Annotated in this window: 100 protein-coding genes, 5 tRNA genes, 2 rRNA genes and 3 pseudogenes (2 of these 110 running past the window's edge); 68 read left to right on the forward strand and 42 right to left on the reverse strand. The window is 63.9% G+C overall.

All coding sequences use genetic code 11. The annotated features are described in order from the left end of the window. The 3 genes from HU763_RS09245 to HU763_RS09255 all read left to right on the forward strand — a co-directional run. Positions 1-426, forward strand: a 23S ribosomal RNA gene (locus tag HU763_RS09245); it begins 2,466 nt to the left of the window's first position. A 134-nt stretch (positions 427-560) separates the two neighbouring features. Further along, a 5S ribosomal RNA gene (rrf, locus tag HU763_RS09250) occupies positions 561-676 on the forward strand. Positions 677-1,018: 342 nt separating this feature from the next. Then, the gene (locus HU763_RS09255; protein ID WP_186690300.1) at positions 1,019-2,827 is read left to right on the forward strand and encodes an ABC transporter ATP-binding protein/permease; all 1,809 of its coding nucleotides are present in this window, start codon (positions 1,019-1,021) and stop codon (positions 2,825-2,827) included. 43 nt (positions 2,828-2,870) lie between these two features. Here the strand turns inward: HU763_RS09255 and HU763_RS09260 are convergent, their stop codons facing one another. Next, a complete protein-coding gene (locus tag HU763_RS09260; RefSeq protein ID WP_234454506.1) occupies positions 2,871-4,073 on the reverse strand; it encodes an MFS transporter in 1,203 nt (400 codons plus the stop codon). A 180-nt stretch (positions 4,074-4,253) separates the two neighbouring features. Between HU763_RS09260 and HU763_RS09265 the strand changes: the two genes are divergently transcribed. After that, positions 4,254-4,793 carry a histidine phosphatase family protein gene (locus tag HU763_RS09265; RefSeq protein WP_186690298.1) on the forward strand — a complete coding sequence of 180 codons (540 nt, stop codon included), beginning with the start codon at positions 4,254-4,256 and terminating at the stop codon, positions 4,791-4,793. 3 nt (positions 4,794-4,796) lie between these two features. On the opposite strand, the gene HU763_RS09270 is transcribed toward HU763_RS09265, so the two are convergent. Together HU763_RS09270 and HU763_RS09275 are read right to left on the reverse strand one after the other, a co-directional pair. Then, positions 4,797-5,582 (reverse strand): sulfite exporter TauE/SafE family protein, encoded by a 786-nt coding sequence (locus HU763_RS09270; RefSeq protein ID WP_186690296.1) that lies wholly within the window; start codon positions 5,580-5,582, stop codon positions 4,797-4,799. Positions 5,583-5,743: 161 nt separating this feature from the next. Next, the gene (locus HU763_RS09275; protein WP_170029183.1) at positions 5,744-6,337 is read right to left on the reverse strand and encodes a helix-turn-helix domain-containing protein; all 594 of its coding nucleotides are present in this window, start codon (positions 6,335-6,337) and stop codon (positions 5,744-5,746) included. Between the two features lie 112 nt (positions 6,338-6,449). Here HU763_RS09275 and HU763_RS09280 point away from each other — a divergent pair, with 112 nt between their 5' ends. Genes HU763_RS09280 through HU763_RS09290 form a run of 3 tightly spaced genes read left to right on the forward strand, consistent with a single transcriptional unit; the run spans position 6,450 to position 9,095 of the window. After that, positions 6,450-7,586 (forward strand): NAD(P)/FAD-dependent oxidoreductase, encoded by a 1,137-nt coding sequence (locus HU763_RS09280; protein WP_186690294.1) that lies wholly within the window; start codon positions 6,450-6,452, stop codon positions 7,584-7,586. Between the two features lie 12 nt (positions 7,587-7,598). Next, positions 7,599-7,976: a RidA family protein gene (locus tag HU763_RS09285; protein WP_186690291.1), complete on the forward strand. Its 378-nt coding sequence runs from the start codon at positions 7,599-7,601 to the stop codon at positions 7,974-7,976. A 54-nt stretch (positions 7,977-8,030) separates the two neighbouring features. Beyond that, complete coding sequence (locus HU763_RS09290) at positions 8,031-9,095, forward strand: YkvI family membrane protein (protein WP_170029186.1); 1,065 nt, start codon at positions 8,031-8,033, stop codon at positions 9,093-9,095. A 140-nt stretch (positions 9,096-9,235) separates the two neighbouring features. Here HU763_RS09290 and HU763_RS25035 read toward each other — a convergent pair whose 3' ends face one another. The 3 genes and pseudogenes from HU763_RS25035 to HU763_RS09300 all read right to left on the reverse strand — a co-directional run bounded on the left by HU763_RS25035 (position 9,236) and on the right by HU763_RS09300 (position 12,143). Then, positions 9,236-9,976, reverse strand: coding sequence for a methyl-accepting chemotaxis protein (locus HU763_RS25035; RefSeq protein ID WP_420831052.1), 741 nt, complete (start codon positions 9,974-9,976; stop codon positions 9,236-9,238). A gap of 114 nt (positions 9,977-10,090) precedes the next feature. Continuing rightward, positions 10,091-11,167 (reverse strand): annotated as a pseudogene (gene mcpA / locus HU763_RS25040) (methyl-accepting chemotaxis protein McpA); the annotation flags it as partial. Between the two features lie 97 nt (positions 11,168-11,264). Next, positions 11,265-12,143 (reverse strand): LysR family transcriptional regulator, encoded by an 879-nt coding sequence (locus HU763_RS09300; protein ID WP_186690287.1) that lies wholly within the window; start codon positions 12,141-12,143, stop codon positions 11,265-11,267. Positions 12,144-12,246: 103 nt separating this feature from the next. On the opposite strand from HU763_RS09300, the gene HU763_RS09305 reads away from it, so the two are divergent. Beyond that, entirely contained in the window at positions 12,247-12,675 is a 429-nt protein-coding gene (locus HU763_RS09305) for a PACE efflux transporter (RefSeq protein WP_186690285.1), read from the forward strand. 27 nt (positions 12,676-12,702) lie between these two features. On the opposite strand, the gene HU763_RS09310 is transcribed toward HU763_RS09305, so the two are convergent. The 4 genes from HU763_RS09310 to HU763_RS09325 form a co-directional block, all read right to left on the reverse strand. Beyond that, positions 12,703-13,764 (reverse strand): hypothetical protein, encoded by a 1,062-nt coding sequence (locus tag HU763_RS09310; protein WP_186690283.1) that lies wholly within the window; start codon positions 13,762-13,764, stop codon positions 12,703-12,705. A gap of 176 nt (positions 13,765-13,940) precedes the next feature. Next, positions 13,941-14,609 carry a GntR family transcriptional regulator gene (locus tag HU763_RS09315; protein ID WP_186690281.1) on the reverse strand — a complete coding sequence of 223 codons (669 nt, stop codon included), beginning with the start codon at positions 14,607-14,609 and terminating at the stop codon, positions 13,941-13,943. 15 nt (positions 14,610-14,624) lie between these two features. After that, positions 14,625-15,329 carry a FadR/GntR family transcriptional regulator gene (locus HU763_RS09320; protein WP_186690279.1) on the reverse strand — a complete coding sequence of 235 codons (705 nt, stop codon included), beginning with the start codon at positions 15,327-15,329 and terminating at the stop codon, positions 14,625-14,627. Positions 15,330-15,373: 44 nt separating this feature from the next. Continuing rightward, on the reverse strand, positions 15,374-16,684 hold the full coding sequence (locus HU763_RS09325) for a C4-dicarboxylate transporter DctA (RefSeq protein ID WP_170029193.1): 1,311 nt from the start codon (positions 16,682-16,684) through the stop codon (positions 15,374-15,376). A gap of 454 nt (positions 16,685-17,138) precedes the next feature. On the opposite strand from HU763_RS09325, the pseudogene HU763_RS25045 reads away from it, so the two are divergent. From HU763_RS25045 to HU763_RS09335, 3 genes and pseudogenes are all read left to right on the forward strand, one after another. Next, positions 17,139-17,420, forward strand: a pseudogene (locus HU763_RS25045) (PAS domain-containing protein); the annotation flags it as partial. A 159-nt stretch (positions 17,421-17,579) separates the two neighbouring features. After that, positions 17,580-18,704 carry a methyl-accepting chemotaxis protein gene (locus HU763_RS09330; protein WP_420831053.1) on the forward strand — a complete coding sequence of 375 codons (1,125 nt, stop codon included), beginning with the start codon at positions 17,580-17,582 and terminating at the stop codon, positions 18,702-18,704. Between the two features lie 13 nt (positions 18,705-18,717). Next, positions 18,718-20,406: a putative bifunctional diguanylate cyclase/phosphodiesterase gene (locus tag HU763_RS09335; protein WP_186690275.1), complete on the forward strand. Its 1,689-nt coding sequence runs from the start codon at positions 18,718-18,720 to the stop codon at positions 20,404-20,406. Between the two features lie 88 nt (positions 20,407-20,494). On the opposite strand, the gene HU763_RS09340 is transcribed toward HU763_RS09335, so the two are convergent. Continuing rightward, complete coding sequence (locus HU763_RS09340) at positions 20,495-22,249, reverse strand: sigma-54-dependent Fis family transcriptional regulator (protein WP_186690273.1); 1,755 nt, start codon at positions 22,247-22,249, stop codon at positions 20,495-20,497. 223 nt (positions 22,250-22,472) lie between these two features. Between HU763_RS09340 and HU763_RS09345 the strand changes: the two genes are divergently transcribed. The 6 genes from HU763_RS09345 to HU763_RS09370 are packed head-to-tail and all read left to right on the forward strand — an operon-like array spanning position 22,473 to position 28,392. Further along, on the forward strand, positions 22,473-23,567 hold the full coding sequence (locus HU763_RS09345) for an ABC transporter ATP-binding protein (RefSeq protein ID WP_186690271.1): 1,095 nt from the start codon (positions 22,473-22,475) through the stop codon (positions 23,565-23,567). Then, positions 23,567-24,664: an ABC transporter ATP-binding protein gene (locus HU763_RS09350; protein WP_186690269.1), complete on the forward strand. Its 1,098-nt coding sequence runs from the start codon at positions 23,567-23,569 to the stop codon at positions 24,662-24,664. Before HU763_RS09345 ends, HU763_RS09350 begins: the two co-directional genes overlap by 1 nt. After that, positions 24,661-25,524: a carbohydrate ABC transporter permease gene (locus HU763_RS09355; RefSeq protein ID WP_186690267.1), complete on the forward strand. Its 864-nt coding sequence runs from the start codon at positions 24,661-24,663 to the stop codon at positions 25,522-25,524. The genes HU763_RS09350 and HU763_RS09355 overlap by 4 nt, the downstream gene beginning before the upstream one ends. A gap of 3 nt (positions 25,525-25,527) precedes the next feature. Beyond that, on the forward strand, positions 25,528-26,328 hold the full coding sequence (locus HU763_RS09360; RefSeq protein WP_186690265.1) for a carbohydrate ABC transporter permease: 801 nt from the start codon (positions 25,528-25,530) through the stop codon (positions 26,326-26,328). 12 nt (positions 26,329-26,340) lie between these two features. After that, positions 26,341-26,613 carry a DUF2160 domain-containing protein gene (locus HU763_RS09365; RefSeq protein WP_170029201.1) on the forward strand — a complete coding sequence of 91 codons (273 nt, stop codon included), beginning with the start codon at positions 26,341-26,343 and terminating at the stop codon, positions 26,611-26,613. A 39-nt stretch (positions 26,614-26,652) separates the two neighbouring features. After that, positions 26,653-28,392: an ABC transporter substrate-binding protein gene (locus HU763_RS09370; RefSeq protein ID WP_170029202.1), complete on the forward strand. Its 1,740-nt coding sequence runs from the start codon at positions 26,653-26,655 to the stop codon at positions 28,390-28,392. Between the two features lie 134 nt (positions 28,393-28,526). Here HU763_RS09370 and folD read toward each other — a convergent pair whose 3' ends face one another. Continuing rightward, entirely contained in the window at positions 28,527-29,381 is an 855-nt protein-coding gene (gene folD / locus HU763_RS09375; protein ID WP_170029203.1) for a bifunctional methylenetetrahydrofolate dehydrogenase/methenyltetrahydrofolate cyclohydrolase FolD, read from the reverse strand. Positions 29,382-29,652: 271 nt separating this feature from the next. Between folD and HU763_RS09380 the strand changes: the two genes are divergently transcribed. The 11 genes from HU763_RS09380 (at position 29,653) to HU763_RS09430 (ending at position 39,388) form a co-directional block, all read left to right on the forward strand. Then, a tRNA-Arg gene (locus tag HU763_RS09380) sits at positions 29,653-29,729 on the forward strand. A gap of 42 nt (positions 29,730-29,771) precedes the next feature. Next, positions 29,772-29,847, forward strand: a tRNA-His gene (locus HU763_RS09385). Between the two features lie 52 nt (positions 29,848-29,899). Continuing rightward, positions 29,900-29,984: transfer RNA gene (locus tag HU763_RS09390), tRNA-Leu, on the forward strand. Between the two features lie 44 nt (positions 29,985-30,028). After that, positions 30,029-30,104: transfer RNA gene (locus HU763_RS09395), tRNA-His, on the forward strand. 258 nt (positions 30,105-30,362) lie between these two features. Beyond that, positions 30,363-30,662, forward strand: a complete 300-nt coding sequence (locus HU763_RS09400) for a DUF6388 family protein (RefSeq protein WP_025338418.1) — start codon at positions 30,363-30,365, stop codon at positions 30,660-30,662. Between the two features lie 246 nt (positions 30,663-30,908). Further along, the gene (gene tig, locus HU763_RS09405; RefSeq protein WP_170029204.1) at positions 30,909-32,222 is read left to right on the forward strand and encodes a trigger factor; all 1,314 of its coding nucleotides are present in this window, start codon (positions 30,909-30,911) and stop codon (positions 32,220-32,222) included. Between the two features lie 91 nt (positions 32,223-32,313). Beyond that, a complete protein-coding gene (gene clpP, locus HU763_RS09410) occupies positions 32,314-32,955 on the forward strand; it encodes an ATP-dependent Clp endopeptidase proteolytic subunit ClpP (RefSeq protein WP_003259400.1) in 642 nt (213 codons plus the stop codon). Positions 32,956-33,063: 108 nt separating this feature from the next. Beyond that, a complete protein-coding gene (gene clpX, locus HU763_RS09415) occupies positions 33,064-34,347 on the forward strand; it encodes an ATP-dependent Clp protease ATP-binding subunit ClpX (protein ID WP_003250242.1) in 1,284 nt (427 codons plus the stop codon). A 163-nt stretch (positions 34,348-34,510) separates the two neighbouring features. Beyond that, complete coding sequence (lon, locus tag HU763_RS09420) at positions 34,511-36,907, forward strand: endopeptidase La (RefSeq protein ID WP_087501118.1); 2,397 nt, start codon at positions 34,511-34,513, stop codon at positions 36,905-36,907. A 152-nt stretch (positions 36,908-37,059) separates the two neighbouring features. Further along, positions 37,060-37,332 (forward strand): nucleoid-associated protein HU-beta, encoded by a 273-nt coding sequence (gene hupB / locus HU763_RS09425; RefSeq protein WP_003250246.1) that lies wholly within the window; start codon positions 37,060-37,062, stop codon positions 37,330-37,332. Positions 37,333-37,516: 184 nt separating this feature from the next. Then, on the forward strand, positions 37,517-39,388 hold the full coding sequence (locus tag HU763_RS09430; protein WP_186690263.1) for a SurA N-terminal domain-containing protein: 1,872 nt from the start codon (positions 37,517-37,519) through the stop codon (positions 39,386-39,388). 95 nt (positions 39,389-39,483) lie between these two features. Here HU763_RS09430 and HU763_RS09435 read toward each other — a convergent pair whose 3' ends face one another. Continuing rightward, positions 39,484-40,524 (reverse strand): patatin-like phospholipase family protein, encoded by a 1,041-nt coding sequence (locus HU763_RS09435; protein WP_170029207.1) that lies wholly within the window; start codon positions 40,522-40,524, stop codon positions 39,484-39,486. Positions 40,525-40,705: 181 nt separating this feature from the next. Here HU763_RS09435 and HU763_RS09440 point away from each other — a divergent pair, with 181 nt between their 5' ends. From HU763_RS09440 to HU763_RS09450, 3 genes are all read left to right on the forward strand, one after another. Further along, positions 40,706-40,984, forward strand: coding sequence for a hypothetical protein (locus HU763_RS09440; RefSeq protein ID WP_003259403.1), 279 nt, complete (start codon positions 40,706-40,708; stop codon positions 40,982-40,984). A 17-nt stretch (positions 40,985-41,001) separates the two neighbouring features. After that, a complete protein-coding gene (locus HU763_RS09445) occupies positions 41,002-41,781 on the forward strand; it encodes a CHAD domain-containing protein (RefSeq protein WP_186690261.1) in 780 nt (259 codons plus the stop codon). 76 nt (positions 41,782-41,857) lie between these two features. Further along, positions 41,858-42,655 carry an acyl-CoA thioesterase gene (locus HU763_RS09450; RefSeq protein WP_186690259.1) on the forward strand — a complete coding sequence of 266 codons (798 nt, stop codon included), beginning with the start codon at positions 41,858-41,860 and terminating at the stop codon, positions 42,653-42,655. Positions 42,656-42,697: 42 nt separating this feature from the next. Here HU763_RS09450 and HU763_RS09455 read toward each other — a convergent pair whose 3' ends face one another. The 3 genes from HU763_RS09455 to HU763_RS09465 all read right to left on the reverse strand — a co-directional run bounded on the left by HU763_RS09455 (position 42,698) and on the right by HU763_RS09465 (position 45,536). After that, positions 42,698-43,066, reverse strand: coding sequence for an Mpo1-like protein (locus HU763_RS09455; protein ID WP_170029210.1), 369 nt, complete (start codon positions 43,064-43,066; stop codon positions 42,698-42,700). Between the two features lie 74 nt (positions 43,067-43,140). Further along, entirely contained in the window at positions 43,141-44,619 is a 1,479-nt protein-coding gene (locus tag HU763_RS09460; RefSeq protein ID WP_186690257.1) for a methyl-accepting chemotaxis protein, read from the reverse strand. A gap of 116 nt (positions 44,620-44,735) precedes the next feature. Next, on the reverse strand, positions 44,736-45,536 hold the full coding sequence (locus HU763_RS09465) for a TatD family hydrolase (RefSeq protein WP_186690255.1): 801 nt from the start codon (positions 45,534-45,536) through the stop codon (positions 44,736-44,738). 156 nt (positions 45,537-45,692) lie between these two features. Between HU763_RS09465 and HU763_RS09470 the strand changes: the two genes are divergently transcribed. The 4 genes from HU763_RS09470 to greB all read left to right on the forward strand — a co-directional run bounded on the left by HU763_RS09470 (position 45,693) and on the right by greB (position 48,673). Continuing rightward, positions 45,693-47,099, forward strand: coding sequence for an MltF family protein (locus HU763_RS09470; RefSeq protein ID WP_170029213.1), 1,407 nt, complete (start codon positions 45,693-45,695; stop codon positions 47,097-47,099). A gap of 111 nt (positions 47,100-47,210) precedes the next feature. After that, a complete protein-coding gene (locus tag HU763_RS09475; protein WP_186690253.1) occupies positions 47,211-47,648 on the forward strand; it encodes a DoxX family protein in 438 nt (145 codons plus the stop codon). Positions 47,649-47,879: 231 nt separating this feature from the next. Next, positions 47,880-48,188, forward strand: a complete 309-nt coding sequence (locus tag HU763_RS09480; protein WP_170029215.1) for a hypothetical protein — start codon at positions 47,880-47,882, stop codon at positions 48,186-48,188. Positions 48,189-48,199: 11 nt separating this feature from the next. Beyond that, the gene (gene greB, locus HU763_RS09485; protein ID WP_170029216.1) at positions 48,200-48,673 is read left to right on the forward strand and encodes a transcription elongation factor GreB; all 474 of its coding nucleotides are present in this window, start codon (positions 48,200-48,202) and stop codon (positions 48,671-48,673) included. 123 nt (positions 48,674-48,796) lie between these two features. Here greB and HU763_RS09490 read toward each other — a convergent pair whose 3' ends face one another. Beyond that, complete coding sequence (locus tag HU763_RS09490) at positions 48,797-51,304, reverse strand: ABC transporter permease (RefSeq protein WP_186690250.1); 2,508 nt, start codon at positions 51,302-51,304, stop codon at positions 48,797-48,799. Continuing rightward, on the reverse strand, positions 51,304-51,987 hold the full coding sequence (locus HU763_RS09495; protein WP_186690248.1) for an ABC transporter ATP-binding protein: 684 nt from the start codon (positions 51,985-51,987) through the stop codon (positions 51,304-51,306). The genes HU763_RS09490 and HU763_RS09495 overlap by 1 nt, the downstream gene beginning before the upstream one ends. A gap of 10 nt (positions 51,988-51,997) precedes the next feature. Between HU763_RS09495 and HU763_RS09500 the strand changes: the two genes are divergently transcribed. The 3 genes from HU763_RS09500 to HU763_RS09510 all read left to right on the forward strand — a co-directional run bounded on the left by HU763_RS09500 (position 51,998) and on the right by HU763_RS09510 (position 54,041). Continuing rightward, positions 51,998-52,603, forward strand: a complete 606-nt coding sequence (locus HU763_RS09500) for an arylesterase (RefSeq protein WP_186690246.1) — start codon at positions 51,998-52,000, stop codon at positions 52,601-52,603. Between the two features lie 58 nt (positions 52,604-52,661). Then, a complete protein-coding gene (locus HU763_RS09505; RefSeq protein WP_186690244.1) occupies positions 52,662-52,952 on the forward strand; it encodes a hypothetical protein in 291 nt (96 codons plus the stop codon). A 111-nt stretch (positions 52,953-53,063) separates the two neighbouring features. Beyond that, entirely contained in the window at positions 53,064-54,041 is a 978-nt protein-coding gene (locus HU763_RS09510) for a L,D-transpeptidase family protein (protein ID WP_170029221.1), read from the forward strand. Between the two features lie 133 nt (positions 54,042-54,174). Here HU763_RS09510 and oprI read toward each other — a convergent pair whose 3' ends face one another. Continuing rightward, positions 54,175-54,426, reverse strand: coding sequence for an outer membrane lipoprotei OprI (gene oprI, locus HU763_RS09515; RefSeq protein ID WP_003259780.1), 252 nt, complete (start codon positions 54,424-54,426; stop codon positions 54,175-54,177). 508 nt (positions 54,427-54,934) lie between these two features. On the opposite strand from oprI, the gene HU763_RS09520 reads away from it, so the two are divergent. After that, entirely contained in the window at positions 54,935-55,216 is a 282-nt protein-coding gene (locus HU763_RS09520) for a GNAT family N-acetyltransferase (RefSeq protein ID WP_025338432.1), read from the forward strand. A gap of 82 nt (positions 55,217-55,298) precedes the next feature. On the opposite strand, the gene HU763_RS09525 is transcribed toward HU763_RS09520, so the two are convergent. Beyond that, positions 55,299-56,375 carry a 3-deoxy-7-phosphoheptulonate synthase gene (locus tag HU763_RS09525; RefSeq protein WP_186684461.1) on the reverse strand — a complete coding sequence of 359 codons (1,077 nt, stop codon included), beginning with the start codon at positions 56,373-56,375 and terminating at the stop codon, positions 55,299-55,301. A 230-nt stretch (positions 56,376-56,605) separates the two neighbouring features. On the opposite strand from HU763_RS09525, the gene HU763_RS09530 reads away from it, so the two are divergent. From HU763_RS09530 to cysB, 3 genes are all read left to right on the forward strand, one after another. After that, positions 56,606-57,553 (forward strand): putative 2-dehydropantoate 2-reductase, encoded by a 948-nt coding sequence (locus tag HU763_RS09530; protein WP_186684463.1) that lies wholly within the window; start codon positions 56,606-56,608, stop codon positions 57,551-57,553. A 103-nt stretch (positions 57,554-57,656) separates the two neighbouring features. After that, positions 57,657-58,154 (forward strand): universal stress protein, encoded by a 498-nt coding sequence (locus HU763_RS09535; protein ID WP_186684465.1) that lies wholly within the window; start codon positions 57,657-57,659, stop codon positions 58,152-58,154. 128 nt (positions 58,155-58,282) lie between these two features. Continuing rightward, positions 58,283-59,257: an HTH-type transcriptional regulator CysB gene (gene cysB, locus HU763_RS09540; RefSeq protein WP_170029225.1), complete on the forward strand. Its 975-nt coding sequence runs from the start codon at positions 58,283-58,285 to the stop codon at positions 59,255-59,257. 121 nt (positions 59,258-59,378) lie between these two features. Here cysB and HU763_RS09545 read toward each other — a convergent pair whose 3' ends face one another. From HU763_RS09545 to rloA, 5 genes are all read right to left on the reverse strand, one after another. Further along, positions 59,379-60,113, reverse strand: a complete 735-nt coding sequence (locus HU763_RS09545; protein ID WP_189665487.1) for a phosphoadenylyl-sulfate reductase — start codon at positions 60,111-60,113, stop codon at positions 59,379-59,381. A gap of 80 nt (positions 60,114-60,193) precedes the next feature. After that, positions 60,194-61,537, reverse strand: coding sequence for an aminodeoxychorismate synthase component I (gene pabB / locus HU763_RS09550; RefSeq protein ID WP_186684467.1), 1,344 nt, complete (start codon positions 61,535-61,537; stop codon positions 60,194-60,196). Positions 61,538-61,765: 228 nt separating this feature from the next. Next, positions 61,766-62,746, reverse strand: a complete 981-nt coding sequence (locus HU763_RS09555; protein WP_170029227.1) for an alpha-L-glutamate ligase-like protein — start codon at positions 62,744-62,746, stop codon at positions 61,766-61,768. After that, positions 62,746-64,281: an osmotic stress tolerance membrane protein RloB gene (rloB, locus tag HU763_RS09560; RefSeq protein WP_170029228.1), complete on the reverse strand. Its 1,536-nt coding sequence runs from the start codon at positions 64,279-64,281 to the stop codon at positions 62,746-62,748. The genes HU763_RS09555 and rloB overlap by 1 nt, the downstream gene beginning before the upstream one ends. A 5-nt stretch (positions 64,282-64,286) precedes the next feature. Beyond that, the gene (rloA, locus tag HU763_RS09565; RefSeq protein WP_170029229.1) at positions 64,287-64,823 is read right to left on the reverse strand and encodes a retropepsin-like aspartic peptidase RloA; all 537 of its coding nucleotides are present in this window, start codon (positions 64,821-64,823) and stop codon (positions 64,287-64,289) included. A 353-nt stretch (positions 64,824-65,176) separates the two neighbouring features. On the opposite strand from rloA, the gene HU763_RS09570 reads away from it, so the two are divergent. The 6 genes from HU763_RS09570 to prpD all read left to right on the forward strand — a co-directional run bounded on the left by HU763_RS09570 (position 65,177) and on the right by prpD (position 73,681). Next, the gene (locus HU763_RS09570; RefSeq protein WP_186675846.1) at positions 65,177-65,893 is read left to right on the forward strand and encodes a GntR family transcriptional regulator; all 717 of its coding nucleotides are present in this window, start codon (positions 65,177-65,179) and stop codon (positions 65,891-65,893) included. Then, positions 65,890-66,780, forward strand: a complete 891-nt coding sequence (prpB, locus tag HU763_RS09575; protein WP_170029231.1) for a methylisocitrate lyase — start codon at positions 65,890-65,892, stop codon at positions 66,778-66,780. Before HU763_RS09570 ends, prpB begins: the two co-directional genes overlap by 4 nt. A 177-nt stretch (positions 66,781-66,957) precedes the next feature. After that, positions 66,958-68,085, forward strand: a complete 1,128-nt coding sequence (prpC, locus tag HU763_RS09580) for a bifunctional 2-methylcitrate synthase/citrate synthase (protein WP_186684469.1) — start codon at positions 66,958-66,960, stop codon at positions 68,083-68,085. A gap of 115 nt (positions 68,086-68,200) precedes the next feature. After that, positions 68,201-70,789, forward strand: a complete 2,589-nt coding sequence (gene acnD, locus HU763_RS09585; RefSeq protein ID WP_186684471.1) for a Fe/S-dependent 2-methylisocitrate dehydratase AcnD — start codon at positions 68,201-68,203, stop codon at positions 70,787-70,789. A 144-nt stretch (positions 70,790-70,933) separates the two neighbouring features. Continuing rightward, a complete protein-coding gene (gene prpF, locus HU763_RS09590; RefSeq protein ID WP_186684473.1) occupies positions 70,934-72,124 on the forward strand; it encodes a 2-methylaconitate cis-trans isomerase PrpF in 1,191 nt (396 codons plus the stop codon). 72 nt (positions 72,125-72,196) lie between these two features. Then, the gene (gene prpD, locus HU763_RS09595; protein ID WP_186684475.1) at positions 72,197-73,681 is read left to right on the forward strand and encodes a 2-methylcitrate dehydratase; all 1,485 of its coding nucleotides are present in this window, start codon (positions 72,197-72,199) and stop codon (positions 73,679-73,681) included. Between the two features lie 95 nt (positions 73,682-73,776). On the opposite strand, the gene acnB is transcribed toward prpD, so the two are convergent. Beyond that, positions 73,777-76,386, reverse strand: a complete 2,610-nt coding sequence (acnB, locus tag HU763_RS09600) for a bifunctional aconitate hydratase 2/2-methylisocitrate dehydratase (protein WP_170034114.1) — start codon at positions 76,384-76,386, stop codon at positions 73,777-73,779. A 406-nt stretch (positions 76,387-76,792) separates the two neighbouring features. Between acnB and HU763_RS09605 the strand changes: the two genes are divergently transcribed. Then, positions 76,793-77,263: a DUF1289 domain-containing protein gene (locus tag HU763_RS09605; protein WP_170029234.1), complete on the forward strand. Its 471-nt coding sequence runs from the start codon at positions 76,793-76,795 to the stop codon at positions 77,261-77,263. A 69-nt stretch (positions 77,264-77,332) separates the two neighbouring features. Continuing rightward, on the forward strand, positions 77,333-77,971 hold the full coding sequence (locus HU763_RS09610) for a hypothetical protein (protein ID WP_186684476.1): 639 nt from the start codon (positions 77,333-77,335) through the stop codon (positions 77,969-77,971). Positions 77,972-78,023: 52 nt separating this feature from the next. On the opposite strand, the gene queD is transcribed toward HU763_RS09610, so the two are convergent. Together queD and HU763_RS09620 are read right to left on the reverse strand one after the other, a co-directional pair. Then, positions 78,024-78,380 (reverse strand): 6-carboxytetrahydropterin synthase QueD, encoded by a 357-nt coding sequence (gene queD / locus HU763_RS09615; RefSeq protein ID WP_170029236.1) that lies wholly within the window; start codon positions 78,378-78,380, stop codon positions 78,024-78,026. A 53-nt stretch (positions 78,381-78,433) separates the two neighbouring features. Beyond that, positions 78,434-79,513 (reverse strand): patatin-like phospholipase domain-containing protein, encoded by a 1,080-nt coding sequence (locus HU763_RS09620; protein ID WP_170029237.1) that lies wholly within the window; start codon positions 79,511-79,513, stop codon positions 78,434-78,436. Between the two features lie 183 nt (positions 79,514-79,696). On the opposite strand from HU763_RS09620, the gene HU763_RS09625 reads away from it, so the two are divergent. The 5 genes from HU763_RS09625 (at position 79,697) to HU763_RS09645 (ending at position 83,770) form a co-directional block, all read left to right on the forward strand. Further along, positions 79,697-80,005, forward strand: a complete 309-nt coding sequence (locus tag HU763_RS09625) for a PepSY domain-containing protein (protein ID WP_170029238.1) — start codon at positions 79,697-79,699, stop codon at positions 80,003-80,005. Then, the gene (locus tag HU763_RS09630; RefSeq protein WP_186684477.1) at positions 80,005-80,319 is read left to right on the forward strand and encodes a PepSY domain-containing protein; all 315 of its coding nucleotides are present in this window, start codon (positions 80,005-80,007) and stop codon (positions 80,317-80,319) included. The genes HU763_RS09625 and HU763_RS09630 overlap by 1 nt, the downstream gene beginning before the upstream one ends. Further along, complete coding sequence (locus tag HU763_RS09635; RefSeq protein WP_186684478.1) at positions 80,320-80,988, forward strand: response regulator transcription factor; 669 nt, start codon at positions 80,320-80,322, stop codon at positions 80,986-80,988. Beyond that, a complete protein-coding gene (locus HU763_RS09640; RefSeq protein WP_170029241.1) occupies positions 80,985-82,304 on the forward strand; it encodes an ATP-binding protein in 1,320 nt (439 codons plus the stop codon). Before HU763_RS09635 ends, HU763_RS09640 begins: the two co-directional genes overlap by 4 nt. A 311-nt stretch (positions 82,305-82,615) precedes the next feature. After that, positions 82,616-83,770, forward strand: coding sequence for an HPP family protein (locus HU763_RS09645; protein ID WP_186684479.1), 1,155 nt, complete (start codon positions 82,616-82,618; stop codon positions 83,768-83,770). Here HU763_RS09645 and HU763_RS09650 read toward each other — a convergent pair. Then, a complete protein-coding gene (locus HU763_RS09650) occupies positions 83,744-84,610 on the reverse strand; it encodes a LysR family transcriptional regulator (RefSeq protein WP_170029243.1) in 867 nt (288 codons plus the stop codon). The genes HU763_RS09645 and HU763_RS09650 overlap by 27 nt on opposite strands. Positions 84,611-84,790: 180 nt before the next feature. On the opposite strand from HU763_RS09650, the gene HU763_RS09655 reads away from it, so the two are divergent. Further along, positions 84,791-86,680, forward strand: a complete 1,890-nt coding sequence (locus tag HU763_RS09655; RefSeq protein ID WP_186684480.1) for a propionyl-CoA synthetase — start codon at positions 84,791-84,793, stop codon at positions 86,678-86,680. A gap of 49 nt (positions 86,681-86,729) precedes the next feature. Here the strand turns inward: HU763_RS09655 and zapE are convergent, their stop codons facing one another. After that, the gene (zapE, locus tag HU763_RS09660) at positions 86,730-87,812 is read right to left on the reverse strand and encodes a cell division protein ZapE (RefSeq protein ID WP_186684482.1); all 1,083 of its coding nucleotides are present in this window, start codon (positions 87,810-87,812) and stop codon (positions 86,730-86,732) included. A gap of 162 nt (positions 87,813-87,974) precedes the next feature. Between zapE and HU763_RS09665 the strand changes: the two genes are divergently transcribed. Then, on the forward strand, positions 87,975-88,400 hold the full coding sequence (locus tag HU763_RS09665; RefSeq protein WP_186684484.1) for a DUF1810 domain-containing protein: 426 nt from the start codon (positions 87,975-87,977) through the stop codon (positions 88,398-88,400). Position 88,401: 1 nt separating this feature from the next. Here the strand turns inward: HU763_RS09665 and HU763_RS09670 are convergent, their stop codons facing one another. Beyond that, a complete protein-coding gene (locus HU763_RS09670) occupies positions 88,402-88,644 on the reverse strand; it encodes a hypothetical protein (protein WP_170029248.1) in 243 nt (80 codons plus the stop codon). A 261-nt stretch (positions 88,645-88,905) separates the two neighbouring features. Between HU763_RS09670 and HU763_RS09675 the strand changes: the two genes are divergently transcribed. Further along, positions 88,906-88,980, forward strand: a tRNA-Gln gene (locus HU763_RS09675). Positions 88,981-89,171: 191 nt separating this feature from the next. On the opposite strand, the gene HU763_RS09680 is transcribed toward HU763_RS09675, so the two are convergent. From HU763_RS09680 to HU763_RS09690, 3 genes are read right to left on the reverse strand one after another with little or no spacing between them, the layout of a single operon-like run. Next, positions 89,172-91,562 (reverse strand): response regulator, encoded by a 2,391-nt coding sequence (locus HU763_RS09680; protein WP_186684486.1) that lies wholly within the window; start codon positions 91,560-91,562, stop codon positions 89,172-89,174. 13 nt (positions 91,563-91,575) lie between these two features. After that, the gene (locus HU763_RS09685; RefSeq protein ID WP_186684488.1) at positions 91,576-92,037 is read right to left on the reverse strand and encodes a response regulator; all 462 of its coding nucleotides are present in this window, start codon (positions 92,035-92,037) and stop codon (positions 91,576-91,578) included. An 11-nt stretch (positions 92,038-92,048) separates the two neighbouring features. After that, entirely contained in the window at positions 92,049-94,298 is a 2,250-nt protein-coding gene (locus tag HU763_RS09690; RefSeq protein WP_186684490.1) for an ATP-binding protein, read from the reverse strand. A 264-nt stretch (positions 94,299-94,562) separates the two neighbouring features. On the opposite strand from HU763_RS09690, the gene HU763_RS09695 reads away from it, so the two are divergent. From HU763_RS09695 to HU763_RS09725, 7 genes and pseudogenes are all read left to right on the forward strand, one after another. Next, the gene (locus tag HU763_RS09695) at positions 94,563-95,090 is read left to right on the forward strand and encodes a Csu type fimbrial protein (RefSeq protein ID WP_186684492.1); all 528 of its coding nucleotides are present in this window, start codon (positions 94,563-94,565) and stop codon (positions 95,088-95,090) included. Between the two features lie 30 nt (positions 95,091-95,120). Further along, positions 95,121-95,657 (forward strand): Csu type fimbrial protein, encoded by a 537-nt coding sequence (locus tag HU763_RS09700; protein WP_186684494.1) that lies wholly within the window; start codon positions 95,121-95,123, stop codon positions 95,655-95,657. A 19-nt stretch (positions 95,658-95,676) separates the two neighbouring features. Continuing rightward, on the forward strand, positions 95,677-96,207 hold the full coding sequence (locus tag HU763_RS09705) for a Csu type fimbrial protein (protein ID WP_170029254.1): 531 nt from the start codon (positions 95,677-95,679) through the stop codon (positions 96,205-96,207). 3 nt (positions 96,208-96,210) lie between these two features. After that, positions 96,211-96,714, forward strand: a complete 504-nt coding sequence (locus HU763_RS09710; protein WP_170029255.1) for a Csu type fimbrial protein — start codon at positions 96,211-96,213, stop codon at positions 96,712-96,714. A 40-nt stretch (positions 96,715-96,754) separates the two neighbouring features. After that, on the forward strand, positions 96,755-97,531 hold the full coding sequence (locus HU763_RS09715) for a fimbrial biogenesis chaperone (RefSeq protein ID WP_186684495.1): 777 nt from the start codon (positions 96,755-96,757) through the stop codon (positions 97,529-97,531). Positions 97,532-97,636: 105 nt separating this feature from the next. Continuing rightward, positions 97,637-99,934 (forward strand): annotated as a pseudogene (locus HU763_RS09720) (fimbria/pilus outer membrane usher protein). Next, on the forward strand, positions 99,934-100,899 hold the full coding sequence (locus HU763_RS09725; protein WP_186684496.1) for a Csu type fimbrial protein: 966 nt from the start codon (positions 99,934-99,936) through the stop codon (positions 100,897-100,899). Before HU763_RS09720 ends, HU763_RS09725 begins: the two are co-directional and overlap by 1 nt. 61 nt (positions 100,900-100,960) lie before the next feature. On the opposite strand, the gene HU763_RS09730 is transcribed toward HU763_RS09725, so the two are convergent. The 5 genes from HU763_RS09730 to HU763_RS09750 form a co-directional block, all read right to left on the reverse strand. Next, the gene (locus HU763_RS09730; protein ID WP_186684497.1) at positions 100,961-102,109 is read right to left on the reverse strand and encodes a M14 family metallopeptidase; all 1,149 of its coding nucleotides are present in this window, start codon (positions 102,107-102,109) and stop codon (positions 100,961-100,963) included. 91 nt (positions 102,110-102,200) lie between these two features. Then, positions 102,201-102,974, reverse strand: coding sequence for an AraC family transcriptional regulator (locus HU763_RS09735; RefSeq protein ID WP_186684498.1), 774 nt, complete (start codon positions 102,972-102,974; stop codon positions 102,201-102,203). A 36-nt stretch (positions 102,975-103,010) separates the two neighbouring features. Next, on the reverse strand, positions 103,011-104,243 hold the full coding sequence (locus tag HU763_RS09740) for an MFS transporter (protein WP_186684499.1): 1,233 nt from the start codon (positions 104,241-104,243) through the stop codon (positions 103,011-103,013). 132 nt (positions 104,244-104,375) lie between these two features. Next, positions 104,376-104,609 (reverse strand): hypothetical protein, encoded by a 234-nt coding sequence (locus tag HU763_RS09745; RefSeq protein ID WP_186684500.1) that lies wholly within the window; start codon positions 104,607-104,609, stop codon positions 104,376-104,378. Next, positions 104,599-105,381, reverse strand: a complete 783-nt coding sequence (locus HU763_RS09750; RefSeq protein ID WP_186684501.1) for an MlaA family lipoprotein — start codon at positions 105,379-105,381, stop codon at positions 104,599-104,601. The genes HU763_RS09745 and HU763_RS09750 overlap by 11 nt, the downstream gene beginning before the upstream one ends. Positions 105,382-105,546: 165 nt before the next feature. On the opposite strand from HU763_RS09750, the gene HU763_RS09755 reads away from it, so the two are divergent. After that, a complete protein-coding gene (locus HU763_RS09755; RefSeq protein WP_186684503.1) occupies positions 105,547-106,269 on the forward strand; it encodes a response regulator in 723 nt (240 codons plus the stop codon). Continuing rightward, positions 106,266-107,621 carry an ATP-binding protein gene (locus tag HU763_RS09760; protein ID WP_186684505.1) on the forward strand — a complete coding sequence of 452 codons (1,356 nt, stop codon included), beginning with the start codon at positions 106,266-106,268 and terminating at the stop codon, positions 107,619-107,621. The genes HU763_RS09755 and HU763_RS09760 overlap by 4 nt, the downstream gene beginning before the upstream one ends. Here HU763_RS09760 and HU763_RS09765 read toward each other — a convergent pair whose 3' ends face one another. The 3 genes from HU763_RS09765 to dkgB all read right to left on the reverse strand — a co-directional run bounded on the left by HU763_RS09765 (position 107,622) and on the right by dkgB (position 110,314). Beyond that, on the reverse strand, positions 107,622-108,086 hold the full coding sequence (locus tag HU763_RS09765; RefSeq protein ID WP_186684507.1) for a nuclear transport factor 2 family protein: 465 nt from the start codon (positions 108,084-108,086) through the stop codon (positions 107,622-107,624). 231 nt (positions 108,087-108,317) lie between these two features. Further along, entirely contained in the window at positions 108,318-109,505 is a 1,188-nt protein-coding gene (locus HU763_RS09770; RefSeq protein WP_225931940.1) for an MFS transporter, read from the reverse strand. 5 nt (positions 109,506-109,510) lie between these two features. Then, positions 109,511-110,314: a 2,5-didehydrogluconate reductase DkgB gene (dkgB, locus tag HU763_RS09775; RefSeq protein ID WP_186684509.1), complete on the reverse strand. Its 804-nt coding sequence runs from the start codon at positions 110,312-110,314 to the stop codon at positions 109,511-109,513. Between the two features lie 263 nt (positions 110,315-110,577). On the opposite strand from dkgB, the gene HU763_RS09780 reads away from it, so the two are divergent. Beyond that, positions 110,578-113,854: the 5' portion of a dermonecrotic toxin domain-containing protein gene (locus tag HU763_RS09780; protein ID WP_189665666.1), read on the forward strand. 2,165 nt of this gene lie beyond the right edge of the window; 3,277 of the gene's 5,442 nt are visible here — the first part of the coding sequence; the start codon lies at positions 110,578-110,580; its stop codon lies off the right edge, out of view.

Consider the following 113,854-nt stretch of genomic DNA (forward strand, 5'->3'; position numbering starts at 1 on the left):
TCGACGGCGGTGTTTGGCACCTCGATGTCGGCTCATCACATCCTGGGGCTGAAGCCGGTCCCAAGGGTATGGCTGTTCGCCATTTAAAGTGGTACGCGAGCTGGGTTTAGAACGTCGTGAGACAGTTCGGTCCCTATCTGCCGTGGACGTTTGAGATTTGAGAGGGGCTGCTCCTAGTACGAGAGGACCGGAGTGGACGAACCTCTGGTGTTCCGGTTGTCACGCCAGTGGCATTGCCGGGTAGCTATGTTCGGAAGAGATAACCGCTGAAAGCATCTAAGCGGGAAACTTGCCTCAAGATGAGATCTCACTGGAACCTTGAGTTCCCTGAAGGGCCGTCGAAGACTACGACGTTGATAGGTTGGGTGTGTAAGCGCTGTGAGGCGTTGAGCTAACCAATACTAATTGCCCGTGAGGCTTGACCATATAACACCCAAGCAATTTGCTGACGCAGATTGCGGTGGTGAAGATGATACGAACCGAAAGTTCGCAACGAACCACACATATCACATATCCGAATTCGCTGGAGTGTCTACCAAGACCTTCTGGCAACAGAATTTCTTGACGACCATAGAGCATTGGAACCACCTGATCCCATCCCGAACTCAGTAGTGAAACGATGCATCGCCGATGGTAGTGTGGGGCTTCCCCATGTGAGAGTAGGTCATCGTCAAGATTCATTTCGCAAAACCCCTATCTGCGCATGCAGATAGGGGTTTTGTCTTTGCGCCGGCAAAACCAGCGCGACCTTGTAGGAGCGGCCTTGCGTCGCGATCGGCCGCACAGCGGCCGCCACCCTGCAACCCCTATCTACCTGGCAAACCGCGTCGCCTGTTTCGCGGCTAAAGCCGCTCCTGCACCGATCGCGACGCAAGGCCGCTCCTACAGCGCTGGGCAATATTCGCGTACCCACACCAAGCACGCACAGCAACCGCAATCATGAAAAGTGCGTCATTTTGGTCTGATGAATCCGCGCACAATGTTACGCTCGCGGAAACACTCAGCACGGAAACCCACCATGGAAATGAACTGGCACCAGGCCCTGCAAGAGAGCCTGAGCTGGCTGGCAATCGCCTCGTTCACCACCCTTGTCTGCTTTGCTGCAGCCGCCACACTGGCCGTGCGCTTCACGCGCTGGGGCAGCCAGTTCTGGCAGCTTGCCGGGCCCTATTTCAATTTCAGGCGCAGCTGGCGGCCGCTGCTGGTGTTCGCACTGCTCCTCGTGCTGACGTTATTCTCGGTGCGCCTGAACGTGCTGTTCTCGTTCTGGTACAACGGCTTCTACAGCGCCTTGCAGGGCCTTGACCAAGCGGCCTTCTGGTACCTGCTCGGCGTCTTCGCAGTGTTGGCCACCATCCATGTGCTGCGCTCGCTGTTCAACTTTTATGTAAGCCAGGCGTTCAGCATCAAATGGCGGGTGTGGCTGACCGAGCGTCTGACCCACGACTGGATGCAGGGCGATGCCTACTACCGCGGCCAGTTCCTCGCTGAGCCGGTAGACAACCCCGACCAGCGTATCGAGCTGGACGTCAACGCCTTCGTCAGCAACTCGGTGACCCTGGCACTGGGCGCGGTCAGCGCGCTGGTGTCGCTGGTGGCCTTCACCGGGATTCTCTGGGGGCTGTCCGCCCCGCTGGCGGTCGCCGGCATGGAGATCCCCCGGGCAATGGTGTTCGCCGTGTATCTGTATGTCATCGTCGCCACCTGGATTGCCTTCCGCCTCGGGCGCCCGCTGATTCGCCTGAACTTCCTCAACGAGAAGCTCACCGCGAACTTCCGTTATGCATTGATGCGCCTGCGCGAAAATGCCGAGAACATCGCCTTCTATCAGGGCGCGCAGGTCGAGCGACGCACTTTGCTGGGCCGCTTTGGCGCCTTGATCGTGAATGCCTGGGCGCTGGTTTACCGAAACCTCAAGTTCAGTGGGTTCAACCTGGGGGTCAGCCAGGTGGCGGTGGTCTTCCCGTTCATTCTCCAGGCCCCGCGCTTCTTCAGCGGTGCGATCAAGCTGGGTGATGTCATGCAGACCTCCCAGGCCTTTGGCCAGGTGCAGGATTCACTGTCGTTCTTCCGCGAATCGTATGATGCGTTCGCCCAGTACCGGGCGACCCTTGACCGTCTTACCGGCTTCCTCGATGCCAACGCGCAGGCAAGCGCCTTGCCACGTGTCACCACCCAGGACCAAGCACAGGCCCTGGAGATTGCAGGCCTGCAGGTGCTGCGCCCGGACGGGCATACCCTTATCGCCGACCTGGAGCTTGACCTGCGTGCCGGCCAGGCGCTGCTGATCAAGGGCCCGTCGGGTAGCGGCAAGACCACGCTGCTGCGTGCCCTGGCCGGCCTGTGGCCGTATGCCGAAGGCGCGGTCAGGCGGCCGCTGGGCCATCAGGCCCTGTTCCTGTCGCAGCGCCCGTACCTGCCGCTGGGTGATCTGCGCACCGTCATCGCCTACCCGGAGGCTGGCAACCCGGAAGACGCACCACGGATGCAGCAGGTGTTGTGCCAGGTCAACCTTGCCCACCTGGCCGAGCGGTTGGAGGTCAATTGTGACTGGTCACACATTCTTTCGGTCGGGGAACAGCAGCGCCTGGCGTTCGCGCGGGTCCTGTTCAACCGGCCCCAAGTGGTGTTCCTCGACGAGTCCACTTCGGCAATGGACGAAGGGCTCGAGCATGCCTTGTACGCGCTGTTGCGTACGGAAATGCCGAGCACCTTGCTGGTCAGTGTCGGGCATCGCAGCACGTTGGCGGGGTTCCATACCCATCGCCTGGAAGTGGACGGGCAGGGTGGTTGGTCGTTACTGGAGCAGCACCCGGCGCTGGTGTAGGGCCGTTCAGCGCGCATAGCCATGATCTGGCCGCCTGCTGGGCTCAGCGTAACAACGCCACGCCCAGCAGGGTGGCGCTGGCAAAGCCCGCGCCGGCCAGGAAGGTTGCCTGGAACCCGGCACCGTCCCACAGCAGCCCGGCCACCACGCTGGCCGCCAGCAGCGCCACCCCGGTCAGCAGGTTGAACAGCCCGAAGGCTGTACCGCGCAGGTCGGCCGGGGCGCTGTCGGCAATCATCGCGGCAAAGATGCCTTGGCTGAAACCCAGGTGCAGGCCCCAGGCGGCAACTCCCAGAGCAAGCCCGCTCCAGCCGGGCAGCAGGGCCAGCAGCAGGTCGGCGGCGATCAGCAGGCCCAACCCCATCATCAATACGGCTCGCCGGCCCATGTGGTCCGACAGGGCCCCGGCGGGATAGGCCGACAGCGAGTAGGCCAGCGCCATCAGCACCAGCACCGCCGGGGCCCACAGCGGCGCCAGGCCCATGTCCTGTGCGCGCAACAGCAGGAACGCCTCGCTGAAGCGGGCGAGGGTGAACAGCGTGGCCAGGCCGATCAGCCGCCAATAGGCCGGCCCCAGGCGAACCAGTGCGTGCAGTGCCAGCGGTGAACGCAGCGGCCTGGGGGTGGCCGGCGTTTCAGGCTCGTGGACGAAGGCGATGAGGATGTACACCGCCGCGAACGCCGGGAGCACCGCCACCCAGAACACGGTCTGGAAATGGCTCGCCGTCATCCACATCAATGCGATGGCGAGCAATGGCCCCAGAAAGGCGCCAACCGTGTCGAGCGCCTGGCGCAGGCCGAAGGCCGCACCGCGCAGTTCCGCCGGGGTGACATCAGCCACCAGCGCATCCCGCGGCGCCCCGCGAATACCCTTGCCCACGCGGTCGACGAAGCGCGCCGCGACCAGCCACCCCAAACCCGCAGCCAAGGGAAACACCGGCTTGGTCAGCGCCCCCAGGCCATAGCCCAGCACCGTCAGCAGCTTGCGCTTGCCCAGGCGGTCGCTCAGGGCTCCAGAAAACACTTTGGTGATCGCGGCCGTCGCTTCGGCGATGCCCTCGATAACGCCCACGGCGACCACCGAAGTGCCGAGCACCGTGACCATGTACAACGGCAGCAGGGCGTGGATCATCTCCGAAGAAATATCCATGAACATCGAAACGAAGCCCAGCGCCCAGACGCTACGGGGGATTTTCAGCAGGTGTTTGCCGGCGCCCCGGGGGCGGCTTGGTTGGTGGCTATGCATGGTGGGCTCTGCAGGGTCGCTACGCTCCCAACTGTAGGAGGCGGCGGGCAGGATGCAAATTGCGATTGGCGCACACGACGTGCTGCACGCCACACCGGTGGTTGCCGGCCACGATTGTTGCGGCAAGAATTGTCTCGGCATGCTAAACCATGCAGCCCTGCCACCAACGAGAGATGCCCGGTGAAAGCCGTCCGCCTGACCCTGATCTGCCATGCCCTGACCCAGGCCCAGAAGAGCGGGCGTCTCCACCACAGCGACGACGCTATCCTGCCGTTGGTTGCACCGCCTTTCGCTGACCTTAGCAGGGTGTCGGTGCTGACCGCGCCAGAGCGGCGAGCGTACCAAACAGCGGCATTGTTGCCAGGGCGGGTAGAGGTCGAGCCAGCGCTGGCCGATTGCGACCTGGGGCGTTGGCGCGGGTTGCCGTTGAAGCAGTTGCAGGCCGAGCAACCGCAGGCTCTGGCCGAATGGCTGCAGGATCCGGCCAGTGATGTGCACGGTGGCGAGTCGTTTGTCGCGCTTTGCCAGCGCATGGCCGCCTGGCTGGCGGCCTTCGACAGGCCAGGTGAATGGATGGCAATCACCCACCCGATGAACATGCGCGCAGTGCTGGTGCAGGTGCTCGGCTGCCCGCCGGGTGCTGGCCAGCGGATCGATGTGTTACCGCTGTCGCGCCTGGACCTGAGCTTTACCGGGCAGTGGCGCCTGCGCCTGGGATGAGGCTCAGAACGCCAGCTTGTAGCCGATCAGCAGCAGCATCGCCGCCAGGCACGGGCGCAGCACGCGGTCGGAAATCCGCCCGGTGAGGTGGCTGCCCAGGTAGATGCCCGGCAGCGAGCCCAGCAACAGGTAACCCAGCAGCGACCAGTCCATGTTGCCCATACCCGCGTGGCCCAGGCCCGCTACCAAGGTCAGCGGCACGGCATGGGCGATCTCGGTACCGACCAGGCGACGCGTGACCAGGAACGGGTACAGCAGGAACAGCGCCACGGTACCCAGGGCGCCGGCACCGATGGAGGTGAGCGTGACCATTACCCCGAGCACCACGCCAGTGAGCACGGTGAGGATGTTGAGGCTGCGGTCGCTGAGGTGATAGTGGTCGCCGGCATGACGGCTGGCGAAGGCTTGCAGGCGCGATTTGAACAGGATGGCCAACGCGGTGAGGATCAGCACCACCGCCAGGCCTTGCTTGATGATCGCGTTGAGCGCCGAAGTGTCGGTATGCAAGGTACTGAGGAACCACAACGTCAGCGCCGCTGCGGGCACGCTGCCGAGGCTCAGCAGGCCAGTGATCTTCCAGTCGACGTTGTGGTTACGCGCATGCACCCAGACGCCACTGGCCTTGGTGACGGCGGCATACAGCAGGTCGGTACCGACTGCCGTTGCCGGGCTGATGCCAAACCACAACAGGATCGGGGTCATCAGCGAGCCGCCGCCGACGCCGGTCATGCCGACGATGAAACCCACGATCAGGCCCGCAATGGTGAAACCGAAAGAACCTACATCCATACGCTACTCGACCGCCCAACTTTGCCCGTTATCGGATGCAGCCAGCATATAGATTTTTTTATAGCCAAATAGACTTGTTCGTTATTAGGTTATAACCGCGGCTGGCCTCGCCCAGGCGGCCAGGGCAGTTTCAACAGGCCTGTCATGCGGATCAGGGCAACTCAGCGATCGGTCATCACCACCATCACATGCGCATCGCCGCCGTCATCACTTTCCGACAGGTAGATGTGCCCCACCTGGCTGTCGAAATACGCAGTCTCCTGTGGCCCGATGCTCACCGCTTCGCCGGTTTCGAACTCGATGCGCACGCGCCCGCTCAGTACCACGGCGAACTCTTGTCCGGGGTGACGGATGAAATCATCGAACTGCCCACGTTCGCGCGCAATGATGCGGGCATAGGCCGGCGTCATGCGGCGCTCGGGAAAGTCGCCAGCGATCGGGTGATAGTCATAGGTGCCGGTCGAGTAGCCCGCCGCCGTCGGCAGCGAGTCGACCACTACGGTCACCGGTGCCGGAGCGGCGACCGTGCCACCGGCACGCAGCAGCAGGGCAATGTCGACATTCAGCGCGCGGGCGGCGGCGGCGAGTTTTTCGTAGCTCACCGAAACCTGAGCCAGTTCCATTTTCGACAAGGTGGACACAGGTACGCCACTGGCCTCGGACAATTGCTTGAGGGTCAGCTGGCGTGTCTTGCGCACCTGGCGCAGGCGCTGGCCGACAATGGCACGGTCCAGCAGGGGTAGGGCAGCGGGCATTCGGGTTCTCGGCATGCGTCGTTGGTCGGCTATCTTACCTTGCGCACTTGCACGCGGCTAAATTCTCATATATTAGAATTCTCATAAATGATAATTACCGACAGGAGCGTGCATGAACCCTATCTACGACACCCTGATCATTGGCGCCGGTATCGCCGGAGCATCGCTGGGCTATCGCCTGGCGGGTCAGCAGAAGGTGCTGCTGCTCGAGCGTGAGGCGCAGCCTGGCTACCATTCCACCGGGCGTTCGGCAGCGATGTTCATGGAGGCTTACGGCACCCCGCAGATCCAGGCATTGACCCGCGCCAGCCGGGCCTTCTACGCAGCGCCACCGCCTGGCTTCTGCGAGCACCCGTTGCTGGAACCGCGTGGCTGCCTGTATGTGGCCAGCCTGGAACAGCGCGGGCTGCTCGAGCAGGCCCATGCGCAGAACCTGGCCAACGGCACCGAAGTCAGCCTGCTCGACCGCGATGCCGCCTTGGCCCTGGTGCCGTGCCTGCGTGGCGAGACGCTGGCCGGTGCGGTGCTGGAGCCGGGGGCGATGGATCTGGACGTGCACGCCCTGCACCAGGGGTTCCTGCGCGGCTATCGCGGAGCCGGCGGGGCGTTGCGCTGCAACGCCGAGCTGATCCGGGCCTGCTACCAGGATGAGTTGTGGCAGGTTGAGCTGGGCGATGGCAGCTCGGTGCAGGCGCGCCAGCTGGTCAATGCCGCAGGTGCCTGGGCCGACCGCGTCGCCGAGCAGTGCGGCGTGGCGCGGATCGGCCTGCAACCGTGCCGGCGCAGCGCGTTCACCTTCCCCGGCCCGGCAGACCAGGACTTCGCCCGCTGGCCGGCGGTGATCGGCGTCGACGAAAGCTTCTACTTCAAGCCCGACGCCGGCCAACTGCTGGGCTCGCCAGCCAATGCCGACCCGGTCGAACCCCAGGACGCCGCGCCCGAAGAACTCGACGTGGCGTTGGGTATCTTCAACATCGAAAGCATGACCACCCTGGCGATCCGTCGGCCAAGCCACACCTGGGCCGGGCTGCGCTCGTTCGTCGCCGACGGGGACCTGGTAATCGGCTTCGATGTGCACGCGCCAGCGTTTTTCTGGCTGGCGGCACAAGGTGGCTATGGCATCCAGTCCGCTGCGGGCGCCTCGCGCCTGGCCGCCGACCTGCTGCTCGGCCAACCGCTGTGCACCGAACTTGTCAGCCAGGGCGTGGCGCCCGAGCGCCTGTCCCCGGCCCGTTTCCAGCAACCCTGAAAGGAGCTTTACATGAGCAATGAGATCCAGCGTTTCCCCAGCAGCCTGCCATTCCCGTTTTCCCGTGCGGTGAAGGCTGGAGGCTTCCTTTTCCTCTCCGGCCAGGTGCCGATGAGCGCTGCTGGCGAAGTGGTGCGTGGTGACATCCAGACGCAGACCCGTGCGGCCTGCGAGCGCATCGGCGAAAGCCTGGCGGTCTGCGGCGCACGTTTCGACCAGGTGGTGAAGGCCACGGTGTGGCTGTCGGACATGAGCCACTTCGCCGGATTCAACGAGGTGTACAAGGAATTCTTCGGCGCGGCGCTGCCGGTGCGTTCGACCGTGGCTTCGGCATTGGCGCTGGGGGTGGATGTGGAAATTGAAGTGCAGGCGTTCATCGGCGAGTCCTGAGCTGGTGTGCAGGAGCGGCCAGTGACACAACAATAATAAAATCCAGAGGTGCACATGCAAGAACAGCTGAAGATTGCCGGCGCGTTCGTTGGCGTGATCGTGGGGGCGGGGTTCGCCTCGGGGCGGGAACTGTTGTTGTTCTTCGTCGATTTCGGTGTCTGGGGGTTGCTTGGAGCACTGGTCAGTGCGGCCCTGTTCACGTTGCTCGGCATGGCCTTGGCAGGGCTGGGCCACCGCCAGCAGGCCACCTCGCACAAGGATGTGATCCAGGCTATCTGTGGCCGTCACCTGGGCCTGTTCGTCGACTGGCTGATCACCTTCTTCATGTTCGCCGTCACCGTGGTCATGCTGGCGGGTGGCGGCGCCTTGCTGGAGCAGCAGTTCGGCATCCCGGCACTGAGCGGCAGCATGCTGGTGACGCTGGTAGTGGTGGGCATCGTGTGCCTGGACGTGCGCAGGGTGATACTGGCGATTGGCGCCATCACGCCGCTGCTGATCCTGGTGGCGTCGGCGATTGCGCTGTATGCCGTGTTCACCCGGGAGCAAAGCTTCGCCCAGCTCGACCAGCTGGCCAGCCAGCAACAGGCCGGTGCTCGTCACTGGCTGCTGGGCGCGTGCCTCTATGTGTCTTACAACGTGGTTGCCGGTGCGCCGATCCTGGCCATTCTGGGTGGCTCGGCCAAGGGCGAGAACATCGCGATGTGGGGCGGCTTGCTCGGTGGTGCGGCATTGGGTGGCCTGATGCTGGTGATGAGTGCGGGGCTGTTGTCGCGCCTGGACAGCGTGGCCAACCTGCCGATGCCGATGCTGTCGATTGCCAGTGAAGTGTCGCCGCTGCTGGGGCTGGTGATGTGTCTGATCATCTTCGGCATGATCGTCAACACCGCAGTGGGTACGCTGTTTTCGTTCCTTTCGCGGCTGTTGCCGGCGGGCACGACAAAGTTCCGCTGGGCTTCGGTGGCGACCGGGTTGGTGGCGTTCGGCTGCAGCCTGGTGGGGTTCATCAGCCTGGTCGGTGAAGTGTATCCGCTGTTTGGCTATCTGGGCTTCGTGCTGATGGCGGCGGTGTTGCTGGCCTGGGTGCGGCGGGGCAGGGCTGTGAAAGCAGCGGTGGTGTAGGGCTGCTGGGCAGCCCTGTCGCCGGCCAGCCAGCCACCTCGGTTGCAGTGGCTGCACGTCATTTGCAGTCACTGTGGGCGCTGGCTTGCCGGCGATAGGGGCGGTACGGGCGGCAGCAGCCCGTGCCGCCTGATCCGCCGTCAGATCCTGAAACTGCCCACCAGCTGCTTCAGGCGCCCTGCCTGCTGGGCCAGTTGGTCGCAATGGCGCAGGGTTTCGTTGAGGTTTTCCACCCCTTGCTGGTTCAGCGCGTTGATCTGGGTGATGTCCAGGTTGAGGCTCTCGACCACGGCGGTCTGCTCCTCGGTAGCGGTGGCCACCGACTGGTTCATGCCATCGATCTCGCCAATGCGCTGGGTCACGCTGGCCAGGCGCTCGCCGGCCTGGTTGGCCACTTGCACGGTCTGCTCGCTGGAGACCTGGCTGGTGTTCATGGTGTGCACCGCTTCGCGCGAGCCGACCTGCAGGCTGGTGATCATGCGGTGGATCTCTTCCGCCGACTCCTGGGTGCGGTGCGCCAGGTTGCGCACCTCGTCGGCCACCACGGCAAAGCCACGCCCGGCTTCACCGGCGCGGGCCGCCTCGATGGCAGCGTTCAACGCCAGCAGGTTGGTCTGTTGCGAGATGCCCTTGATCACGTCGAGGATCTTGCCGATTTCGTCGGTGCTGGCATTGAGTGTTTCGATCTGTGCGCAGGATTCGCTGATGCGCCGCGACAGGGCGGTCATGGCGTTGATCGCCTCTTCGACCACTTCCCGGCCGCCATGGGCCTGCTCGCTGGCGCCGCTGGCGTGCTGCGAGGCATCGGCGGCATTGCGGGCGATTTCCTGAGTGGCGGCCCCCAGCTGGTTGATCGCCGCAGCCACGCTGTTGGTGCGCATGCTCTGCTCTTCAGAGCCAATGATCGAAGCGTTCGAGGCGTTGATCACTTTCTCCGACAAGTCGTGCACCTGGCGGGTAGCCGAGGACACTTCGCTGATGGAGGCATGAATACGTTCGACGAAGCGGTTGAACGAGCTGGCCAGTTCGCCGAATTCGTCCTTGTTTTGTACAGCCAGGCGGCGGGTGAGGTCACCTTCGCCCTCGGCGATGTCGCGCATGGCGCGGCCCATGGTGGTCAGCGGGCGCATCAGCAGCGGAATCAGCAAGCCGAGCAGGCCGCCGATGGCGGCCACGGCGATCAGCATGGCGATGATCGCCGAAGTGCGGAACTGGCCGAGCGCGGCATAGGCCTTGTCCTTGTCGATCGACAGGCCAATGTACCACTGCGCCGAAGGCAGGCCGGTCACCGGGGCGAAGGAGATGATGCGGTCCTGGCCATTGAGGGTGACATCCTGCATGCCGGCGGCCACCCGCAGGTTGCTGCCAGGGTAGATGTCCTTGAGATTCTTCATCACCTGGTCTTTGTCCGGGCTGACGATCACCTGGCCATTGCTGTCGGCGAGGAAGGCATGGCCGATGCCACCGAAATCGACCGAGTTGATGATCTCGACCAGGGTGTCGAGGGTGACGTCACCACCGACTACACCCGTCAGCTCGCCATTGGCCCTGCTTTTCACCGGGGTGGCGATGGTGACCATCAGGCCGCCGACGGCGCCTTGGTACGGGGCGGTCAGGACGGTCTGCCCGGCGCCGGCTGCGGCGCCATACCACGGGCGTTGGCGTGGGTCGTAACCGGCCGGCATCTGTGCGTTGGGGCGCTGGGTGAATGCACCGTTGGCCTGGCCCAGGTAGGTGAACAGGAAATTTCGCGTATAGGACGGCTGCTCGATCAGCCCGGCCAGGTTGTCACCGGCACCTTGCTCGGCAATGTCCTGGGCCAGGTTTTCCAGCACCAGAATGCGCCCGCTCATCCAGTTCTGCACGCTGCTGGCGGTCAGTGCACCGGACTGCTGCACCGAAGCTTCGATGTTCTGGCGGATGGTGTTGCGCTGCAGGTAGTCGTTGTAGAGCGTGAACAAGGCGAATGCCAGGACCACGACACCGCAGGCACTGAGCAGGATCTTGTGGCGAAATTTCAGGTTCATGTTTCGAGACCTTGGGCCATTGAGGGGAGGGCGCAGCGCGCTCATGACACACTGCGGAACCTATCGATAGGGATATCGGCTCACGGGGTAAAAGGTTGAAGCGCCTACAGAAATTTCTGACGGTGGTTTCGACAGACGGTATTCACTGGCTACACAGCTGCTCGATCAACAGGCGTGCGGCCTGCTGCAGGGGGTGTTGCTTGCGCCACAGGATGTGCACCGGCAACTGCAACTCGTTGCGCGTGTTGTGAAAATCCAGCCGTACCAGGCGCCCGTTGGCCAGCAACGGCGCAACCCGCGACAGCGGCAGGTCGCCCCAGCCCAGGCCGGCCTCGACCATCTGCAGGGCCAGGTCGAAGCTGTCAGTGGACCAGTGCGTGGCACCGATCAGCGGGCGCGGGTCGGTCAGCGGCAGGTCGCGGCTGCGCACCAAGATCTGGCGCACCCGGGTCAGATCTTCTAGGTAGTGGATGCGCCCATCGCGCAGGGCTGGGTGGGCAGGGGACAGGGTGGCCACCAGCGACTCCATGCCGATGTGCTGGAAGCCACGGCGGGCATCGACCTGCAGCCCGGCAAAGGCTACACAGAGGTCGGCACGGCCGCTGTCCAGCAGCTGCAGGGCTTCTTCCTGGGGGGCACTGAGCAGGGCAATGTCCAGCAGCGGATAGCGTTCACCGAGGCAAGCGATGGCGGCCAGCACCGGGCGGTGGTCGATATCCGGGACCACGACCAGGGTCAGGCTGCTTTCCAGCCCTTGGGACAGCTCCAGCGCGTGCACCTGGAGCAGCCCCAGTTGCTCGGCGATCAGCCGGGCATGAGGCTCCAGGGCCAGGGCCCGTGGAGTCGGGCGGACCTCGCGCGGGCCACGTTCGAACAGGCTGTAGCCCAGTTCGGCCTCGAGGTTGGCGATGGCCATGCTGACCGCCGACGGCACGCGCTGCAGCGCCCGTGCGGCGGCAGAAAACGAACCGCGGTCGAGCACGGCAAGAAACAGCTGGATGTTGTCACTGGAAAAGTTCATGGCAGCACTCCTGTCAGCAGATCTGACAGCTGCTGACTTTTGCTGTCAAGCACGATGAAGCATCATCGCCCCCATCGCTTTCCAACAACATGAGGTAATCCGGGTGCAAGGACTCAGGCGCAAACTGGTCTACGTGACCTTCTATGAACTGATCGGGCTGTGCATGTCGACCCTCGGGCTGGCCTATCTGTCGGACACCGAGGCTGCGCATACCGGGCCACTGGCGGTGATGATCACCACCATCGCCATGCTCTGGAACCTGATCTACAACACCTTGTTCGAATGGTGGGAAAGCCGCCAGGTCACGCGCGGGCGCAGTGTGGCGCGACGACTGGCACATGCCATCGGCTTCCAGCTGACGCTGGTGGTCTACCTGATCCCGCTGATTGCCTGGTGGTTGGACATGACATTGCTGGAGGCATTGCTGGTGGACATGGCGTTCATTGTGCTGGTGCCGTGCTACACCTTTGCCTACAACTGGGCGTTCGACCGGATCTTCGGCTTGCCCAGGTCGGCGATGGCGCCAGCCTGATGTGGCTTGCGCCGGTACCGGCAGCCGCTAGGGCGACAGGGGAATGATCACCGGCTCCTGCTGCTGCTTCACTTGCTGTTCGACCGGCTGGTCGATCGGCCGCGGAGCACTGGCCAGCAGGCTGTCCTCGATTTGCCCCGACAGGTAATACACGCCCGCCATGGCACCACTCTGGCGGTTCTCCATCAGCTCTTGCCATTCCTGGTTCAACGCCACGTTGAGGATGACCCGTAACTGCTCGACCATCTGCGGGTGTTCCCGGTCATGGGTCATGATCCCGTAGCCGGCCGCGGCAATCGAGATCATCGCCCCGGCTACCTTGCCTACCGCCGACGCCACGGCACTGGCGATGCCGCGCGGGGCCAAGGTGGCGCCGAGTTTTTCGCTGGCCTGGGTAGCCACCGAGTTCAGCCCGGCATCGGTCCGGCCGGGGCCTTTGCTGGCTTGCTGGTGCAGATGCTGGCGCATGGCTTGCCAGGCCGGTTGCTGGGCCAGCGACTTGGCCCGCAGCAGTTGATACAGGCTGGCATTGCGCGCATCCGGCGGCCCCAGGGCGATGGCGGGAATACGGTTGAGGCGTTGGCTGAACTGCTCGGGTGGGGCGTTGTAGCGGCCGATGATGGCGGGCAATTGCTGGCCGAGCAGTTGCAGGTACAGCTCGCAGGCGCGGTCGCGGATACCCTCCGGGTCGATCTGCTCGGCCACTGGCTCGATGACCCGTTTGTGGTACTGCTCCTGCAGGTACAACGCCAGGCGCTTTTCTGCCGGTTCCCGGCCTTCGCCGCTGTCGAGTTTGTACCAGGCCACCTTGAGGGTCAGCCATTGCTGGGTCCAGTAGCCGGTGAACCAAGGGATGAAGTCGCTTTCGGTGCGCTGCTGAACCTGCTCCTTCCACACCCGCATGGAGCGCCGGGCATAGTCGTTGGCCGAACCGGCGGCACCGACCGAGGCGTCGATCAGTTCCTGGTCGATACGTTGCCAGGTGGCGGTAGTGAGTACCACCGGTGGCGGCGGGGCAGGCGGGCGCTTGCCCGCGCAACCGGCGAGGGTCAGCAACAGGCACAGCATCAGGAAAACTCGAGCGCTCACGCAAACGCTTCCCTGGTAGAGGCTGGGGTGGTTCCTGGAGTATAGGGTTGGGGGCCAGGGGCTGCCGTGCAGCCCATCGCCGGCAAGTCAGTTCCCACACGGTTGTCGGTCACTGCAAGCGCAGCGCAACAGCGGTAGGCGCTGGCTTGCCAGCGATGAGCCGCACAGCGGTCCGGTCATTCCAGGTCGAGTTTTTCTTCCAGGCGGTCGAGGTGCTGGTGCATCAGGGTCAAGGCCGCCTCGGCATCGCCTTGCGCCACGGCGTCGATGATCGCCGCGTGCTCCTGCCACGCGCAGTGGTCACAGCATGGCGACTCGTAGCGGGCGATGATCAGCGAGGTCATCGGCACCAGGCCATTGAGAAACCGGGCCAGTGGTGCATTGGCGGCCACCTGCGCCAGTTTCAGGTGGAACTCCCCGCCCAGGCGGATCGCTGCGCAGCGCTCGCCGCTTTCATGGTGCTGGCGCTCGCGTTCCACCAGTTGCCGCAGCTGGCGAATCTGCAGCGGGCGGGCGCGTTGCGCGGCCAGGGTGATCAGCGTGGTTTCGGCCAGGCGCCGGGCACTCAGTACCTGGCGTGCCTGTTCCGGGTCAGGCGTGGCCAGGTGCGCGGTGTGGCTGGGGCGCTGCACGACCACCTGCTGGTCGGACAGGCGTCCGAGCACGCGGCGGATCACGGTACGGCTGACACCAAACGCATGCCCCAGCGCCTGCTCGGGCAAGAGGCTGCCGGGTGGCAGGCGCTGTTCGAGAATGGCGTCGAACAGCCGCGGGTAGATCTGCTCGGCCGACAGGCGGGTTTCGCCGGCCGCGAGCAGGGCCGGCAAGTGAGGGGCGGCGTTCATGGTCGCTCTCCTGGGTCATGGATGCGGGTGTTCGTCCGGAATGTTCAGGGCGATGCCCATGCGCAGGCCTTCGGCGAGGATGTGCTGGCGCATCTGGGCACTGGCCTGGGCGCTGTTGCGTTCGCGGATGGCACGCACCACTGCTTCGTTTTCCTGTAGCCGTGCAGCCAGGTGCTCGGGCGATTTGCGCAGCATGTCGGCACTCTGCTTGAGGGCATTGCCGGTCTGCTGCACCACGCTCTGGAAGATCGGGTTGGTGGTCAGGGCGAACAGCGCCTCGTGGAAGGCAATGTAGGCGCTGACCCCGGCTTCGCTGTCTGCGGCTTCCAATGCTTCGCGCATGTCCATCAGGGTCAGGCGCAGCTGGCCGATGTCCTGGCTGTTGGCTGATTGCGCCACCAGGCCGACGATGAATGGTTCCAGGGTGTAGCGCAGCTCCAGCACGTCGGCCAGGCTGGCCGCGGCACTGGTGTCCAGGCCTGGCTCCTGGCCAGCGGCGTCGGCGTCCAGCACCAGCACGCCCTTGCCCGGCAGCGAGCGCACCAGGCCCAGGGTTTCCAGCACGGTCACCGCTTCGCGCAGGCTGGGGCGGCTGATGCCCAGTTGTTCGGCCAGCTCGCGCTGGCCCGGCAGCATGTCGCCGCTGCGCCATTGGCCGCGGGCGAGGGCCTGGCGCAGTTTTTCCACCACTGAGTTGACGACGGTCGATGAGCTGATCACGGTTTGCTCCTGGAAGGGCCGGCATCGGTGCCGGCCACGTTCGCTCAGAATTCCTGTTGATGGTTGTTGGGCTGCTTGCGTGGCGTGGCTGCGAAGCCAGGTTTGCCGTCCAGCACGTTGTGCGCCCGCTCCAGGTCGATGTCCTTCTCCCAGCGGGCGATGGCCACGGTAGCCACGCAGTTGCCGATCAGGTTGGTCAGCGCCCGGCCGATGCCCATGAACCAATCCACCGCCAACACCAGCACCAGGCCGACCACCGGGATCGCCGGTACGGCGGTAAGCGTGGCAGCGAGGATTACCAGCGCCGAGCCTGGGATGCCGTGAGCGCCCTTGGAAGTCACCAGCGACACCAGCAGGATGGTCAGCAGGTCGGTCATGGCCAACGGCGTGCCGGTGGCATTGGCGATGAACACGATGGCCAGGGTCAGGTAGATGGAAAAGCCATCGAGGTTGAACGAGTAGCCGGTGGGGATCACCAGGCCAACGGTAGAGGTGCCGATGCCCAGGTGCTCAAGCTTGCGCATGACCTGTGGCAGCACGGCGTCGGAAGAGGCCGTGCCAAGGACGATGGTCAGTTCTTCGCGCAGGTACTTGATCAGCGGCAGCAGCCTCAGGCCCGACAGGCGCATGACCGTACCCAGCACGATCAGCACGAAGCCGGCACAGGTCAGGTAGAACAGCGCCACCAGCCCGCCCAGGTGTTGCAGCGATTCCAGGCCGTACTTGCTGGTAGTGAAGGCGATGGCGCCGAAGACGCCAAGCGGCGCCAGGCGCACGATCATGCCCATGATGCGGAAGATCACGTGGCTCAGTTCGTTGATCAGCCGCGAGATGCCGGCGGCCGAATCGCCGACCAGGTTCAGCGCGCTGCCGAACAGTACCGAGAACAGCAGCACCTGGAGGATGTTGTTGTCAGCAAAGGCCCCGATCACCGAGGTGGGGATCAGCTCCAGGAAGAACGCCGTGGCCCCGTGAATGTGCTGGCCGCGCTCGGCCAGGCTGCTGGCGTCGGCACTGGACAGCTGGTCCAGGTGGATATTGGCGCCGCTGCCGATACCGCTGCTGAAGGCGAACACCAGGCCGATCACCAGCGCCAGGGTGGTCAGCACCTCGAAGTAGATCACCGACTTCAGGCCGATGCGCCCGACCTTCTTCAGGTCGCCGGCGCCCGAGATGCCGCTGACTACCACACAGAACACGATCAGGCCGATGAGCATCTTGATCAGTTTGATGAAACCGTCGCCAAGCGGTTTCAGTTGCAAGGACAGCTCGGGGAAGCTGAGGCCGCAGGCGATGCCGAGGGCAAGGCCAAGCACGACTTGAAGGAAGATCGAACGCGAGCACCATTTGAGCATGGGAGGGATCTCTGATCGGTGTCCTTGCTTCGGTAGCCGCACGGGGCGAAAGAGCGCAGGACTTAATTATTGTGGTCTTACCGGTTTGTTCAGCGCGAAGCCATAAAAGCGCGAAAAAACCCACATTGCAAGGTTTTTTGGCCTTACCGGTCTGGCCAGTTTGGGGCGTTTCAGCTCGCCGGGCTCTAGTTCGGTGCATGCCGTACAGGGCATTTATGCGAATCAGGCCAGCTTCAGGGGGTACCTGATACAGGTAGCAATCCGCTTGCCAAGCATCAGCCCGACCTCAATTTTTTCGATAACGCCATGATTCATAAGGTTTATTTGCTTTATGCGGCTGACCTCGTAGAATCCGCGCGCGACCGGGCAGTCACTAAAAGGCCGATTGTGGGAGTGTTAACCCGACAATCGTCCGCGAGCAGGCGTCTGGCGTTTAAATGAATGGAGTCTCATAGTGCGTCTCAATCTCCCGGTTACCCCGGTCGAGCAACGTTTCCCTTCTGATCAGCGGCTGATTTCCGCAACCGACACGGCCAGCCTGATCACCTACTGCAACCCTGAATTTGCCGCCATCAGCGGCTACAGCGAGGCCGAACTGATCGGTAGCCCGCACAACCTGGTGCGCCACCCGGACATGCCGCCAGCGGTGTACGAGCTGATGTGGCGCTACCTGAAGGCTGGCAAGAGCTGGATGGGCATCGTCAAGAACCGCTGCCGCAACGGCGATTACTACTGGGTCAACGCCTACGTCACGCCGATCCTCGAAGCCGGGCGGGTGGTGGGCTATGAGTCGGTACGGGTGTGCCCCACGCGTGAGCAGGTGGCCCGTGCCGAGGCCCTGTATGCACGCATGCGCAACGGCCAGGCGGTGCTGCCCTGGTCACGCCGCGCGAGCATGCTGGCGCGCGACCTGGGCGCACCGCTGGCAGCCGGGGGGCTGGCACTGGGGGCCAACCAGCTATGGCCAGGCCTGGTGGCGCAGGGGCTGACCCTGGGGCTGTTCCTGGCCTATGGCCTGTTGGCACGCAATGCCGTGGGGCGGCAGATGCAGCGCGTGGTACAGGGCGCCGACGGCACCTTCGCCGACCCGATCGCCGCCTTGACCTACAGCGACCTGCCCGGTGCTGCCGGCCAACTGCAACTGATGCTGATCAGCGAGGAGGCGCGGCTGAAGACCGCGCTGACCCGGCTGAGTGACCTGGCGGCACAGATGGCCGTGGCTGCCCATGACGCCGGGGCGTTGTCACGCAGCACCGAAGCGGCGTTGCTGGAGCAGCGTGCGGAAACCGACCAGAGCGCCACTGCCATGAACCAGATGGCCGCTTCCATCGGTGAGGTGGCCAACCATGTGCAACTGACGGCTGCCGAAGCCCATACCGCACACCTGCTGGCCGAGCAGGGCAGCCAGGTGGCCGATGCCAGCGGTGCGGCGATTCGCACCCTGGCGGGTACCGTGACGCAGATCAACCAGGCGGTCACCCAGCTGGCTGGCCAGACCGGTGCCATCGCCGAGGCCACCGGCATGATCCGCGGCATCGCCGAGCAGACCAACCTGCTGGCGCTCAATGCCGCCATCGAGGCGGCCCGTGCCGGCGAGCAGGGCCGCGGCTTTGCCGTGGTCGCCGATGAAGTGCGGGCGCTGGCCGACAAGACCCGGCAGTCGACCCTGCACATCCAGGCTATTATCGATGCTTTACGCAGTGGTGCCGAGCAGGCCGTGGCGATCGCCAGCCAGGGCATCGACGGTGCCGAGCAGGGCGTCGCCCAGGTGCAGGAAGCCCGCCAGGCGCTGCATGGCATCCGGGAAGCGGTGCAGCGCATCAGCGCCATGAGCCAGCAGATGGCCACGGCCTCGCAGCAGCAGTCGGCTGTGGCCGCAGATGTCTCGAGGCAGATCAATGGCGTGGCCGGCATCGCCCAGCACAGCGCCCACAGCGCCAACGCCGCCGCCTCGCGCGGCGCCGAACTGGAAGAGGTGTGCGCCGGATTGCGTGCCCTTGTGGAGCGTTTCAACCGTTAAGGCAGGATGCTTTATGGATGACAACTATCGCGCGGCCGTGGACGCGGCCGCGATCTTTTCCGAAACCGACCTGCGCGGGAACATCACCTACGTCAACCAGCAGTTCTGCACCATCTCGGGTTACAGCCGCGAGGAACTGCTCGGTGCCAACCACCGCATCCTCAATTCCGGCCTGCACGAGCCGGCGTTCTTCGTCGGCATGTGGCGGGCCCTGGCCGCCGGCCGGGTATGGAAAGGCGAGATCTGCAACCGCGCCAAGGATGGCGCGTTGTACTGGGTCGACAGCACCATGGTGCCGCTGGTCGACCCGCTCAGCGGGCAGGTGCGCAAGTACGTGTCGATCCGCTTCGATGTCACCGAGAAGCGCCAGTTGCTGCATACCCTGCAATGGCGGGTCGGCCACGATGTGCTCACCGGCTTGCCCAACCGCGCCTACCTGTCCGACCTGCTGAACCAGGCCTTGGCCTGTTCGCGCCGTGAAGGCATTGCGCTGGCGGTGTGCATGCTCGACCTGGATGGCTTCAAGGCGGTCAACGACGGCTACGGCCATGCCATGGGTGACCTGTTGCTGGTTGAAGTGGCGCAGCGCCTGAAGCACATCCTGCGCGAGGGTGATGCCGTGGCCCGGCTGTCGGGCGACGAGTTCGTGCTGATCCTGCGGGATGTCGACGAAGGTCGCCAGTTGCATGCCGCGCTGCGCCGCGTGCTGCAGGCATTGGCGGCGCCGTATGTGGTGCGCGATCAGCGCCTGTCGCTCAGCGCCAGTATCGGCGTCACCCTGTACCCGCAGGACGACGAGGATGCCGACACCCTGGTGCGCCATGCCGACCAGGCCATGTACGTGGCCAAGCAGCGTGGGCGCAACCGCTACCACCTGTTCGACGTGAGCCAGGAGCAGGAACTCAAGGCCACCCACCAGACCGTGGCGCGGGTGCGCCGGGCCCTGCACAACGACGAGCTGTGCCTGTATTACCAACCCAAGGTTAACCTGCGCAGCGGCCAGGTGCTGGGCTTCGAAGGGTTGCTGCGCTGGCAGCGGCCGGGCCGAGGGTTGGTGCCGCCTGGCGACTTCCTGCCCTGGGTCGAACAGACCGACCTGATCGTCGAGATTGGCGAATGGGTACTCGACAGGGCACTGAGCCAGTTGCAGGCCTGGCAGCGCGAAGGGCGGCCCTGGTCGTTGAGCGTGAATATCGCGGCGCGGCATTTGCAGCGCAGTGACTTCGCCGAGCGCCTGCGCCAGTTGCTGACCGAATACCCGGAGGTGGACCCGGCACGGTTGGACCTGGAAATCGTCGAATCGGTGGCCATCGACAACCTGCAACACGTCAGCCGCTGCCTCGACGCTTGCCGCGCGCTGGGCGTGCGCTTTTCCCTGGATGACTTCGGCACGGGCTACTCGTCGCTGAGTTACCTGAAGCGTTTGCCGACCCAGACGATCAAGATCGACCAGTCGTTCGTGCGCGACATCCTGCATGACCAGGACGACCTCGCACTGACCCGGGCGGTGATCGGCCTGGCGCGGGCATTTGGCCGCGAGGTGATTGCCGAAGGGCTGGAGAGCGTCGAGCACGGCCGGGTGCTGATGGGCCTGGGCTGTGAACTGGCCCAGGGTTACTGCATTGCCCGGCCGATGCCGGCCAGTGAGGTACAGCGCTGGGCCCAGGCCTACCGGCAGCCGAAGCAGTGGCGCGACCCTTGATAGGCCAGCCGGCCATGAGCCAGGCCTGGGCCCGCTCGGCACCGGGCGGGGCGCTGGATGGCGGCGGCGAAGCCAGCGTTCGCGGCGGCTAGCGCTGGCGCAACCGCTTGTACAGCGTGGTACGGCTGATCCCCAGTGCGCGGGCCACCGCGGACAGGTTGCCGTTGGTTTGCTGCATCAGCGTTGCCAGGTCTGCCGCTTCGGGCGCCTGCGGCACAGGCACCTGCGCCTCGGCGAGAAAGCCCGCAGGCAGGTGTTCCAGGCCGACCGGGCCATTGCCGGCCAAGGCCAGCGCCACCTGCAGCACACTCACCAGTTCACGCATATTGCCTGGCCAAGGGTGCTGATCGAACAGCTCGACAATGGCTGCCGGCAGCCGTGCAGGCTGCCCCGGTTCGCGGTAGCGGGCATGCACCTGCTCGATCAGCTGGCGCCGGTCGCTGCGTTCGCGCAGCGGCGGCAACTGCACTGCCAGCCCGGCGATGCGGTAGTACAGGTCCTGGCGAAAGCGCCCGGCACGCACCTCTTCGGCCAAGTCGCGGTTGCTCGCCGACACCACGCGGATATCCACTGCTACCGGCTCGCCGCTGCCCAGCGGCTGGATGCTGCGTGACTGCAGGACGCGCAGCAGGCGGGCCTGGGTAGGCAGCGGCATGTCGCCGATTTCATCGAGGAACAGGATGCCGTGGTCGGCCTTGCGGATCAGCCCCGGGTTGCCCTTGTGGTGGGCACCGGTGAACGCGCCTTTGTCGTAGCCGAACAGCTCCGACTCCACCAGCTCGGCGGGGATTGCCGCGCAGTTGACCGCGACCAGCGGCTGGCCGGCGCGGCTGCTGGCGCGGTGCAAGGTGTCGACGAACACTTCCTTGCCGACGCCGGTTTCCCCCTGCACCAGCACCGGGATGTCCTTTTCCAGCAGCAGGCTGGCCTGCGCCAGGGCCTTGTCCAGGCGCGGGTCGGTGTTGCTGCTGCTGCTGGCGGTGCGGCAAGTGGCCTCGCGCGCCGGCTGCCATTGGCAATGGAAGCGATTGCGCCCGGTGGCCTGCAAGGCGAAGGGCTGTTGCCGGGGGTGGCTGAACAGCTGCTGCAGCGGCAACTGGAACAGCTGCTCGATATTCTGCCGCAGCGGGTTGCCGCCGAGCAGGCTGTCGGCCCGGTGATTGGCCGCCAGCACCTGGCCCTGTTCATCGAACACCAGCAGGCCGGCCCAGGGACTGTCCAGGTTGTCGGAAGCGCTGTTGAACATCAGCTGGGCATGCCGCTCGCCATGTTCGGCAAGGATCAGGCGGTTTTCCAGGCTCTGGCTCATCATGCGCACCAGGCCCAGCGTCTGGCTGGCCGGCAGGTAGCCATCGCTGGCCACGTCGAGCACCCCGACCAGTTGCCGCGCCGCGTCGAACAGTGGCGCGGCGGCGCTGGACATGTAGCGGTTCTGCCGCAGGAAGTGCTCGTCCTGGCCGACGTGAATCGCCTCGGCGCAGACCAGCGCGGTGCCCAGGGCATTGGTGCCGACGCCGCGCTCGTGCCAATGGGCGCCAGCGCTGAAACCGTGCTGCTGGCGCGGTTCGATGAAGCGCCGCGAGCCCCAGCTGTCGAGCACGCAGCCGCTGGCATCGGCCAGCATCACCAGGTAGCTGGCATTGCCCAGCAGGTGCGCGTAATGCGGCAGTACCGCCTCGCGGGTCAGGCGCAGCAGGGCCTGGCGCCGCTCCAGCAGGGCGCTCAGTTCGGCGCGGGTCAGGCAGTCGAAGTCCGGGGCGTGCTGGGGTTGCAGGCCGTGGTCGCGGCAGCGGGTCCAGGAGGCCTGGATCAGTTGGGCATGGGTCGAAGCGGAAGCGGCCATGGGCCTGTCCTGTGTGATTGTTGTATGGAACCGACCGCTGTTCAGTGTTGTTCACAGTTGTTCAATGTCAAACCTGCGAGTGTTCAGTTGTTCAGCGCTTGTGTTCATTTGTGAACCCGTGCCTTGACTGGGCTGCCGGGCAGGGCGCGGGCCAGACGGGCGCGGCGTAACTGGCACGAAACTGGCTGTATCCGGCAGACAACAATCACAAGAAGGCCACGCCATGTCCCTGGTGCTGGAACAGGTCAGTCGCAGCGTCGACAACCAGGCCTGGATCGTCGATGCCTCGCTGCGCTTCGAACCCGGCTCGTTCAATGTATTGCTGGGCCGTACCCTGGCCGGCAAGACCAGCCTGATGCGTCTGATGGCCGGGCTCGACCGCCCGGACCGTGGGCGCGTGCTGATGGATGGCCAGGACGTGACCGGCGTGCCGGTGCGCCTGCGCAACGTGTCGATGGTGTATCAGCAGTTCATCAACTACCCCACCCTCAGCGTGTACGAGAACATCGCCTCGCCGCTGCGCCAGGCACGCATGGCCGAGCCGGAGATTCGTCGACGGGTACAGGAAACCGCCGAGATGCTGCGCATCGAAGCCTACCTGCAGCGCCTGCCGCTGGAGCTGTCCGGTGGCCAGCAACAGCGCACGGCGATGGCCCGGGCGCTGGTCAAGGATGCCTCGCTGATCCTGTTCGACGAGCCGCTGGTCAACCTCGATTACAAGCTGCGCGAGGGCCTGCGCCAGGAACTGCGCGAGCTGTTCGCGGCGCGCCACTGCATTGCCGTGTATGCCACCACCGAACCCAACGAGGCGTTGGCGCTGGGCGGCACCACGACGCTGGTGCACGAAGGCCGGATCGTCCAGAGTGGGCCTACCGCCGAGGTCTACCAGCGCCCCGGCAGCGTGCTGGCCGCCGAGCTGTTTTCCGAGCCGCCGATCAACCTGGTGCCTGGCCGTATCAGCGGTAACGAGGTGAGCCTGGCCCAGGCCGTGCACTTTGCCCGCAATGCCGACCTGCAGCCGCTGGCCGAAGGCGACTACCGCTTTGGCGTACGGCCCAGCCACATCAGCCTGGTGCCGGCCCACGACGATGACCTGGAGCTGGCCGTGCTGGTCGAGCTTGCCGAAATCAGTGGCTCGGAGACTTTCCTGCATGTGCGCAATGACCACTGGCGCATGACCCTGCATTTGCCCGGGGTGCACGAATACCAGGTGGACACGCCGATCCGCGTGTTCATTCCCACCCACAAGCTGTTCGTGTTCGACAGTGCCGGGGCGTTGGTGCAGGCCCCCGGGCTACGCCAGGCAAGGAGAGGGTGATGGCCGAAATCCGTCTGCGCCAACTGGCGCACAGCTATAGCCGCCAGCCCGCCAGCGAGGCGGACTATGCCCTGCACGCACTGGAACATGTGTGGGAGCAGGGCGGTGCCTATGCCTTGCTGGGGCCGTCGGGCTGTGGCAAGTCGACCTTGCTCAATATCATTTCCGGGCTGCTGACGCCGTCCCATGGCGAGGTGCTGTTCGATGGCAAGCCGGTCAACCAGTTGCCGCCGCAGGCGCGCAACATCGCCCAGGTGTTCCAGTTTCCGGTGGTGTACGACAACCTGTCGGTATACGACAACCTGGCGTTTCCCCTGCGCAACCAGGGGCTCGACGAAGCCCGCGTGCGCGCCCGGGTGGAGGAGATTGCCGAGGTGCTCGACCTGACCGCGGCGTTGCGCAAGAAGGCCCGCAACCTCAGCGCCGACGAAAAGCAGAAAGTCTCCATGGGCCGTGGCCTGGTGCGTGACGATGTATCGGCAATCCTGTTCGACGAGCCACTGACGGTGATCGACCCGCACCTGAAGTGGAAGCTGCGGCGCAAGCTCAAGCAGATCCACGAGCAGTTCAACATCACCATGATCTACGTCACCCACGACCAGCTGGAAGCCTCGACCTTCGCCGACAAGATCGCGGTGATGCACGGCGGGCGCATCGTCCAGTTCGGCACCCCGCGCGAGCTGTTCGAGCGGCCACGGCACACCTTCGTCGGCTATTTCATCGGCAGCCCGGGAATGAACCTGATCGAGGTGCGCGCCGAGGCCGACGGGGTGAGCTTCGGTGATATCCACCTGCCCCTGCCAGATGGCTTGCGCGAGCGCCTGGCGGCGACGGCAGGCGGGCGCTTGCAGGTCGGCATCCGCCCCGAGTTCGTGCAGCTGTGGGACAGCCCGTTCGAGGATGCCTACCCGGCGCGGGTACTGGACGTCGAGGACCTGGGCACCTACCGCATCGTCACCCTCGAGCTGGGTGGCGTCGCGCTCAAGGCACGCCAGGGCGAGGACCGCCCAGTGCCTGTAACCCAGGCCTGGGTCAGCCTGCCGGCGCAGTGGCTGATGCTGTACCTCGACGATGTGCTGCTGGAGGTCGCGCCATGAACAAGGTGCCCAACAACAAGGCCTGGTGGCTGGTGCTGCCGGTGTTCCTGCTGGTGGCGTTCAGTGCCGTGGTGCCGATGATGACCGTGGTCAACTACTCGGTGCAGGACATTTTCGACCAGTCCAACCGCTACTTCGTCGGTGCCGACTGGTACCGCCAGGTACTGCGCGACCCGGCTCTGCATGACGCGCTGCTGCGCCAGTTCATCTATTCCGCCTGCGTGCTGCTGATCGAGATCCCGCTGGGCATCGCCATTGCCCTGACCATGCCGACCAAGGGGCGCATGGCGTCGGTGTGCCTGATCATCATGGCCATCCCGTTGCTGATCCCGTGGAACGTGGTCGGCACCATCTGGCAGATCTTCGGCCGTGCCGACATCGGCCTGCTGGGCGCCACCCTGGCCAAGCTGGGGGTCAGCTACAACTACGCCGGCAACCCGTTCGACGCCTGGCTTACCGTGCTGGTGATGGACGTCTGGCACTGGACCTCGCTGGTGGCGCTGCTGTGCTATTCAGGCCTGCGCGCCATCCCCGACGTGTATTACCAGGCCGCGCGCATCGACCGTGCCTCGGGCTGGGCGGTGTTCCGCCATATCCAGTTGCCGAAGCTGAAGAACGTGTTGCTGATCGCGGTGATGCTGCGCTTCATGGACAGCTTCATGATCTACACCGAGCCCTTCGTGCTGACCGGCGGTGGGCCCGGCAATGCGACCACCTTCCTCAGCCAGACCCTCACGCGCATGGCCGTGGGCCAGTTCGACCTGGGCCCGGCGGCGGCGTTTTCGCTGGTGTACTTCCTGATCATCCTGCTGGTGTCGTGGCTGTTCTACACAGCCATGACCCATGCTGACAAGGACTAGGCCATGAGCACACGCAAATCGCTGGCCCTGCTGCTGTACTTCTTCTTCCTGCTGGTGCCGATCTACTGGCTGCTGAACATGTCGTTCAAGAGCAATACCGAGATCCTCGGTAGCCTGACCCTGTGGCCGCAGGCATTCACCCTAGACAACTACCGGGTGATCTTCACCGATGCCAGCTGGTACAGCGGCTATATCAACTCGCTGTACTACGTATGCCTGAACACGCTGATTTCACTGCTGGTAGCGTTGCCAGCCGCGTATGCCTTCTCGCGCTACCGCTTCCTCGGCGACCGGCACCTGTTCTTCTGGCTGCTGACCAACCGCATGGCGCCGCCGGCGGTGTTCCTCCTGCCGTTCTTCCAGCTGTATTCGTCGATCGGCCTGTTCGACACCCACATCGCCGTGGCCCTGGCCCACTGCCTGTTCAACGTGCCGCTGGCAGTGTGGATCCTGGAAGGCTTCATGTCGGGTGTGCCGAAGGAAATCGACGAAACGGCCTACATCGACGGGTACAGCTTCCCGCGCTTCTTTGTGAAGATTTTCATTCCGTTGATCGGCTCCGGCATCGGCGTCACAGCGTTTTTCTGCTTCATGTTTTCCTGGGTCGAACTGCTGCTGGCGCGCACGCTGACCTCGGTGAATGCCAAGCCGATCGCCGCGGTAATGACCCGTACCGTGTCGGCATCGGGCATCGATTGGGGGGTGCTGGCAGCAGCGGGTGTTCTGACCATCCTGCCCGGCATGCTGGTGATCTGGTTCGTGCGCAACCATGTGGCCAAGGGCTTTGCCCTGGGCCGGGTCTGAGGAGGGTACGGCATGGAGTGGATGGCCTGGACCTTGCCGACGGCGCTGTTCTTCGCCGCCGTGGGTGTACTGCTGCTGGGCATGACCTTGCTCGAGCTGCGCCGACCTTGCGTGGAGCGACGCGGCTTTCTACCGCTGGTCACCAGCCGTGGCGACCGCTTGTTCATCGGCCTGCTGGCCAGCGCCTACCTGCATCTGTTGGTGGTTGGCGTCAGCGAGTGGCCATTGTGGGTAGCCTCGCTGCTGTCTCTGGCGTGGCTGTTGGTGGTGCTGCGCTGGGGCTGAGCGAGCGGCCCTGTGGGATAACTGAAACGGGAGATCACAATGTTCGACAACAAGTACAACAGGCGACATTTGACCCTGGCCGCGTTGCTGGTGCTGGCCAGCGCGCAAGGCACAGCCTGGGCCGACCAGTACGAGGACGCGGCGAAGAAATGGATCGGCAGCGAGTTCAAGCCGTCGACCCTTACCCCGGAACAGCAGCTGGCTGAACTCAAGTGGTTCATCAAGGCAGCCGAGCCGTTCCGTGGGATGAAGATCAATGTGGTGTCCGAAACCATTACTACCCATGAGTACGAGTCCAAGGTGCTGGCCAAGGCCTTCAGTGAAATCACCGGTATCCAGCTGACCCACGACCTGCTGCAGGAAGGCGACGTGGTGGAAAAGCTGCAGACACAGATGCAGTCGGACAAGAACATCTATGATGGCTGGGTCAACGATTCCGACCTGATCGGTACGCACTTTCGCTATGGCAAGGTGGAATCGATCACCGACCTGATGGCCAACGAGGGCAAGGACTACACCTCGCCGACCCTCGACCTGAAGGACTTCATCGGCATTTCCTTCACCACCGCGCCCGATGGCAAGGTCTACCAGTTGCCCGACCAGCAGTTCGCCAACCTGTACTGGTTCCGTGCCGACTGGTTCGAACGGCCCGAGCTGAAGGCCAGGTTCAAGCAAAAGTACGGTTACGAGCTGGGCGTGCCGGTGAACTGGTCGGCCTACGAGGACATTGCCCGGTTCTTCACCGAAGACGTCAAGGAAATCGACGGCAAGCGCGTCTATGGCCACATGGACTATGGCAAGAAAGACCCGTCGCTGGGCTGGCGCTTCACCGACGCCTGGTTCTCCATGGCCGGTGGCGGTGACAAGGGCCTGCCCAACGGCCTGCCGGTGGACGAATGGGGCATTCGCGTGGAGGACTGCCACCCGGTGGGCTCCAGCGTGACCCGCGGCGGCGACACCAACGGCCCGGCGGCGGTCTACGCCACGCAGAAGTACGTGGACTGGATGCGTGCCTATGCGCCCAAGGAGGCCCAGGGCATGACCTTCTCCGAGGCCGGCCCGGTGCCTGCCCAGGGCAACATTGCCCAGCAGATCTTCTGGTACACCGCGTTCACCGCCGACATGACCAAGCCCGGCTTGCCAGTGGTGAATGCCGATGGCACGCCGAAGTGGCGCATGGCGCCATCGCCGAAGGGGCCGTACTGGGAGGAGGGGATGAAGCTGGGCTACCAGGACACCGGGTCGTGGACTTTCTTCAAGTCCACCCCCGAGAAGCAACGGCTGGCGGCATGGCTGTACGCGCAGTTCGTCACGTCCAAGACGGTATCGCTGAAAAAGACCATTGTCGGCCTCACGCCGATTCGGGAATCGGACATCAACTCCCAGGCCATGACCGATCTGGCGCCCAAGCTGGGCGGGCTGGTGGAGTTCTATCGCAGCCCGGCGCGGGTGCAGTGGACCCCGACCGGCACCAACGTGCCGGACTATCCACGCCTCGCGCAGTTGTGGTGGAGCCACATTGCCGAGGTGGCCAGCGGCGAGAAAACCCCGCAGGAAGCCCTGGATGGGCTGGCCCGCGACCAGGACCGGATGATGGAGCGCTTGCAGCGGTCCAATGCCCAGGCCACCTGCGCGCCGAAGCTGAACCCGGAACGGGATGCCCAGTACTGGTTCGACCAGCCAGGTGCACCGAAACCGAAACTGGCCAACGAGAAGCCCAAGGGCGAGACCGTCAGCTACAGCGAGCTGCTGAAGTCGTGGGAGGCGGCCAGGAAGTGATCGGCTGAGGATTTGGGTTGATGCGTGAATCGAGCGCCGCCCGCGCGGCGCTCGATCTCATAGGCGCTAAACCTCCCACGCCAGGCAAAAAAAAACGGCACCTGCCAGAGGTGCCGTTTTCATATCACGCAATGTTACTTGTGCAGCTCTTCCGCCGCATACAGCGTGTTTTCCAGCAGGCATGCCCGGGTCATCGGCCCGACGCCACCCGGCACCGGGGTGATCCAGCCCGCGCGCGGCAGGGCGGTCTCGTAGACCACGTCGCCGACCAGCTTGCCGTCTTCCTGGCGGTTGATGCCGACGTCGATGACGATGGCACCTTCCTTGATCCATTCGCCCTTGACCAGGCCCGGCTTGCCGGCAGCCACGACCACCAGGTCGGCACGCCCGACATGGCCGGCCAGGTCCTTGGTGAAGCGGTGGCAGACGGTCACGGTGCAGCCGGCCAGCAGCAGTTCCATGGCCATCGGGCGGCCGACGATGTTGGATGCGCCGACGATGACCGCGTTCATGCCGTACAGGTCCTGGCCGGTGCTTTCCAGCAGGGTCATGATGCCCTTCGGCGTGCACGGGCGCAGCAGCGGGATGCGCTGGGCCAGGCGGCCGATGTTGTACGGGTGGAAACCGTCCACGTCCTTGTCCGGGCGAATGCGCTCGAGCAGCAGCGAGGCATCCAGGTGCGCCGGCAGCGGCAGTTGCAGCAGGATGCCGTCGACGGCCGGGTCGTCATTGAGGCGATCGATCAGCTCGGTCAGGGCCTGCTGCGTGGTGTCGCTGGGCAGGTCGAACGCCTGGGAAATGAAGCCGACCTCTTCGCAGTCCTTGCGCTTGTGCGAGACATAGACTTGGGAGGCGGGGTCGGTGCCGACCAGGATCACTGCCAGGCCGGGTGTACGCAGGCCTTGCTGGCGACGCTCCACGACACGTTGAGCGATCTGCTGGCGCAGGCTGGCGGCGATCGCCTTGCCATCGATTAGGTGTGCAGTCATAGACGCGTGATTAACCATCGAGAAGGAAACAATTAAAGAGGGCGCATTCTCGCACGACACGGGCCAAGGGCAAAGGCGGGTGGTCGGGCAAATCCCCTAAGCCCTTAAATAATTTAAATTTTTTTGAGAAAGGTGTTGACGACATTCAGGCTCGCCTATAAGATTCGCCGCACTTGTCGGGCACAGCCTAGCACTGGTTGGCGAAGTCGGGCAGAATGAGTGGTTTAGCAGCTATCTGTTAAGGTCTCGTTCGGTTAGGCTTCAAGCTTAAGCGCCCGTAGCTCAGCTGGATAGAGCATCCGCCTTCTAAGCGGATGGTCGCAGGTTCGAGTCCTGCCGGGTGCGCCATTTAGGCAGCTTTGGCAAGCAAGTAAGTTGTAATGCGATATGGTGGGCGTAGCTCAGTTGGTAGAGCGCTGGATTGTGATTCCAGTTGTCGTGGGTTCGATTCCCATCGTCCACCCCATATTTTTCAAAGGCGCCGCGATAGCATCTGGCGCCTTTGTTTTAAGCGTTACGCGGACGTGGTGAAATTGGTAGACACACTGGATTTAGGTTCCAGCGGCGCAAGCTGTAAGAGTTCGAGTCTCTTCGTCCGCACCATGTTTCTGTAAGGTTGTATCGCAATACCGCAAGACCGCAATATGGTGGGCGTAGCTCAGTTGGTAGAGCGCTGGATTGTGATTCCAGTTGTCGTGGGTTCGATTCCCATCGTCCACCCCATATTTTTCGAAGGCGCCTTGGTCGTGAGACTGGGCGCCTTTGTTGCTTTTGGCGTGTTTGCCTTGATGGTTGTGGCGTCCGTGAGATCGAGCGCCGTCCGCGCGGCGCTCGATCTCACGGACGCCGCAAGGCTCAAGCCGTAAACTTCGCAGCCATCACTTGATCCCCCTTGCAATCCTCTGGTGGCACCCCAATAAAAGCTGTTAGATTTCAGCCGGTTGAAACACCGGCCCAGCTGGCCGGCAGAGGAACAACCCGATGATCGCAAAAGAAGCCCGTCAGGCACTGGCGCTGCAGCGTTTTGCCGAGGCCAACCCGCAACTGCTCGAAGAGATCCGCGAGCTGGATGCACGTGAGCAGGCCCAGCAGATCGAATGGGCCTTCGAAGATGCAGCCGAGGAGCAGGGCATCCAGCCCTGGGAGCTGGCCTTGCAACTGATCGCCGAAACCCCGGAGCAGCTGCAGGCCATGCGCCTGGAGACGCACCGCGAGGTGGCCGAAGCGCTGGGGATGGAATGGGAAGAGTACTGCCAGTTCAACGAGATCGATCCCGAATAAAGGAAGCGAATTCGTCGCGGCAGTTGTTTGACAAGGTATTTCGGCTGTTGGGCGCCCAAGGCGCCGCGCAGCCCTTTTTGAAGCAGGCCCTGCGGCACGCCGTACGGGCCTTGAAAGTTAATCGACCGGCGTGGCTTCCCGTCGTCCCGGGTGGGGTGACTTCTGCTGCGCGACTCACTAGAATGCTTGCCCTTGATTCTGGAGTCGGGCTAACGCCGGCTAACGTCTGTGCAACGAGGAATATCCATGCAAGTTTCTGTTGAAAACACTTCCGCTCTCGAGCGCCGCATGACCATCGCCGTTCCGGCCGAGCGCGTCGAGAACGAAGTCAACAAGCGTCTGCAACAGACTGCCAAGCGCGCCAAGGTTGCAGGCTTCCGCCCAGGCAAGGTGCCGATGAGCGTGATCCGTCAGCGCTTCGAGGCCGATGCCCGTCAAGAGGCGTTCGGTGACCTGGTTCAGGCTTCCTTCTACGAAGCCATTGTCGAGCAGAAGCTGAACCCGGCTGGCGCCCCTGCGGTAGAGCCGAAGTCCTTCGAGAAGGGCAAGGACCTGGAATTCGTTGCCATCTTCGAAGTGTTCCCCGAGTTCACCGTTGCCGGCCTCGAGTCGATCAGCGTCGAGCGCCTGAGCGCCGAAGTGGCTGACGCCGACCTGGACAACATGCTGGAAGTGCTGCGCAAGCAGAATACCCGTTTCGAGGCGGTCGAGCGCGCTGCGCAGAAAGACGACCAGGTCAACATCGACTTCGTCGGCAAGGTCGACGGTGAAGTGTTCGCTGGCGGTTCGGCCAAGGGCACTCAGCTGGTACTGGGCTCCGGCCGCATGATCCCGGGCTTCGAAGACGGCCTGGTTGGCGCCAAGGCAGGTGAAGAGCGCGTTGTCAATGTGACCTTCCCCGAGGACTACCAGAACCTGGACCTGGCTGGCAAGGCCGCCGAGTTCACCATCACCGTCAACAGCGTTGCTGCCCCGGTGCTGCCAGAGCTGAACGAAGAATTCTTCGCCCAGTTCGGCATCAAGGAAACCACCCTGGAAGGCTTCCGCGCCGAAGTTCGCAAGAACATGGAGCGTGAACTGCGCCAGGCCATCAAGGCCAAGGTGAAGAACCAGGTCATGGACGGTCTGCTGGCCGCCAACCCGATCGAAGTGCCGAAAGCGCTGCTGGAAAACGAAGTCAACCGTCTGCGCGTGCAGGCTGTTCAGCAGTTCGGTGGCAACATCAAGCCTGAGCAACTGCCGGCCGAGCTGTTCGAAGAGCAAGCCAAGCGCCGCGTGGTGCTGGGCCTGATCGTCGCCGAAGTGGTCAAGCAGTTCGAACTGAAGCCGGACGAAGGCAAGGTTCGCGAAATGATCGAGGAAATGGCTTCGGCCTATCAGGAGCCTGAGCAGGTCATCGCCTGGTACTACAAGAACGACCAGCAACTGAACGAAGTCCGTTCGGTTGTGCTGGAAGAACAAGTTGTAGATACTGTTCTGCAGAAAGCGACTGTGACCGACAAGTCGGTCTCGTACGAAGACGCCGTTAAACCAGCACAGGCTCCTGCCGCCGCTGAATAACCGGCTTCTCTCGTAGGAAACCCCCACAAGCCAGCCTTCGAGCTGGCTTGTGCGTATTCAAGCCATGACTATTTGGGAGTGAGCGCAGGACATGTCCCGCAATTCTTATATTCAGCAGAGCTCTGACATCCAGGCCGCAGGCGGCCTGGTCCCGATGGTTATCGAGCAGTCCGCCCGTGGCGAACGCGCTTACGACATCTACTCGCGCCTGTTGAAGGAGCGTGTGATCTTCCTGGTTGGCCCGGTAGAGGACTACATGGCCAACCTCGTCGTGGCGCAACTGCTGTTCCTGGAAGCAGAAAACCCGGACAAGGATATCCATCTGTACATCAACTCGCCGGGCGGTTCCGTGACCGCCGGCATGTCGATCTACGACACCATGCAGTTCATCAAGCCGGACGTCTCGACCATCTGCATCGGCCAGGCCTGCAGCATGGGCGCCTTCCTGCTGGCTGCCGGTGCCAAGGGCAAGCGTCACTGCCTGCCGAACTCGCGCGTGATGATCCACCAGCCGCTGGGCGGCTTCCAGGGTCAGGCCACCGATATCGAGATCCACGCCCAGGAAATCCTCAATATCAAGGCCCGTCTGAACGAGCTGCTGGCCTATCACACCGGCCAGGACCTCGAGACCATCAAGCGTGACACCGAGCGTGACAACTTCATGAGCGCCTCGCGCGCGGCCGAGTACGGCCTGATCGACTCGGTCTACGACAAGCGGCAACTGGCCTCCTGAACCGGGGTGCCAGAGCAGGTAGGCGCGGAAAGCGCCTACCTGCGGACTTGAAAAAGCCCGCAATTGCCTTCATCTTGTGTTGCAAGCCTACCGGATTGGATCGATCGAATGACTGACACCCGTAACGGCGAGGACAGCGGCAAATTGCTCTATTGCTCCTTCTGCGGCAAAAGCCAGCACGAAGTGCGCAAATTGATTGCCGGGCCCTCGGTATTTATCTGCGACGAGTGCGTCGACCTGTGCAATGACATCATCCGTGAGGAGGTGCAGGAAGCCCAGGCCGAGAGCAGCGCGCACAAATTACCTTCGCCGAAAGAAATCAGCGGCATCCTGGACCAGTATGTGATTGGTCAGGAGCGCGCGAAAAAGGTGCTGGCCGTAGCGGTGTACAACCACTACAAGCGCCTGAACCAGCGTGACAAGAAGGGTGACGAAGTCGAACTCGGCAAGAGCAACATCCTGCTCATCGGGCCGACCGGCTCGGGCAAGACCCTGCTCGCCGAAACCCTTGCACGCCTGTTGAACGTACCGTTCACCATTGCTGACGCCACCACCCTGACCGAAGCCGGTTACGTGGGTGAGGACGTCGAGAACATCATCCAGAAGCTGTTGCAGAAGTGCGACTACGACGTGGAAAAGGCCCAGATGGGCATCGTCTACATCGACGAGATCGACAAGATTTCGCGCAAGTCGGACAACCCGTCCATCACCCGTGACGTTTCGGGCGAGGGCGTGCAGCAGGCACTGCTGAAGCTGATCGAAGGCACCGTGGCCTCGGTACCGCCGCAGGGCGGCCGCAAGCACCCGCAACAGGAATTCCTGCAGGTTGATACCCGCAACATCCTGTTCATCTGCGGTGGCGCCTTCTCGGGCCTGGAAAAGGTCATCCAGAACCGCTCCACCAAGGGTGGCATCGGTTTTGGCGCCGAAGTGCGCAGCAAGGAAGAAGGCAAGAAGGTTGGCGAGTCGCTGCGTGAGGTCGAACCGGATGATCTGGTCAAGTTTGGCCTGATCCCGGAATTCGTCGGCCGTCTGCCGGTGCTGGCAACCCTCGACGAGCTGGACGAGGCTGCACTGATGCAGATCCTCACCGAGCCGAAGAACGCCCTGACCAAGCAGTATGCCAAGCTGTTCGAGATGGAAAGCGTCGACCTCGAGTTCCGCAGCGATGCGCTCAAGGCCGTTGCGCGCAAGGCCCTGGAGCGCAAGACTGGCGCCCGTGGCCTGCGTTCGATCCTCGAAGGCGTGCTGCTCGACACCATGTACGAGATTCCTTCGAAGAAGGATGTCAGCAAGGTGGTGATCGACGAGAGCGTCATCGAGGGTACTTCGCAGCCGCTGATGATCTACGAAAACAGCGAGCCGCAAGCCAAGGCTGCGCCGGATGCCTGATCCAGGCGCTGGCCACTGATGGTTGCAAGCAAGAAGGGGGCCTACGGGCCCCTTTCTGCTTTTCCTGCGCTAGCGCTTGTAATTTCCCAGGCATGCCCCCACATTAGGTCCAAGCATCATTTCCACTGTTTTCCGGCCATAAGGCCGCTGTAGAGGCGAAATCATGAAGACCACCCTCGACTTGCCTCTTTTGCCATTGCGCGATGTCGTTGTTTACCCGCACATGGTCATCCCGCTGTTCGTGGGGCGCGAAAAGTCCATCGAGGCCCTTGAGGCGGCGATGACGGGCGAAAAGCAGATCCTCCTGCTTGCCCAGAAAAACCCGGCCGACGATGACCCGGGCGAAGACGCGCTGTATCGCGTCGGTACGGTTGCCACCGTGCTGCAGCTGCTGAAACTGCCCGATGGCACTGTCAAGGTGCTGGTCGAGGGCGAGCAGCGTGGCGCCGTCGAGCGCTTCAGCGAAGTGGAAGGGCACATCCGTGCCGAGGTTTCCCTGATCGACGAAGTCGACGCCGCCGAGCGCGAGTCGGAAGTCTTCGTGCGCACGCTGCTGTCGCAGTTCGAACAGTACGTGCAGCTGGGCAAGAAAGTACCCGCCGAGGTGCTGTCGTCGCTGAACAGCATCGAAGAGCCGGGGCGCCTGGTCGACACCATGGCCGCGCACATGGCGCTGAAAATCGAGCAGAAGCAAGAAATTCTCGAAATCGTCGACCTGCCGACCCGCGTCGAGCACGTGCTGGCGCTGCTGGATGCCGAAATCGACCTGCTGCAGGTCGAAAAGCGCATTCGCGGTCGGGTCAAGAAGCAGATGGAGCGCAGCCAGCGCGAGTACTACCTGAATGAGCAGATGAAGGCCATTCAGAAAGAGCTCGGCGATGGCGACGAAGGCCACAATGAAGTCGAAGAGCTGAAAAAGCGCATCGAAGCCGCTGGCCTGCCCAAGGACGCCCTGGCCAAGGCCCAGGCCGAGCTGAACAAGCTCAAGCAGATGTCGCCGATGTCGGCCGAGGCCACCGTGGTCCGCTCCTACCTCGACTGGCTCGTCCAGGTGCCGTGGAAGGCCCAGAGCAAGGTGCGCCTGGACCTGGCCAAGGCCGAGGAAATCCTCGACGCCGACCATTATGGCCTGGAAGAGGTCAAGGAACGCATTCTCGAGTACCTTGCCGTGCAGAAGCGCGTCAAGAAGATCCGTGGGCCGGTACTGTGCCTGGTCGGCCCGCCTGGCGTCGGCAAGACCTCGTTGGCCGAATCGATCGCCGCTGCCACCAATCGCAAGTTCGTGCGCATGGCCCTGGGTGGGGTGCGTGACGAGGCCGAGATCCGTGGCCACCGCCGTACCTACATCGGTTCCATGCCTGGGCGCCTGATCCAGAAGATGACCAAGGTGGGGGTACGCAACCCGCTGTTCCTGCTGGACGAAATCGACAAGATGGGCAGTGACATGCGTGGCGACCCAGCTTCGGCATTGCTCGAAGTGCTCGACCCCGAGCAGAACCACAATTTCAACGACCATTACCTGGAGGTCGACTACGACCTTTCGGACGTGATGTTCCTGTGCACCTCGAACTCGATGAACATCCCGCCGGCGCTGCTCGACCGCATGGAAGTCATCCGCCTGCCGGGCTACACCGAGGACGAGAAGATCAACATCGCGGTCAAGTACCTGGTGCCCAAGCAGGTCAAGGCCAACGGCCTGAAAAAGGAAGAGCTGGAGGTCGACGTTTCGGCGATCCGCGACATCATCCGCTACTACACTCGCGAAGCGGGTGTGCGTGGGCTGGAGCGGCAAATTGCCAAGGTCTGCCGCAAGGTGGTCAAGGAGCATACCGGGCAGAAACAGGTCAAGGTCAAGGTGGCCAGCGAACAGCTGGAGCACCTGCTGGGTGTGCGCAAGTTCCGCTATGGCTTGGCCGAGCAGCAGGACCAGATCGGCCAGGTCACCGGCCTGGCCTGGACCCAGGTGGGCGGCGAACTGCTGACCATCGAAGCCGTGGTCATCCCCGGCAAGGGCCAGTTGATCAAGACCGGTTCGCTCGGCGATGTCATGGTCGAATCGATCACCGCCGCCCAGACCGTGGTGCGCAGCCGCGCCCGCAGCCTGGGGATCGCTGCCGACTTCCACGAGAAGCACGACGTGCACATCCACATGCCTGAAGGCGCCACGCCGAAGGACGGCCCGAGCGCCGGTATCGGCATGTGCACCGCGCTGGTCTCGGCACTGACGCAGATTCCGGTGCGTGCCGATGTCGCCATGACTGGTGAAATTACCCTGCGTGGCCAGGTGCTGGCGATTGGCGGGCTGAAGGAAAAACTGCTGGCGGCACACCGTGGTGGTATCAAGACGGTGATCATTCCCGAGGAGAATGTTCGCGATCTGAAGGAGATTCCGGAAAATATCAAACAGGATCTGCAGATCAAACCGGTCAAATGGATTGACGAAGTCCTGCAAATTGCGCTGCAATACGCCCCGGAGCCCTTGCCAGATGTGGCTCCGGAGATTGTCGCGAAAGATGAAAAGCGCGACGGCGATGCTAAGGAAAGAATCAGCACGCACTAGTAGTTTCTGGCTGGGGGGCGTTCCTTGACAGTTTTTTCGGGGCCTTGCTATAAAGCGGCACGCTAGTGTCATCAGGCCACCCAGCGAACGTTTCATAAGCTTTTCATTACATACTTAGAAACAAACTCAATAGAGAAATAAGGGGACTTAGAGTGAACAAGTCGGAACTGATTGACGCTATCGCCGCATCTGCTGACATCCCGAAAGCTGTAGCCGGCCGTGCGCTGGACGCAGTCATCGAATCCGTCACCGGCGCCCTGAAGCAAGGTGACGATGTGGTACTGGTTGGCTTCGGTACCTTCTCGGTCAAGGAGCGTGCAGAGCGCACCGGCCGCAACCCGCAAACCGGTAAGGCAATCAAGATCGAAGCCGCCAAGGTTCCAGGTTTCAAGGCTGGCAAAGGCCTGAAAGACGCCGTCAACTAAGTCGTCTCTTTCAGCCGGACCCGGCCTGGCCAGGTCCGAGCACGCTGATGGCGGGGGCGCAAACGTTCCCGCCTGACACGTTTGCTAAGAAAAGGCGCATCCTCGGATGCGCCTTTCTTTTATCAGGTTTCTACCCACGCTCCGCGGTTGTCGACGCAGTGGTACAGCCGTTTCTGGGGGACGCATGCTGCAAAATATCAGGGACAATTCACAAGGTTGGATTGCCAAGACCATCATCGGCCTTATCGTCGTGTTGATGGCGTTGACCGGCTTCGAAGCCATTTTCCAGGCCGCCACTCATAGCCAGGACGCCGCCAAGGTGAATGGCCAGACCATCAGCCAGAACGAGTTGAGCCAGGCGGCCGACATGCAACGCCGCCAGCTGATGCAACAGTTGGGCAAGGATTTCGACCCGGCGCTGCTGGATGACAAGTTGCTGCGTGAAGAGGCACTCAAAGGCCTGATCAGTCGCAAGCTGCTGTTGCAAGGCGCCGAAGACGCCAAGTTTGCCTTCTCCGAGGCCGCGCTGGACCAGGTCATCCTGCAGACGCCGGAATTCCAGGTGGACGGCAAGTTCAGCGCCGACCGCTTCGACCAGGTCATCCGCCAGATGGGCTATGGTCGCATGCAGTTCCGCGACATGCTCGCCGAGGAAATGCTCATCGGCCAGCTGCGTACCGGCCTGGCTGGCAGCAGCTTCGTCACCGACCAGCAGGTCGACGCCTTTGCCCGCCTCGAGAAGCAGACCCGCGATTTCGCCTCGCTGACCTTCAAGGCCGACCCGGCCGCAGTCAAGGTCAGCGACGAAGAAGTCAAGGCGCACTACGACCAGCACGCCAAGGAGTTCATGTCGCCTGACCAGGTGGTGATCGACTACGTCGAGCTGAAGAAGTCGGCGTTCTTTGACCAGGTCAAGGTGACCGACGAAGAGCTCAAGGCCCAGTACGAGAAGGAAATCGCCAACCTCGCCGAGCAGCGTCACGCAGCGCACATCCTGATCGAGGTCAACGACAAGGTTACTGACGCCCAGGCCAAGGCCCGCGCCGAAGAAGTCGCGCAGCGCCTGGCCAAGGGTGAGGATTTTGCCGCACTGGCCAAGGAGTTCTCGCAGGACCCGGGTTCGGCCAACAGCGGTGGTGACCTTGGCTTCGCTGGCCCGGGCGTCTACGACCCGGCGTTCGAGGATGCCCTGTACAAGCTGCAGGTCGGCCAGGTCTCGGCACCGGTGCGTAGCGAGTTCGGCTACCACCTGATCAAGCTGCTGGGCGTGCAGGCACCGGAAGTACCGAGCTTCGCCAGCCTGAAGGACAAGCTGACCCGCGACCTGAAGATCCCGCTGGTCGAGCAGCGTTACGTCGACGCCAGCAAGCAGTTGCAGGATGCTGCCTACGAGGCTTCCGACCTGGCTCAGCCGGCCCAGGACCTGAACCTGAAGGTGCAGACCTCGGCAGCCTTCGGCCGTGAGGGTGGCGAAGGTATCACCGCCAACCGTGCGGTGGTGCAGGCAGCGTTCTCCGAGGAAGTACTGGATGAAGGTGCCAACAGCACGGCCATCGAACTCGACCCGGAAACCACCGTGGTGCTGCGCGTCAAGGAGCACCGCAAGCCGGAGCAACTGCCACTGGAGGCCGTGGCCAAGAACATTCGGGAACACCTGGCCAAGGAGAAGGCCACTGCCGAGCTCAAGGCCAAGGCCGACAAGCTGATTGCCGGCCTGCGTGACGGTTCCGTCACTGCCGGCAGCGTGCACGAAGGGCAGGGCTGGAAGGCTTACGAGGCGGTCACCCGCGGCGAGGACGGTATCGACCCGGCCGAGCTGCAGGCGCTGTTCCGCCTGGCCAAGCCAGAGTCCAAGGACAAGCCGGTGTATGGCAGCGTGGTGCTGCGTGACGGCAGCCTGGTGGTACTGCAGCTCAAGGGTGTCAACGAAGGTGCTACCGCCACCGACGAAGAGAAGCAGCAGATCCGCCGCTACCTCGCCTCGCGTGCCGGCCAGCAGGACTTCGCGGCCTACCGCAAGCAGCTGGAAGCCAAGGCAGACATCACCCGCTACTAAGGTGATGGAAGCATGAACGAACAGGCCGCCTGGTGCGGCCTGTTCTATTTGTGCCACGTGTCCCGGCGATCAGTCCGGGACAGGCACTGGGAGGCCTAGCGCTTGACGCCTTCATGATTGTCCAGCGTATCCCGCGCAATCTCCCGCCCCAGGGCGATCAGCTCGGGCGCCTTGTAGAACTCGAAAAACCGGCACACCCGCTTGGGCACGTTGATCAGCACATCCGGTGGATAGCCGGCGATCTTGTACTGTGCCAACGACGTCTGCATCACCTCGAAGCTCTGGTTGATCAAGTCCAGCAGCGAAGCGGGCCCCACGTTGTCGATGATGAACGAGCCGGTCGCCGACTTCGGTGCACCCTCGCGCTCCGGTGCCGCTGCCGGTTGCTGGGCTTCCGGGTCGGCGGCATCGGCCAGCCACGGGTTTGGCGGTGCAAGCCCTTCGGCGACGATTTCCTGTTCGATGCGGATCAACTCTTCTGCCGGCTTGCGCCGGAACGGCAGGCGCGACCCCAGCGAGCTGAGCAACGCATCGAAACGCATCTTGAATGCGGCGGGGCGTTCGATCACCGGCAACTGGTACTGCTTCTGGTTGGTGGCGTTGAGGTTGACGGCAATGATCAGGTCGCAGTGGCTGGACACCACCGGAACGATCGGCAACGGGTTGAGGATGCCGCCGTCGACCAACATGCGGTTGCCTTGCATCACCGGCGTGAACAGGCTGGGGATGGCCGCCGAGGCGCGCATGGCCTGGTGCAGGCAGCCTTCCTGGAACCAGATCTCCTGCTGGTTGGTGAGGTCGGCTGCAACCGCCGTGTAAGGGATGCGCAATTGCTCGATGTTGATCTCGCCGACAATCTTGCGAATCTGCCCGAACACCTTGTCGCCGCGAATTGCGCCGAGGCGAAAGCTGACGTCGACCAGGCGCAGCACATCCAGGTAGTCGAGGCTCTCGATCCAGTTGCGGTACTCTTCCAGCTTGCCGGCAGCGTAGATCCCCCCGATCACGGCGCCCATGGAGCAGCCGGCAATACAGGCAATGTCGTAGCCGCGGCGCTCGATTTCCTCGATCACACCGATGTGTGCATACCCCCGGGCTCCGCCCGATCCCAGTACCAGCGCCACGCGTTTGCTCATGAATGTTCCCCGGCCAGTGCAACCCTGGTTCTACAATGCACCCATCGCTGCCTGTGCATCAATGTAGACCGCGCTGAGCTACTGTAATAAAACTGGCAAGACAAAGCTGTCCGGGAGCGGCACTTTTGAGCAGCCGGAGCGTCGAACGGCCACTGTTTTTTTCCCATTGAGGTCATTACTGATGAAAGCCTGGATCTGCCTTCCACTGATTGCCTTGGCCCTTGCCGGATGTGCGGGCAAGACGGCCTACCGTGAGAGTTGTGCAACCCAGCTGGATGCTGCCTGGAAAGAGCTGGACCTGGCCAAGGCAGAAGGCTTTGCTGGTGCCGTGAGCTATTCCAAGGCCTTGTCGCTGTTGACCGGGGCCAAGACCCAGCAGCAATTCGAAGGCTATGAAAGCTGTACCCGCAAAGCCGAGAAGGCGCGCTTCTACATCCGTGAGTCCCGCGCCGGGCGCTGATCAGGGAGCGTCATTGAATGTCTGCCATGCTCGATCATGTAGTTGCCCAGATACTGGCCTTGCAGGTGCGTCTGCTGGCCTGTCGCGAACGCCTGGCTGCCAACACCGACAGCGAGGCCTTGCACGACCTGCGCACCACGCTGCGGCGCCTGCGCAGCCTGCTGCGGCCACTGCGTGGTTTGCCGGGGGTGGAGCAGCTGGAGGACGCCGCCAGGGCGCTGGGTGCCCTGACGACACCGCTGCGTGACCGCGAGGTACTGGCGGCCGAACTGATCGGGCGTGGCTTTGCCGAGGAAGGGCAGCGCCGCATCGAGGGCCGTGAGCGGACTTTCGCCAGTGTCGCTGACAGCCCGCAGCTGGCGCGGGTGCTGGCGATTGTCGATGCGTTTCCACTGTTCTTGCGAGCGGCCGCTCGCGAAGGCTTGGTCAAGACCTTGGACAAGCGTATCGACAAACGCCTGGTCAAACAGTGGCGCAAGTTGCGCCAGGCCCTGCAGGACCCGGCACACGACCGCCACTGCCTGCGCTTGCTGATCAAGCGGGCGCGCTACGGCGACGAGGCCTATCCCCAGCTCGACCATGCGGGCAAGAAACTGCAGCGCCTGTTGAAGCAGGCCCAGGGCGACCTGGGCGACTGGCACGATCGCCTGCAATGGCTGCTGCAGGCACGTGACCAAGCTGATCTGGCCCCGTGCAAGGCCGCCTGGGAACAGGAGTTGCACGAGGCCGAGCGCCAGGCGGATAGCACCCTGGAAGCCCTGCAACAGGCGCTGGCGCGGCGAAAGCCCGAAAAATGACCGATTTGCGGGCTGAACGCCAAGGGGTTGCTGGCTAGGATGAGCACAACCTTTCCCGGCCTGCAGGAGCCAGCCAATGAATTTCAAGCAATTGCTCGACGCCGTGCGGGCCAGCCCCGATGTGCTCAGTATCCCGCCCAGTTGGGCGCAGGGCCGTGCTGTCTTTGGCGGGCTCATGGCAGCGTTGGTATACGAAACCATGCGCCAGAAGATCACCGATGACCGCCCGGTGCGTTCATTGGCTATCAGCTTCGTCGCACCGGCGGCGGCGGATGTGCCCATTCGCTTCGAGGTCGAGGTGCTGCGCGAAGGCAAGGCGGTCAGCACCTTGCTGGGCCGTGCCGTTCAGGACGGCCAGGTGGTGACCTTGGTGCAGGGCAACTTCGGTGCAGGGCGGCCGTCTGTGGTGAATGTGCCGGCGTTGCCGGCCATGGACATGAAGGCGCTCGAGCAGGCGGCCCCCGAGTTGCTGCATATCAAGGGCGTCACCCCGGACTTCATGCAGCACGTGGCCTTGCGCTGGGCGATCGGTGGCCTTCCGTTCAGTGGCAACCCGTCGCGCCATATGGGTGGCTGGGTGCGTTTGCGTGGGGTGGCTGAAGAGCCGGTTAGCGAGGCGCACCTGCTGGCGTTGGTCGATGCGTGGCCGCCAAGCCTGATGCCGTTCCTCAAGCAGCCCGCGGCGGGCAGTACCCTGACCTGGACCATTGAATTCGTCCAGCCCACGCCGCAGTTGTCGACCCTCGACTGGTGCCGCTATTGCGTGGAAACCGAATATGCGCGTGATGGCTACGGGCATGCCGCCGCTGCCTTGTGGACGGCACAGGGCGAGTTGCTGGCCTTGAGCCGGCAGACTGTGACGGTATTCGCCTAGGCTGCTACCGCCGGCTCATGCCCGCAGCCTGAGCGCAACCGATCACTGGCGGTGCTTGTGGCGTTGCCGCCAGGCCTTCCACCAGGCGCCGCTCAGCACGAAGCGCGGAAAGGTGATGAACTGCTCGGTGAGCAGGCGTTGCACGGCGTCCTTGCGGTTGGCGAACGGCTCCGGCTGTTCTGCCTCCAGGCGATGGCCCTGGCGCTGCAGGCCGAGGCCGGCGATCAAGGCGATGATACCAACGGCGATCTGTCCCAGGTCCAGGCTGAACAGCCCGGACAGGATCAGCAGCGCGCCAAGAATGAACAACGGCACGGCGATCAGGTGCAGCACCAGGTTGGTCGGGTGGCGGTGGTTATGGTGGTAGCCGCGCCATTGCCAGGCGGGCAGGTTGGGCAGACGTTTGCTCATGGGCATTTCCTCTGGCTATGCCCAAAGCTTAGTGCGGCCCCCTGACGGGGGCCAATCGAGGGTGGCTATGGTGACTATAGCTTGAGCTGGCCAATGGCCTTGTTCAGTTCGCCGGCCAGTGTCGCCAGTTCGCTGCTGGTGGTCGCCGAGCCGACTGTCTGCTGCACGGTTTGCTCGGTGACATCGCGGATGCTCACCACCGCGCGGTTCATTTCTTCTGCCACCTGGCTTTGCTGCTCGGCGGCCACGGCAATCTGGGTGTTGCTTTCACGCATCTGTGCCACGGCACCGGTGATTTCGGCCAGTGCTTCACCGGCCTCACGGGCCTGCTTGACACAGTCATCGGCCTTGTACGAGCTTTCCTGCATGAACTCCACCGCATCGCGGGTGCCTGACTGCAGGGCCGAGACCATGGTGGTGATCTCGTCGGTCGAGGTTTGCACGCGCTTGGCCAGGTTGCGCACTTCATCGGCCACCACGGCAAAACCACGCCCGAGGTCGCCGGCGCGCGCCGCTTCGATAGCAGCGTTGAGTGCCAGCAGGTTGGTTTGCTCGGCGATGCTGTGGATCACATTGACCACACCGTTGATCTTCTGGCTGTCCTCGGCGAGCTGGCGGATCATCTCGGCTGTCTGCTGCACGCCGCTGGACAGCCCGGAAATCGAATCTTGCACCCGGCTGACCACCTCCTGGCCGCTGCCGGCAAGGGTGTCGGCTGTTTGTGACAGGTCGCGGGTGGCGCCGGCATGCTGGGCGATATGGTGCACCGTCGCCGACATTTCGTTGATGGCGGTAGCCGCCTGGTCGGTCTCGCTCTGCTGGCCGAGCATGCCGTGGCGCACATCGCTCATGCTCGCTGCCAGGCGCGCGGCGCCGGAGTCCAGCTGGGCGGCGGTATGGGCGACGGTGCTGACCACCCGGTGGTAGGTTGCCTGCATGGCATTGAACGCCCCGGCCATCTGGCCGACCTCGTCGCCACAGGCCAAGGGTACGCGGGCCGCCAGGTCGCCGGTTTTCTCCACGTGCAGCATGACGTCCTTGAGGGTGTTGAGCTGGCTGAGCAGGAAGCGAATCAGCAGTTGCGAAGCGCCCAGCATGGCCAGCATCAGGATCAGCACGCACACCGCGTAATTGCTGAAGCGGTCGAAGAATACCTGGCGCAGGCTTGGCGACTGGGCCAGAACCGCCACTTGTTGATCGCCACGACGCAACACCTGCGCGCCGCGCAACGGGTTGTCGCCAAGAAGCCAGGCGCTTGGCAGTTCGACCCAGCCCTGGGCGTTGCGCAGGCCATCGAGGGGCTCGCCGGCGAAGCTGGGCGTTTGCCCCGCCGACCAGCTGATGACGTTGGCCGGGCGCGGCAACGGCTGCCCCGCTGGCCAGCTGGCCAGCAGTTGCGCCTGGGCAGCGGCCTGGGCCTGCGCTGCTTCGGCGCGGGCACGCTGCTCGAGGTGCACGGCATAGAGCACCAGCAGCAGGGTCGTGACAAAGGCCACCGCATTGACGGCCCAGAACTTGTATTTCAAGGAAACATTGCTAAGCCAGGCACCCATGGGCAGGTCTTCTCTGAGTTGAGCGGAAACAATATTGGCAAGGTGCCATCATTGTGCCCGCATCCGTCAGGCCCATTGTTGATGTGTATCAAAAAACTTCAGGCGCCCGGGTTGCGTCAGCTGTGAATCTGGAAAAACGCCCGCGCCGTCGCCGTGGTATGTGCTGCCGTATGTTCGGCTGCTTCCCCACGATGCAAGGCGACCTCGCGCAGCACCTCTGGCAGGAACGCCGGCTCGTTGCGCCCATGCTTCGGCTTGGGCCGCAGGCTGCGCGGCAACAGGTAAGGCGCGTCGCTCTCGAGCATCAAGCGCCCCTCGGCAATGTTGCCCACCAGCGGGTGCAGGTGGGTTCCGCGGCGCTCGTCGCAGATCCAGCCGGTGATGCCGATGTGCAGGTCCATGTCGAGGTAGGCGAACAGCGCCTCGCGTTCGCCAGTGAAACAGTGCACTACCGCGCCAGGCAGGTGGTCACGGTAGTCCTTGAGAATTGCCAGCAGCCGTTCGCTGGCATCGCGCTCATGCAGAAACACCGGCAGGCGCAGCTCGGCGGCCAGGGCCAGTTGCGCTTCCAGGGCTTTTTCCTGCAGCGGGCGAGGGGAGAAGTCGCGGTTGAAATCCAGGCCACATTCACCCACCGCGCGTACGCGCGGTTCAGCCAGCAGTTGCCGCAAGCGCTGCTCGCTGCCGGCATCCCAGGCCTTGGCATCATGCGGGTGGACACCCGCCGTGGCGAACAGGTGGGCACCGCTCGAGTCCAGCTGCTGGCAGAGCTCCAGCGCCTGCTCGCTGACCGTCAGGCTGGTACCTGTCAGCACCATCTGCGTGACGCCGGCTTCAATGGCGCGCTCGACGATGGCTGCCTGCTGGTCGTGAAAACTGCTGTTGGTCAGGTTGACGCCGATATCGATCAGTTGCATGGTGCTACCTCGTGCCGCGGGGCGGCCAGCATAGCAAAAACCGTGTTTTTGCGAAAAAACCAAGAACTTCATGCTGTTGCCATGGTCTTTTACCGTCATTTCTCTCTCTTGGCGGTGCAGTCCATGGGTGCCGCCCACCGACCACGGACGTGTTGCATGCCGCGAAGCTGGCTCATTCTACTGGTGACGTTTGGCCTGGCCCTGACGGGGCCAGCCCACGCGCGCCTGCCGGGGCCGCAGCAGACCACCCCGCCGGCCAAGGTCCGTGACTTGCAACAGATCCGCAGCAGCCAGGTGCTGCGGGTGCTGGTCAACCAGAGCCGCAACAGTTCCGGTGAGGTCAAGGGCGAACCGGTCGGCATCGAATACTATCGCCTGCGAGCCCTGGAGCATTATCTCAATGCCCGTGCCGCCGACGGCCAGGAGATCCAGCTGAAGTTGATCCCCCGGGCCAAGGAGCAACTGCTGGGCGCCCTGGCGCGTGGCGAGGGCGACCTGGCGGTACCGGGCGAACTGCTTGACCCCAGCGCGGTTCGCGGGGTCAGCAGCAGCGCGCCGGTGCTCGACCAGGTGCCATTGGTGCTGGTGGGGCGCAAGGGCGAACGCAGCTTCAGCCATGTCGAGCAACTGTCTGGGCGTACGGTGGCGTTGACCAGCGCCAGTGCCGCCGGCCCGCTGATCCAGCAGTTGAACCAGCAGCTGGCACTGCGCAAACGTGCGCCGATCAAGGTGGAATGGGTCGATGCGACCCTGGCGGTGGAGGACGTGCTGGAGATGGTCCAGGCTGGCATTTATCACCTCACCGTAATCGAGCAACCCATTGCCCGGCGGTGGGCCCGGGTGATGCCGCGCCTGCGCCTGGACAGCCGGGTACAGCTGGGCCCGCCGCAAGCCATGCGCTGGTATGTCGGGCGTGATGCGCCACAGCTGCTGGCCACGGTCGACCGCTTTTTGCAAGGCTACCGCGCGCCGGACAACCAGGACGCCGCGTTCGAGCGCATCTACCGGCGCCAGTACCGGGTGCACAACCCGTTGGCCAGCAAGGACCGCCAGCGCCTCAACGCGTTGCGGCCGGTGCTGCAGAAACACGCTGAGGCGCAGCAGATCGACTGGCTCAACCTGGCCGCGCTGGCTTTCAAGGAGTCGACGCTCAACCCGACGGCGCGCGGCACTGGCGGCGCCCATGGCTTGATGCAGATCACGCCTTCGGCAGCGCAGCGCGTGGGGGTGAGCAACACCGCCACGGTGGATGGCAATGTCCAGGCCAGCGCCCGTTACCTGGCGCTGATCCGGCGCAAGTTCTTTGCCAGCACCAGGATCAACGAGCGTGAGCGCATGGCGTTCGTGCTGGCGGCCTACAACCTCGGCCCGGAACGGGTCCAGGCCATGCGCGCCGAAGCGCGGCGGCGCGGGCTGAACGGCAACCAGTGGTTCTTCCAGACTGAACGTATTGCCATGGAGCAGGTGGGCATGGGGCCAGTCAATTTTGTCAACAGCGTCAATAAGTACTTTGTGGCCTTCAATCGGGAGCGTGCCGGCCTGGAGCGTGTGGCGAAGCGCTGACAAATCGATTTTGTCGATTGTTATGTTGGGTTTTTTGCGGTTTTCATATCTGTAGAACTGATTATGATGGCGCCCATCCCAACACAACTTTCCTTTCAAGGACGCTTCGACATGAACAACACCACCCTCAACGCTCTGTTCTCCACCCGTGCCGGTGCTGGCCTCAGCATCATCCGCATCCTGGTCGGCATCATCTTCATGGCGCATGGTGCGCAGAAACTGTTTGGCCTGTTCGGTGGCTATGGCCTGGAGGGCACCGGCCAGTGGATGGAAAGCATTGGCCTGGCCCCGGGTTACCTGATGGCCCTGCTCTCCGGTAGTGCCGAGTTCTTCGGCGGCCTGGCCCTGGTGATTGGCCTGCTGGCCCGCCCGGCAGCGCTGGCGCTGAGCGTGACCCTGGTGGTGGCGATCTTCTCGGTGCACATCGGTAATGGCCTGTTCATGTCCAACAACGGCTATGAGTTTGCCCTGGCATTGCTGGCCGGCACCGTCGCGGTGTTGATCGAAGGCGCTGGCCGCTTCTCGCTGGACCGCCTGATCGCCCGGTAACCGCCGCAGCAGCGCAAGCCGCAAGCAACAACAGGCCGGGGATCGGCCTGCTGTTGCTTGCGGCTTGCAACTTGCGGCTCGTCGCTCTAGCATACCGCCTGCGCCGATTTAAACAGCTACTTGCGGGGCGCGGGACAGCCCCTCCGGGTCATCCGAAATACCGCTAAAGCGCTGGTTCGGTGACGCCTCCCACCGCTGCCCAGCGGGATTCGCGAGGCGGAGAGAAGCTCCATGAGTTGCCCACGTACCAGTGTCTGTTTGAGCCCTTTGCCAGCCAGCCAGGCGTCTCGCACACCGCGCATCCTGCTCGGCGGCCAGCATCAGCCCACCCTTTTACGTCACCTCGAAGGCCTGTCCCGGCGCAAGGGGCAAGCGCGCGCCTTCCTGATCCAGTTCGCCGACACCGGTTGCCACCTCGCGCAGTACGGCGATGACCGTTTCGACCTGGCCGTCATCCAGGCCCCGGTGCCGGACGAAGCCGCCGAAGTCATCGGCCATCTCACCCGCATCGCGCGCCAAGGCCTGATTACCCGCCGCTGAGGAGTGCGCTGTTGAGCACCAACATCATTACCACGGAAGGCCATGAGGCGCTGAAGAAAGAGCTGGACCACCTGTGGCGGGTATATCGCCCGGAGATTACCCAGAAGGTTGCCTGGGCTGCGTCGCTTGGCGACCGCAGCGAGAACGCCGACTACCAGTACAACAAGAAGCTGCTGCGCGAGATCGACCGTCGGGTGCGTTACCTGCGCAAGCGCCTTGAAGATGTGAAGGTGGTGGCTTACTCGCCGCAGCAGGAGGGCAAGGTGTTTTTCGGTGCCTGGGTGGAGATCGAGAACGACGATGGCGAGGCCATGAAGTTTCGCATTGTCGGCTACGACGAAATCTACGGGCGCAACGACTACATCTCGATCGACTCACCCATGGCTCGTGCCTTGCTGAAGAAGCAGGAGGGCGACGAGGTGGTGGTGCAGACCCCTGCTGGTGAAGCCACCTGGTATGTCAACAGCATCAGCTACGGCCAGTGATTTGTGTTGCCTGGGCTGGCCTCCTGAAGGGAAAACCCGCCCACGGGTGCAGCCTGGTCATTGAGCAATGTGCACCCGTTGCGGGAGCGGGTTTACCCGCAAAGGGGCCGCCCCAGGCAACCCTCAACTTTCCCGCAGGACCGCCAGCGGGCTGGCATTCAACGCCCGCCGCGTCCCCAGTACCCCGGCACCGCCGACCAGTAGCGCGCCCGCCACTGGCAGCGCCAGCAGCCACGGATGCGGGCTCCAGTGCAGGTCGAACGCATAGCGGTACAGCACCAGCGTTATCAGTTCGCAGCCAATCGCCGCCAACAGCCCGCTGGCGGCACCCAGCAAGCCGAACTCGATCCGCCGTGCCCTGACCAGCAATGGCCGTGCCGCGCCCAGTGCGCGCAGTAAGGCGCCCTGGCGGATGCGTTCGTCCAGGGTCGCCTGCAAGCCAGCGAACAACACCGCCAGCCCCGCCGTCAGGACGAACAGCAACACGTACTCCACTGCCAGGGTGACCTGGGCGAGGATGCTGCGCAGCTGATCGAGCAGGGCGTCGACCTGCAGGATGGTCACTGCCGGAAACGCCCGTGACAACGCTACTACGTCAAGATCATGACCCGGCGCCAGGTAGAAGCTGGTCAGGTAGGTGGTGGGCAGCCCTTGCAGCGTGCCGGGCTGGAAGATCATGTAGAAGTTCGGCTGGAAGCTGTCCCAATGCACGCTGCGCAGGCTGCTGACCCTGGCCTGGTGCTGCTGGCCGCCGATGTCGAAGGTCAGCAGGTCGCCCAACTGCAGCTTCAGGCTGCTGGCCAGTTCCGCTTCCACCGATACACCGGGGACTTCCTCGGCAGCGGGTAGGGCCTGCCACCAGCTGCCTGCAGTCAGTTCATTACCTTCCGGCAGGTCGGCGGCCCAGGTCAGGCTGAGGTCACGTTGCACGGCGCGCTCGCCGGCCGAATCCTTGCTCACCACCTGCTGCACCGGCTGCGCATTGATCTGCACCAGGCGACCCGGCGTCACCGGGTACAGTGGCGCCGAGGTCGCGTTGACCTGATGCAGCTGGCGGGCGAAAGGTTCGCGGTCATCTGGCAGGATGTTCAGGGCAAAATGGTTGGGCGCATCCTTGGGCAATTGCGCTTGCCAGGTGTCGAGCAGTTCGGCGCGTAGCAGGGCGACCAGGGCCATGGCCAACAGGATCAGGCCGAAGGCCAGGGCCTGGCCGGCGGCGGCCATGGGGTGGCGCAACAGTTGGCCCAACCCCAGGCGCCAGGTCAGTGGTGCCCCGGCCAGTAATTGACGCAGGCTGCGCAGGCCGAGCAACAGCAGGCTGCCAAGCAGCAGCGCGGCGACCAGGCCACCACCGAGCAGAGCGAAGGTGAGCAGCAGGTCGAGGCTCAGGCGCCACATGATCAGGCCGAGGGCGAGCAGGGCGGTGCCATACACCAGCCAACTGCTGGTCGGTATTGGCAGCAGGTCGCGGCGCAGCACGCGCAGCGGCGGTACCTTGCCCAGTGCAGCGATGGGGGGCAGGGCGAAGCCTGCCAGGGCCACCAGCCCGGTAGCGATGCCGGCCAACGCCGGGACGATGCCGCCAGGGGGGACCACGCTTGGCAGCAAGCCATGCAGCAGACGGAACAGGCCGAGTTGGGCCAGCCAGCCGAACAGGGCGCCGACCACGGCGGCGACCAGGCCGAGCATGGTCAGCTGCAGGCAATACAGGCCCAGTGCCTGGCGTTGCGAGAGGCCCAGGCAGCGTAGCAGGGCGCTGGCGTCCAGGCGGCGTGCTGCGTAGCGGCTGGCCGACAGGGCGACGGCCACGCCAGCCAGCAGCACCGCCACCAGGCTGGCCATGTTCAGGTAACGCTCGGCTTTGCCCAGGGCACCGCCGATCTGCTGGTTGCCATCGCGGGTATCGCGCAAGCGCTGGTTGGCGGCCAGGTCTTTTTCCACAGCCTGGCGGTAACGCCCCAGTGCGTCAGGTGCGCCGCGCCACAGGTCACGGTAGGTCACCCGGCTGCCCGGCTGAATCACCCCGGTGGCTTGCAGGTCGGCGAGGTTCATCATCACCCGCGGAGTCAGGCTGTAGAAGTTGTTGGCGCGGTCCGGCTCGTAGGTCAGCACACGGCTGATGCGCAGGGTTTTCATGCCGACATCGATGCTGGCGCCTACCGGCAGCCCCAACGCCGCCAGCAGGCGCGGTTCGACCCATGCCTCGCCCGGCGCCGGCCCGCCGCCAGGGGTTTCCGTCGCATAGGGTTGTGCGGCGCTGCGCACTTGCCCGCGCAACGGGTAGGCAGCGTCGGCGGCCTTGACGCTGGACAACTGAATGCCGTTGTCGCCACCCACCACGCTGGTGAACTCGACCACCTGGGCATGCTGCAAGCCAAGCGCCTGGCCGGCAGCGAGCTGTTGTTCGCGGGCCGGGGAACTGCCCTGCAGCACCAGGTCGGCGCCGAGGAATTCACTGGCGCGCAGTTGCATGGCGCCGTTGAGGCGTGCGCCGAAATAGCCGATGGCGGTGCTGGCCGCGACGGCCACCAGCAGGGCGAAGAACAGCACGCGCACTTCACTGGCACGAATGTCGCGCAGCAACTGGCGCAGGGCCAGGCCGCACAGGCGGGACAGCGGCATGTGGGTCATCAGGCCTCCACCGGTGCCACCAGGCGGCCCGCGTCCAGGCGGATCTGGCGGCGGCAGCGCCGGGCCAGGCGTTCGTCATGGGTGACCAGCACCAAGGTGGTACCGCGTTCCTTGTTCAGCTCGAACAGCAGGTCGCTGATACGCTCGCCGGTATGGCTGTCGAGGTTGCCGGTCGGCTCGTCGGCGAACAGCACCGCCGGATGGGCGGCAAAGGCACGGGCAATGGCCACCCGCTGTTGTTCACCGCCCGACAGCTGGCGCGGGGTGTGGTTGAGGCGCTTGCCCAGGCCGACCCGTTCGAGCAGCGTGCGGGCTTGTTCCCGGGCATCGCGGCGGCCGTCCAGCTCCAGCGGCAGCATGACGTTTTCCAGGGCGTTGAGGCTGTCGAGCAGCTGGAACGACTGGAACACGAAACCCACATGTTCGGCGCGCACTCGCGCGCGCTGGTCTTCATCCAGCGGCCCCAGGTCGTGGCCGGCGAGGATGACCTTGCCGGCGCTGGGCTGGTCGAGCCCGGCGAGCAGGCCGAGCAGGGTCGACTTGCCCGAACCCGAGGCGCCGACGATGGCCAGGCTGTCGCCCTGGGCCAGGTCGAGGGACAGCGCCTGCAGGATGGTCAGGTCACCTTCCGCGCTGGGGACCACTTTGCTAAGGTTCTGCGCAACGAGAATGCTGGGGCCCATGGAGAATCCGATGCGAGTGTGGTGGTTGAGTGCCGGTCTGGCCCTGTATTGCCTGGCCCAGAGCGCGGCGGCGGGAACGTTGCTGGTTGTCGGCGATAGTATCAGCGCCGGTTTCGGCCTGGATACCCGCCAGGGCTGGGTCTCCTTGTTGCAGACCCGCCTCAGGGACGAAGGTTTCGACGAACAGGTGGTCAACGCCTCGATCAGTGGCGACACCAGTGCAGGTGGCCAGGCGCGGCTGCCGGCGCTGCTTGCAGCGCACAAGCCGAGCCTGGTGGTGCTGGAACTTGGCGGCAATGATGGCCTGCGCGGGCAGCCGACCGCGCAATTGCAACAAAATCTTGCCTCGATGATCGAAAGCGCACGCCAGGCCGGGGCCAAGGTGGTGTTGCTGGGCATGCGCCTGCCACCCAATTACGGCGTGCGCTATACCACGGCCTTCGCCCAGGTGTATGAACAGCTGGCGGCGGAAAAACAGGTCCCGTTGGTGCCGTTTTTCCTCGAAGGGGTAGGCGGCGTGCCGGGCTTGATGCAGGCCGATGGTATCCACCCGGCCCAGGCCGCCCAGCAGCGCCTGCTGGAAAATGCCTGGCCGGCGATAAAACCCTTGCTGTGATGCTTTAAACGGCGCCGGCTTTCGGCTAATGTTGCGCCCCCCGTTTCGAGTGCCCCCGATGCCGCGCCCTGCCTGGTCCTTGTATGCCTACCAACTGATCGAGCCTGATGAGCAGCTCGACCTGTTCGCCTGCCAGGAAATCCGCGTCCATCTGGTGGCCCGCCAGCTGGAACTGGGCGTGCCGGTCGACCGTACCCTGTGCGGTGGCCTGCTGCCGGCGCAACCGCGCTGGTCGGGGGTGCCGCCCTCGATCTACCGCGACGGCCGCCTGTGCGACCTGTGCCGCGCCATCCTGGATGCCCAGCGGCGCGGCATGCGCCCGGTGTGGCCGGAGCTGCAGAGCAGCTGAGCGTGGCGCCTTTCATCATCTGAAACGCTTGCTTGCTGCCAACGCCTCCCGCTTGCGTCAGCACAGGTGTACAATCGATTCTCTTGACCCATCTTTCGAAGGATTTACCGGATGTTGCCGCGCTTTCCTGCCGTCACCCGTAGCCTGTCCCTGGCCGCCCTGCTGGTAGCGGGCCCCGCTGCTGCGCTGGAGCTGCCACTGCCACCGCCCGGTGAAGACATCGTCGGCCAGGTGCATGTGATCAAGGCGAAGTACGAGGACACCTTCGCCGACATAGGCACCGCCAACGACCTCGGCTACCTGGAAATGATCGCTGCCAACCCGGGCGTGGACCCGTGGTTGCCGGGCGCCGGCACCGAAATCATCCTGCCGACCCGCTACATCCTGCCGCCTGGCCCGCGCGAGGGCATCGTCATCAACCTCGCCGAGTACCGTATGTACTACTTCCCGAAAGGGCAGAACGTGGTGCATACCTTCCCGCTGGGCATCGGTCGCGAGGGCTGGGGTTCGCCGATCGCCAACACCAAGATCACCGCCAAGACGCCGAACCCGACCTGGACACCACCAGCGTCGATCCGCGCCGAGCACGCCGCTGACGGCGACATCCTGCCGAGCGTGGTACCGGCTGGCCCGGACAACCCGCTGGGGCCGTTCAAGTTCACCCTGGGCGTGCCGGGTTACCTGATTCATGGTTCGAACAAGAAGTTCGGCATCGGCATGCGTACCAGCCATGGTTGCTTCCGCATGCTCAACAACAATGTGCTGGAACTGTCGAAGATGGTGCCGGTGGGTACACCGGTACGCATCATCAATGAGCCTTACAAGTTCGGTATCAGTGGCGGCAAGGTCTATCTGGAGGCGCACACGCCGCTGGACGACCAGGGTAACCCGTCGGTGGTCGATAAACACACCGCTGTGATCAATGCCTTGCTCAAGCGTGAAGACTTGGCCAACAACCTGCGCATGAACTGGGATATGGTGCGCGATGTGGTGGCTGCCGAAGATGGCATGCCGGTGGAAATTGCCGTGCCCACCCAGGGCCAGGCTGGCGCGCCGATGGTCTCGAGCATTCCCGCCGAACTGCAATAGGGTAAATTGCGACACACCCGGGCCTGCCTTAGTGCAGGCCTTTTCGTTTCCGCCTGGCACGTTTGCCTGGTGCGCAGGCAATAAAAAAGCCGACCCACAAGTGGGTCGGCTCCATAACAATCCGTGAGGATTATTACTTGCGGCTGGCTTTGTCCAGCATACGCAGAGCGCGCTCGTTGGCTTCGTCAGCGGTCTGCTGAGCCTTCTGAGCGGCTGCCAGTGCGTCGTCAGCCTTACGGTAGGCTTCGTCAGCACGAGCTTGAGCGCGAGCTGCTGCGTCTTCAGTCGCAGTCAGACGAGCTTCGGTTTCTTTGGATACGCTGCTGCAACCGGTAGCCAGAACTGCGGCCAGAGCCAGAGCAGAGAATTTCAGAACGTTGTTCATCGTGTTCCCCTTCAAGGACTTTCTATTAAATAGCCATCTCTCGGAAAAGAGAAACTGGCCGGCGTACATAGTACCCATTACTTGTAGTAAGTAAACTGACTAAGCGCAAGAACTGCAAAAAAAATGTTGCTTGACGCCGTCCTGACAAGATTCGCGGCAGGCACTGAGTAAAAAACGCGCAGGGCGCGCAAGCGTTTGTACTACGGTAACTTTTTTGCTGAACTAACGGTGACTTTAACTGTCCTTCAGCGTCTTAAGCCCTAGTACATCCGGTGGCTTGCCGGCATGCGGCCAAGAGTCGCTGTGGCTGAAATTTCGCCATTTTTAACCGCCACCACCTTGAGCAATCCCGCTCGCGGCGCCTACTATCTTGTGAGTGCCAGAGGATCCGAACGATTGCAATCGTCCAGTGGTCGAAGGGGCAACAGGTGGCGTAGAGCATTCTGTGCCGGATAAACCACCATCGGTTAAGGTATGGGTCTGCCGAGAAGACCTGCGAGGAGTAGTGATGAGCGAAGCGCTGACCATCCACCATGACCAGGCCGGTCATCAGTTCGAGACCAACGTGGACGGTCATCGTGCCTATCTGACGTACATGGATCTGGGCAAGCAGACGCTGGACATCTATCGCACCTTCGTGCCCAACGCCCTGCGCGGTCGCGGTATTGCAGCCGCCCTGACTGAACGGGCCCTGGAATATGCCGAACAGATGGGCTACACGGTGATTCCGTCCTGCTCGTATGTGGAGCGCTACATGGAGCGCCAACAGCGGCATTCCAGCAAGGTCTGATTCTGTAAAAAAGACGGGGCCGCTTCACGCCCCATCACCGGGTTGCCGGCGATGGGGCGTGAAGCGGCCCCGTCTTTGTGTATCAGCCGCGCTTACGCTGCGGCAGCACATCCTTCAGCTTGGCGCGCATGCTGCGCAGAGCCTTCTCGGTAGCCGTCCAGTCGATGCAGGCATCGGTGATCGATACACCATACTGCAGCTCGTCCAGGTTCTTGGGAATCGACTGGCAACCCCAATTCAGGTGGCTCTCTACCATCAGGCCGATGATCGACTGGTTGCCTTCGAGGATCTGATTGGCAACGTTTTCCATCACCAGCGGTTGCAGGGCCGGGTCCTTGTTGGAGTTGGCGTGGCTGCAGTCGACCATGATGTTGGCCTTGATCCTGGCCTTGGCCAGGTCCTGCTCGCACAGGGCCACGCTGACCGAGTCGTAGTTCGGCTTGCCGTTGCCGCCGCGCAGCACCACGTGACCGTACGGGTTGCCCTTGGTGGTGACGATCGACACGCCGCCTTCCTGGTTGATGCCGAGGAAGCGGTGCGGCTTGGACACCGACTGCAAGGCATTGATGGCAACGGTCAGGCCGCCATCGGTGCCGTTCTTGAAGCCGACCGCCGAAGACAGGCCCGAGGCCATCTCGCGGTGGGTCTGCGATTCGGTGGTGCGGGCACCGATCGCCGACCAGCTGATCAGGTCCTGCAGGTATTGCGGGGAGATCGGGTCGAGCGCTTCGGTGGCGGTCGGCAGGCCCATTTCGGCCAGGTCCAGCAGCAGTTTGCGGCCGATGTGCAGGCCATCCTGGATCTTGAACGAGTCATCCAGGTACGGGTCGTTGATCAGGCCTTTCCAGCCGACGGTGGTGCGCGGTTTTTCGAAATAAACGCGCATGACCAGGTACAGCGTGTCGGACACCTCCTCGGCCAGTAGCTTGAGGCGTTCGGCGTACTCGTGGGCCGCCTTGATGTCGTGGATGGAGCAAGGGCCGACCACGACGAACAGGCGATGGTCCTTGCCGTCGAGAATATTGCGCACCACTTCACGGCCGGCAGTCACGGTCTGCAGGGCCTTGGCGCTGAGGGGGATTTCCTTCTTCAGCTGATCGGGGGTGATCAGCGTCTCGTTGGAGGCAACGTTCAAGTCATCGATCGGTAAATCAGCCATCGTGTTACTCGTCAGGTCACGGTGCCGGCCGCCAACTATCCCCGTGCGGCCCAGCAGCAAGAATAATCGCAGCGGGGAGCCGAACCTTAGCGCGTTACAGGTGGCGCGACAATGGGCTGGGCCCCGTCCGTGTGGGGTTTTTCCGAGATGGCGGGTGTTTGCCGCAAACAGGCTGCCCAGCGCTGCGCAACCTGTGTAAAAAGAAGCCTGACTTTTATCGGGAGATCGGCATGCATTCGTATACCCCACGTATCGGCATTATCGGCAGTGGCGCCATCGGCGGCTTCTATGGGTTGATGCTGGCCCGGGCCGGCTGTGATGTGCATTTTCTGTTGCGCAGCGAGTACGACGTTGTCCGTGAGCGTGGGGTGACCCTGGAGAGTGCCGTGCACGGCACCCTGCAGATCAACGTGCAGGCCTATGCCAGTGCCGCCGACATGCCGCCGTGCGACTGGCTGCTGGTGGGGGCCAAGGCTACCAGCAATGACCAGTTGGCGCCGTTGATCGTGCAGGCCGCGGCCCCTGGCGCCAAGGTTGTGCTGCTGCAGAACGGCCTGGGCGTGGAAGAGCAGCTGCGGCCGGCGTTGCGCAATGACATGCACCTGCTTGGCGGCCTGTGTTTCATCTGCGTCAACCGCCAGGCGCCCGGCGTGATCCGTCACCAGGCGCTTGGCGCGGTCAACCTTGGCTATCACAGTGGCCCGGCCAGTGATGGCGGTGCCGCGCTGGTCGAGGAAGGCGCGGCGCTGTTCCGCGCTGCGGGCATCGATTCGCAGGCCATGCCCGACCTGGCCCAGGCGCGCTGGCAGAAGCTGGTCTGGAACGTGCCGTATAACGGCCTGTCGGTGCTGCTTGCTGCCAGCACCACGGCGCTGATGAGCGACAGCCACAGCCGTGCCCTGATCCAGGCGTTGATGGGCGAGGTGGTGCAGGGCGCTGCGGCATGTGGCCATGTGTTGCCCGCGGGCTATGCCGAGCACCTGTTGCAGGTGACCGAGCGTATGCCCGATTACTGGCCCAGCATGTACCACGACCACGTGCACAAGCGCCGGCTGGAGTTGCAGGCCATCTATGCCGAGCCATTGGCCCAGGCCCGTGCCGCAGGCTGCCGCTTGCCGCGCATGGAAATGCTGTACCAGGCGCTGGCCTTCATCGACCGCAGCGGGCAGGCCGGCTAAGGCGCTGCGGGCCGGGCTGGCAGTGCGCCGGACGGCAAGGCATGCCTGCGGGGCGCTGCTAAGCTGAAGCTTGCTCTGCCGTAGCGGCAGTCGAGGAGGTCGAATGATCCGCGCCATGCTGTACGCCACTGACCTCGGTGTCTACGCCCCTTTTGTCATGCAGCACGCACTGGCGCTGGCGCGTACCTTCGGTGCCGAGTTGTATGTGATCCATGCGGTGGAACCGATGGGGCAGTTCGCCGAATCGCTGCTGCAAAGCTACCTCGATGAGCAGACGCTCGACCAACTGCACAGCCAGGGGGTGAACACGGTAATGGCTAACATCGAGCAGCGTGTGCTGGAGAATTTTCGCGACGAGCTGGGCGAAGCGGCCGACCTGGCGCTGATCAAGGCGGTGCGGGTACGCCAGGGCGACCCGGCGCAGGTGATCCTCGACCAGGCGCAGCGGCTGAGTGTCGACCTGCTGATTTTCGGTAGCCACAGTGCCGGTGCGGGCGTGGACGTGCCCTTGGGGCGTACGGCGGTGCGGCTGCTGCAACTGTCGCCGGTGCCGGTGTACATGGTGCCATTGGCGCAGCATTTGGGGCGTAGGAAAGCATGAAGGTGGCCGTAGGCCATTTCCCGGGGTATGTAACAAAATAGTTCTAGATTTATTTCCAGAACCACTAATATAGTTATATATCGACGCTGCCTGCTGCCGCGGACTCATTGCTGAACCGAGGGGAACCTATGAAGCTTCAACAATTGCGCTACATCTGGGAAGTGGCGCACCATGACCTCAACGTCTCCGCGACGGCGCAGAGCCTGTATACCTCCCAGCCGGGTATCAGCAAGCAGATCCGCCTGCTCGAGGATGAGCTGGGTGTTGAAGTCTTTGCCCGCAGCGGCAAGCACCTGACCCGTGTCACCCCGGCCGGTGAGCGCATCATCAATACGGCCGGCGAGATCCTGCGCAAGGTCGAAAGCATCAAGCAGATAGCCCAGGAATTTTCCAACGAGAAAAAGGGCACGCTGTCCATCGCCACCACCCATACCCAGGCGCGTTATGCCTTGCCGCCGGTGATCAGCAGCTTCATCAAGCAGTATCCGGAAGTGTCCCTGCACATGCACCAGGGTTCGCCCATGCAGATTGCCGAGATGGCTGCCGACGGCACGGTTGACTTCGCCATCGCCACCGAGGCGCTGGAGCTGTTCGGCGACCTGATCATGATGCCGTGCTACAAGTGGAACCGTTGCGTGGTGGTGCCGCAGGGGCACCCGTTGGCGAAATTGCCCAAACTCACCCTGGAAGCCGTCGCTGAATACCCGATCGTGACCTATGTGTTCGGTTTTACCGGGCGTTCGAAGCTGGACGAGGCCTTCAACCACCGTGGCCTGACGCCGAAAGTGGTGTTCACTGCGGCGGATGCCGACGTGATCAAGACTTATGTGCGGCTGGGGCTGGGCGTGGGTATCGTCGCCGGCATGGCGGTGGACGCCAAGCTGGACAGTGACCTGGTGGCCCTCGATGCCAGCGAGCTGTTCGAAGCCAGCGTCACCAAGATCGGCTTCCGCCGTGGCACCTTCCTGCGTGGCTTCATGTGCGACTTTATCGAGAAGTTCGCCCCGCACCTGACCCGTGAAGTGATGGCCAAGGCCATCCAGTGCCATAACAAGCAGGAACTGGAAGAGCTGTTCGAAGGTGTCGAACTGCCAGTGCACTGATTCGAGGCTGTCGGGGCCGCTTTGCGCCCCATCGCGACACAAGGCCGCTCCTACAGGGGCATGCGATAACCTGTAGAGGCGGCCTTGGGTCGCGATGGGGCGCGAAGCGGCCCCGGCACTTTCACGCCTTGGTAATCAGGTTGCCTGCGTGTAACCCGCATTCCTTCTGGGTCGACTCCTCCCACCACCAGCGCCCCTCGCGCTCATGCTGGTTCGGCAGCACCGGCCGGGTGCAGGGTTCGCAGCCGATGCTGATGAAGCCGCGCTCATGCAAGCTGTTGTAAGGCAGTTCGAGCATGCGGATATAACCCCATACCTCTTCGCTGGTCATCTGCGCCAGCGGGTTGAACTTGTACAAGGTGCGCTCGGGGGTAGAGAAGGCGCTGTCGATTTCCAGTGCCGCTACCTGGCTGCGGGTGCCCGGGCTCTGGTCGCGCCGCTGGCCGGTGGCCCAGGCGCTCACGGTCGCCAGCTTGCGCCGCAGCGGCTCTATCTTGCGGATGCCGCAGCACTCGCCGTGGCCGTCCTTGTAGAAGCTGAACAGGCCCTTTTCCTTGACGAACGGGTCGAGCTTGGCGCGGTCGGGGCTGAGGATTTCGATCGGCAGGTTGTACTGCTCGCGCACCTGGTCGATGAACCGGTAGGTCTCCGGGTGCAGGCGGCCGGTGTCGAGGCTGAACACCTTGACCTGTTTGTTCAGCTTCCAGGCCATGTCGACCAGCACCACGTCCTCGGCGCCGCTGAAGGAAATCCACAGGTCATCGCCGAAGTGCTCGAAGGCGAGCTTGAGGATGTCCTGCGGGGACTTGTTGGCGTAGGTCGCGGCCAGGGCGGCGACGTCGAAGGGTTGGCTCATCAGGCGGTTTCCATCTTGGCTGTGGCGCTGTGCGCTCGTAATGGGCTGATGGTAACAAAAAATGGCGGGGTAGACGCCGGTCACAAGCCTTGCAGCGTCTCCATCAACACCCGCACCTTGGCAATCGATTCCTCATATTCTGCCTGCCACTCGGAATCGGCCACCACGGCACCGCCGCCCCAGCAGCAGACCTGCCCACGCTTGACCAGCAGGCTGCGAATGGCGATCGAGCTGTCCATCTCGCCACGCACGTCCAGGTAAAGCAGTGACCCGCAGTACAGCGTGCGGCGCGTCGGCTCCAGCTCGTCGATGATCTGCATGGCGCGGATCTTCGGGGCGCCGGTGATCGAGCCACCGGGGAAGCTGTCGCCGATCAGGTCCAGAGCGTCCTTGTTGCTGGCTAGCCGACCGGTGATGCTGCTGACCAGATGATGCACGTTGGGGTAGCTCTCCAGGCTGAACAGTTCCGGCACTTTCACCGAGCCGATTTCGCAGGTGCGCCCCAAGTCGTTGCGCAGCAGGTCGACGATCATCAGGTTTTCCGAGCGGTCCTTGGCGCTGTGCCGCAGCTGCTCGGCATTGTGCGCATCTTCGACGGGGTTGCTGGCGCGCGGGCGAGTGCCCTTGATCGGTCGGGTTTCCACCTGGCGCTGGCTGACGCGGATGAAGCGCTCGGGCGAAAAACTCAGCAAGGCGCTGCCGTCGGCCAGCTGCTGGTAGCCGGAGAACGGCGTTGGGCAGGCTTTGCGCAAGGCCTGGTAGGCGTGCCACGGGTCGCCCTGGCAGGGCGCGCGGAAGCGCTGGGTGAGGTTGATCTGGTAGCAGTCGCCCGCCTGGATGTAGCACTGCACCTGGTCGAACGCCGCCTTGTACTGTGCGGGCTGAAGGTCGCCGGCCATCGGTGCCAGCAGCTCGAAGCGGCCGTTTGCACTGTTGTCGGTGCCTTCGAACAGGCTGATCAGGCGTTCGCGTTCCTGGCTGGCCAGGCTCGGATGAAAGACCAGCTGGCTGGTCGCGCACTGGTGGTCGCTGACCAGCGCCCAGGCATACAGGCCCAGTTGCGCATCTGGCAGGCCGAGGTCGTCAACGGCCAGGCTGGGCAACTGTTCCAGGCGCCGACCGAAGTCATAGCTCAGGTAACCGATCAGGCCACCAGCGAACGGCAGCTCGCTGCCCTCGGGCAGCTGGGCATGGCCCAGTTGCGCCAGGCCCGTGCGCAGGCGCTGGAGGAAGGCGCGGCCATCTTCGCCAGGTTGCGCCTGCAACTGTTGCACCGGCCAGGCGCTGAGCAGGTCGAAGCGGCCGCGCTCGGCGCCGGGGCGGGCGCTGTCGAGCAGGATCGCACCGGGTGCCTGGCGCAGGCGGGCGAAATAGGCGGCAGGGTCGGGCTGGTAGGGCAGGGGATGGAGCGTACAGGTCGGCATCAATGTGGACGGCGATGTAAAAGCGAGGAGGGCGATTGTAGTCCTGTGTAGGAAATGCGCCTAGCTTTGTGGCGACATTCAAACACCAGGTTTCGCCCTTGGGGCCGCTTTGCGGCCCTATCGCGACACAAGGCCGCTCCTGCAAGGGAGCGCGCCAGCTGCATGGGGCGATGTCTCCTGCAGGAGCGGCCTTGTGTCGCGATGGGCTGCGCAGCAGCCCCGACGATTTCAGCGCGGATGCACGTGGCCGAACAGCCCTTGCGATACCCGCACCCGCTGTTCGGCATCCTCGGTGATGCCATCCTTGGCCAGCGCCTCCAGGTGGGCCTCGATGGCATGGGTGCGCTGGGTCAGCCCGCAGTCGTTGGCAATCTGGATGTTCAGGCCCGGGCGGGCGTTGAGTTCCAGGATCAGCGGCCCCTTGTCCTGGTCCAGGACCATGTCGACACCGATGTAGCCCAGGCCACACAGCTCGTAGCAGCCGGCGGCCAGCTTCATGAAGCCGTCCCAGTTCGGCAACTGCACGCCGTCGACCGCGTTGGTGGTGTCCGGGTGCTTGCTGATGATGTTGTTCAGCCAGGTGCCGCGCAGGGTCACCCCAGTGGCCAGGTCGACGCCCACGCCGATGGCGCCCTGGTGCAGGTTGGCCTTGCCGCCGGACTGGCGGGTCGGCAGGCGCAGCATGGCCATTACCGGGTAACCCATCAGCACGATGATGCGGATGTCCGGTACACCTTCGTAGCTGATGCTCTTGAAGATCTGGTCGGGGGTTACCCGGTATTCGATCAGCGCGCGGTCACGGTGGCCACCCAGCGAGTACAGGCCGGTGAGGATGCTGGAAATCTGGTGCTCGATTTCCTCATGGCTGATGATCTTGCCCGACACCGTGCGGTAGCGGTCCTCGAAGCGATCGGCGATCACCAGGATGCCGTCACCGCCGGCGCCCTGCGCCGGCTTGATGACGAAATCGCTGCGCCCGCCAATGATCTGGTCGAGCTTGTCGATTTCCTTTTCGGTTTCGATGATGCCGTACATCTCCGGCACATGGATGCCGGCCGCCAGGGCACGCTCCTTGGTGATGATCTTGTCGTCGACGATCGGGTACAGGTGGCGCTTGTTGTACTTCAACACGTAGTCCGCGTTGCGCCGATTGATACCCATGATGCCCCGGGCCTCCAGGGCTTTCCACGTCTTGATCAGGCCAAACATCAGGCGTCAGCCTTCTTCAGGAATGCCTTGAAGCGCACGAGCTCGGTCAGGCGGTAGCCGCGGTAGCGGCCCATCGCCAGCATGAAGCCCACCAGGATCAGCAGCACCGCCGGGAAGGTGAACACGAAGTACACCAGCTCCGGCACCATCATCAGCAGGTGTGCCAAAGACGCAGCGAACAGGGTGCCGATGGCCACTTTCATGGCATGGCCGCCGCCACGCTCTTCCCAGGTGATGGACAGGCGTTCGATGGTCATGGTCAGGATCACCATCGGGAACAGCGCCACCGACAACCCGCGCTCAAGGCCCAGCTTGTGGCTGAACAGGCTGATGGCGGCAATCAGCACCACGACGAAGGTCAGCACCACCGACAGGCGTGGCAGCATCTGCAGCTTGAGGTGCTCCAGGTACGAGCGCAGCGACAGGCCCAGGGCGGTGATCACCGTGAACAGCACGATACCGAAGCCCAGCTGGGTTTCGCGGAAGGCCAGGGCAATCAGTACCGGGGTGAAGGTACCCAGGGTCTGCAGACCGACCAGGTTGCGCAGCACCAGGATCACCAGCACGCCGATCGGGATCATCACCATGATCATGAAGGTTTGCTGGGTTTGCAGCGGCAGGCCGTACAGCGAGTACTCGAGGAAGTCGGCGTCGGTATTTTCGTCGGTCAGCTTGGCCAGGCGGATGGCGTTCATCTCGCTGTTGTTCATGCTGAAGGTGACGTTGGCCTTCTTGCCGCCATCGACGGTGATCAGGTTGTCGTCACCGGTCCACCACAGCAGGCGGTCGCTGGGCAGGCCCTGCTCGCCGGTGTCCGGGTTGAAGTACAGCCAGTCGGTACCGTTGAAGCTGCGCAGCCACAGTTCCGGGGTTTGCGGCGTGTCGGCCACCAGGCGGATGGTATGCACCTTCTCCATCGGGACGTGGGCGATCGACAGCAGCAGGTCGATGACCTGGGCCTTCTTCATGGCCGTGGTGTCGCCGGCCAGCAGCAGCTTGACGTTGTCGTCGTTGAGGTTGTTGACCCGCTTGATGGTCTCGCTGACGAAGGTCTCGACATCGGCCGAGTGCTGGCGGATCGGCGCCATCAGGGCCTCGGCGGCGATCTTCTCGGGGCCCTCCACGGCCAGGCTGTCACGGAAGGTCGGGCCTTTGACCGTGGCCTTTTCCTTGCTGTAGCGCTTGGTCAGCACCAGGCGGTAGTAGAGGGTCTGGTTGCCGCTGGCGCGGCGTGCCGACCAGGTGACCTTGCGGTTGCCGTCGGCACGGTTGACGCTCACCCCGTAGTTATTGGAGATGAAGCTCTCGTTGAGGCTGACGTAGTCGCGGTTCAGCGGTGGCACGAACATCTGCACCTTGACCGGGTCCTTGGTGCTGGCCACGAACTCGACCTTGGCGTCGATGTTCCACAGGTCGTCGGTTTCATCCTCGGTGACCGGGATGCCGAGTACGAAGATCTGATAAGCGGTGACCGCCACGCCCAACAGCACCAGCACGGTGATCAGGACTTTCAGATGGAGGGTAAGAGAGCGCATCGGGATTACTCTGCTTTGGGAGCGTCGGTGGCACAGGCAGGTTTGCCGGCCGCGTATTTAAGGCTTGGGTCGACCAGCGCGTCGAAGTGCTTGAGCGCCTCGGAGCCGATCAGCAGCGGGAACTGGAACGCGCTGCGGTCGGTGAGGTTGACTTCGATGGTGCGCACGGCCTGGCCCATGCAGATTTCAAGTTCGATGACCGGGCGGGCGGTGTAGGCCTTGCCCGATTCGGCATCATAGTCACCGGCCCGGCGCTTGATCTTGCTGACGCGCGCCAGCGGGCGTTCGATGGGATGCGAATGCGCGGCGTCGATGGCCAGGTAGAAGCGCACCCAGCTTTCGCCGTTGCGCTTGAAGCGCTTGATGTCGCGAGCACTGAGCGAGGCGGTCTTGGCGCCGGTGTCGAGCTTGGCTGCCACTTCCAGATCCAGGTCGCCCAGGCGTGCATATTCGTTGAGACCGTAGACGGTCTTGCCTGCGGCCTGGCCAAGGGCCGGCAGCAGGGTGAGGCAGAGCAGCAATAGAACGGGTGTAGGTCTCATATTCCTGGCGCGGTGCAGTGCAAGGTTCGGGGCTTTCTTCGGAGCTCTGTCGAGCGCGATCTTCAGAGCAATCTTCAAGCCGTGTTCAGAGCAAGGCGACTGGCAACGACTGCGCAAGCTTCCTCGTTCATCTGTCAACAACATGAAACGGACGACAGACGGGTTATCCATACTCCAACGGAGGCGCGGCATTCTATCACGCCGACGTCTTGACGCCAGCGGTGCGCGATCTGACAGCGGTGCGGCGGTGTTAGTTCGTTCTTAGACGATTGTCGACAATATTCATTTTGTCTTTGACTGCTGCGCTGGGATTCGCTAGTTTCTGGCCAAGAGATTTGCAAGGTGTCGACAATATGCACGACCTCTCCACCCCCAGCCCGGTGCTGACAGACGAAACGGAAACCTTGTCCGAAAACGTCTTCCGGCGCATCCAGGCGGCCATCGTCAAGGGTGATATCGCCCCCGGCAGCAAGATTTCCGAGCCGGAACTGGCGCGCACCTATGGCATCAGCCGCGGGCCGCTGCGCGAGGCCATTCACCGCCTCGAAGGGCAGCGCCTGCTGGTGCGCGTGCCGCATGTGGGGGCGCGAGTGGTGTCGCTCAACCACGCCGAACTGATCGAACTGTATGAAATTCGCGAGTCGCTGGAAGGCATGGCCTGCCGCCTGGCCGCCGAACGCATGAGCCAGGCCGACATCGACGAGCTGCGCCGGGTCCTCGATACCCACGAGCGCGATGCCGCGTTCCAGGCTGGGCTGGGCTACTACCAGCAGGAAGGCGACTACGATTTCCACTACCGGATCATCCAGGGCAGTGGCAACCAGACGCTGGTCAAGATGCTGTGTGGCGAGCTGTACCAGCTGGTGCGCATGTACCGCATCCAGTTTTCGGCCACGCCGAACCGGCCACGCCAGGCCTTTGCCGAACACCACCGTATTCTCGACGCCATCGCCGACCGTGACGGCGAGCTGGCCGAACTCCTGATGCGCCGCCACATCGGCGCGTCCAAGCGCAATATCGAGCGTCACTATCTGGACGCCCAGAACAACAGCCCACGAGGTGAGAAATGACTGTGAAGAGCACCCCCGGTCAGCGTTTCCGCGACGCCGTTGCCGCTGAACATCCGTTGCAGGTGGTAGGCACCATCAACGCCAACCATGCGCTGCTGGCCAAGCGCGCCGGCTTCAAGGCCATCTACCTCTCTGGTGGTGGCGTGGCCGCCGGCTCGCTGGGCCTGCCGGACCTGGGCATCAGCAACCTCGACGACGTGCTCACCGACGTGCGCCGTATCACCGATGTGTGCGACCTGCCGCTACTGGTGGATGTCGACACCGGCTTCGGTGCCTCGGCCTTCAACGTCGCCCGTACCGTGCGTTCGATGAGCAAGTTCGGCGCGGCTGCCATTCATATCGAAGACCAGGTAGGCGCCAAGCGTTGCGGCCACCGCCCTAACAAGGAGATCGTCAGCCAGCAGGAAATGGTCGACCGCATCAAGGCCGCGGTCGATGCCCGTAGCGATGACAGCTTCGTGATCATGGCGCGTACCGATGCCCTGGCCGTCGAGGGCCTGAACGCTGCGCTGGACCGTGCCGCCGCCTGCGTCGAGGCCGGCGCCGACATGATCTTCCCGGAAGCCATTACCGAGCTGCAGATGTACAAGACCTTCGCCGACCGGGTGAAGGCACCGATCCTGGCCAACATCACCGAGTTCGGCGCCACGCCGCTGTACACCACCGAAGAGCTGGCCTCGGTCGACGTGTCTCTGGTGCTGTACCCGCTGTCGGCCTTCCGCGCCATGAACAAAGCCGCCGAGAATGTCTATACCGCGCTGCGCCGTGATGGCACGCAGAAGAACGTGATCGACACCATGCAGACCCGCATGGAGCTCTACGAGGCCATTGGCTACCACGCTTTCGAGCAGAGCCTGGATGCGTTGTTTGCCCAGAAGAAGGGCTGAAGGCTTCGGTTGGAGCGGCTGGCCTCTTCGCGGGCGCGCCCGCTCCCACAGGGGCCCCACAGGCATGGAGTGCCAAGCAGTCCCTGTAGGAGCTGGCGCGCCCGCGAAGAGGCCGGCACAGACAGCACTGATTAGCCAGTTAGATTCCCAAAACAAGTTCAAGAAAGGAGAAACACCATGGCCGAAGCAAAAGTACTCAGTGGCGCAGGCCTGCGCGGCCAGGTCGCCGGCCAGACCGCATTGTCCACCGTGGGCCAGGCCGGTGCCGGGCTGACCTACCGGGGTTACGACGTGCGTGACCTGGCCGCCGGTGCCGAATTCGAAGAAGTCGCCTACCTGCTGCTGTACGGCGAGCTGCCGAGCAAGGCCGAACTGGCCGACTACAAGCGCAAGCTCAAGGGCCTGCGTGACCTGCCGCAGGCGCTGAAGGAAGTGCTCGAGCGCATCCCGCGCGACGCCCACCCGATGGACGTGATGCGCACCGGTTGCTCGGTGCTCGGTACCCTGGAACCGGAGCTGACCTTCGAAGCCCAGCGCGAGAAGACCGACCGCCTGCTCGCGCTGTTCCCGGCGGTGATGTGCTACTGGTACCGCTTCACCCACCACGGCGTGCGCATCGACTGCACCAGCGACGAAGACACCCTCGGCGGGCATTTCCTGCACCTGCTGCACGGCAAGAAACCCAGCGACCTGCACGTCAAGGTGATGAACGTTTCGCTGATCCTTTACGCCGAGCACGAATTCAACGCTTCCACCTTCACCGCCCGCGTCTGTGCCTCGACCTTGTCCGACCTGTATTCCTGCATCACCGCTGCCATCGGCTCGCTGCGCGGCCCGCTGCACGGTGGCGCCAACGAGGCGGCGATGGAGCTGATCGAGCGTTTCCAGAGCCCGCAGGAAGCTACTGCCGAGCTGCTGCGCATGCTTGAGCGCAAGGACAAGATCATGGGCTTTGGCCATGCCATCTACAAAGAGTCCGACCCGCGCAACGAGGTGATCAAGGGCTGGTCGAAACAGCTGGCCGACGAAGTGGACGACAAGGTCCTGTACCCGGTTTCCGAAGCCATCGACAAGACCATGTGGGAGCAGAAGCGCCTGTTCCCCAATGCCGACTTCTACCATGCCTCGGCGTATCACTTCATGGGTATTCCGACCAAGCTGTTCACCCCGATCTTCGTCTGCTCGCGCCTGACCGGCTGGGCGGCGCACGTCTTCGAGCAGCGCGCCAACAACCGCATCATCCGCCCGAGCGCCGAATATGTCGGTGTCGAGCAGCGCAAGTTTGTGCCGATCGACCAGCGCTGAGGCCTGGGTCGCTCCCACTCCGGTGTAGGAGCGGCCTTGCGTCGCGACACGGGCGCGCAGCGCCCGTAATGGCCAGACCTGCATACCGAATACCGTGACCGAGCCTGATAACGATATGAACACTGCATTTCGCAAGCACCTGCCAGGCACCGACCTGGACTATTTCGATGCCCGCGCGGCGGTCGAGGCGATCAAGCCCGGCGCCTACGATGGGCTGCCTTACACCTCCCGCGTGCTCGCCGAAAACCTGGTGCGCCGCTGCGACCCGGCCACCCTCGACGCCTCGCTGGGCCAGCTGATCGAGCGCAAGCGCGATCTCGACTTCCCATGGTTCCCGGCGCGGGTGGTGTGCCATGACATCCTTGGCCAGACCGCGCTGGTCGACCTCGCCGGCCTGCGTGACGCGATTGCCGACAAAGGCGGTGACCCGGCCCAGGTCAACCCGGTGGTGCCGGTGCAGCTGATCGTCGACCACTCGCTGGCCGTCGAATGCGGTGGCTTCGACCCGCAGGCGTTCGAAAAGAACCGGGCCATCGAAGACCGCCGTAACGAAGACCGCTTCCACTTCATCAACTGGACCAAGAAGGCCTTCAAGAACGTCGACGTGATCCAGCCGGGCAACGGCATCATGCACCAGATCAACCTGGAGAAGATGTCGCCGGTCATCCACAACGACCGTGGCGTGGCCTACCCGGATACCTGCGTCGGCACCGACAGCCATACCCCGCACGTCGACGCCCTGGGCGTGATCGCCATCGGCGTGGGTGGCCTGGAAGCGGAAAACGTGATGCTTGGCCGCGCCTCGTGGATGCGCCTGCCGGAAATCATCGGCGTCAAGCTGACCGGCAAGCTGGCGCCGAACATCACCGCCACCGACCTGGTGCTGGCCCTCACCGAATTCCTGCGCAAGCAGAAGGTCGTTGGGGCCTACCTGGAGTTCCACGGCGAGGGCGCTCGCGCCTTGACCCTGGGCGACCGTGCCACCATTTCCAACATGGCCCCGGAGTACGGCGCCACTGCAGCGATGTTCGCCATCGACCAGCAAACCATCGACTACCTGCGCCTGACCGGCCGCGAAGAGCAGCAGGTCAAGCTGGTGGAAACCTATGCCAAGGCCACCGGCCTGTGGGCCGACAGCCTGGGCGGCGCGGTTTACGAGCGCACCCTGAGCTTCGACCTGGGCAGCGTGGTGCGTAACATGGCTGGCCCGTCCAACCCGCATGCCCGGGTCGCCACCAGCGACCTGGCGGCCAAGGGTATCGCCGGCAAATGGCAAGAGGTACCCGGGCAGATGCCGGATGGCGCGGTGATCATCGCTGCCATCACCAGTTGCACCAACACCAGCAACCCGCGCAATGTGATTGCCGCAGGCCTGCTGGCACGCAACGCCAACAAGCTGGGCCTGGCCCGCAAGCCATGGGTCAAGTCCTCGTTGGCCCCAGGCTCCAAGGCCGTGCAGCTGTACCTGGAGGAGGCGGGGCTGGAAAAGGAACTGGAGCAGCTCGGCTTTGGCATCGTCGCCTTCGCCTGCACCACCTGCAACGGTATGTCCGGCGCCCTGGACCCAGCGATCCAGCAGGAAATCATCGACCGTGACCTGTACGCCACCGCCGTGCTGTCGGGCAACCGCAACTTCGACGGGCGTATCCACCCCTATGCCAAGCAGGCGTTCCTTGCCTCGCCACCGCTGGTGGTGGCCTACGCCATCGCCGGTACCATCCGCTTCGACATCGAGAAGGATGTGCTGGGCGTGGTCGATGGCAAGGAAATCCGTCTCAAGGATATCTGGCCCAGCGACGAGGAGATCGACGCCGTTGTCCGTGCAGCGGTCAAGCCGGAGCAGTTCCGCAAGGTGTACATCCCGATGTTCGCCATCGAGGAAGACCGTGGGCCGAAGGTGGCGCCGCTGTACGACTGGCGCCCGATGAGCACCTACATCCGCCGCCCGCCCTACTGGGAAGGGGCGCTGGCCGGCGAACGTACCCTGCGCGGCATGCGCCCGCTGGCGCTGCTGCCGGACAACATCACCACCGACCACCTGTCGCCGTCCAACGCCATCATGCTCGACAGTGCCGCCGGTGAGTACCTGGCCAGGATGGGCCTGCCGGAAGAGGACTTCAACTCCTACGCCACCCACCGTGGCGACCACCTCACCGCCCAGCGTGCCACCTTCGCCAACCCCAAGCTGTTCAACGAAATGGTGCGCAATGCGGACGGCAGCGTGAAGCAGGGTTCGCTGGCGCGGATCGAGCCGGAAGGCAAGGTGACCCGCATGTGGGAGGCGATCGAGACCTACATGCAGCGCAAGCAGCCGCTGATCATCGTTGCCGGCGCCGACTACGGCCAGGGCTCGTCGCGTGACTGGGCGGCCAAGGGTGTACGTCTGGCCGGGGTCGAGGCGATCGTCGCCGAAGGCTTCGAGCGCATCCACCGCACCAACCTGGTTGGCATGGGTGTGCTGCCGCTGGAGTTCAAGCCGGGTACCGACCGCAAGACCCTGGGCCTGGACGGCAGCGAGACCTACGACGTGCTGGGTGCGCGTACGCCACGGGCGACCCTGACCCTGGTGGTGACCCGGGCCAGCGGCGAGCGCCTGGAAGTGCCGGTGACCTGCCGCCTGGACACCGCCGAGGAAGTGTCGATTTACGAGGCCGGCGGGGTGCTGCAGCGCTTTGCCCAGGACTTCCTCGAAGCCACCGTGTAATTGCAGGGGGCCGCTTTGCGGCCCATCGCGACACAAGGCCGCTCCTACAAGCGTCAAGCGGTCCCTGTAGGAGCGGCCTTGTGTCGCGATGGGCTGCAAGGCAGCCCCAGAGGTCATATGCATCTCAGACAGGACAGCACATCCATGGCTCATGTACCGCAAGTAAGAATCCCCGCCACCTACATCCGTGGCGGCACCAGCAAAGGCGTGTTCTTCCGCCTGCAAGACCTGCCCGAACGGGCGCAAATCCCCGGGCCGGCTCGCGATGCTTTGCTGCTGCGGGTGATCGGCAGCCCGGATCCCTATGGCAAGCAGATCGACGGCATGGGCGGCGCTACCTCGAGCACCAGCAAGACCGTGATCCTGTCGCAGAGCATCAAGCCCGATCACGATGTCGACTATCTGTTCGGCCAGGTCAGCATCGACAAGGCCTTCGTCGACTGGAGCGGTAACTGTGGCAACCTCTCTGCCGCAGTCGGTTCGTTCGCCATCAGCAGCGGCCTGGTCGACCCCGCGCGCATCCCGCGCAATGGCGTCGCCACCGTTCGCATCTGGCAGGCCAATATCGGCAAGACCATCATCGCTCACGTGCCGATCAGCGAAGGTGAAGTGCAGGAAACCGGCGACTTCGAACTGGACGGGGTGACCTTCCCGGCCGCCGAGGTGCAGCTGGAGTTCCTCGACCCGGCGGCCGACGAAGACGGCGACGGTGGCGCGATGTTCCCCACCGGTAACCTGGTCGATGACCTCGTGGTGCCGGGGGTGGGTACCTTCAAGGCGACCTTGATCAATGCCGGCATCCCGACCATCTTCGTCAATGCGGCAGACATTGGCTACACCGGCACTGAACTGCAGGATGCCATCAATGGCGACGCGCAGGCACTGCTGCGCTTCGAGACGATCCGCGCCCATGGCGCCGTGCGCATGGGGCTGATCGAGCATGTCGACCAGGCTGCCGGGCGTCAGCACACGCCAAAAGTGGCCTTCGTCGCGCCGCCGAGCACCTACACTGCGTCCAGTGGCAAGGTGGTGCAAGCGGATGATATCGACCTGCTGGTACGGGCCCTGTCCATGGGCAAGCTGCACCACGCCATGATGGGTACGGCGGCGGTGGCTATCGGTACTGCGGCGGCCATTCCGGGTACGCTGGTGAACCTGGCTGCTGGCGGGGGCGAGCGTAGCGCCGTGCGTTTCGGGCACCCCTCGGGCACCCTGCGGGTGGGAGCCGAGGCGCGCCAGGTGAATGGTGAGTGGACAGTGACCAAGGCAATCATGAGTCGCAGTGCTCGGGTGCTGATGGAGGGCTGGGTTCGCGTACCTGGCGATAGCTTCTAACGCACGAACTGGCGCTCGGCTTCAAGCGGGGCCGCTGCACAGCAGCCCCGGCACTTTTGAAGGGAGCTGCATATGAGCGCCAACGTAGACCTCAATGACCGCCCGGATTATGACCAGGTGCTGCAAACCCTTGCCGACTACGCGCTCGGCTACCGGGTCGAATCACCTGAAGCCCTGGACACCGCCCGCAACTGCCTGATGGACACCCTCGGCTGCGGCCTGCTGGCCTTGCGCTTCCCCGAGTGCAGCAAACTACTCGGCCCGCTGGTGGAGGGCACCGTGGTGCCCAATGGCGCCCGTGTCCCAGGTACCAGCTACCGCCTCGACCCAGTCAAGGCGGCCTGGGACATCGGCTGCACGGTACGCTGGCTGGACTATAACGATACCTGGCTGGCCGCCGAATGGGCGCACCCCTCGGATAACCTGGGTGGCATCCTGGCGGTTGCCGACCATCTGTCGCAAAAGCGTGTAGCCGCCGGTGAAACACCGCTGCTGATGCGCGATGTGCTGGAGACCATGGTCATGGCCCATGAGATCCAGGGTGTGCTGGCGCTGGAAAACGCCTTCAATCGGGTTGGTCTCGACCACGTGATATTGGTCAAGGTGGCGTCCACCGCAGTGTGCGCAAGGCTGATGGGCGCCAACCGTGAGCAGATGCTCAGTGCCTTGTCCCACGCCTTCGTCGACGGCCAGGCACTGCGCACCTACCGCCACGCGCCCAACGCCGGTTCGCGCAAATCCTGGGCTGCCGGCGATGCTTCCAGCCGTGGTGTGCGCCTGGCCGATATCGCCCTGCGTGGCGAAATGGGCGTGCCAAGTGTGCTCACTGCACCCCAATGGGGTTTCTACGACGTACTGTTCAGCCACACCAACAAGGACCTGGCACTCAAGCCCGCCGAGCAGCAGGCGCTGCGCGTGCCGCAGGCCCTGGGTAGCTATGTGATGGAGAACGTGCTGTTCAAGGTCAGTTTCCCTGCCGAGTTCCATGCCCAGACTGCCTGCGAGGCGGCAGTCAGCCTGCACCCGCGGGTGCGCAATCGCCTGCACGAGGTTGACCGCATTGTCATCACCACTCAGGAGTCGGCAATCCGCATCATTTCAAAGAGCGGCCCGCTGGCCAACGCCGCCGACCGCGACCATTGTTTGCAGTACATGGTGGCGGTGCCCTTGATTTTCGGGCATCTAGTGGCCGAACAATATGAAGACGCCTTTCACGCCAACCATCCAAGCATCGACCGCCTGCGCGAGAAAATGGAGGTGATCGAAGATCCTCGCTTCAGCCGCGAATACCTGGAACCGGACAAGCGCTCGATTGCCAACGCGCTGCAGGTGTTCTTCAAGGATGGCAGCAGTACCGAGCAGGTAGTGGTGGAGTACCCGATCGGTCATCGGCGCCGGCGGGCGGAGGGCATACCGTTGCTGGAGGCGAAATTCAGGGCCAACCTGGCGACGAGGTTCGCCCGGCAGCGCTGTGAAGAGATTCTGGCGGTATGCAAGAACCAGCAGGCGCTGGAGGGGATGGCAGTGCATCGGTTCGTGGACCTGTTTGTGCTCTGAGAGACCGGCAAGGCCAGCACAGAGCCACAAAAAAGCCCCGGCATTTCTGCCGGGGCTTGTTCTTGTAGCTTGCAGCTTACAACTTGCCGCTCAGCTTACGCCTGAACCACCGGGATCTTGGCGTTGGCTGCCGCTTCGCGGAACTCGGCGATCTGGTCGAAGCTCAGGTAGCGGTAGACGTCGGCAGCCATGCTGTCGATGTCTTTCGCGTACTGCATGTACTCTTCGACGGTCGGCAGCTTGCCGATGATCGAAGCGACAGCAGCCAGTTCGGCCGATGCCAGGTACACGTTGGTAGCGTCGCCCAGGCGGTTCGGGAAGTTACGGGTCGAGGTGGACACCACGGTCGAACCAGTCTGTACGCGTGCCTGGTTACCCATGCACAGCGAGCAGCCTGGCATTTCCATGCGTGCACCGGCCTTGCCGTAGATGCCGTAGTAGCCTTCTTCGGTCAGCTGGTGAGCGTCCATCTTGGTTGGCGGAGCCAGCCACAGGCGGGTCGGGATACCGCCCTTGACCTTGTCCAGCAGCTTGCCGGCGGCGCGGAAGTGACCGATGTTGGTCATGCACGAACCGATGAACACTTCGTCGATCTTCTCGCCCTGTACCGAAGACAGCAGGCGGGCATCGTCCGGGTCGTTCGGCGCGCAGAGCACAGGCTCCTTGACGTCGGCCAGGTCGATTTCGATGATTTCAGCGTATTCGGCATCGGCGTCGGCCGACAGCAGCTCAGGCTTGGCCAGCCAGGCTTCCATGGCCTGGGCACGGCGCTCCAGGGTGCGGGCATCGCCGTAGCCTTCGCCGATCATCCAGCGCAGCAGGGTGATGTTGGACTGCAGGTACTCGGCAATGGCCTTTTCCGGCAGCTTGATGGTGCAACCGGCAGCGGAACGCTCGGCCGAGGCGTCGGACAGCTCGAAGGCTTGCTCGACGGTCAGCTCGTTCAGGCCTTCGATCTCGAGGATGCGGCCGGAGAAGATGTTCTTCTTGCCTTTCTTCTCGACGGTCAGCAGGCCCTTCTGGATGGCGTAGTAAGGGATGGCATGCACCAGGTCACGCAGGGTGATGCCTGGCTGCAGTTTGCCCTTGAAGCGCACCAGGACGGATTCTGGCATGTCCAGCGGCATGACGCCGGTGGCGGCGGCGAAGGCCACCAGGCCGGAACCGGCCGGGAACGAGATGCCGATCGGGAAGCGGGTGTGCGAGTCGCCACCGGTACCCACGGTGTCAGGCATCAGCATGCGGTTCAGCCAGCTGTGGATGATGCCGTCGCCCGGGCGCAGCGACACGCCGCCACGGGTGCGGATGAAGTCTGGCAGGGTGTGGTGGGTGGTGACGTCGATCGGCTTCGGATAGGCCGCGGTGTGGCAGAACGACTGCATCACCAGATCAGCGGAGAAGCCCAGGCACGCCAGGTCTTTCAGCTCGTCGCGGGTCATCGGGCCAGTGGTGTCCTGGGAGCCGACGGTGGTCATCTTCGGCTCGCAGTAGGTACCTGGGCGCACGCCCTTGCCTTCCGGCAGGCCGCAGGCACGACCGACCATCTTCTGCGCCAGGGTGTAGCCTTTGCCCGAATCGGCAGGCTGCTCCGGCTTCTTGAACAGGTCGGAAGCACCCAGGCCCAGTTCGGCGCGAGCCTTTTCGGTCAGGCCACGGCCAACGATCAGCGGGATACGGCCGCCAGCGCGGACTTCATCCAGCAGCACTTCGGTCTTCAGCTGGAAGGTGGTGACCAGTTCGTCGCTGCCGTGACGGCGCACTTCGCCCTTGAACGGGTAAACGTCGATGACGTCGCCCATGGCCAGGTTGGTGCAGTCGAATTCGATCGGCAGGGCGCCAGCGTCTTCCATGGTGTTGTAGAAGATCGGGGCGATCTTGGTGCCGAAGCAGAAGCCACCGGCGCGTTTGTTCGGTACGTACGGGATGTCGTCGCCGAAGAACCACAGCACCGAGTTGGTAGCCGATTTACGCGAGGAGCCGGTACCGACCACGTCACCGACGTAGGCAACCGGGAAGCCCTTGGCCTTGACCGCTTCGATCTGCGCCAGCGGGCCGACCGAGCCAGGCTGCTGCGGCTCGATGCCGTCACGGGCCATTTTCAGCATGGCCAGGGCGTGCAGCGGGATGTCAGGGCGCGACCAGGCGTCCGGGGCAGGCGACAGGTCGTCGGTGTTGGTTTCGCCAGGCACCTTGAACACGGTCAGGGTGTACTTGTCGGCGATCGCCGGACGCGAGGTGAACCACTCGCCGGCAGCCCAGGATTCCAGCACGGCCTTGGCGTGAACGTTGCCGGCCTTGGCCTTTTCGGCCACGTCGTGGAAGGCGTCGAACATCAGCAGGGTGTGCTTGAGCTGTTCGCCCGCGACGGCGCCCAGTTCGGCGTCATCCAGCAGCGCAACCAGCGTTTCGATGTTGTAGCCGCCCTGCATGGTGCCCAGCAGTTCGGTGGCGTGCTTGCGGTCGATCAGTGGCGACTTGGCTTCGCCCTTGGCGATGGCGGACAGGAAGGCTGCCTTGACGTAGGCGGCTTCGTCGACCCCTGGTGGTACGCGGTGGGTGATCAGGTCTACGAGGAAGGCTTCTTCGCCGGCCGGCGGGTTTTTCAGCAGCTCGACCAGGCCTGCAGTTTGTTCGGCGTTCAGCGGCTGGGGCACGATACCCAGGGCGGCACGCTCTTCGATGTGTTTGCGGTAGGCTTCAAGCACAGTTATTTCCCTCATCAGTGGTCCCTAAAGGGGGTCCGGGACGCTCATCCAGCATTCAATGCACCCATGCGCTGCCACGGCTTTGTGGGCCGCCCAGCCAGAGTCGCAAGGAATCCTTACAGAAGCTGCTTTCAAAGTTTTACGCCTGCAGAACGGAAAGCTGATGAGGGCTGGCACGGGCATGCGAGGGATGCATGGCCCGGGCCAACGCCGTTCTACCGGATGAACTGTGCTCGTGACGCTTTGAAAACAGCTTCCAACGGACATTGTTGCCTTTGAAAAGGCCGGATGATTCTACGGCAAAAAAAGCCCGAAGGTAAGGCGGCGAAGACGACTTTAACGAGTGACCCTGGTTAGACAAAGGGCTAACATGGGCCTGTGTTCCACCGCCAAGCTGTTGTTTTTCATGTCCAACAAGTCCATCAAGACCCCTTGTGTCGGCCTTTGCTCAACGGTGTATGGCGACACGGTATGCCGTGGCTGCAAGCGGTTTCACCATGAAGTGATCCACTGGAACGGCTACGACGATGCGCAAAAGCGTGCGGTGTGGCTGCGCTTGGAGCAACTGCTGGTGCAGGTGATGATGGCCAAGCTGGAAGTATTCGACAAAGCCCTGCTGCGCCAGCAACTGGAGCAGCGCTCCATCCGCTTTGTCGAGCAGCAGTCCGAGTATTGCTGGGCGTACCAGCTGATTGCCCGCGGGGCCCGGATGATTCGCGACCTGGAGGCTTACGGTATGGTGCTGCTGCCGGAGTTCCGCGACTGGGAGCTGCCGCAGCTGCGTGATGCCATCGATCGCGAATTTTTCCTCTTGTCCGAAGCGCATTACCAGCGTTACATCGCGCCGGCCTTCCTGCACAAGGCCTTGGGTGAGTAGCTTCCCTCTGGCTTGCGAAGGCCCGGGTTCATAGCGTAGAGGCTCTTTGAACTGACGGGGAGCGTCAGCATGAGCGAATACCTATTTAACTCCCGGGAAACGTTCCTGGCCCGCTGCTGGTGGCAAGCTTCGGCGCAGCGCATCGAGCCGCAGGCATGGGTCGATCAGAAACACCGGTTATCCGCGATGTGGGTAGAAACCGGGAGCCGGGGCAATCGAGGCCACTGGGATCACTATCTGCAGAGCGAGGGAAACGGCGTGCTGGAAAAACGCCTTGACCCGATTGATTACCTTTCACCGAGCCAGCGCTACTTCGAACTGTTCTGGTTCGGTGCCTATACCAAGGGCAGTGCAGGGCCGGGCAAGCGCCTGTATTACGAGATCCGGCCTGCTGACCGGAAATGGAACATTGCCCGCTGGGCACTGGATTCGAACGCTTGGTCGGGCTATGTGGGCATCTGGGAAACCGATGAAGCGCAAGGCGCCCTGCGCAAGCCCGCTTCCGCCCGGTTATGGACGATCGATGGCCTGGCGCCGGAAATGCAGGAAGGTGAGCGCCGCTTCAACGTGCTGCTGTCGACGCCAAATGGTGGAAACCTCCGGCGTTACGCAAGTGAAGGCGCGCTGTTTTTCAATACCAACAAAGGTGACGCCGGGCGCGTCGCGATGGAAATCCTGAGCTTTCCCCACCAGCACGGTGAGGTCTGAGCGTGGCCGCCGGCCTCTGCGATGAGTGCGTAGGGCCGGCATTCACGACGCTTCAGTCGCCGGTATATTCACAGCCGCTGGTGCAGGTTTCATGAATGCGCACCTTGGACAGTTCAGGCATCAGCGGCTTTACCTGGTCCCAGATCCATTTGGCGATGACTTCGCTGGTAGGGTTCTCAAGCCCCGGGATGTCGTTCAGGTAGTTGTGATCCAGCTGATCGTAGATCGGCTTGAAGATCGCCTTCACCTCGGCAAAGTCGCGGATCCAGCCGGTGTGCGGGTCGAGCGGGCCGGTCAGGTGCAGGCCGACCTTGAACGAGTGGCCGTGCAGGCGGCCGCATTTGTGCCCGGCAGGGACGTTGGGCAGGCGGTGCGCCGATTCGAATGTGAACTCTTTGAAAATTTCCACGCTGGCATGACTCTGTGTGAATCGATAATGCGCGCAGTCTACCAGCATGGCCGCTACAAGGCTTGCAGCTGATCATGCAACCGCCCGGTGGCGAGCAACTCCAGCAACTCGTCGCCCAGCCGCTGGCTTTCGGCAATGGCCTTGTACCAGTAGCGTTTACGGCTTGGCGCATCACCCATGAAGCGCTTGAAGTCGTTACGGTCAGGCAGCTTGCCGTAGGGCAGAGCGGCCAGGTATTGCGCCGAGGGCGTCATCAGCAGCACGTTCTGCAGGCGCGTGGCATCGCCCCTGCGCCAGGGCAGGGCCTTGTCGAACCAGCCAGGCACGACCTTGTCGGTGAAGTGCGGGTACAGCACCAAATCGTCGCCGCGGTAGGGCAGGTCGAGGTGGTAATCGAGCAGGCCGCCGTCGCGGTAGGTGCCGGCACCGGCGCCGGGGATGTCTTTCACACCCTCCATGACCATGGGGATGGAGCCCGAGGCGAGCAGGGCATGGCGCAGGTTGGCCAGGTCCAGCGGCAGGCAGCGCGAGGGGAAATCGGTGAGCGCGTCGAGCGGCGGCGTGGCGCGGCCATCGTGGAGGATGATGCGTTCGAAGTGACGGGCCAGGCGCGCACGGCCAAGCAGGTTGCTGGCAACCACCGAACCCAGGCCAAGGCCCAGGCGCGCGCGATGGTCGTGGGCAAGATGCCCATGGCTCTTGACCACCAGGATGTTCAGGCGATAGTGCGGGTTGGCCAGCAGCTCGCCGTCGCGGCCTTGCAACAGGTCATCGAGCATGCGTTGGCAGCTGCGGCTGATCTCGGAGGGCGTGACGCCCTTGGCAAAATCCTGCTCGGTATACAGTTCGCCCAGGCGGCGGATGCCTGCGACCGGGTCGTCAAGGCAGGCACTGGCGAAGCGCCAGGCACCGATCGAAGCGCCGATCAGGGCACGCTGCCGGGGCGCCGACGGCAGCCATTCACCGAACAGTGCCAGGTCCAGGCCCTGGATGCCCAGCGGCTTCGGCCCACCCGCCGCGCCCGGCAGCACACCGACATCGGCCGCCTGCAAGCCGCGCTCGCGGATCTGCCGCAGGGCACGCTGGCCGGCCTTGAAGGTGAGGGCGGGGTACTTGACGTGGATGGCGCTCATGACGGGTCTCTTGGGCGGTGACTGGGCATTATAGGGACGCTGCGAGGTATCTGTGCAGGTCAGCAAGCCGCTGGCCCATTGACCTGCGCTATCATGCCGGCAGTTGTTTTCAGGTTGAATTAAGGACCGCTGGGTAATCTTAACCCCGTAGACAACTTGTACAGTTCTCAGGAGAGAAGAACGATGAAAACCTTGACTGCCCTGTTCACCGCCGCCGCCCTCGCGTTCGGCGCCAACGCCGCCTTCGCCAAGGACGTGCAGCCCGACGAAGTGGTCAAACTGGTCAACGCCAAGACCATCAAGTCGCTGGACGAACTCAAGGCCGCTGCCGTGGCCAAGCACCCGGGCGCCACGGTCACCGACTCCGAGCTGGAAGACGAATACGGTCGCTACATCTACAAGGTCGAGCTGCGCGACAGCCAGAATGTCGAGTGGGATGTCGATCTGGATGCCAAGACCGGTGAAGTCCTCAAGGACGAGCGGGACAACTGATGATTCACCTACCGCGGTCGGCACGCTACCTCGCGCTGGTGCTGCTGGCCGCTTGTTCGCTGGCCATGGCCCGCGACCTTGACCAGGACGAAGCCCTGGAATTGCGCCAGAAGGGGGTCATCCTGCCACTCGAGCATCTGCTGGAAACTGCCCTGGGGCGTCACCCCGGGGCACGCCTGCTGGAGGCCGAACTGGAAGAGGATGACGATCGCTATGCCTATGAAGTCGAGTTGCTGACGGTTGAAGGTGTGGTGCGCGAGGTCAAGCTCGATGCCAGCACCGGCACGCTGCTCAAGGATGAGGAAGACGACTGAATGCGCCTGTTGCTAGTCGAAGATAACGTGCCGCTGGCCGATGAACTGACCAGCGCACTGCAACGCCAGGGCTACGCTGTCGACTGGCTGGCCGATGGGCGTGATGCCGTGTACCAGGGGCAGAGCGAACCGTACGACCTGATCATCCTCGACCTGGGCTTGCCGGGCTTGCCGGGCCTTGAGGTGCTGGCGCAGTGGCGCGCTGCCGGCCTGGCCACACCGGTGTTGATCCTTACCGCGCGCGGCTCCTGGGCCGAGCGTATCGAAGGGCTGAAGGCCGGGGCCGATGACTACCTGAGCAAACCGTTTCACCCCGAAGAGCTGCAATTGCGCATCCAGGCGTTGCTGCGCCGTGCCCGTGGCCTGGCCAACCAACCGACGCTGGAGGCGGCCGGCCTGCACCTGGACGAAAGTCGCCAATGCGTCAGCCGCGACGGCGTGGATATCCAGCTGACCGCCGCCGAGTTCCGCCTGCTGCGCTATTTCATGCTGCATCCGCAGCAGATCCTGTCCAAGAGCCACCTGGCCGAGCATCTTTACGACGGCGAAACCGAGCGCGATTCCAACGTGCTGGAAGTGCACGTCAACCATTTGCGGCGCAAGCTCGGCCGCAGCGTCATCGAGACTCGCCGTGGGCAAGGCTATATCTATGCCGGGAGCAGCGCGTGAAGTCGATCCAGGCGCGCCTTAGCCTGGGCCTGGTGGCGGTGCTGGTGGTGGTTGGCCTGGTGCTGGCGCAACTGACCCTGTGGCTGTTCGAGGCTGGCCTGCAGCGTTACCTGGAAAACGGCCTGCGCAAGGAAAGCGAGAACCTGCTGGTCGCCCTGGTGCGCGGACCTTCCGGCCTGCAGCTGGATGAGCGGCGTATCTCGGCGGCTTACCAGCGGCCGTTTTCCGGCTACTACTTCCGCATCGATTTCGATAAAGGTACTTGGCGTTCTCGCTCGCTGTGGGACCTGGACATGCCCAAACCTGCTGCGCCGGGTCTTTCCGACAGCCACCAACTGGGGCCGGAAGGTCAGCAATTGCTGGCCTTGCGCGCCGATTACCGGCGCCTGGGGCAGGACATCTCGATCAGCGTGGCACAGGACTATTCGCCGGTCCGCGACGGTTTCCGGCGCATGCAGCAGATCGGCCTGGGCATGGGCCTGGTGGCACTGGTTCTGGTGCTGGTGTTGCAACGCATCACCGTGACCCGCTCGCTGCGGCCACTGGAGCGCGCGCGTCAGCAGATCGCCCAGTTGCAGCAGGGCCAGCGCTCGCAGCTGGATGCCGAGGTGCCCAGCGAACTGGCGCCACTGGTGGGGCAGATCAACCATTTGTTGCAGCATACCGAAGACAGCCTGCGCCGCTCGCGCAATGCATTGGGCAACCTTGGCCATGCGCTGAAGACGCCGCTGGCGGTGCTGCTGAGCCTGGCCGCCAGCGAGCGGTTGAACGCATTGCCCGAGGTTCGCGCGCAGATGCGTGAGCAACTGGAGCAGATCCAGCAACGCCTGGCGCGCGAACTGAACCGGGCAAGGTTGGCGGGTGACGCGCTGCCGGGTGCGCAGTTCGACTGTGACGCCGAATTGCCGGGGCTGCTGGCGACGCTGGGGCTGATTCATGGTGAGGGCTTGTTGCTGGCCAGCGATGTACCGTCCGGGCTGTTGCTGCCATGGGACCGCGAGGACTTCCTCGAATTGCTCGGCAACCTGCTGGACAATGCCTGCAAGTGGGCTGACAGCGAGGTGCGCCTGGGCATTGCGGTGGATGCCGAGGGCTACCGGTTGTGGGTCGATGACGATGGCCCGGGCATCCCCGACAGCCAGCGGCAACAGGTGCTGGAGCGCGGGTCGCGGCTGGACGAGCAGGTTGACGGGCATGGCCTGGGGTTGGGCATCGTGCGCGATATCATCGAAGCCTGGGGCGGGCGCCTGGCGCTGCTGGAGAGCCCGTTGGGTGGGCTGCGAGTCAGCATCGACCTGCCGCGCAAGGCTCGATAATGCCGGCGCGGCTTGCCGGCCCAGGTAGAGCGCTGACTTTGGATCGATGCGAAACGTGTAGGAGCGGCTTCAGCCGCGATCACCGGCAAAGCTGGTGCCATCCACCGCGTCGCCTGCATCGCGGATAAAATCCGCTCCTACGGGGCGAATCGATGGGCTGTGATATCACCAATGCAAAAAAATTGCAGTACAGCCGCATTTTTTTGAATTAGCCCAACCTCAACCTGCCCGGCAAAATCCCCTGCACGAAACCGGCCGTCAGTACCGGGCTTTCTTTCCTACCAGAAAAACCAAAGATCCTGATTATCTAAATGTCTGCCTCGCGTTCCGAAAGTCGTCTGCAGCGGCTGTTGCCTGCGCCGCTGAATATTCCCCCCAGAGAATGGTTGCGTGCCGCTATCGGTGCATTGCTCGGCCTGTTCCTCGCCGGTTGGCTGACCAGCATGGCCTTTGGCCCGGGCATCGCCTTGCACCTGCTCGGCCCGCTGGCGGCTTCGGCGGTGCTGGTGTTCGCCGTGCATTCCGGCCCGTTGGCCCAGCCCTGGCCGGTGCTGGGCAGCTACGCCGTGGCCGGTGCGGTCGGCCTGGCCATGCGCCAGGGCTTCGGCGCGGAGTTGTGGGTGGCCGCCGCTGCCCTGGGCGTCTCGATCCTGGTGATGTGCCTGCTGCGCTGCCTGCACCCACCGGGTGGCGGCGTGGCGCTGAGCGCGGTGCTGGCCGACTCGGGGCTGACCGCGATGGGCGATCGGCTTCTGGAGCCGGTGCTGCTCAATGCGCTGATCCTGATCACAGTGGCGATCCTCTACAACCGCCTGACCGGCGTGCGTTACCCGAAAGGCGCCGCGCCGCGCAAGGACCTGCACCATACCCATGACCCGCTGCCCAGCGAGCGGGTCGGCATCCGTGGCGAAGACCTGGACCAGGCACTGGAAGAACTGGGCGAGTTCGTCGACGTCACCCGTGACGAACTGGAACGCATCATCCTGGCCACCGAACAGCACGCCCTGCAGCGCAGCCTCGGCGGCATCACCGCCGCTTCGGTCATGTCCCGCGATGTTCAGTTCGCCTCGCCCGATACCACCCTGGAGCAGGCCTGGCAGATGCTGGCCAGCCATCACCTGAAAACCCTGCCGGTGCTGCAGCACGGCAAGCTGGTGGGCATCGTCAGCCTCAGCGACCTGGTCGGCCCGGCCATGCAGCGGGGCCGCTTCAGTTGGCGCGGCTGGTTCGGCCGCAAGGCGGTGCGCATGGAGCAGATAATGAGCCGCCGGGTCATCAGCGTCAGCAGCCAGCACCCGCTGGAGCGGTTGCTGCCGTTGCTGTGCGAGCAGGGCCTGCACTGCCTGCCGGTGCTGGAAGCCGACCAGCTGGTGGGGGTGATCACCCAGACCGACCTGATCGCCGGCCTCAAGCGCCAGTTGCTCAGCCGAACCGAAGCTTCAGATCAGCGGGTCCCAGCGTTGTGACCAGTCGCTGGCGCCGGCGGCTACCAGCCGGCGCAGGATGGCGAAGGCTTGTTGCAGGGCCTCGCTGTCCCGTTTGCGCGGGTACACCAGATAGGTCGGGTAGGTGAATTCCGGCGCTTGCGGTACCCGCTCGAACACCCCGCTGTCCAGGTAGGCTTGCACGACCCGGGTGCGGAAGTAGCCACTGCCGCCCTGGTCGAGAATGAACTGCAACGCCAGCGGCCCCAGGTTGAAACTCAGCGCCGGGCGTGCGCAATCGGGCAGGGCGGCATCGTGCTGGCGGCGGAAGGCTTCGCCCCAGTCGATGTAGATGTACGGCTCGGGGCGGTCGACCCGGCGCACGCGGATCAGCTTTTCTTCCATCAACTGCTCTACCTGCAGCCCCGGGCCATAGGTCGGCTGGTAGACCAGCGCGGCATCCAGCAGGCCCATTTCAACCTTGCGCAGCAGCGACTCGCCGTCGCTCACCTCGCTGCGGATGGCATGGCTGGGGAGCTCTTGGTGCAGGGCACTGACCCAGTCGAGCATCATCGGGTTGCCCAGGCTCACTTCACCGCCTACATGCAGCACCTGCTGGCAGCCTTGCGGCAGCGGCAGGTCGCGGCGCGCCGCTTCCCAGGTTTGCACCAGCTGGTTGGCGTAGCTGACAAAAGCCTCGCCGTCGCTGGTCAGGCTGGCGCCGTTGCGGCTGCGCACGAACAGCTGGCAACCCAGTTGCTGCTCGAGGCGCTGGACACGGGCGGTAATTGCCGTCTGTGACACGAACAGACGTTCGGCGGCGGCAACCAGGCTGCCGCAACGCACGATTTCCAGAAAGGTTCGGGCCTGATCGATGTCCATGCACTGCTCGTGGGTTGAAGGGGTGGCCTATTCTAGAGGCTTTGCACTGTTATGGGGCGCTTTTGCGCTGTCTGCAAATTTGCAGGTCGGTTGTGACTTTAGTCCCATGGCGGTGCCGCTGCAGCGGTCCATACTCAGGTTTCGCCCTTCAATAACAACAAGTACCGGGTATTCCTCGATATGAGCTACCAGCACAGCTACGCCCATTCCATTTCCGACCCTGCCGCATTCTGGGCGGAACAGGCCGCGCACCTGGCCTGGCACCGCAAGCCAGCCCTGACCTTGCAAACCAACGCCGACGGTACCCACCGCTGGTTCGCCGATGGCCGCCTGAACAGCTGCTACCTGGCCCTCGATCACCAGATCGAGCAAGGCCGCGGCGAGCAGTTGGCGCTGATCTACGATTCGCCAGTGACCGGCGCGCAGCAGGCCTACACCTATCATCAGTTGCGTGACGAGGTGGCACGCCTGGCCGGTTTGCTGCGCCAGCTGGGGGTGAACAAGGGCGATGGGGTGATCATCTACATGCCCATGGTGCCGCAGGCGGCCATGGCCATGCTGGCCTGTGCGCGGATCGGAGCGGTGCATTCGGTGGTGTTCGGTGGCTTTGCCGCCAACGAACTGGCCTTGCGCATCGACGATGCCCGGCCAACCTTGCTGCTGACGGCCTCCTGCGGGCTGGAGTTCGACCGGGTGATCGCCTACAAGCCGCTGGTCGACCGCGCCCTGCAGCTGGCCCGCCACCAGCCGCGCAAGGTGCTGGTGCTGCAACGGCCGCAAGCCCGCGCCGAGCTGCAAGTGGGTCGTGACCTGGACTGGCAGGCGGCATTGGCGCAGGCCGAGCCGGTGCCACCGGTGGAGCTGGATGCGGGCGACCCGCTGTACATCATGTATACCTCGGGCACCACCGGCAAACCCAAAGGCATCGTGCGGGAAAACGGCGGCAACGCCGTGGCGCTGTGCTATGCCATGCGCCATATCTACGGCATGCAGGCGGGCGACGTGTGGTGGGGGATTTCCGATGTCGGCTGGGTAGTTGGCCATTCGCTGATCGTCTATGGGCCGCTGATGAGTGGCTGCACCACGGTGTTCTACGAAGGCAAGCCGATCCGCACCCCGGACGCTTCGGCCTACTGGCGGGTGGTGGAGCAGTACAAGGTCAATGCCCTGTTCTGTGCGCCCACCGCCATGCGCGCCATCCGCAAGGAAGACCCGGATGGCGAACTGATCCGCAAGCACGACCTGAGCTCGCTGCGCCAGTTGTTCCTGGCGGGCGAGAAACTCGATTCCAGCACCCACGAATGGTTGGAACGGGTCACTGGCAAGCCGGTGCACGACCACTGGTGGCAGACCGAGACCGGCTGGCCGGTCACCGCGCCCTGCGTCGGGCTGGAGGGCAGCGCGGCGAAGCCGGGGTCCAGCAACCGGGCGGTGCCGGGCTACCACGTGCAGGTGCTGGATGACGAGGGGCATTTGCTGGGGCCGAACCACCAGGGCTCGATCGTCATTGCCCTGCCGCTGCCACCCGGCTGCAGCCAGACGCTATGGGGCGACCACGAGCGCTACCTGCAGGCCTACCTGCGCACCTATCCGGGGTACTACCACACCGGCGATGGCGGGTACCTGGACGACGACGGCTTCGTCTACATCATGGGGCGCACGGATGACGTGATCAACGTGTCCGGGCATCGGCTGTCCACCGGCGAGATGGAGGACCTGGTGGCGCGTCATCCGGCAGTGGCCGAGTGCGCCGTAATCGGCGTGCATGACGAAATCAAGGGGCAGGTGCCACTGGCCCTGGTGGTGCTCAAGGATGGCGAGGGCATTGCCGAGGCACAGTTGCTGGTGGAGCTGGTGGGCAGCGTGCGCGAAGAGATTGGCGCATTGGCCTGCTTCAACCGGGTGCGGCTGGTGAAGCGGCTGCCCAAGACCCGCTCGGGGAAGATCCTGCGGGCCGTGTTGCGCAAGATTGCCGACGGGCAGGACTACGTGCCGCCTTCGACCTTGGATGACCCGGCGGTGCTCGGGGAGATCGAAGCGGTGCTGGCGGACTTGCCCAGGGCTGGCTGATCCTGTGACGTTGCGGGTCTCCTCGCGGGTGCATCCGCGAGGAGACCTGTCAGGCAACTCGATCCTGGGGCCCAAGCTGATGCAACTGCCCCAGCCGGCTGCGGGTGCGCATCAGGTCGGCAAGTGGCCCATCCAGGCTCTCTTCCAGCGGCCGTTTAGCGATCACTATCACTTGCCGGTCCTGGTCATACAGCACATCCACCAGGTTGACCAAACGCTGCTGCGCCGCCAGCGAGCATTGCGAAAGATCGTCCAGCCCATCGATGACCCATTCATCGTATCGCTCGGCCAGTACCAGGTAGTCGATAACCGCCGTGGCGTGCTCGCACAGGTCTGCAAAGGCAAACACCACCCGCCGGCCATCGCTGGCCAGCGCGCGCAACGGGCGCTTGTTCACCTCCAGCATCAGCGGCTGTTGTTGCGGAACCCCGAGCGCCTGGCGTTGTGCCGCCGTGCCTGGCCAGGCATAGCAACCACGGGTGAAGCGCTGATGTTCGCGGTTTGCCGGCAGGCTGCGGAAGTCGGTGTCACCGCTGACCTCGAGCACTGTCATCGAGCTGTTGATCAGGCGGATCACCGGCAGGAACCGCTCATGGTACAACGGGTTGGGCAGCAACCCTTCGGGGGCATAATTGGACGTTACCAGCAACCACACCCCACGGCTGAACAGGGCGTTGAACAAGCGCGTGAGCAACATCGCATCGCCAATGTCATGCACGTGGAACTCGTCGAAGCACAGCACCCGGCAGCCGCCCAGCAGTTCGTCGAGGGTCGCGCCCAGCGCATCATCCAGCGCGCGGTGGCGGTGCATGCCCTGGTGCAGGCGGGCAAAGAAGTCATGGAAATGCAGGCGTTGCTTGGCCGCTACCGGCACGGCCTGGAAGAAACCATCGAGCAACCAGCTCTTGCCGCGCCCCACCGGGCCGTACAGGTACAGGCTGCGCGGTTGGCCTTGTTCGAGCTGTGCCAGTTGCCCGGCCATGCATTGGATTACCCGGCGCTGGCCGTCGCTGAGCTGATAACCGCGGCTGCGTGCCTGCTCTTCGAACCAGCCGAGCAGCTCGCTCTGGGGGGCGGTGTCACGCAAGCGCCGGCCGAGCTGGCGTAACGGGGCAGGAATCCAGGCAGGCAAAGCGAAGCTCCTTCGGCGATGACGGGGAGCATGCAGCTTGCCCGAGCGCGGCGAGTTTGACCAATACAGAAAGTGCGCGGCAATCATCGCCTGGCGAGATAGGTCGGCGCTGCAGGCGTACAGTGAAGGGGGTAGCAAAGCACGATGCGAGGAGGGGCGAGCATGCAAAGCGACTATGACCTGGAGCGCTTCGTCGAGGCGCAGAACCGGGTGTATGGCCAGGTGATGCAGGAGCTGCAGGCCGGGCACAAGCGCAGCCACTGGATGTGGTATGTGTTTCCACAGCTCGATGGCCTGGGCCGCAGCGCCATGGCCGAGCGGTATGCGTTGGCCGGGATCGACGCAGCCCGAGCCTACCTGGCCCACCCCTTGCTGGGGCCGCGGCTGCAAGCTTGCGTTACCGCGCTGCTGCAACATGGCGACAAGAGTGCCAGGGCCATGCTCGGCAGCCCGGATGACCTCAAGCTGCGTTCGTGCCTGACCCTGTTCGCCCGGGCGGCGCCCGACAACCCGTTGTTCCAGCAGGCACTGGTGCAGTTCTATGACGGCGAGCCAGACCCCCTGACGGTGTCCGCCTTGGTGGGTTAGTTCAGGGCTTGCGCTCCAGTTGGCGCTCGATCATGTACTTCACGGCCAGCCGGCGCTCCTTCAGGTGGCGCAGGTCTTCGTCCTCGAAGTTGCCGGCCGAGATCGACTCGGCGGCCAGCACCTGGTTGTCGATGTCCATGTACTCGTCGAGCAGCCGGTCCAGCGCCTTGTCCTGCTGGCGGCGTTGCTGGACGATTTCGCGCGGGTAGTGCAGGTCCTGGTAAAGATCGTGTGAAACAGGCATGGGAGTCCTCCATGGTCAATGCAGTTGCCTCATCTGATTGGAAGGGAGGAATGCGATTGTGTTGAAGCGAGGCGGGGGGAAAGCGACGGATGGTCGCCGTGGGCAACGCGAAAATGACTAACTCGCTGTTTTCTGGCAATTTTTTTTCTTCAGGGGGTTCACAGACCGAAAGTTTGTTGTTAAAGTGCCGCGCATTCCAAGACAACAACCCAGTTGTCACTCAGTTGGAATTGTCAGAGCAGCAAACGCTGCATCCGATACAGGGGCGTCGCCAAGCGGTAAGGCAGCAGGTTTTGATCCTGCCATGCGTTGGTTCGAATCCAGCCGCCCCTGCCATTTTCTTGCTTCAAATATATTTCGGTCCGGTGCTTGAATGATCAGCGCCGGGCTTTGCCGTTTCTGCCTTTTGCACGTCCGTGTAGGCGCGGCCTTGTGTCGCGATGGGCTGCGCAGCAGCCCCAGGATTCAGATGTAGGGCAGATTGCCAAGGGGCTGCTGGCGCAGCCCATCGCGACACAAGGCCGCTCCTACACGGTCTTGGTCACCAGCATCTCGTTCAGCACCCGGGCCAGTTCATCGGCTTGTACCGGCTTCTGGACCACCAGGCTGTTCGGCAACTCCAGCCCCTGCAATTCCGCGTAACCGGTAAGCAGTACCACCGGCAGGTGCGGATACCGTTCGCGTGCGGCCAAGGCCAGTTGTGCACCGTTGAACTCGGGCATGGCGAAATCGCTCAGCAGCAAGTCGATCTGCTCATCCAGCAAGGCCAGGGCCTGTTCGCCGCTGTGAGCCTGGCGCACCTGGTAGCCATACTGGCGTAGCACGTCGCCAAGCATGTCGCGCACCAGGTGGTCGTCATCCACCAGCAGTATCGTCTGGTTGCCGCCGCTTGCGCTGATCGAGTGGCTGAGCCGCGGCGGCAGCGGTTCATTCACCACTTGATCCTTGACCGCCGGCAGGTACACCGCCACCTGCGTGCCACGCCCCGGCACGGTGTCGATGTGCACGCCACCACCTGACTGCTTGGCGAAGCCGAATACCTGGGCCAGGCCCAGGCCGGAACCCTTGCCGATGTCCTTGGTGGTGAAGAATGGCTCGAATACCTTGGCCAGCACCTCTTCGCTCATGCCGCAGCCGGTATCGCCGATGCTTAGCACCACGTACTCGCCCGGGTCCGGGTCTTCGGGGCGTTGCGGGCGGGCGTCAACACGGCCGTTACGGGTCGACAGGGTCAGTTGGCCACCGTCAGGCATGGCGTCGCGGGCGTTGATCGCCAGGTTGAGGATGATCATCTCGGTCTGGGTCGGGTCGGTCAGTGCCTGCCACAGGCAGGGCTCCAGGTCCAGGCGCACCGAGACATTGCCGCCCAGTGTGCGGCGCAGTAATTCCTCAAGGCCGGCCAGGGTCCGGTTGAGGTCCAACGGCACTGGCTCCAGACGCTGACGGCGGGAGAACGCCAGCAGCTGCGAGGTCAGCTTGGCACCGCGTTCGCCAGCTTCGCGGATGTGCGTGAGGCGGGTGCGGGCCTTGTCTACATCGCCCTTGGCCAGGTCGCGTTCGAGGAAGCTGGCTCCGGTGAGAATCACCGTCAGCAGGTTGTTGAAGTCGTGGGCTACGCCAGCAGTCAGTTGGCCGACCGCTTCCAGGCGCTGCATCTGTTGCAGCGCAGCCTCGATACGTTCGCGTTCGTCGATCTGTTCGCGCAGGCGCGCGTTGGCTTCAGCCAGGCCCATGGCCGCCTCGCGCTCGCTGGTGATGTCGCGCGCCACCACATACAGCAGGGTATCTTCCGGTACCACCACCCACGACAGCCAGCGCTGCTGGCCGCCAGCATGCAGGACTCGGCCGACGAAGCGGGCACTGGTGCGGCCATGGGCGAGGGCGGCCAGTTCGGTGAGCAACAGTTCCTGGTCGGGCTCGGGCAGCAGGTGCAGTAGCGACGACTGGCTCAGGCGCTCGCGGGAAAAGCCCAGGCTGGCCTCCCAGGCGGGGTTCAATGCAACCGGGGTCAGGTCCTTGTTGAGCACTGCCAGCAGGTCCTGCGACAGCTCCCAGGCGCGGTCGCGTTCGCGGGTACGGCGCTCGACCCGTTCACCGAGCATCTCGTTGAGCTGACGCAACGCCTGGGTGGCCAGGCGCTGGGTATGGATGTCCTGCAGCACACCGGAAAAGCGCACGCACTGGTCGTCGACGAACTGGCTCTGGCCGCTGCTGAGCAACCAGCGCGGCTCCCGGCCATCGGGCTGGGCGATGCGAAATTCCACTCGGTACTGGCCACCGCTTTCCGGGCGCATGGCGCGGTCTACCGCTTCGCGCACCAGCGGCAGGTCGTCGGGGTAGATGCCGGCATAGAACACGTCCAGGGTCATCTCGGTGCTGGTGGGCAGGCCGAACAGGGTCTTGCAGCGGTCATCCCAGAGCAACAGGCCTTCTTGCGGGCGCATGTCCCAGGTGCCCATGCCGGCCGCGTCGATGGCAAAGCGCGCACGTGCCTCGACGTCGGCCAGGGCTTCTTCGGCGCGACGCCGGCGCTGGCGCTCCTGCACCTCGGTCAGGGCCCGGCGCACCGCCTTGGGCAGCAGGGGCAGGTTCTTCTTCAGCACATAATCGGTGGCACCCAGGCGGATCATTTCCACCGCATGCTCTTCGCCGTAGATGCCGGACAGGAAAATGAACGGGATGTCCGGTGCCAGGCGCTGGGCAATCGCCAGCACTTCAGTGCCGGACGAGCCCGGCAACACGCAGTCGCACAGGATCAGGTCGTAGCGGGCCTCGCGCAGGGCGTGCTCTACGCCAACATGGTCGAATACCAGTTGCGCCTGCACATGCAGCCCGCTGCGCTCCAGGCGCATCAGGGTCAGCTCGGCATCCATCGAGCTGTCCTCGACCATCAACAGTTTCAGCGGCATCGGCTGCATCGTCGCGGCGGCCTCAATTGCTGCCACGCCGGGGCAGGCGCAGCGAGCCGGGGGGTGGTTCATTGAGGACTGCCCAGAATATCCCCAGGTCGGAAATGGCGGCGACGAATTCCTTGAACTCCACTGGCTTGACCACGTAGGCGTTCACCCCCAGCTCGTAGGCGCGCAACAAGTCGGGTTCTTCACGCGAGGAGGTCAGCATCACCGTCGGGATGCTGCGCAGTTCGGGGGTGGTGCGCACTTCCTTGAGCACTTCCAGGCCGTCGACCTTCGGCAGTTTCAGGTCCAGCAGCAGCACGGCGGGGTTGCCATCGTCACGTTCGGCGTAGGCATTGCGGCGCAGCAGATAGTCCAGCGCCTCGGCACCGTCACGCAGCACGATGACTTCGTTGGCCAACTGGCTGCGCTCCAGCGCCAGGAGGGTCAGCTCCAGGTCGCGTGGGTTGTCTTCGACCAGCAGGATGGGTTTGAGCATGTAGCGGTGCCTCAGGTAGTCGCGGGATGACGCGGGAGGGTGAAGTGGAAGGTGGCGCCCTGGTCGATCTTGCCATGCGCCCAGACCCGGCCGTCGTGACGTTCGATAATGCGCCGCACGCTCGCCAGGCCGATTCCGGTACCTTCGAAATCTTCCATGCGGTGCAGGCGCTGGAATACGCCGAACAGCTTGTTGGCATAGGCCATGTCGAAGCCCACGCCGTTGTCGCGAATGCAGATCTCGGTTTCGTCCGGGTGCTGCACGGCGCTGATGCCGATGCGCGCCGGGGTGCGGCCGCGGGTGTACTTGATGGCGTTGGCCAGCAGGTTGTGCAAGGCCAGGTTGATGAAGGCCGGGTCACCGATCACCTTGGGCAATGGCGCGACGTCCCAGACGATTTCGCGGCCTTCATAGTCGGGCGCCAGCTCGCTGCGAACGGCTTCGACCAACGCGTTGAGGTCGACGTCCGACAGGCGCAGGGCGGAGCGGCCCATCTGCGAGAAGTTGAGCAGGTTGTCGACCAGGCTGCCGGCAAAGTGTGCGGCCTCGCCGATGTGTTGCAGGAAGCGCTTGCCACGCTCGCTCAGGCTCTGCTCTTCGATTTCGCCGAGCAGTTCGGTGTAGCCGGCAATATGCCGCAAGGGCGCCCGCAGGTCGTGCGACACGCTGTAGGAGAAGGCTTCGAGCTCCTTGTTCGAACGGCGCAGCTCGCTGGCCAGTTGCGCCAGTTCCTCGGCCTTGCGCAGGACGATGCCGAGCACGGCGGTGCGCAGCTCCAGCACGCCTTCGACAAGCAGCGGCTGCCAGGGCTCGCAGTAGCCGCGCAGCTGTTCCTGCCAGCGCTCGAAACTGTGGCGCGGGTCGAGGTTGCCCTGTGGCCCGACCTGCTTGCTCGGCTGCCCGGCCCAGTTCACCGTGCGCACCTGCTCGGGGCGGAACCACAGCAGGTAATGCGAGTGAATCTGGGAAATCGCCACTGCCAGCACGCCACCGGCATGAGCCGCGAGCTCGGGCAGTTCGTCGATGTCGCGCTGCAGGTTGTCGCTGTGGAAGACGGTCTCTTCGCCTCGTTGCGTCAGCCAGTGCACCAGTGCGGTGACCTGCGCGGCGGGTGGGGTCTTGCCGATCAGGTCGCAACGTTCGGCCGAGATGACCGCAGCCCCCTGGGCCCCCGCGAACGCCAGCAACACGTCGGGCAAATCGTGTAGCCCGTCGCTGACGCTGTCGTGGTCGGCCATCGACGAAATCATGCGCACGATGTGCTGGCGTAGCTCCAGCAGCTGGCGCGTTTTGGCGTGGGACTCGCGCGATTCGATCTGCAACGACAGCACGCTGGCCAGCAGCTCGCAGGCCGTGCGGGTGCGCAGGTCCACCGGGCGCGGTTGCTGGTGGTGGCAGGAAATCAGCCCCCACAATTGCCCATCGACCACGATCGACAGCGACATCGAGGCCAGGGTGCCCATGTTGCGCATGTATTGCAGGTGCACCGGCGATACGCTGCGCAGCGCGGCAAAGCTCAGGTCCAGTGACTTGCCGGTACGCGGGTTGGCAGCAGGCAGCAGCGGCGAGGGCTGGTAGTTGGCGTCCTCGATCACGCGGATGCGGTTGACCCGGTACAGCTCGCGCGCCTGGCGTGGGATATCGGCGGCCGGGAAACACAGCCCCAGATAGCTGGGGTAGCCCGGGTCGGCGACTTCGGCCAGCACCTGGCCGTTGCCTTCAGCGTCGAAACGGTAGGCCTTGACCCGGCCAAAGCCAGTGATGCGCTTGAGTTGCAGCACGGTTTGCTGCAGCAGCTCTTCAAGGCTGCTGGCCTGGTGCAGGCGACCGACGAAGCTGCGCACCAGCGGGTAGTAATCGCCCTGCCCGGCAAGGTCCGCCGGCAGCCGCGGGGGCTCGAATTCGGCAATCAGCACCTGGTCATGACGGTGTGCCAGCAGGTGCAGCTTGTCGCTGTACGGTGCACCCCGGCGCAGCTGCACGTCACCGATATGGAACGGAAACACCTCGTCCTCGGGCAGGCGGGCCAAGTGCAGGCGCAGGTCGAATTCACCACTGACCAGCTCGGCGAAGCTGCAGCCAGTCATTTCCCTGGCGGGTATGCCCAGCCATTGCTCGACATTTTCACTGGCCTGAAGCACGCGCAGATCGGCTTCGTCCAGCACCAGCAGAAACCCTTGAGGCTGGATGCTGCCAGGTAGCTGGATCGGCTCCTGGGCACAGCGTTCAAGGGCCTGGGTGAGCGTGCTATCTGCAGTCATCGATGAAACGCTCCTGTCATGTCTGTCCATGCGTACGGTATGCCTGGTGCAGGATGAGAGTGGTTCACCCTAACAGATTATCCGCAGCAGTGCCGGCCTTGAGCATTGGAGGCCTGAAGTGGCGGTGGGTTCTACGTCACGCCGGCTGTTTTCATCGCGGGCATATCGCTTTGTTGCTAACACAAAAAAATGGCTGTATGCCACCACGGTGATGTCAACTCGCTGCTACGCTCAGCTCTGCACACATCGACAAGGATAATCAAGGTGACGGAGCGCTTCCTGCCCGTGCTGTTGGGCCTGATGCTGAGCACCAGCGCCACGGCGACGGACTTCCTGGTGGAGGTACGCGTGCTGGTGCAGCGCGGCTGCATGCTGGTCGGCCAACCGCGCGACGCTGGCGGCCAGGCGCTGGGGCTTGTCGACCTGGGCGCAGCAGCACGCCTCGACGGCCCCGGCGCGCCGCTCAGCGGTGCGCTGCTGAGCCAGCGCCCGCCACGTCTGGAGTGCAATCCACAGACCCCGTATCAGGTGCGCGTCGACGGTGGTCAGCATGGCGGTATCGGCGAGCTGCGTTTTCTCGCCAGCGAAGATGGGCAGGCCCGGCCCATCCCTTACCGGCTGTATCGCGATGCCGCCTGGCGCGAACCGTTAGCGGTGAATGTGGCGCATTCGGCGTGGGTGCCGGACAGCGGCACGGTCGAGCTGCCGTTGTACGCACGCATCGACAAGCTGGCCTGGGTTCCCCCGGCCGGCAGGTATGCCGACCTGCTCAAAGTCACTGTCACCTGGTAGGGAGGCCGCCATGCACAGGAACCCGACGCCATGAGCCGAACCCCGATCCTGCTGCTTGCCCTGGGCCCGTTGCTGGTGGCCAGCAGTGCCGCGCATGGCACCAGCACCGGCTTCATCCAGGCGCGCCTGGTGATCAGCTCGGCCTGCCAGGTCAGCAGCAACGGTACGCAAGCGACCCTGGTGGGCAACCCGGGGGTGCTGGATTTCGGCGAGCGGGGCCCAGGCTGGGACCTGCCGCTGCGCAGCCAGGTCGATGACCTGGGCGGCGAGGGCAGCCTGCAGATCAGCTGCACCCCCGAGGTGCGGGCGTTCAATGTGCGCATCAACGGCGGCCTGAATGGCAGCGATGGCATACGGCGGTTGAGCAACGGCCGCGAACTGATCCCTTATCAACTGGCAGTCGACCCGGGCGGCAACAGCCACTACGGCATTGGCCAGGCGCGTGCCTTCACCATCAGCGGCACTCGCCAGGTGCCGGTTCCCATTTACGGTGTGGTAGTGGCGCAGGCGCGCGCGCTGCCAGCCGGGTTGTACCGTGACACCCTGAGAGTGACCCTGGACTGGTAACAACGCTTAGGAGACTCCGATGCGATCGAACCTTTCACGCTGCATCCTCGCCGGCCTCGGCCTGGCGCTGGCCTTTCACGCCCATGCCGCCACGACCGGGAACATCAACTCGACGCTGACCCTGACCGCGGCATGCCAGGTCAATGGCAGCTCGGGCACCTCGGGGATGAACTTCGGTACCCTGGATTTCGGCACCCAGGACGCCCTGTTCACGAGCGCCGGTGCCCAGGTAATGGGCGGTGGCGGTGGGGCGATGAGCGTGCTGTGCTCGGCCGGCACGATACCGGTGATCCGCGTGCGCGCAGGCGTCAACGACGGCCAGTCGACCGGGGGCACGCGCGCGCTGGCCGATGGCGCCGGAAATTTCGTGCCGTACGACTTCTACACCGACGCTGGGCACTCGCAGCTGCTGGCCATCGACGGCACCATCACCTTGCCGACCAGCTCCGGCGTGGCCCAGACCGTCAACCTGTACGGCCAGGCGCGAGGCAAGGCCGGCTTGCCGGCGGGGGTTTACACCGACACGGTTTCGGTCGAGCTGTCGTTCTGAGCCATGCGCAGGTGGCTGGCGGGCGGGCTGACCTGCCTTGGCATGCTGCTGGGCGCGCCGCTGGATGCGGCGACCACCAGCAGCTTCGCGGTGACGGCACAGATCGTTGCCGGGTGCCTGGTGGTGGGAGGCGTGAGCAGCTACGGGACGCTTGACTATGGCTCGCAATCGGCGCTGGCCAGCGGGCTGCTCGGCACCGCGCTGGGCGGTTCCACGGTGACCTTCCAGTGCACCCCGGGGGTGGCCCTGAACATGAGCGTGGATGGCGGCCAGAACAGTGCCGGCGGCACACGCAACCTCAAGCGTACCGGTGGCACGCAAGTGCTCGCCTACCAGCTGTATCGGGATGCGGCCTACAGCCAGAACCTGGGGATCGGCCAGAGCGTCGCCGTGAGCTACACCGACCCGACGGCGATCAAGCTGCCGGTGTACGGGCGGGTCCAGCTGAGCGGCACACTGCCGGCCGGGACCTACACCGATGTGGTGCAAGTGACGGTGAGCTGGTGAACACAGCGGCAGCAACGACCAGTATTTCAAGGAGAGCATCATGGGGGCAGGCGCGAAATGGAAGCGTGGTCTGATCGCGGTGATGGGGCTGGCGAGCCTGCCGGCCTGGGCGGCGACCTCGGTGCTGATCTGGCCGATCGATCCGGTCCTGGAAGCTGACCAGAAGGCCGGCGCACTGTGGCTGGAAAACCGTGGCACCACCGCGGCCAACCTGCAGGTGCGAGTGTTCGCCTGGCGCCAGGGGGACTACCAGGAACAGTTCCAGGCCCAGCGCGAGATCATCGGCAGCCCGCCGGTGGCCAGCATTGGCCCCGGGCAGCGGCAGCTGATCCGCCTGACCCGTACTGCCCCCACTCCGGTCGGGCAGGAACAGGCCTACCGCATCATCATCGACGAAATCCCGCCGGCCATCCCAGTCGACAAGGCCGAGCCTGGCACCACCGCGGCGATTCGCCTGCAGATGCGTTACTCGGTACCCCTGTTCGTCTACGGCGAGGGCCTGTGGGGCAGGGCCGACCCTGAGGGCAAACGCAACGCCGAGGGCCTGGGCAAGCCGCAGCTCAGCTGGCGCGCGGTGACCGTGCAGGGCAAGCCCTATGTGGAGCTACGCAATACCGGCCCGGTGCATGCCCGCCTGACCGATGTGGTGGTGCAGCAGGGCAGCCAGAGCAAGCCATTGGCAGAAGGCCTGTTGGGCTATGTGCTGCCGGGAGCCAGCATGCGCTGGCCGGCACCGCTGGCAGCGGGGGCGGGCAGTGTGTTGAAAGGGCGGGTCAACGGCCAGGGCAGCGCGGACGCTATCCGCCAAGGCCAATGAGCCAGCGCCTGAATGCCGTTCATGGGCCAGGGGGGACCCGGCAATGGCTGGAAACCGTGTGTGAAGTGGCTGACGACGATGCCCCGCTGGTGCGTGGGGTTGGCCATGCTCGGCTCGGGCCTGGTGCTGGCCGACGACCTGCCGCCACCGCCCCTGGAGCTTTCCGCCATCACCGACGCCACGCTATACCTCGAACTGCTGGTGAACCAGATGCCCAAGGCTGATTTGGTCGCGGTCCAGCAGCGCGCCGGGCAGTTGTACCTGGACAGCGAGGTGTTGCGGGCGGCGGGTGTCTCGCTACCGGGCAACCCGCAGGGCGAACTGGCACTGGAGGCCATCGCAGGGTTGCATGCCGACTACGACAGCCAGAACCAGCGCTTGCTGCTGCAGGTGCCACCGGCCTGGCTGCCCGACCAGCAGCTAGGCGAGCGCAACCTGTACCCGGCGACCGATGCGCGCAGCAGCTTCGGCGCCTTGTTCAACTACGATCTGTACCTGAACGACACCGATGATGCCGGAAGCTACCTGGCAGCCTGGAATGAACTGCGCCTGTTCGACAGTTGGGGCACTTTCTCCAGCACCGGGCAGTGGCGCCAGTCGTTCAACGCTGCGCTGGCCGACGACACGCGTCAGGGCTTCCTGCGTTACGACTCCACCTGGCGTTTCACCGACGAGCAGCGCCTGCTGACCTACGAAGCCGGTGACCTGGTGACCGGCGCCTTGCCCTGGAGCAGTTCGGTGCGGGTCGGCGGCCTGCAGTTGTCTCGCGATTTCGCTGCGCGCCCCGACCTGGTCACCTACCCATTGCCGGCGTTCGCCGGGGAGGCGGCGGTGCCGACCTCGTTGGACCTGTTCATCAATGGCTACAAGTCCAGCACCACCGAGTTGCAGCCGGGGCCCTACACCTTGACCAACGTGCCGTTCATCAATGGTGCCGGGGAAGCGGTAGTGGTCACCACCGATGCGCTTGGCCGACAGGTGTCGACCACGCTGCCGTTCTATGTCACCAGCAGCCTGCTGCAGCAAGGCCTGGCGGATTACTCGGTAGCGGCCGGCAGCCTGCGCCGTGACTACGGCGTGCGTGACTTTGCCTATGGCCCTGGGGTGGCTTCGGCCAGCCTGCGCTATGGGGTGAGTGACGCCTTCACCGTCGAGACCCATGCCGAAAGCGCCGCATCGTTGATGCTGGGCGGCCTGGGCGGCAACCTGCGCCTGGGTAATGTCGGCGTGCTCAATGCGGCCCTGGCGCAGAGCCAGTTCGACGGCGACAAAGGCCACCAGGGGGCCCTCGGCTATCAGTACAACAGCCAGCGCATCGGCATCAGCTACCAGCGCCTGCAACGTCATGGCGCCTACGCCGACCTGACCCGTGTCGACAGCCAGGACATGCAGCTGAGCCAGCGCAGCGAACAGGTCACGTTCAGCCTCAACCTGAACCAATACGGCAACATCGGCGCCGGCTACTTCGACGTGCGGGCTGGCGATGGCACGCGGACCCGGCTGCTCAACCTCAGTTACAGCCGGCCGCTGTGGGGCGGCAGCAGCCTGTACCTGTCGGCCAACCGGGAAGTGGGCGATAGCCAGTGGGCGCTGCAGGCGCAACTGGTCATCCCGTTCGACCTGCGTGGCACCCTGGCCCTGAGCCTGGAGCGCAGCCAGGCCGGCGAGCGCCTGCAGCGCGTGAACTACAGCCGCGCCGTGCCTGTGGGCGGCGGTGTCGGTTACAACCTGGGCTATGCCGCTGGTAGCGAGCGCGACGCCTACCGCCAGGCCGATGTCACCTGGCGCCTGCAATCGGTGCAGTTGCAGGCGGGGGTGTATGGCAGCAGCGGCGAGATGACCCGCTGGGCCGATGCCAGCGGCTCGCTGGTGTGGATGGATGCGGGGTTGTTTGCCGCCAACCGTATCGACGATGCCTTCGTGGTGGTCAGCACCCAGGGCTACGCCGATGTACCGGTGCGCTATGAAAATCAGGAAGTCGGCCGCACCGATGCCAGCGGCCACCTGCTGGTGCCATACAGCAGCGGTTATTACCGCGGCAAGTACGAGATCGACCCGATGGACTTGCCACCGGACATCCTGGCGGCGGAAGTGGAGCAGCGCGTGGCGGTGCGCCGTGGCAGCGGCTATCTGCTGGAGTTTCCGCTGCGGCGCGTGCTGGCCGCCAGTATCGAGCTGGTGGACGGTAAGCGACAGGTGCTCACGCTGGGCAGCCGCGTCACCCATAGCGAAAGTGGCAGCCAGGCGGTCGTCTGATGGGACGGCCTGGTGTACCTGGAAAACCTGGCGCGGCACAATAGCCTGCAGGTGGAACTGGCGGGCGGCGGGCATTGCCAGGTGGCGTTCGACCTGCCTGAAGTGCAAGGTTCGATCCCCTTGATCGGCCCGCTGGAGTGCAAGTGATGGGCTGCTGGCCTGGCTTGTTGGCCTGCGCCTTGTTGCTGGCAACGGGTAGCGCCTGGGCCCAGTGCACCTCCGTGGTGACTGCGCCGGCGGCGTTCGGCTCGCTCAACTCGACACAAGTGCGCAGCACGGTACAGATGGCTTCCAGCAGCAATTCGGGCTTGCAGTGCAGCGGTTCGGTGCTCAGCGTGCTCAGCAGCACCGACTCATTCAAGATCAAGATCACTGCCACCACCAGCGGCCTGGTGGGGCCGACCGGGGATGTCATCCCTTATACGCTGTATGCCGATGCCACAACCAGCTATCCGATCACCCGTGGTACCGCCTTCGAATACCGCACCACCGGCATTCTGGATGTACTGGGCCTGCTCAACGGTACCCCCAAGAACGTGCCCCTGTACATGCGCACGCAGGTAGGCAGCAACGTCGCCGCGGGCGCCTACCAGGAAATCCTCAACGTCGAGTGGACCTGGGATTACTGCGCGGGGATCGGCGCCGGCGGGTTTTGCATCGGCCGGGATACCGGCAGTGGCAGCAAGCCGCTGACAGTGAGCCTGACGGTGACCAATGACTGCCAGATCACCACCCCCGACATCAGCTTCGCCAGTGCGCCGGTGGTGGCGGGGTTCGGTACGGTAAGCCAGAACCTGAGTGTGTCGTGCACCAAGGGCAGCATCTATACCGTGGGCCTGGACGATGGCCAGAACGTGGCCAGCGGACGGCGGCGCATGAAATCGTCGGCAAACGATTACCTGGCCTACGACATTTTCAAGAGCGCCGGGGCGCAGCGCTGGGGCTCGGTGGGGGCGGCGCGACGGGCCAGTAGCGATGCCGATGTGAACCCCGGAGCAGGCACGGGTACCGGTAGCCAGGTGTTCAACTATAACGCCAGGGTCTATACCGATCAGGCCACACCGCCGGCAGGGAGTTATGCCGACAGTGTGATTCTGGACGTGCAGTTCTGAACGCACCCGAGCACATGAAGCTGCAGGTGCCAACTGGAAGTCAGCTCGAACGCCGCGGGGCTCAACGCAAATCGTCAACCATCTGCGCCAGGGTCTCCAGCACCGCCCCGGCCAGTGCCTTGGAACGTGCCCCCGACCACCCGGTGGCCGGGTTGGGCGCGTCGTCATGGTCCTTGAAGGGCATTTCCAGGGTCAGCGACAGGCAGTCATGGGCCATCCCCACGGCATTGCAGGCCAGTGTCGTGTTGGCCTGCCCCGGCTCGTCGCGGGTGTAGCCGTGCACGGTCTGGAAGTCACGGGTCAGGCTGCACAGGGTGCTTCGGAACTGCGCTTCCAGCTGCGCCAACCGCGGGGTATAGCCCGGGTTGCCTTCGCAGGCCGCAGTGAACACATGGGGAATCTCTTCGTCGCCATGCACGTCGATGAACGCATCTACCCCGTACTGCTTCATCTGCGCCTGGGCGAAGAATACTTCGGGGCTGAACTCGACACTGGCGTCCTGCCAGGCACGGTTGAGGTCCTTGCCCTTGAAGTTGGTGCGCAGGTGGCCGAGGAAGGCACCGTCCGGGTTCATGTTGGGGATCAGGTACAGATCGGCCTTGGCCAGCAATTGGCGGATCATCGCGTCGTCGGCCTGCAGGCGGTCGATTACCCCTTCCATGAACCATTCGGCCATGTGTTCGCCCGGGTGCTGCTGGGCAATCAGCCACAGCTTGCGCTTGCCTGCGGCGCCATCACCGGCACGCAGCAGGGGAATGTCGCGGCCCTGGACGCTGCGGCCGCTGGCCAGCAACTCGACCCTTGGCAGTTGCCTGGCACGTTCGATCAGCTGGTTGTGGCGGGCGCGTGAGTAGGGCTCGAAGTAAGCGAACCAGATCTGCGGCTGTTCGGCCTTCACCTCGAACGACAGTGCCGTGCCATCGTACTGGCTGGGTACGCGGAACCAGCTTTGCTGGTCGTAGGAGGCCACGGCGTTGTAACCACTCCAGGCGTTCTTGTAGGACGAGCCGGAGGCGTTGTCGAGGCTGAAGCGGTGGACCTGGCCTGGCGTGAGCCCGCTGACCTTGAAGTGGAACCACTGGTAGTGGCCGCTGTGGGTGTCGGGGCGGATGGCCAGGTGCACCCGGGCCGGGTTGCTGGCATCCAGTACCTGAATATTGCCGGAGTCGAAATCGCAGTCGATCTGCAGGGGGGACAGCGTTGCGGACATGTGCCGGGCTCCTTCTGGGCTTTGTTGTGAGCCTACTGTACACGCCATGACCGGGTTGCTGGGTGAGATCATGCAATGATTGTTTTTCAGCTCATTTGAAGAACTGGCTGGGCGTGGTGCCGAACTGGCGCTTGAACATGCTGGCGAAGGCGCTCGGGCTGTCATACCCCAGCGCCACCGCGACATCGATGATGCGCTCGCCCAGGGCGATCCGCTCCAGCGCCTGCATCAGCCGCGCCTGCTGGCGCCACTGGCCGAAGGTCATGCCGGTTTCCTTGCGAAACAGGCGCTGGATGGTTTTCTCGTCCACGCCCAGCTGCACACCCCAGTCGGCCAGGGTGGCATTATCGTAAGGCCGCTCGAGCAGCACCGTACAGATTGTGCGCAGGCGCTTGTCGCTGGGCTGCGACAGCTTCAGCGGCTGGGTTGGCAGCACGCAGATCTCATCCAGGATCAGGCGCATCACCCGGCCTTCGCGGGAGTCATCGGCAAACGGTGCGCAGAAGCCCACCGAGGCCTTGATCAGTTCGCTGAGCAATGGCGAGATGCTGATGGCCTTGCTCTGCCTGGGTAGGGGGACGGCGGTATCGGTGCGCACGAACACACTGCGCATCTTCACCTCGCCCACGCAGCGTATCGCGTGCACCTGGCCGCAGGGCATCCACACCCCGCGGCTGGGTGGCACGGTCCAGCGTTCATTGCCGGACTCGACGATCATCAGGCCTTTGATGGCATAGATCAGTTGATGCTTGGCATGGCTGTGCGGCTCGATGAACCAGTCGGTCGGGTAGTCGGTTGCGCGGCTACCCACTTCCCAGGCCCATTCATCGACCTCCACCAGCAATTCATGCTGCGGTTTGAGCATTGCTACCTCGTGTTCAGGCTGCCCGGCCCAGCCACTTTAACAGCAGCGGGCGGGGCGGGCTTGCGAGCGGGTTGCCGGCAGCAGCGCAGTGGCCAGCCCCAGCAGCGGCAAGAAGGCGATTGCCTGGTACACCCACTCGATGCCGTGTCGGTCGGCCAGCTCGCCGAGCCCGGCGGCACCGATGCCGCTGATGCCGAACATCAAGCCGAACATCACTCCGGAGACCATGCCGACCCGGCCAGGCACCGCCTCCTGGGCATACACCACCAGCGCGGCGAAGGCAGAGGACATCACCAGGCCGATGAGCACCGCCAGGGCCGCCGTCCAGGCCAGGTTGGCATGCGGCAGGGCGAGGGCGAAGGGGGCCACGCCGAGGAACGACACCCAGATCACCGCCTTGCGCCCGATCCGGTCACCCACCGGGCCGCCAGCGAAGGTACCCAGTGCCACTGCCGCGAGGAACACGAACAGGTACAGCTGGCTGTGCTGCACGCTCAGGCCGAAATGTTCGATCAAGTAGAAGGTGAAGTAGTTGGTGAACGAAGCGATATACACGAACTTGGCGAACATCAGCACGGCGATTACCCCAACCGCGCGCCACATGGCGCCAGGGGCCAGCCCGGGCGGCTGCTGGCCGGCGAAGGTCTTGAGCCGGGTCTGGCCGTGGCTCATGGTCCAGCCGGTCACCCGCCACAGCACCCACACCGCCAGCGCAGCCGCCAGCATGAACCAGGCAATGGCGGGCTGGCCATGCGGGATGACGATGGCGGCGGTCAGCAGCGGGCCAAGGGCCGAGCCGGTATTGCCGCCCACCTGGAAGGTCGATTGCGCAGTGCCGAAGCGCCCGCCGGAGGCCATCCTCGCCACCCGTGAGGCTTCCGGATGGAAGGTGGCCGAGCCCACGCCGACCACTGCGGCGGCAACCAGCAGCATGGCGTAGCTGCCGGCGAAGGCGAGCAGGGCGATGCCCACCAGGGTGACCAGCATGCCGGCTGGCAGCAGGTAGGGTTGCGGGTGCTTGTCGGTGTACAGGCCGACCCAGGGTTGCAGCAGCGAGGCGGTCACCTGGTAGACCAGGGCGATCCAGCCGACCTGGGCGAAGCTCAGGGCGAAATCGCTCTTGAGCATCGGGTAGATCGATGGCAATACGGCCTGGATCAGGTCGTTGAGCAGATGGGCGAATGCGGCAGCGCCGACGATGCGGACCAGAAAGCCCTGAGGTGGGTCGGCAGGCGTGGTGGCGGCCATGGAGGCGGAGGGTGTCGTCATGGGCGAAGTTCTTCTGTCGAAAGGGAGCAAGGCAACGCCAGAAGAGGGTAGCCAGCACCACGGTTGCCTGTCTCGCGCCGAACAGGCAGCGCCTGCCGCGTTTCGGACATTGGCAAATCCGCTTCTGCTGATTTATCGCCCCTGCCGGGCCATCCAGCGCAGCAAGGTGGCGATCGGTATGCTGCGGTGAGCCTCGTGGCGGTAGGGTTTGCCGTCGGCGGTAAAGCGTTCCCGGTAGCGGCTCAGCACCAGGCTGCGGCCGTCGGCAGACAGGCGGGCTTCCAGTTCATGCAGCAACAGCGGCTGGCGGGCGGCGCCTTCCAGGCGCCTGAACAACAGCACGGCGGTCTGGCCATCAGTTTTCACGGGCACCCCCGGCACAATCTGCCTGCCATGTGCCTGGCTCGCCGGCCTTGCCTTCTGCCACCCGGATGCTGCGCCGTTGCGCAGTGTAGTCACGCAGCGCGACGTAGTAATCCGGCCAGGTGCGCAGCAGGTCGGTCAGTGGCAGGGCTTCGGCCCGTGCATCGACGAAGCCGCCCGCCGTGGCGACGTTGCCCAGGGTGGCGACGGTATCGCTGTCACCACCAAACGGGTCCAGCGCCATGCCCAGTAGCGTGCCGGTGGCATCGCGCACATTGTGTGAACCCAGCACTGGCAGCTCGACGATCGGGCCATCGGCGATGCCCCAGACGCCAAAGGTCTGGCCAAAGTCCGAACGGTGCTGGCTCAGCCCCATTTTCCCCGATACATCGACCAAACCCGCCACCCCCAGGGTGGTGTTGAAGATGAAGCGCGCCAGGCTGGTCATTGCCCGCTCGCCATTGCCCTGCAGCAAGTCGTTGATGAATACCTTGGGCTCACCTAAGTTGCTGGAAAAGTTGTGGATGCCCTGCCGGGCGAAACCGGGGAGCGCCTGATAGCTCCGGGCGACGGGGGCCAGCAGGTAGTCATCGAGGCTGCGGTTGAAGGCGAACACGGCGCGGTTGGCAGGTTCCGCCGGGTCACTGACCTGATAGGCGACGTTGCTGCACACAGCCGTGGCGGGGGCGCGTTGGCTGTAGCCTCCCGTGGCCAGCAGCGACAGGGCCAGCACGGCAGAGCGCGCTGAACGGGAGGCGGAGGATGAACGGGACATAGGTTTCTTCCTGGCAAGAACTGGCGGCGATGCTGCGCAGTTTTGTTTGCCGGGTAATGTCCGGATTGTCTCCGCGTCGACACTTTGTTACCAGGTTGAAATATATGACGGCTAGCGGAGGAAGGCCTTAAAGTACGGCTTGATATCTTGTTTTGGTGGGTTTTCGTGAGCCATTTGCTGATAGTCGACGACGATGTCGAAGTACTCGACCTGCTACAGAAGTTTCTTCGCCAGCACGGTTACGAGGTTGACGTGGCCAGGGACGGCAAAGCGCTCTGGCAGGCCGTCGAACGGCGGGTGCCAGACCTGGTGATTCTTGACGTGATGCTGCCTGGCGATAGCGGCCTGGTGCTGTGCCAGCGCTTGCTGGCCGAGCACAAGGTGGCGGTGATCATGCTCACCGCCATGGGCGAACTGAGTGACCGGGTAGTGGGGCTGGAGCTGGGTGCGGATGACTACCTGACCAAGCCGTTCGCTGCCCGTGAACTGCTGGCGCGGGTCAGGGCAGTGCTGCGGCGTGCCGGCGAAGCGGCCGATCGCGCAGCCGCTGGCGGGGCGGGCCATGCCTGCGCGATTCTCGAGTTTGCTGGCTGGCGGCTGGATGTGGTGCGGCGCGAATTGCGTTCGCCGGCCAACGTCATGATCCCCTTGTCCAACGGTGAATTCGAACTGTTGTTGGTGTTCGCCGAACATCCGCGGCGGGTGCTCAGCCGCCAGCAGTTGCTGGACCTGGCCCGTGGCGATGCCTACGAGGCCTATGACCGCAGCGTTGACGTCCAGGTGAGCCGGCTGCGCCGCAAGCTTGAAAGCGAGCATGGCCACGAGCCCTTGATCCGCACCTTGCGCAACGCCGGTTACCTGTTCACGCCGACGGTCGCCAGGCGATGAACCTGCTTGCCCGGGCTCGCCGGGCCCTGCCACGGCCAAAGATCACCATTGCCCGCTGGATCGCGCTGACCACCCTGACGGCGATGCTGTTCCTGTTGCTGCTCAAAGGCCTGTTCAGCCTGCTGCTGAGTGTCTGGGCGCAGCCACCGCTGCTGGAAAGCGGAGTGATTGAAAAGGTCGCAACGGTTACCCGAATTCTCGATGTCGCGCCCTTGGCAGAGCGGGCCAACATCGCCAGCGCGGCGGGTGATGGCAGCTACTCGGTGCGCTGGCTGCGCCGTCATGACGAAGCGGGCGTGCCAGCGCTGGTCGATGCCGAGTTCAGCGAGGGCACGCCGATCCTGCGCGCGCTGCTCAAGCGCCCGGATGCCAGGATCGAAGCCTTCGAGCCATCCGACATGCCGGAATACGCTCCTGAGCGCGGCTATGCGCTGATGATCGAGCTGAGCGACAAGTCGTGGGTGCTGTTCCGCGCCACTGCCCGTAGCTGGGGGCTGGATGAGCTGCCACGCAACCTGATCATCCTGACCCTGATGCTGCTCTCCAGCCTGGCCGTTGCCTTGCTGGCCACGCGCTACCTGGCCAAGCCGCTGGAGCGTTTTGCCGAAGGTGCACGGCGTTTTGGCAAGGACTTCAACGCGCCGCCGATTCCGGTGGTCGGCCCGCATGACCTGCGCCAGGCGATTCTCGCGTTCAACGCTACCCAGGCGCAGCTCAAGCACTTTCTCAACGACCGCACCCAGATGCTTGCGGCCATTTCCCATGACTTGCGCGCACCCTTGACGCGCATGCGTTTGCGCGCCGAGTTCATTGACGATGCCCAGTTGCAGGCCAAGCTGTTCAAGGATGTTGACGAGATGCAAGCGATGGTCGAAGCGGCGTTGGCGTTTTTCCGTGACGATGCTCGGCTGGAACAGGCCACCGTGTTCGACCTGGGCGAGTTGCTGTCGACCGTGGTGGACGATTTCAGGGATGCCGGTGTGGAGGTGGGGCTGAGCGGGCCACGTCGCTGCGTGTACGAGGGGCGCCCGGTGGGTGTCAGGCGGGTGCTGGTCAACCTGATCGACAATGCCGCGAAGTATGGCCGTGACCCCGCAGTGACGCTGGCGACAAATGCCGGGCAGATCGAAATCAGCGTGCAGGATCGCGGGCCGGGCATCGCGCCGGAGCTGCACGAACAGGTATTCGCCCCGTTCTACCGCATCGAAGGTTCGCGCAACCGTAATACCGGCGGCGTTGGGCTGGGCCTGCCGGCAGCACGAGCCATCGTGCTGGAGCAGGGCGGCAGCGTGACCTTAAGCAACCGCCCGGGTGGTGGCCTGGAGGTCAGGGTCACGCTGCCGGTTGGCTGATCAGAGGCCCAGTTCGCTGAGCCCGGGGTGATCATCCGGGCGCCGGCCCAACGGCCAGCGGAACTTGCGCTCGGCTTCGCTGATGGGCTGTTCGTTGATGCTCGAATGGCGGTTCTGCATCAGCCCGTCGTCGGCGAATTCCCAGTTTTCGTTGCCATAGGCGCGGTACCACTGGCCGCTGTCGTCGTGGTACTCGTAGACATAGCGCACGGCAATGCGGTTGCCGCTGAAGGCCCACAACTCCTTGATCAGGCGGTACTCCAGTTCGCGGTTCCATTTGCGCGTCAGGAAGGCCTCGACCTCGGCGCGGCCGCGGGGGAACTCGACGCGGTTGCGCCACACGGTGTCGACGGTATAGGCAAGCGCGACCTTGGCAGCGTCGCGGCTGTTCCAGCCATCCTCGGCCAGGCGGACCTTTTCGATCGCGCTTGCGTGGGTGAAAGGCGGAAGGGGTGGGCGAGACATGGGTTACTCCTCGGGTCGATTGACTGGTGAGGAGCTTAGCCGCCGCTGCGTGACCAGAGAATGGATGTGCCTGGCACTTCATAATTGCATTGCCTGGAACAATGTGTAGGAGCGGCCTTGCGTCGCGATGGGCCGCAAAGCGGCCCCCGCATTCTCTGATCAAAACGGCAATTGCTGGGGCTGCTACGCAGGCCTGTCGCGACACCAGGCCGCTTCTGCAAGTGGCCGCGATCAGCCCGCGTCGGCAGCGGTTTCGCCCACGACCTTGCTGCGCCCGCCCAGCCAAACCAGCAGCAGCCCGGCTGCCGCGAGTACACCGCCGGCCATCGGCACCGCCGCATAGCCCAGGTCCAGGCTGATCACCGCACCACCCAGCGCAGCGCCCAGGGCATTACCCAGGTTGAAGGCACCGACGTTTATCGACGAGGCCAGCCCCGGCGCCTCGATGGCCGCGATCATCACCCGCATCTGCAGCGGTGGCACCACGGCAAAGGTGAACATGCCCCACACCAGCAAGACCAGGGCGGCGCCGATATGGCTGCCCAGTACCAGCGGCATCAGCAGCATGATTGCCGCCAGCGCCGCGAGGAAGATCCGCGCTGCGCCATCCAGCGACCAGTCGGCCAGGCGACCGCCCAGGCTGTTGCCCAGGGTGAAGCCGACGCCGATCAGCACCAGGCCGAGGGTGACGAAGCTGTCCGAGGCGCCGGTCAGTTCGGCCAGCACCGGCGCGACATACGTGTACAAGGTGAACATGGCACCGGCGCCGAGCACGGTGGTAGCCATCGCCAGCAACACGCTGGGGCGGGCGATCACGGCCAGCTCCCTGCGCACATGCGGCACGCTGCCGCGCTCACCCTTGGGCAGGGCGAACCACAGCGCGGCCATGGCCAGCAGGCCCAGCGCGGCGGTGCCGGCAAAGGCCATGCGCCAGCCGACCTGCTGGCCGACCCAGGTGGCGGCCGGCACGCCGCCAATGTTGGCGATGGTCAGGCCCATGAACATGGTCGCCACGGCACTGGCTTGTTTCTCCTTGGGTACCACGCTGGCCGCTACCACCGCGCCAAGGCCGAAGAACGCGCCGTGGTTGAGGCTGGTGACCAGCCGCGAGGCGAGCAGGGTGTAGTAGTCCGGTGCCAGCGACGACAGCAGGTTGCCCAGGGTGAAGATGGCCATCAGCGCCATCAGCGCTGCGCGCTTGCCGAAACGGCTGAACAGTAACGTCATTACCGGTGCGCCGAGCATCACGCCGATGGCATAGGCGGTGATCAGCATGCCTGCACTGGGAATGCTTACATCGACGCCCTGGGCGATCACTGGCAGCAGGCCCATCGGGGTGAACTCGGTGGTGCCGATGCCGAAGGCGCCGATGGCCAGGGCGAAGAGCACCCGGCCGCTTTTCATTGCATGAGCGGTCATGGCGATCAATCCCAGGCCGGGGCCAGGCCGTCGGGGCTGACTTCGCGGCCATTGCGTTCCAGCGTGGCAATCCGGGCCATGTCATCGGCGTCCAGCTGCAAGCTCTGGGCAAGCAGGTTGCTGGCCAGGTTCTCGCGTTTGGTCGACGACGGGATCACCGCGTAGCCCTGCTGCAGGGCCCAGGCCAGTGCCACCTGGGCGACCGTGGCCTTGTGCTTGGCGCCGATGTCGGCCAGTACCGGGTCTTTCAGGACCTTGCCATAGGCCAGCGTCATGTACGAGGTGACGGTGATGCCTTGTTCCTTGAGGAATGCAACCAGCTTGCGGTTCTGCAGATACGGGCTGAGCTCGATCTGGTTGGTGGCAATCTCGCCTTTGCCGACCACTTCGATGGCCTGGCGGGTCAGCTCGATGTTGAAGTTGGACACGCCGATCTGGCGGGTCAGCCCCAGCGCCTTGGCTTCGGCCAGGGCGGCCATGTATTCAGGCAGTTCAACGCCGTTGCCTGGGGCTGGCCAGTGGATCAGCAGCAGGTCGACATGGTCGGTGCGCAGTTTCTGCAGGCTTTCGCGCAGGCTGGGGATCAGTTTGTCGGCGGCGTAGTTGTCGACCCAGATCTTGGTGGTGATGAACAGCTCGCTGCGCGGCACGCCGCTTTCGCCGATGGCCTGGCCGACGTCAGCTTCGTTGTTGTAGATCTGTGCGGTGTCGATGACCCGGTAGCCCAGTTCCAGGGCCGACTTGACTGAGTCGATTACGGCTTGACCCGTCAGGCGGAAAGTACCCAGACCGAAAGAAGGGATGCTCATGAAACGCTCCTTGGCAAAGAACAGTTGACCCAGGCGTGTCGCCTGCGTGAGTGAAGCCAGTGTGCAGGGTTGATGGGAGATGATTAAGGGGGCGTGGTGCCAAGATCTTTTGCTTTGAAGTCAAGAGTCGCCACGTACTCATGACTGTCGAACCGGTCGCCTTGGGGAATGCCAGCGCGTGACAGCCAGGCGGATTGCTATAGATACCGCCTCGTCCACGCCGGGCATTGATGCAATGCGGTTTTCTTTGCGTGGAGACCAAGATGCACCAGCCCCCCTTGACCGATGGCTCGACCGACGCCTTGATCGCCAGCCGTTTACCGTCCTGGCTGACTGCGACCTCGCTCGATAACCTGTATGCGCTGCATGCGAGCCAGCAATGGCAACAGCAGGTACAGCATCAATTGCACATGCGGTTGGCGAGCATCACGCCGCTGGATGCCTTCGCCGCCCCGTTGTTGCAGCAGGCCTTGCAAGCCCGGCATCGCCTGACGCTGGATGTGCGCCGCGCGATGTTGCGCCGCCGCACTCTGCAGCGTTTTCCATCGCATGTCGCGACCATTGCGGATGGCGTCCGGGAACGAATACACCAGCAAAGCCTGCTGGCGGCAGCGTTGCATAACTTCACCGAGGACGAAACCTTCACCAGCGCCATTCTGCAAGGTACCGTGGTGCAGGATGCGCAAGGCCAGGAGGCAGGTATTTCGCCACAGGCGTTCTACACCTTGTGCCGCTCCCTTGACCTGGGTGGGCAATACCAGGCTTATCTGCGTGAACAACTGAAGCCAGACGGTGAGCCCGGGAAGCAGTTGCAGGCCCTTATCGAGGAGAGCTATCGGGCTGCGCTGGAGGCGGCGCTACGGCTGTCGTTGTTCAACGGGGAAATTGCCCGACACTGCCTGCCGCTGGTCTCGCTGGTGGCTGCCAAGCCAGCGGCAAGTACAGGTTTACAGCCCCATGCATTGCGTGTGTTCGGCAAGCTGGCGCGAGGGGTGGTGGTATTCGAAGTTGCAGCACCCGACAGTTCGCACACGGGGCTGCTGTGCTGGGTACCCGATGATCCTCATGGCGCTCTTACCTGGTATGCAACGTGGGGGCAACTGTTCCTGACGATGGGTAAACAGTTTCGCTTGCCAGGGTATGTCCGTTTCTTCCAGCGTTTCATCAGCGAACGGGATCGTGAGGGGTATACCCGTGCGCTGGAAGAGGCTCTGAAGCAAGGTGATGGGAACGTTCCGGTTCGTCTCGATGGTCGTCACGAAGTGATCGAGCAGCCGCTGTTCGAGTACCTGCGCAATCAGCAGATCGAGACCTTGCTGGACAATGCCAAGGTACTGGCGGTACCCACTGCCGACGTGGATGCGCAGGAGCGTGACCGGCGCCTGCATTTCTACCTCGAAAGCGCGCTCGACCTGCTGGGCCTGGCCAGCTTCGGGTTGCCGGCGCTGGCGCTGCCGTTGCTGGGGATCACTGCGCTGCAGGTAGCCGACGAGGTATATGAAGGGTATGCCGATTGGCAGCTGGGCGATCGACAAGGGGCGCTGGAACACCTCTACTCGGTTGCCGAAACAGTGATCATGACCGGCGTCAATGTCGGCGCTGGCCTGGCAGCCCAGCGGCTGGCCAGGGCAGCCTATGTCGATGAGCTGGTGCCTGTACAGACCGACAAACACACCTTGAAACTGTGCGACCCGATGTTGCCCGGCTATGCGGTAGAGGCCGAGGGCGTTACGGGCGTGCTGTCGTCGGCGGATCAAGGCGAGGTGATACGCACGCCCGTCGGAAGTTATCAAACCTACCTGGAGCCGGAATCGCAGCAGCGTCGTATTCGCCATCCGCAACGTGCCTCGGCCTATGCGCCGATTCTCGAAGACAACGGTGCTGGCGCCTGGCGCCATGAACTCGAAAGGCCGCATGAGTGGGAAGGCCGCGTGCAGCTGTTGCAAGACCTTGCCACTGATCTGACGCAGCTGGATGCCGAAGTTGCTAACGATGTGCTGCTTGCCACCGGCCTGGATGAAGACCACCTGCGTCGTTTGCACATCGATGATGCGCCGCCACCGGCACGGCTGCTCGACGCCATTGAACGTCATCGCCTGCATACCGAACTGCCATGGCTGCGCGACGACGGGTTCGAGCAGCACCTGCAGGCTCTGCAAGGCGTCGCTACCCCAGAGCAGGCCGTATTGCGCAGGGACTTCCCAGGCCTTTCGATCAGGGCGGCGCGCGAAATCATCGAGCATGCCGGGGAGCATCAGCGCGAACAACTACAGATTCACCAGCGTGTTCCCCTGGCCTTGGCCGAACAAGCGCGCTGGCAACTGCATGATGCGCGGCTGGATCGCGCCTGCGCTGGGCTGCGTCAGGCTGCAGCCGTCAATCGCGATACCGAGCAGTTGGCGTTGAGCCTGATCGGCGACGAGGCGCCTTGGCGGGGGACCCGGGTTGAAGTACGGCTTGGTTCGATGACCGGCGAAACGATCGCCCACGTCGGCGCTGACACGGCAGATGAAGTCCGGACATTGGTGCGCACGCCCCACGGCTATGAGGTGGTTGGCCGGGTTGCGGATACTCTGTCGTCCTCTTCGGCGTCATGCAGCTTGTTCGACGCGCTGATGCTGCTGTTGGATCCGTGGCAGCGCAAGCGATTGGGCCAGGCTGCCGAGAGCCCGCAGGCGCTGGCTGATGCGTTGTCGTACTGGGCAAGCCAACGGCGTGAACGGGTGGCCGCCGTGCTTGGCATGGCACCCATCGCATCAGGTTTCAGGCCGCCGGTCCGGTTGGGTGACGGGCGTCTAGGCTATCCGTTGAGCGGACGGGGTGAAAGCAGCCTTCGTGCATTGCGCCGCGGTATGCAACGACTGTTTCCGGAACTGGACGATCAGGCATTTGTCGACCTTATCGACAGGGCGCGAAGCCTCGGGTTGACGCCGTGGAACTACCATCTGCGCCTGAATGAGCAACTGCGTGCCCTCGATCAGGCATTGGGCCGATGGCGGCGGCAATCATCCGGCCCTATGCAACTGCTGAGGCGGGCCCGCATGGCACGGCGAATTCGTAACGCCTGGCGCCGCAGAACCCGCGACGAGGCCGGACACTTCGCGTTGATCCTGGAACATTCACGGCTGAGCTCGCTGCCTGACTTGCCCGATACCGTCAGCTTTGATCATGTGACCACACTGACCTTGGCAGATCTGGAACTGACTAATGTTCCTGAGCACTTTCTGTCTCGTTTCCCGAATGTGACCAGGCTGAACCTGGCGAGTAACCAGCTGACTGCACTGCCAACGTTCGAACGCACGCCTGGGTTGGAGGAGCTGCGGCTGGCGCATAACCGGATCGTGATAAACGAACAGAGCAATCGGCAGCTGGCTGGCTTGCGCCACCTGACCACTCTTGATCTTGATTTCAACGAATTGGATGTCGTGCCACAGCTGCACTTGCCAAGCACGCTTCGACACTTGCATTTGCGTGGCAACCGGCTGCGAAGCATACCCCTGCACTTGCTGCAGCGGGGTGTGCTGGAGCAGATCGATCTGC

It is taken from the genome of Pseudomonas anuradhapurensis (genome assembly GCF_014269225.2).
Classification (GTDB): Bacteria; Pseudomonadota; Gammaproteobacteria; order Pseudomonadales; family Pseudomonadaceae; genus Aquipseudomonas; species Aquipseudomonas anuradhapurensis.

Bases quoted from the DNA above. Each gene is read 5' to 3' on its own strand.
- HU763_RS09255 (WP_186690300.1), top strand. From the start codon at position 1,019: ATGGAAATGAACTGGCACCAGGCCCTGCAAGAGAGCCTGAGCTGGCTG.
- HU763_RS09260 (WP_234454506.1), bottom strand. From the start codon at position 4,073: ATGCATAGCCACCAACCAAGCCGCCCCCGGGGCGCCGGCAAACACCTG.
- HU763_RS09270 (WP_186690296.1), bottom strand. From the start codon at position 5,582: ATGGATGTAGGTTCTTTCGGTTTCACCATTGCGGGCCTGATCGTGGGT.
- HU763_RS09275 (WP_170029183.1), bottom strand. From the start codon at position 6,337: ATGCCCGCTGCCCTACCCCTGCTGGACCGTGCCATTGTCGGCCAGCGC.
- HU763_RS09280 (WP_186690294.1), top strand. From the start codon at position 6,450: ATGAACCCTATCTACGACACCCTGATCATTGGCGCCGGTATCGCCGGA.
- HU763_RS09285 (WP_186690291.1), top strand. From the start codon at position 7,599: ATGAGCAATGAGATCCAGCGTTTCCCCAGCAGCCTGCCATTCCCGTTT.
- HU763_RS09290 (WP_170029186.1), top strand. From the start codon at position 8,031: ATGCAAGAACAGCTGAAGATTGCCGGCGCGTTCGTTGGCGTGATCGTG.
- HU763_RS25035 (WP_420831052.1), bottom strand. From the start codon at position 9,976: ATGCGCACCAACAGCGTGGCTGCGGCGATCAACCAGCTGGGGGCCGCC.
- HU763_RS09300 (WP_186690287.1), bottom strand. From the start codon at position 12,143: ATGAACTTTTCCAGTGACAACATCCAGCTGTTTCTTGCCGTGCTCGAC.
- HU763_RS09315 (WP_186690281.1), bottom strand. From the start codon at position 14,609: ATGAACGCCGCCCCTCACTTGCCGGCCCTGCTCGCGGCCGGCGAAACC.
- HU763_RS09325 (WP_170029193.1), bottom strand. From the start codon at position 16,684: ATGCTCAAATGGTGCTCGCGTTCGATCTTCCTTCAAGTCGTGCTTGGC.
- HU763_RS09330 (WP_420831053.1), top strand. From the start codon at position 17,580: ATGCTGGCGCGCGACCTGGGCGCACCGCTGGCAGCCGGGGGGCTGGCA.
- HU763_RS09335 (WP_186690275.1), top strand. From the start codon at position 18,718: ATGGATGACAACTATCGCGCGGCCGTGGACGCGGCCGCGATCTTTTCC.
- HU763_RS09340 (WP_186690273.1), bottom strand. From the start codon at position 22,249: ATGGCCGCTTCCGCTTCGACCCATGCCCAACTGATCCAGGCCTCCTGG.
- HU763_RS09345 (WP_186690271.1), top strand. From the start codon at position 22,473: ATGTCCCTGGTGCTGGAACAGGTCAGTCGCAGCGTCGACAACCAGGCC.
- HU763_RS09350 (WP_186690269.1), top strand. From the start codon at position 23,567: ATGGCCGAAATCCGTCTGCGCCAACTGGCGCACAGCTATAGCCGCCAG.
- HU763_RS09355 (WP_186690267.1), top strand. From the start codon at position 24,661: ATGAACAAGGTGCCCAACAACAAGGCCTGGTGGCTGGTGCTGCCGGTG.
- HU763_RS09360 (WP_186690265.1), top strand. From the start codon at position 25,528: ATGAGCACACGCAAATCGCTGGCCCTGCTGCTGTACTTCTTCTTCCTG.
- HU763_RS09365 (WP_170029201.1), top strand. From the start codon at position 26,341: ATGGAGTGGATGGCCTGGACCTTGCCGACGGCGCTGTTCTTCGCCGCC.
- HU763_RS09370 (WP_170029202.1), top strand. From the start codon at position 26,653: ATGTTCGACAACAAGTACAACAGGCGACATTTGACCCTGGCCGCGTTG.
- folD (WP_170029203.1), bottom strand. From the start codon at position 29,381: ATGACTGCACACCTAATCGATGGCAAGGCGATCGCCGCCAGCCTGCGC.
- HU763_RS09400 (WP_025338418.1), top strand. From the start codon at position 30,363: ATGATCGCAAAAGAAGCCCGTCAGGCACTGGCGCTGCAGCGTTTTGCC.
- tig (WP_170029204.1), top strand. From the start codon at position 30,909: ATGCAAGTTTCTGTTGAAAACACTTCCGCTCTCGAGCGCCGCATGACC.
- clpP (WP_003259400.1), top strand. From the start codon at position 32,314: ATGTCCCGCAATTCTTATATTCAGCAGAGCTCTGACATCCAGGCCGCA.
- clpX (WP_003250242.1), top strand. From the start codon at position 33,064: ATGACTGACACCCGTAACGGCGAGGACAGCGGCAAATTGCTCTATTGC.
- lon (WP_087501118.1), top strand. From the start codon at position 34,511: ATGAAGACCACCCTCGACTTGCCTCTTTTGCCATTGCGCGATGTCGTT.
- HU763_RS09430 (WP_186690263.1), top strand. From the start codon at position 37,517: ATGCTGCAAAATATCAGGGACAATTCACAAGGTTGGATTGCCAAGACC.
- HU763_RS09435 (WP_170029207.1), bottom strand. From the start codon at position 40,524: ATGAGCAAACGCGTGGCGCTGGTACTGGGATCGGGCGGAGCCCGGGGG.
- HU763_RS09440 (WP_003259403.1), top strand. From the start codon at position 40,706: ATGAAAGCCTGGATCTGCCTTCCACTGATTGCCTTGGCCCTTGCCGGA.
- HU763_RS09445 (WP_186690261.1), top strand. From the start codon at position 41,002: ATGTCTGCCATGCTCGATCATGTAGTTGCCCAGATACTGGCCTTGCAG.
- HU763_RS09450 (WP_186690259.1), top strand. From the start codon at position 41,858: ATGAATTTCAAGCAATTGCTCGACGCCGTGCGGGCCAGCCCCGATGTG.
- HU763_RS09455 (WP_170029210.1), bottom strand. From the start codon at position 43,066: ATGAGCAAACGTCTGCCCAACCTGCCCGCCTGGCAATGGCGCGGCTAC.
- HU763_RS09460 (WP_186690257.1), bottom strand. From the start codon at position 44,619: ATGGGTGCCTGGCTTAGCAATGTTTCCTTGAAATACAAGTTCTGGGCC.
- HU763_RS09465 (WP_186690255.1), bottom strand. From the start codon at position 45,536: ATGCAACTGATCGATATCGGCGTCAACCTGACCAACAGCAGTTTTCAC.
- HU763_RS09470 (WP_170029213.1), top strand. From the start codon at position 45,693: ATGCCGCGAAGCTGGCTCATTCTACTGGTGACGTTTGGCCTGGCCCTG.
- HU763_RS09475 (WP_186690253.1), top strand. From the start codon at position 47,211: ATGAACAACACCACCCTCAACGCTCTGTTCTCCACCCGTGCCGGTGCT.
- HU763_RS09480 (WP_170029215.1), top strand. From the start codon at position 47,880: ATGAGTTGCCCACGTACCAGTGTCTGTTTGAGCCCTTTGCCAGCCAGC.
- HU763_RS09490 (WP_186690250.1), bottom strand. From the start codon at position 51,304: ATGACCCACATGCCGCTGTCCCGCCTGTGCGGCCTGGCCCTGCGCCAG.
- HU763_RS09495 (WP_186690248.1), bottom strand. From the start codon at position 51,987: ATGGGCCCCAGCATTCTCGTTGCGCAGAACCTTAGCAAAGTGGTCCCC.
- HU763_RS09500 (WP_186690246.1), top strand. From the start codon at position 51,998: ATGCGAGTGTGGTGGTTGAGTGCCGGTCTGGCCCTGTATTGCCTGGCC.
- HU763_RS09505 (WP_186690244.1), top strand. From the start codon at position 52,662: ATGCCGCGCCCTGCCTGGTCCTTGTATGCCTACCAACTGATCGAGCCT.
- HU763_RS09510 (WP_170029221.1), top strand. From the start codon at position 53,064: ATGTTGCCGCGCTTTCCTGCCGTCACCCGTAGCCTGTCCCTGGCCGCC.
- oprI (WP_003259780.1), bottom strand. From the start codon at position 54,426: ATGAACAACGTTCTGAAATTCTCTGCTCTGGCTCTGGCCGCAGTTCTG.
- HU763_RS09520 (WP_025338432.1), top strand. From the start codon at position 54,935: ATGAGCGAAGCGCTGACCATCCACCATGACCAGGCCGGTCATCAGTTC.
- HU763_RS09525 (WP_186684461.1), bottom strand. From the start codon at position 56,375: ATGGCTGATTTACCGATCGATGACTTGAACGTTGCCTCCAACGAGACG.
- HU763_RS09530 (WP_186684463.1), top strand. From the start codon at position 56,606: ATGCATTCGTATACCCCACGTATCGGCATTATCGGCAGTGGCGCCATC.
- HU763_RS09535 (WP_186684465.1), top strand. From the start codon at position 57,657: ATGATCCGCGCCATGCTGTACGCCACTGACCTCGGTGTCTACGCCCCT.
- cysB (WP_170029225.1), top strand. From the start codon at position 58,283: ATGAAGCTTCAACAATTGCGCTACATCTGGGAAGTGGCGCACCATGAC.
- HU763_RS09545 (WP_189665487.1), bottom strand. From the start codon at position 60,113: ATGAGCCAACCCTTCGACGTCGCCGCCCTGGCCGCGACCTACGCCAAC.
- pabB (WP_186684467.1), bottom strand. From the start codon at position 61,537: ATGCCGACCTGTACGCTCCATCCCCTGCCCTACCAGCCCGACCCTGCC.
- HU763_RS09555 (WP_170029227.1), bottom strand. From the start codon at position 62,746: ATGTTTGGCCTGATCAAGACGTGGAAAGCCCTGGAGGCCCGGGGCATC.
- rloB (WP_170029228.1), bottom strand. From the start codon at position 64,281: ATGCGCTCTCTTACCCTCCATCTGAAAGTCCTGATCACCGTGCTGGTG.
- rloA (WP_170029229.1), bottom strand. From the start codon at position 64,823: ATGAGACCTACACCCGTTCTATTGCTGCTCTGCCTCACCCTGCTGCCG.
- HU763_RS09570 (WP_186675846.1), top strand. From the start codon at position 65,177: ATGCACGACCTCTCCACCCCCAGCCCGGTGCTGACAGACGAAACGGAA.
- prpB (WP_170029231.1), top strand. From the start codon at position 65,890: ATGACTGTGAAGAGCACCCCCGGTCAGCGTTTCCGCGACGCCGTTGCC.
- prpC (WP_186684469.1), top strand. From the start codon at position 66,958: ATGGCCGAAGCAAAAGTACTCAGTGGCGCAGGCCTGCGCGGCCAGGTC.
- acnD (WP_186684471.1), top strand. From the start codon at position 68,201: ATGAACACTGCATTTCGCAAGCACCTGCCAGGCACCGACCTGGACTAT.
- prpF (WP_186684473.1), top strand. From the start codon at position 70,934: ATGGCTCATGTACCGCAAGTAAGAATCCCCGCCACCTACATCCGTGGC.
- prpD (WP_186684475.1), top strand. From the start codon at position 72,197: ATGAGCGCCAACGTAGACCTCAATGACCGCCCGGATTATGACCAGGTG.
- HU763_RS09605 (WP_170029234.1), top strand. From the start codon at position 76,793: ATGTCCAACAAGTCCATCAAGACCCCTTGTGTCGGCCTTTGCTCAACG.
- HU763_RS09610 (WP_186684476.1), top strand. From the start codon at position 77,333: ATGAGCGAATACCTATTTAACTCCCGGGAAACGTTCCTGGCCCGCTGC.
- HU763_RS09620 (WP_170029237.1), bottom strand. From the start codon at position 79,513: ATGAGCGCCATCCACGTCAAGTACCCCGCCCTCACCTTCAAGGCCGGC.
- HU763_RS09625 (WP_170029238.1), top strand. From the start codon at position 79,697: ATGAAAACCTTGACTGCCCTGTTCACCGCCGCCGCCCTCGCGTTCGGC.
- HU763_RS09630 (WP_186684477.1), top strand. From the start codon at position 80,005: ATGATTCACCTACCGCGGTCGGCACGCTACCTCGCGCTGGTGCTGCTG.
- HU763_RS09635 (WP_186684478.1), top strand. From the start codon at position 80,320: ATGCGCCTGTTGCTAGTCGAAGATAACGTGCCGCTGGCCGATGAACTG.
- HU763_RS09645 (WP_186684479.1), top strand. From the start codon at position 82,616: ATGTCTGCCTCGCGTTCCGAAAGTCGTCTGCAGCGGCTGTTGCCTGCG.
- HU763_RS09650 (WP_170029243.1), bottom strand. From the start codon at position 84,610: ATGGACATCGATCAGGCCCGAACCTTTCTGGAAATCGTGCGTTGCGGC.
- HU763_RS09655 (WP_186684480.1), top strand. From the start codon at position 84,791: ATGAGCTACCAGCACAGCTACGCCCATTCCATTTCCGACCCTGCCGCA.
- HU763_RS09665 (WP_186684484.1), top strand. From the start codon at position 87,975: ATGCAAAGCGACTATGACCTGGAGCGCTTCGTCGAGGCGCAGAACCGG.
- HU763_RS09670 (WP_170029248.1), bottom strand. From the start codon at position 88,644: ATGCCTGTTTCACACGATCTTTACCAGGACCTGCACTACCCGCGCGAA.
- HU763_RS09680 (WP_186684486.1), bottom strand. From the start codon at position 91,562: ATGCAGCCGATGCCGCTGAAACTGTTGATGGTCGAGGACAGCTCGATG.
- HU763_RS09685 (WP_186684488.1), bottom strand. From the start codon at position 92,037: ATGCTCAAACCCATCCTGCTGGTCGAAGACAACCCACGCGACCTGGAG.
- HU763_RS09690 (WP_186684490.1), bottom strand. From the start codon at position 94,298: ATGACTGCAGATAGCACGCTCACCCAGGCCCTTGAACGCTGTGCCCAG.
- HU763_RS09700 (WP_186684494.1), top strand. From the start codon at position 95,121: ATGAGCCGAACCCCGATCCTGCTGCTTGCCCTGGGCCCGTTGCTGGTG.
- HU763_RS09705 (WP_170029254.1), top strand. From the start codon at position 95,677: ATGCGATCGAACCTTTCACGCTGCATCCTCGCCGGCCTCGGCCTGGCG.
- HU763_RS09710 (WP_170029255.1), top strand. From the start codon at position 96,211: ATGCGCAGGTGGCTGGCGGGCGGGCTGACCTGCCTTGGCATGCTGCTG.
- HU763_RS09715 (WP_186684495.1), top strand. From the start codon at position 96,755: ATGGGGGCAGGCGCGAAATGGAAGCGTGGTCTGATCGCGGTGATGGGG.
- HU763_RS09725 (WP_186684496.1), top strand. From the start codon at position 99,934: ATGGGCTGCTGGCCTGGCTTGTTGGCCTGCGCCTTGTTGCTGGCAACG.
- HU763_RS09730 (WP_186684497.1), bottom strand. From the start codon at position 102,109: ATGTCCGCAACGCTGTCCCCCCTGCAGATCGACTGCGATTTCGACTCC.
- HU763_RS09735 (WP_186684498.1), bottom strand. From the start codon at position 102,974: ATGCTCAAACCGCAGCATGAATTGCTGGTGGAGGTCGATGAATGGGCC.
- HU763_RS09740 (WP_186684499.1), bottom strand. From the start codon at position 104,243: ATGACGACACCCTCCGCCTCCATGGCCGCCACCACGCCTGCCGACCCA.
- HU763_RS09750 (WP_186684501.1), bottom strand. From the start codon at position 105,381: ATGTCCCGTTCATCCTCCGCCTCCCGTTCAGCGCGCTCTGCCGTGCTG.
- HU763_RS09760 (WP_186684505.1), top strand. From the start codon at position 106,266: ATGAACCTGCTTGCCCGGGCTCGCCGGGCCCTGCCACGGCCAAAGATC.
- HU763_RS09765 (WP_186684507.1), bottom strand. From the start codon at position 108,086: ATGTCTCGCCCACCCCTTCCGCCTTTCACCCACGCAAGCGCGATCGAA.
- HU763_RS09770 (WP_225931940.1), bottom strand. From the start codon at position 109,505: ATGACCGCTCATGCAATGAAAAGCGGCCGGGTGCTCTTCGCCCTGGCC.
- dkgB (WP_186684509.1), bottom strand. From the start codon at position 110,314: ATGAGCATCCCTTCTTTCGGTCTGGGTACTTTCCGCCTGACGGGTCAA.